Source organism: Pseudomonas sp. GD03944 (assembly GCF_029839275.1).
Taxonomy (GTDB): Bacteria; Pseudomonadota; Gammaproteobacteria; order Pseudomonadales; family Pseudomonadaceae; genus Aquipseudomonas.
The window spans coordinates 113,096-214,851 of sequence record NZ_JAOCAH010000009.1; the positions used below are offsets into that span (position 1 = coordinate 113,096).

The following is a 101,756-nucleotide window of genomic DNA, read 5'->3' on the forward strand; positions in this document are numbered from 1 at the left end:
CAAGGAAGTCTGCTCTGCCGAAATCATCTGTGCGGAACGCAAGCTATGAGTTTGATTGACCCTCGCGCCATCATCGACCCCAGTGCCAGGTTGGCCGACGACGTCGTCGTCGGCCCTTGGTCCATTGTCGGGGCTGATGTGGAGATCGGCGAGGGTACGGTCATCGGCCCCCACGTGATACTCAAGGGGCCGACCAGAATCGGCAAACACAACCGTATCTACCAGTTTTCGTCGGTGGGCGAAGACACGCCCGACCTGAAGTACAAGGGTGAACCCACGCGCCTGGTGATCGGCGATCACAACGTGATCCGCGAAGGCGTGACCATTCACCGGGGCACCGTTCAGGACCGCAGCGAGACCACCCTGGGTGATCACAACCTGATCATGGCCTACGCCCACATCGGTCACGACAGCGTCATCGGCAACCACTGTATCCTGGTCAACAACACCGCCCTGGCGGGCCATGTGCATGTGGATGACTGGGCGATCCTGTCCGGCTACACCCTGGTGCATCAGTTCTGCCATATCGGCGCCCACAGCTTCTCCGGCATGGGTACCGCCATCGGCAAGGACGTGCCGGCCTACGTCACGGTGTTCGGCAACCCCGCCGAGGCCCGCAGCATGAACTTCGAAGGCATGCGCCGCCGGGGTTTCAGCGCCGAGGCCATCGCCGCCCTGCGTCGCGCCTACAAGGTGGTCTATCGCCAGGGTCTGACCGTGGAGCAGGCACTCGCCGAACTGGCGGAGTCCTCCGCGCAGTTCCCCGAAGTCGCCGTGTTCCGCAATTCCATCCAGGCTTCCAGCCGCGGCATTACCCGCTAACCCATGGCCGGTGTATTGCGTGTTGCGCTGGTAGCGGGTGAGGCTTCCGGCGACATCCTCGGTTCAGGCCTGATGCAGGCACTCAAGGCGCGTCACCCTCAGGTCGAGTTCATCGGCGTGGGTGGCCCGTTGATGCAGGCCCAGGGTCTGAACTCCTATTTCCCCATGGAACGCCTGGCGGTGATGGGGCTGGTCGAAGTGCTCGGCCGCCTGCCTGAACTCCTGTCCCGGCGCCGCCGCCTGGTACGCGACCTGATCGCGGCCAAGCCGGACGTCTTCATCGGCATCGATGCCCCCGACTTCAACCTTGGCCTTGAGCTCAAGCTGCGTCGTGCGGGGATCAAGACCGTGCACTACGTCAGCCCGTCGGTATGGGCCTGGCGGCAGAAGCGGGTGCTGAAGATCCGCGAAGCCTGCGACCTGATGCTGACGCTGTTCCCCTTCGAGGTGCAGTTCTACGACGAGCACCAGGTGCCGGTACGCTTCGTGGGGCATCCGCTGGCCGACACCATCCCGCCCCAGGCCGATCGTGCGCAGGCCCGTGAGGCGCTGAACCTGCCAGCCGATGTGCCAGTGGTGGCGCTGATGCCGGGCAGCCGTGGCGGTGAAGTGGCGCGCCTGGGGGCGTTGTTCCTCGACGCGGCCGTACGCCTGCGTGCTTTGCGCCCGGGCATCCATTTCGTACTGCCCTGTGCAACGCCGGAACGACGCGAGCAACTCGAGCAGTTGCTCAGTGGCCGTGACCTGCCGCTGACCTTGCTCGATGGCCGTTCCCACGAAGCGCTGGCCGCCTGCAACGCGGTGCTGATCGCCTCGGGCACCGCCACGCTGGAGGCCTTGCTCTACAAGCGGCCGATGGTGGTGGCGTACAAGGTCGCCCCGCTGACCTACAAGATTCTGCGGCGCCTGGTGAAGAGCCCCTATATCTCGCTGCCCAACCTGCTGGCCCAGCGCCTGCTGGTCCCTGAGCTGATCCAGGATGCCGCGACGCCCGAAACCCTGGCCCAGGTGCTGGCACCGTTGCTGGAAGGCGGAGAGGTGCAGACCGAAGGCTTCGACGTGATTCACCGCGCCCTGCGCCGGGATGCGTCGGTGCAGGCGGCCGATGCCGTGCTGGCCCTGGTGGAGCGCGCCTGATGCAGTTGGGCCTGGATTTCAGCCTGGTGCAGGAGCTGGTGGCCGGTGTGGACGAGGTCGGCCGCGGCCCGCTGTGCGGAGCCGTGGTGACGGCTGCCGTCATCCTCGACCCGTTGCGGCCCATTCTCGGGCTCAACGACTCGAAGAAACTCACCGAAGCCCGACGCGAGCTGCTGTTCGATGAAATCCGCGAAAAGGCCCTGGCCTGGTGCATTGCCCGGGCCGAAGTGGAAGAGATCGATCAGTTGAACATCCTGCACGCCACCATGCTGGCGATGCAGCGTGCCGTCGAAGGCCTGAGTATCACGCCCAAGCTGGCACTGATCGATGGCAACCGCTGTCCACGCCTGCAGGTGCCCAGTGCTGCGGTGGTCAAGGGGGATAGCCAGGTCCCGGCCATCGCCGCTGCGTCGATTCTGGCCAAGGTCAGCCGCGACCGTGAAATGCACGCCATGGATGCGCTGTACCCGGGCTACGGCCTGGCCGGTCACAAGGGCTACCCGACGCCCACTCACCTGGACGCCCTGCGTCGCCTGGGGCCTACGCCGATCCATCGGCGCTCCTTCGCCCCGGTTCGCGCCCTGCTGGAGGACGTGACCTGGAGCGAGCGCGCGGCGGCGGTGGTCGTCTGACGCTATTCGTTGCAAGTGATCAGCCGTGGGCTGATGTTTCGCAGAAGGCCCGGTACAATCCGGGCCTTGTCTTTTTCGTGTTTTGTATAGGACTGCCATGACCGCTTCGTTTGTCCACCTGCGCCTGCACACCGAGTACTCCCTGGTCGACGGGCTGGTGCGGGTCAAGCCGCTGATCAAGGCGGTGGCGGGCGCTGGCATGCCAGCGGTGGCGGTCACCGACCAGAGCAACATGTGCGCCCTGGTGAAGTTCTATAAGACCGCGATGGGCGCCGGGGTCAAGCCGATCTATGGCGCCGATATCTGGATGGCCAGTGCCGACGAAGACGGCCCGCTGAGCCGTCTGACGCTGCTGGCGATGAACGCCCAGGGTTATCGCAACCTCACGGAGCTGGTTTCCCGTGGCTGGATGGAAGGGCAGAGCAACGACCTGGTGATCATCCAGCGTGACTGGGTGAAGGCCGCTGCCGAGGGGCTGATCGCGCTGTCCGGCTCCAAGGAAGGGGAGATCGGCCAGGCGCTGCTCGACGGCAACCAGGCCGAGGCCGAAGCCTTGCTGCGCGAGTGGCTGGAGGTCTTTCCCGACCGCTTCTACCTGGAGGTGCAGCGCACCAGCCGGGTCAACGACGAAGAACACCTGCATGCCGCGGTGGCCCTGGCCGACAAGGTCGGCGCGCCGCTGGTGGCGACCAACGACGTGCGTTTCATCAAGCAGGACGATTTCGCCGCCCACGAAACCCGCGTGTGCATCGGCGAGGGCCGCAGCCTGGATGACCCGCGGCGCCTGCGTAGTTACTCCGATCAGCAGTACCTGAAAACCCCCGAGGAAATGTGGGAGCTGTTCAGCGACCTGCCCGAGGCGCTGGAGAACACGGTCGAGATCGCCAAGCGCTGCAACATCGATGTGCAGCTGGGCAAATACTTCCTGCCGGACTTCCCCACGCCCAACGGCATGGGGATCGATGACTACCTGCGCCACGCCTCCTTCGAGGGGCTGGAAGAGCGCCTGGCTGTGCTCTGGCCGAAAGAGACCACGCCGAACTACGAAGAAAAGCGCCAGGTGTATGTCGATCGCCTGAATTTCGAGCTCGACATCATCATCCAGATGGGCTTCCCCGGTTACTTCCTGATCGTAATGGACTTCATCAAGTGGGCGAAGAACAACGGCGTGCCGGTAGGTCCCGGCCGGGGTTCGGGTGCCGGCTCGCTGGTGGCCTACGTGCTGAAGATCACCGACCTCGACCCGCTGGCCTACGACCTGCTGTTCGAACGCTTCCTCAATCCGGAGCGGGTCTCCATGCCCGACTTCGACGTCGACTTCTGCATGGACGGCCGCGACCGGGTGATCGACTACGTGGCCGACAAGTACGGCCGCAACGCCGTGAGCCAGATCATCACCTTCGGCTCCATGGCGGCCAAGGCCGTGGTGCGCGACGTGGCGCGGGCCCAGGGCAAGTCCTACGGCCTGGCGGATCGCCTGTCGAAGATGATTCCGTTCGAAGTGGGCATGACCCTGGAAAAGGCCTTCGAGATGGAGGAGCCGCTGCGCGACTTCCTCAAGGTCGACGAAGAGGCCGCCGAAATCTGGGAAATGTCGCTCAAGCTCGAAGGCATCGTGCGCGGTACCGGCAAGCACGCCGGGGGTGTGGTGATCGCGCCGACCAAGCTGACCGACTTCTCGCCGATCGCCTGTGACGAGGAGGGTGGCGGCCTGGTGACCCAGTTCGACAAGGACGACGTCGAGCAGGCCGGCCTGGTGAAGTTCGACTTCCTCGGCCTGCGGACCCTGACCATCATCAAGTGGGCGATGGAGACCATTCACCGTATCCAGAAACGCGATGGTGCGTCGGATGAAGAACTGGTCAATATCGACTTCATCCCGCTGGATGACAAGCCGACCTACGCGATGCTGCAGAAGGCGGAAACCACCGCGGTCTTCCAGCTTGAATCGCGCGGCATGAAGGAGCTGATCAAGAAGCTCAAGCCCGACTGCCTGGAAGACATGATCGCACTGGTGGCGCTGTTCCGTCCGGGCCCGCTGCAATCAGGCATGGTGGACGACTTCATCAACCGCAAACACGGCCGTGCCGAGTTGTCCTACCCGCACCCCGATTACCAGTACGCGGGCCTGGAGCCGGTGCTCAAGCCCACCTACGGGGTCATCCTGTACCAGGAACAGGTGATGCAGATCGCCCAAGTCATGGCGGGCTATACCCTGGGTGGTGCGGACATGCTGCGCCGCGCCATGGGTAAGAAGAAACCCGAGGAAATGGCCAAGCAGCGCGGCGGTTTCATCGAGGGCTGCGCCAACAACGGCATCGATGCCGACCTGGCGGGCAACATCTTCGACCTGGTGGAAAAGTTCGCCGGTTACGGTTTCAACAAATCCCACTCCGCCGCCTATGGCCTGGTGTCGTACCAGACGGCCTGGCTCAAGGCCCATTACCCGGCGCCATTCATGGCCGCGGTGCTGTCGGCGGATATGCACAACACCGACAAGGTGGTGATCCTGGTCGAAGAGTGCCGCAACATGAAGTTGCGCATCGACCCGCCGGACGTCAACGTCTCCGAATTCAAGTTCACCGTGAACGACGACGGCCGCATCGTCTACGGCCTGGGTGCGGTGAAGGGCGTGGGCGAGGGGCCTGTGGAGGCGATCGTCGAATCGCGCCAGAACGGCCCGTTCAAGGACCTGTTCGACTTCTGCTCGCGGGTCGACCTCAAGCGCATCAACAAGCGGACCCTGGAAGCCCTGGTGCGCAGCGGCGCGCTGGACCGCCTGGGGCCGCATTTCTACGACGAGATCAAGGCCTACCAGGCCAACATCGACCGCAACCGGGCCGTGCTGCTGGCGGCCATGGAAGAGGCCGTGCAGGCTGCCGAGCAGACCGCACGCAGCCACGACAGCGGCCACATGGACCTGTTCGGTGGCGTGTTCGCCGATACCGACAGCGATGTCTACGTGAACCACCTCAAGGCGCGCGAGATGTCGCTCAAAGAGCGACTGAAGGGGGAGAAGGACACTCTCGGCCTGTACCTCACCGGGCACCCGATCGATGAATACGAAGGCGAAGTGCGGCGTTTCGCCCGCCAGCGCATCATCGACCTCAAGCCGGCCCGTGACACGCAGACCGTGGCGGGGCTGATCGTCAACCTGCGGGTGATGAAGAACAAGAAGGGCGACAAGATGGGCTTCATCACCCTGGACGACCGCTCCGGGCGAATCGAGGCCTCGCTGTTCGCCGATGCCTTCGCCAGCAACCAGGCGCTGCTGCAGAGCGACGCGCTGGTGGTGGTGGAAGGGGAGGTGAGCAACGACGACTTCTCCGGTGGCCTGCGCCTGCGCGCCAAGCGGGTGATGAGCCTGGAAGAGGCGCGCACCGGCCTGGCGGACAGCCTGCGCCTGAAGGTCGCGAGTACGGCGCTCAAGGGCGATCGCCTGCGCTGGCTGGCGGACCTGTGCGGCAAGCACAAGGGCGCCTGCCCGATCACCCTGGACTACACCGGTGAAGACGCCAAGGCACTTTTGCAGTTCGGCGAAGGCTGGCGAATCGACCCGGCTGACAGCTTGATTCAGGCATTGCGTGACCAGTTCGGCCGCGACAACGTCTTTTTGCACTACCGCTGATTTGCGAGGCCTGGGCCTCGCCTGTCAGTCACGACACTTGATAGGCTTTGCGCGTGGGTACGCCCGTGCACAAGCTGGTGTCGACCTGAATGCGCCTGTTCCTATAAGGTAGGCGCGAAACGGATACAGCTCCCGGCCGCTTGGCCGTCGACGCAAGACGGATGACTATGAACCCGAATTTCCTCGATTTCGAACAGCCGATCGCCGACCTGCAAGCCAAGATCGAAGAGCTTCGCCTGGTCGGTAACGACAACTCGCTGAACATCAGCGACGAGATCGCCCGCCTGCAGGACAAGAGCAGCGCCCTGACCGAAAGCATTTTCGGCAACCTGACCAGCTGGCAGATCGCACAACTGGCTCGCCACCCGCGCCGCCCGTACACCCTCGATTATCTGCAGCACATCTTCACCGAGTTCGACGAACTGCACGGTGATCGCCACTTTTCCGATGACGCCGCCATTGTCGGCGGTGTCGCGCGCCTGAATGGCGAGCCGGTCATGGTCATCGGCCACCAGAAGGGCCGTGAAGTCCGCGAGAAGGTACGCCGCAACTTCGGCATGCCGCGTCCTGAGGGCTACCGCAAGGCGTGCCGCCTGATGGAAATGGCCGAGCGCTTCCAGATGCCGATCATCACCTTCATCGACACCCCTGGTGCCTACCCGGGCATCGATGCCGAAGAGCGTGGCCAGAGCGAGGCGATCGCCTGGAACCTGCGCGTCATGGCACGCCTCAAGACCCCGATCATCGCCACCGTGATCGGTGAAGGCGGCTCGGGCGGTGCACTGGCCATTGGCGTCTGCGACCAACTGAACATGCTGCAGTACTCCACCTATGCGGTGATCTCGCCGGAAGGCTGCGCCTCGATCCTGTGGAAAACCGCAGAAAAGGCGCCGGACGCCGCCGAAGCCATGGGCATCACGGCCGAGCGCCTGAAAGGCCTGGGCATCGTCGACAAGGTGATTGGCGAGCCCCTGGGCGGCGCGCACCGTGACCCGGCGGCCGCAGCCGAGTCGATTCGCCAGGAGCTGTCCGAGCAACTGACCATGCTGAAAGGCCTCGACACCGACGCGTTGCTGGCCCGTCGCTACGAGCGCCTGATGAGCTACGGCGCGGTCTAAGTGAACCTGGCCGCCAAGGTGCTGGGGAACCTGGCTCCTTGGCGCGATGCGCCAGCCTGGCGCATCGCCCTGTCCGGCGGCCTGGATTCCACCGTTCTGCTGCACCTGTTGGCCAGTCTCGCGCAACGCGAGGCGTTACCGCCGCTGTCCGCCCTTCATATCCATCATGGTTTGCAAACCAGTGCCGATGCCTGGCCGGCGGCCTGTCAGCGCCTGTGTGACGCATTGTCGGTTCCTTTGCAGGTGATCCCTGTGCGGGTTGCATCGGGCGCCAGCGTCGAGCGGGCAGCGCGTGAAGCACGGTATGAGGCGTTGCAGGCGACGCTGGGCGCTGGCGAGGTGCTGTTCACCGCGCACCATGCTGACGATCAGGCTGAAACCCTGCTGTTCCGTCTGCTGCGCGGTGCTGGCGTGTCGGGCCTGGCTGGCATGCCCGAGGTGCGCACGCTCGGCACGGGCCAGCTGGTTCGGCCGCTGTTGAACTGCGCGCGGGCCGAGCTTCAGGCCTATGCCGAGGCGCACGGTCTGTCTTGGGTCGAGGACCCCTCCAATTCCGATGAGCAACTGTCGCGCAATTACCTGCGCCAGCAGGTGGTGCCGGCCTTGCGCACGCGCTGGCCGGCGGTCGTTGAGAACCTGGTGCGCACCGCCGGGCATATGACAGAGGCAACCCAGTTGCTCGATGAACTGGCAGCCTCGGACCTGAGTGCGGCGCAGGTGGCCGGCGAACGCTACCTGCCACCGTTGCCGTGCCTGTCGCTGTCGGCTCTGCGCAGTTTGAGCGAGGCCCGGCAACGCAACGCCCTGCGCCATTGGTTGCGCCCCTGGACGCAGATGCCGGACACCGCCCATTGGGCTGGCTGGCAGGCCTTGCGCGATGCCGCGCCCGATGCCGCGCCTGCCTGGCGGTTGCAGGCCGGCGAACTGCGGCGAACCGACGAACGGTTGTGGTGGCTCACGGGCATCTGGTTGCGCGATCCGGTGATGCCGGCGATGGCCGTACCCGGCAATGTCTTTCAGGCACTGCCGGGCAATGGTCAGGTGCGTATCGAAGGTCGATTGCCGGCCGGCGACTGGCAGCTGGCCTATCGGCAGGGTGGCGAGCGGATGCTGGTGGCGGGGCGCGGCAGTCGCGACCTGAAACGCCTGCTCAACGAGCGCCAGGTCCCGGCGTTCCTGCGCCAGCGGCTGCCGTTGCTGTTGTGTGACGGTGAGCTGCGGGCGGTGGCCAACCTGCCGGGTCTGGACGGCGACCCGCAGGGGCAGTGGCGCGTGCAGTGGCAGCCCCCGACGAACGATCCAGGTTTGAGCTGGTAAGGCCTTTCCGGTAGACTACGCTCCCGTCTTATCACAGCTTTTGCCGATTCCAATTTCCCGAGGGAACGGAGTCGATGATCGCTTGTTCAATTACGGCAGTGTTCGTAATTGTGGGCTCCGGCCTACCTTCGCTTTCCCCGGCGGCGCAGACCGCTTAAACGCAGACTTCTAGGGTTTTTCATGACGCGCTACATCTTCGTCACGGGTGGTGTTGTTTCTTCATTGGGGAAAGGCATCGCTTCGGCTTCATTGGCGGCTATCCTGGAGGCGCGGGGCCTGAAGGTCACCATGCTGAAGCTGGATCCTTACATCAACGTCGATCCGGGCACCATGAGCCCGTTCCAGCATGGTGAAGTGTTCGTCACTCATGATGGCGCCGAGACCGACCTCGATCTGGGTCACTACGAGCGCTTCATCCGCACCACCATGACCCAGAACAACAACTTCACCACCGGCCGCGTCTACGAAGACGTGCTGCGCAAAGAGCGCCGTGGTGATTACCTGGGCGCGACCATCCAGGTCATTCCGCACATCACCGACGAGATCAAGCGCCGCATCATCAAGGGTGCCGGCGACGCCGACGTCGCGATGGTCGAAATCGGCGGTACCGTGGGCGACATCGAGTCGCAGCCGTTCCTCGAGGCGATCCGCCAGCTGCGTGTGGAAGTGGGCGCCAAGCGCGCCATGCTGATGCACCTGACCCTGGTGCCGTACATCGCCACGGCCGGCGAGACCAAGACCAAGCCGACCCAGCACTCGGTGAAGGAGCTGCGCTCCATCGGCCTGCAGCCGGACGTGCTGATCTGCCGCTCCGACCACCCGGTCGACGTGTCGTCGCGCCGCAAGATCGCCCTGTTCACCAACGTCGAAGAGCGTGCGGTGATCTCCCTGGAAGACGTCGACACCATCTACAAGATCCCGTCGGTACTGCATGCCCAGGGTCTGGATGACTTCGTCGTCGAGCGCTTCGGTCTGGAGTGCGGCGGTGCCGACCTGTCCGAATGGGACCGCGTGGTCGATGCCAAGCTGAACCCGGAAAAAGAAGTCAACATCGCCATGGTCGGCAAGTACATGGAGCTGTTGGACGCGTACAAGTCGCTGATCGAAGCGATGAGCCACGCCGGCATCCAGAACCGTACCAAGGTCAATCTGCGTTACATCGATTCCGAAAACATCGAGAACAAGGGCACCGCGCTGCTCGAAGGCGTCGACGCCATTCTGGTGCCGGGCGGTTTCGGCCTGCGTGGCGTGGAAGGCAAGATCAAGACCGTGCAATACGCCCGTGAGAACAAGATCCCGTACCTGGGTATCTGCCTCGGCATGCAGGTCGCGGTCATCGAGTTCGCCCGCAACGTGCTGGGCTGGACCGATGCCAACTCCACCGAATTCGATACCTCCAGCCAGCACCCGGTGGTCGGCCTGATCACTGAATGGCAGGACGCGACCGGCGTGACCGAGCAGCGTACCGACGCCTCCGACCTGGGCGGCACCATGCGCCTCGGTGCCCAGGACTGCCAGCTGGTGTCCGGTTCGCAGGTGCACGCCTGCTACGACAAGGCGGTCATCGTCGAGCGCCACCGTCACCGTTACGAAGTCAACAACACCCTGCTGCCGCAACTGGTCGACGCCGGCCTGAAGATCACCGGCCGTTCCGGTGACGGCGCGCTGGTCGAAGTGGTCGAGGCTCCGGACCATCCATGGTTCGTCGCCTGCCAGTTCCACCCGGAATTCACCTCGACGCCGCGTGACGGCCACCCGCTGTTCAGCGGTTTCGTCAACGCCGCCCTGGCGCATCAAGCGAAGAAGGCTTAACGCATGGCGCAGAAGATCATTCGTGTCGGCAACATCGAAATTGCCAACGACAAGCCGTTCGTGCTGTTCGGTGGCATCAATGTCATCGAATCGCGGGACCTGGCCATGCGTGCCTGCGAAGAGTACGTGCGGGTAACCGAGAAACTCGGCATCCCCTACGTGTTCAAGGCCAGTTTCGACAAGGCCAACCGGTCTTCCGTGACCTCCTTCCGCGGCCCAGGCCTGGAAGAGGGCATGAAGGTCTTCGAAGAAGTGAAGAAGACCTTCGGCGTGCCGGTGATTACCGACGTCCACGAGCCGTTCCAGGCGCAGCCGGTGGCCGATGTCTGCGACATCATCCAGTTGCCGGCCTTCCTGTCCCGTCAGACGGACCTGGTCGTGGCCATGGCCAAGACCGGCGCGGTCATCAATATCAAGAAGGCCCAGTTCCTCGCGCCCCAGGAAATGAAACACATCCTGACCAAGTGCGAAGAAGCGGGTAACGATCAGTTGATCCTGTGCGAGCGGGGCTCCTCGTTCGGCTACAACAACCTGGTCGTGGACATGCTCGGCTTCGGCATCATGAAGCAGACCCACTACCCGGTGTTCTTCGACGTGACCCATGCCCTGCAGATGCCGGGCGGTCGTGCCGATTCCGCTGGCGGCCGCCGTGCCCAGGTCACCGACCTGGCCAAAGCCGGCATGAGCCAGGGCCTCGCCGGGCTGTTCCTCGAAGCGCACCCGGACCCGGACAACGCCAAGTGCGATGGCCCGTGCGCCCTTCGTCTGGACAAGCTGGAGCCGTTCCTCACCCAGCTCAAGCAGCTGGATGATCTGATTAAGAGTTTTCCGGCCATCGAGACTGCCTAAACCGGCCGTTCTTCGGTAAAGTGCCGCTCGGAATAATCTGACCGTTGAGTCAATTAAATGCCGCTGGTGAGCTGACAGGTTCACCCGCGGCGTGCGATATCCACCCGGTGGTACGTTTTCGTCAACTTTTGGAGTGCTAAACGCAATGGCAAAGATCGTCGACATCAAAGGCCGTGAGGTTCTCGACTCCCGTGGCAACCCGACCGTGGAAGCCGATGTGATCCTCGACAACGGCATCACCGGTAGCGCCTGTGCGCCGTCCGGTGCTTCCACCGGTTCTCGCGAAGCGCTTGAACTGCGTGATGGCGACAAGAGCCGTTACCTGGGCAAGGGCGTGCTGAAGGCCGTGGCCAACATCAACGGCCCGATCCGTGACCTGCTGCTGGGCAAGGACCCGGTCGACCAGAAAGCCCTCGACCGCGCGATGATCGAACTCGACGGTACCGAGAACAAGGCCAAGCTGGGCGCCAACGCCATCCTCGCCGTGTCCCTGGCTGCCGCCAAGGCCGCAGCCCAGGACCAGGACCTGCCGCTGTACGCGCATATCGCCAACCTGAACGGCACCCCGGGCCAGTACTCCATGCCGGTGCCGATGATGAACATCATCAACGGTGGCGAGCACGCCGATAACAACGTCGACATCCAGGAGTTCATGGTTCAGCCGGTTGGCGCCAAGACCTTCTCCGACGGCCTGCGCATGGGCACCGAGATCTTCCATCACCTCAAGGCCGTGCTGAAGGCCCGTGGCCTGAACACCGCCGTGGGTGACGAAGGCGGCTTCGCGCCGAACCTGACCTCCAACGAAGACGCCCTGGCCGCCATCGCCGAAGCCGTGGCCAACGCCGGCTACAAGCTGGGCACCGACGTGACCCTGGCCCTGGACTGCGCCGCCAGCGAATTCTACGAAGGCGGCAAGTACAACCTGTCCGGCGAAGGCAAGTCGTTCGACGCCGAAGGCTTCGCCGAGTACCTGAAAGGCCTGACCGAGCGTTTCCCGATCATCTCGATCGAAGACGGCCTGGACGAGTCCGACTGGGCAGGCTGGAAAATTCTCACCGACAAGATCGGCAGCAAGGTGCAGCTGGTGGGTGACGACCTGTTCGTGACCAACACCAAGATCCTCAAGCGCGGCATCGACGAGTCGATCGGCAACTCGATCCTGATCAAGTTCAACCAGATCGGCTCGCTGACCGAAACCCTGGAAGCCATCCAGATGGCCAAGGCTGCCGGTTACACCGCCGTCATCTCCCACCGCAGCGGTGAGACCGAAGACAGCACCATCGCCGACCTGGCCGTGGGCACTGCCGCTGGTCAGATCAAGACCGGCTCCCTGTGCCGTTCCGACCGCGTGTCCAAGTACAACCAGCTGCTGCGCATCGAAGAGCAACTGGCTGGCAAGGCACCGTACCGGGGCCGTGCCGAGTTCCGTGGTTGACCACAGTCGTGGTAAAAGAGGGGCGGCGCGAGTCGCCCCTTTTTCGTCCGGATACCGTTCCCGCTATGCGTAACCCTTACTGGTTGTTCGTCGTCCTGGTGCTGCTGCTGGCGGGTCTGCAGTATCGCTTGTGGGTGGGCGATGGCAGCCTGGCCCAGGTGACCGAGCTCAAGCAGCTGATCGCGGACCAGCAGGGGGAAAACGAGCGTCTGCTGGAGCGTAACCGGATTCTCGAGGCCGAAGTCATGGAGCTCAAGCGGGGCATGGAAACCGTGGAAGAGCGGGCCCGTCAGGAGCTTGGCATGGTCAAAGAGGGCGAAACCCTCTATCAGCTGACCGAATGAACACACCCGTCCTCCCGCCGTTCTGGGCGTTGGTCCCCGCTGCCGGTGTCGGCAGTCGCATGCGTGCCGAACGTCCCAAGCAGTACCTGGAGCTGGGCGGCAAATGTATTCTCGAACACACCCTGGGCTGTTTTCTCGACCACCCGCAATTGCGCGGCATCGTGGTCAGCCTGGCGGTGGATGATCCCTTCTGGCCGACCCTGGCTTGCGCCAACGATCCCCGTGTCCTGCGGGCCGACGGTGGTCGCGAGCGTGCCGATTCGGTGCTCAACGGCCTGTTGCGCTTGACCGAGCTGGGTGCGGATGAACAGGATTGGGTGCTGGTGCACGATGCCGCGCGCCCGAACCTGGCACAGAGTGACCTGGACCTGTTGCTGGCGGAACTGGCGGATGACCCCGTGGGTGGGCTGCTGGCCGTACCGGCACGCGACACCCTCAAACGCGCTGGCGCGGATGGGCGCGTGCGCGAGACGGTCGATCGCTCGGTGATCTGGCAGGCCTATACCCCGCAGATGTTCCGCCTGGGCATGCTGCACCGTGCGTTGGCGGAGGCGCTGGTGTCGGATGTGTCGATCACCGACGAGGCCTCGGCCATCGAATGGGCAGGGCAATCGCCGCGCCTGATCGAGGGCCGGGCGGACAACCTCAAGGTCACCCGCCCGGAAGACCTGCACTACCTGGAGCGCCTCTGGCGAGGCCGCCACTAGCGGCCTGAGGCGCGTCTCCGGCCGTCAGGGATTCAGTGAATCCACTTCTTGGCGTTCTTGCCCAGGTTGCGATCGAGCACGCTGGTGAGCTTGTTCATGGCGCCATCGATGGCCTGGTGCATTTCGCAGGCGTCGAAGGACACCGATAACGGATCGCGGCCCTTCATCCGTGCTTCGACTTGGCAGCGCTTGTCCTGGGGACCGCCTTTCAACGCGTTTTCATCCGACAGGTGCACCACGACCCGGGTCAGGTGTTCCTCGTAGCGTTGCAGTTTTTCCCTGACGCGGATGCGTATGTCTGTTTTGAGGGCCATCGATGAGTCGATGTGCTTTCCGCTGTTGACCATAACCTGCATAACCGTTTCCTCGTGCTGGGTGGGTTCGCAACGGCCCGAAAAAGGGCCTCGTGGTTACGACGAAGCGGTGTCGGCTGGGTTCCGTTCAGGGTTGTGACATTCTATGAGCGATATTCGACGCGCTGGCTCAGTCCTTCGCGCAGGGCATCGACCAGTTGCCGAACCTTGGGCGAGAGGTGACGCTGCTGCGGGTACAGGGCCCACACCGCCGTGTTGGGCGGCTGGTGGTTGTCCAGCAGCGAGACCAGGGCGCCGCTGCGCAGGTGCTCCAGCACGTAGTAGTCGGGCAGTTGGCACAGGCCGAGCCCGCGCAGCGCCGCCTCCAGTACCGCCTGGCCGCTGTTGCAGCGCCAGTTGCCCTGCACCCGCTGTGACGACTCGCGGCCATCCAGCTGGAAACTCCACTGATCCGTGCTGCCCACCAGGCAGTTGTGCCGGCTCAGCTCCGACAGGCTGTGCGGGCGGCCGTAGCGCTGCAGGTAGTCGGGCGCCGCGCACAGGTACATCTGCCGCGGGGCCAGGCGCGTCGCCACCAGGCGCGAGTCCTGCAGGCGACCCAGGCGAATCGCCAGGTCCAGGCCTTCGTGCACCAGGTCCAGGGTGCGGTTGCTCAATTCGATGTCCACCCGCAACTGGGGATGACGGGTCATGAAGTCCGTCACCAGCGGCACGATGAAACGCTCGCCGTAGGCGACCGCACAGGTCATGCGCAGCAGGCCCTTGGGTTCGCTGTTGAGGTCGCCGACCGCGCGCAGCGCTTCCTCGCGGGCATCCTGCAAGCGCTGACAGTGGTGCAGGAAGGTCTGCCCGGCTTCGGTCAGCGCCACGCGCCGTGTGCTGCGGTAGAAGAGGCGGGTCTGCAGGCGTTCCTCCAGGCGCGCGATCTGCCGGCTGACCTGGGAGGAGGACAGGCCCAGGCGTTCGGCCGCCGCCGTGAACTGGCCGCACTCGGCGACCGCCACGAATTCATCCAGGCCTTCCCAGCGGTTCATCGGTCTATCCCTCTAGCGTGCTGTGTGTGGTCTCGAAACGGCCCGGCGCAACGATGGGCTTATTATCCCTGGATGGCAATAATGTTTTGCCGATGTCTGGATTATTTACCATTGAGCGCTGATCTACACTTCGCGCCACTGTTTCAATCCGCTGGAGAGCGATCATGATCAAGTCCCGTGCAGCCGTAGCCTTTGCCCCCAACGAGCCCCTGAAGATCGTCGAGGTGGACGTTGCACCGCCCAAGGCGGGCGAAGTGCTGGTGCGCATCGTCGCCACCGGTGTCTGCCACACCGATGCCTACACCCTGTCCGGCGCGGACTCCGAAGGTGTGTTCCCGTCCATCCTCGGCCACGAAGGCGGCGGCATCGTCGAAGCCATTGGCGAGGGCGTGACCTCGGTGAAAGTGGGCGACCACGTGATCCCGCTGTACACCGCCGAATGCCGCGAGTGCAAATTCTGCAAATCCGGCAAGACCAACCTGTGCAGCTCGGTGCGCGCCACCCAGGGCAAGGGTCTGATGCCGGATGGCACCACCCGTTTCAGCTACAACGGCGAGCCGATCTACCACTACATGGGCTGCTCGACCTTCTCCGAATACACCGTGCTGCCGGAAGTCTCCCTGGCGGTGATCCCGAAAGAAGCCCCGCTGGAGAAGGTCTGCCTGCTCGGTTGTGGCGTGACCACCGGTATCGGTGCCGTACTTAACACCGCCAAGGTGGAAGAGGGCGCCACCGTGGCCATCTTCGGCCTGGGCGGCATCGGCCTGGCGGCGATCATCGGCGCGAAGATGGCCAAGGCCTCACGCATCATCGCCATCGATATCAACCCGGCCAAGTTCGACGTGGCCCGTGAGCTGGGTGCGACCGACTTCGTCAACCCGAAGGAGCACGACAAGCCGATCCAGGACGTGATCGTCGAAATGACCGACGGCGGTGTGGATTACAGCTTCGAGTGCGTGGGCAATGTGCAACTGATGCGTGCCGCCCTGGAATGTGCGCACAAGGGCTGGGGTGAGTCGGTGATCATCGGCGTGGCCGGCGCCGGTCAGGAAATCAGCACCCGTCCGTTCCAGCTGGTGACCGGCCGTGTCTGGCGTGGCAGTGCCTTCGGTGGCGTGAAAGGCCGTACCGAACTGCCGAGCTACGTGGAGAAGTCGCAGAAGGGCGAAATCCCGCTGGATACCTTCATCACCCACACCATGGGCCTGGACGAGATCAACGAAGCCTTCCACCTGATGCACGAAGGCAAGAGCATCCGTACCGTCATCCACTACTGATCCGTAGGGTGGACAACGCGGCCGTCCCGGTCGCTTGTCCGCCTTGTCTGGTGGAAACGCGTCGCGGTTTTCCACCCTGCGAGAGGATTCGCCATGACCTTGGAAATCGTTTCCAGCAACAAGAGCTTCGGTGGCTGGCACAAGCGCTACCGCCACCGTTCCAGTTCCCTGAACTGCGACATGGTGTTCGCCGTCTACCTGCCGCCGCAGGCGGAGCAGGGCGCCAAGCTGCCGGTGCTGTACTGGCTGAGCGGGCTGACCTGCACCGATGAGAACTTCATGCAGAAGGCCGGCGCCCAGCGCATGGCGGCCGAGCTCGGGCTGATCATCGTCGCCCCGGACACCAGTCCGCGCGGTGAGGGCGTACCGGACGACGCCAACGGCGCCTACGACTTCGGCCTGGGGGCCGGCTTTTACGTCAACGCCACCCAGGAGCCCTGGGCGCGGCACTACCGCATGTACGACTACGTGGTGCAGGAACTCCCGGCGCTGATCGAGGCGAACTTCCCGGTCTCCGACAAACGCGGCATCGCCGGCCATTCCATGGGCGGCCACGGTGCGCTGATCTGCGCGCTGAAGAACCCGGGACGTTACCAGTCGGTGTCGGCGTTCTCGCCGATCACCAACCCGCTGAATTGCCCCTGGGGCGAAAAAGCGTTCTCCAACTACCTGGGCGATGACCGTTCGCGCTGGCGCGAGTGGGATGCCAGCGCGCTGATCGCCGAGGCCACCGAAAAACTGCCGATCCTGATCGACCAGGGCGACCGCGACGACTTCCTCGACGGCCAGCTCAAGCCGCAGGTGCTGGAGGCAGCGGCCAGAACGGCGGGCCACCCGCTGATCCTGCGCCTGCAACCCGGCTACGACCACAGCTATTACTTCATCGCCAGCTTCATTGACGACCACCTGCGGCACCATGCCCAGGCGCTCGCCTGATCGATGAAGGGCTGATGCGATGGACGCGACAGGTTCGCCGGGTGTCGCCCTGCGGTAGAATCACGCCCTGATTTTTTTCGGGGCGTTTTTCTATGCGTATCGGTCACGGCTACGACGTTCATCGTTTTGGCGAGGGCGACTTCATCACCCTCGGCGGCGTGCGTATCCCGCACAAGTTTGGTCTGGTCGCGCATTCCGACGGCGATGTGCTGTTGCATGCCCTGAGCGATGCGCTGCTGGGCGCCGTGGCGCTGGGCGATATCGGCAAGCACTTCCCGGACACCGACCCCACCTTCAAGGGTGCCGACAGCCGCGCACTGCTGCGCCATGTGGTCGGGCTGCTGCATGCCAAGGGCCATAAGGTCGGCAATGTCGATGCCACCATCATTGCCCAGGCACCGAAAATGGCGCCGCACATCGAGCGCATGCGCGAGCTGATCGCTGCTGACCTCCAGGTCGAGCTGGACGCGGTCAACGTCAAGGCCACCACCACCGAGAAACTGGGCTTCACCGGCCGTGAGGAAGGCATCGCCGTGCATGCCGTGGCCCTGGTGCTGCGCGCATGACCGAGTTGGAACTGCTGGGCCCGCGTGCCCATGGCGCGGCCTGTGGCTCGGCGGTGCTCAAGGCCGTCGCCGAAGATTTCCAGGTCGATGAGGTGCTGGACATCCCGCTGGCCGGTGAAGGCGAGCACCTGTGGCTGTGGGTGGAAAAGCGTGGCCTGAACACCGAGGACGCGGCGCGGCGTATCGCCCGCGCTGCCGGTGTACCACTGAAGCTGATCAGCTATGCCGGCCTCAAGGATCGCCAGGCGCTGACCCGGCAGTGGTTCAGCCTGCACCTGCCAGGCAAGGCCGATCCGGACCTGGCGGCCGCCGAGGGCAAGGACCTGGCCATCCTCAAGCGCGTGCGGCACACCCGCAAGCTGCAGCGTGGCGCGCATTCAGCCAATGGCTTCACCCTGCGCCTGACGCAGCTGTCGGCCGATCGCGACGCCCTGGAGCGGCGCCTGCAGCAGGTGGCGGCCCAGGGCATTCCCAATTACTACGGCTCGCAGCGTTTCGGCCATGACGGCGGCAACGTGGCGGACGCCCGTCGTTTCGCCAGCAGCAAGGCGCTGCCGCCGCAGCGCAATATCCGCTCGCGCCTGTTGTCGGCCGCGCGCAGCTACCTGTTCAACCGGGTACTGGCCGAGCGGGTCGCCGACGGTTCCTGGAACCAGGCAAGGGTGGGCGACCTGCTCGCCTTCACCGACAGCCGCAGTTTCTTCATGGCCGGTGAGGCCGAGTGCGCCGACCCGCGGCTGGCGATTCTCGACCTCCATCCCACCGGTCCGTTGTGGGGTGCCGGCGACCCGCCGGCGGCGGGGCAGACCGCCTCCCTGGAGCAGAACATCGCCCAGACCGATCAGGCACTTAGCGAATGGTTGGCCGAAGCGGGCATGGCGCACGAACGGCGAATCCTGCGCCTCCCCATCGGCGGTTTGACGTGGCATTATCCCGGGCCTGACATTCTGCAACTGGAATTCGTCCTGCCGGCTGGATGCTTCGCCACCGTATTGGTGCGCGAACTCGTCGATCTGTTGCCGGCAGGGCAGACGGACAACCCATGCGTATTCTGATTTCTAACGATGACGGGGTGGCTGCGCCAGGCCTTGCCGCGCTGCACGCTGCGCTGGTCGATTATGCCGACTGCACGGTGATCGCCCCCGATCAGGACAAGAGCGGAGCCGGCAGCTCGCTGACCCTCGACCGCCCGCTGCACCCGATGTACCTGCCCAACGGTTTCATCAGCCTCAACGGCACGCCCACCGATTGCGTGCACCTGGGGCTTAACGGCTTGTTACCGCATGTTACCGATCTCGTGGTGTCCGGGATCAACCTGGGGGCCAACCTGGGGGATGACGTGCTGTATTCCGGTACTGTCGCCGCCGCCCTGGAAGGGCGTTTCCTGTCGCGTCCGGCCTTCGCCTTCTCGCTGTTGTCGCGGTCCCCGGAAAACCTGCCGACCGCCGCCTACTTCGCGCGCAAGCTGGTCGAGGCCCATGAGCAGCTCGACCTGCCGCCGCGTACCGTTCTGAATGTGAATGTCCCCAACCTGCCGCTCGAAGACATCCGGGGTGTCCAGGTCACACGCCTGGGCCATCGTGCACGGGCCGCCGCGCCAGTGAAGGTGGTCAATCCCCGCGGCAAGGAAGGCTACTGGATCTCGGTGGTCGGCGACGCCGAAGACGGCGGACCGGGCACCGATTTCCACGCCGTGCTGCAGGGCTATGTCTCGGTCACGCCGTTGCAGCTGGACCGTACCTTTCAGGAAGGCTTCAACCGCCTGCAACCATGGCTGGAGGGCCTCCTGTGATGAACCGCGAGCAAGACGAGCTGAATCGTCGGGGCATCGGCATGACCTCGCAGCGCACCCGTGAGCGCCTGATTCAGCGCCTGTACGAAGAAGGGCTGTCCAACGCGCGGGTACTGGAGGCGATTCGCCGCACGCCCCGTCACCTGTTCGTCGACGAAGCACTGGCCCACCGCGCCTACGAAGACACCGCACTGCCGATCGGGCACAACCAGACCATCTCGCAGCCCTATATGGTGGCGCGCATGAGCGAGCTGCTGCTGGCGGCCGGCCCGCTGGACAAGGTGCTGGAGATCGGCACCGGGTCCGGCTACCAGACCGCGATCCTGGCCCAGCTCGTCGAGCGCGTGTTCACCGTCGAGCGCATCCAGGTGCTGCAGGAGCGGGCGAAAGAGCGCCTGGCGGCCCTCAACCTGCGCAACGTGGTGTTCCGCTGGGGCGACGGCTGGGAAGGCTGGCCGGCCCTGGCCTCCTACAACGGCATCATCGTGACGGCGGCAGCGGCCGAAGTGCCCCAGGCGCTGCTGGATCAACTGGCCCCCGGTGGCCGTCTGGTGATCCCGGTGGGGACCGGCGACGTGCAACAGTTGCTGCTGATCGTGCGTGAGGAAGACGGATTCTCCCGGCACGTACTCGACGCGGTGCGTTTCGTGCCCCTGCTCAACGGCCCCGTGGTTTGATGCCTGGTTTCTGGATAGCCCCATGAAAAGCTCGCTGCTGCTTTACGCGAAGGGTATCGCCATGGGGGCCGCCGATGTCGTTCCAGGCGTATCCGGCGGCACAGTGGCCTTTATCAGTGGTATCTACGATGACCTGCTGCGTTCGATAGCCAGCATTCCCGCAGCGTTTCTGCTGTTGCTTCGTGGGCGGATCAAGGCGGCGTGGCAAACGGCCAACGCGACCTTTCTGCTCATTCTGCTCGGGGGCATCCTGACCAGTGTGGTGAGCCTGGCGCGCCTGATCACCTACCTGCTGGAGCAGCATCCGATTCCCGTGTGGTCGTTCTTCTTCGGGCTGATCCTGGTTTCCTGTCACTTGGTCGGACGCGAAATACAGCGCTGGAACTGGAGTCGCATCGTCAGCTTCGTCCTGGGTGGCGCGTTCGCCTACTGGATCACCGTGGCGTCACCGGTGCAGATGGGGCAGGACTCGTTGAGCATTTTCATGGCGGGGGCCATCGCCATCTGCGCCATGATCCTGCCGGGTATCTCCGGCAGTTTCATCCTGGTACTGCTCGGGTTGTATTCGTTCGTTCTCGGCGCCGTGAAATCGCTGGACCTGGCGGTGCTGGCCGTCTTCGCCAGTGGCTGCCTGGTCGGCATCGTCAGTTTTGCCGGCATCCTGCGCTGGATGCTGCTGCACTGGCGGGACCTGACCCTCGCTTTTCTGACGGGGCTCATGCTCGGCTCGCTGAACAAAATCTGGCCGTGGAAGGAAACCCTGACCTGGCAAACGGATCGACATGGCGAGCAGATTCCGTTGCTGCAGGATAATGTGCTGCCCTGGCATTTCGCCGAGATCAGCGGGGACGACCCGCAACTGCTGCTGGCGATTGTCCTGGCTGTACTGGGTGTCCTGCTGGTGCTGGGGCTCGAGTGGCTGGCGGGTCGTCGACAGCAAAGCGCTGGCCGCACGGAATAAATCCGGCACAATATGCGCCAGAGAACAGATGCAATAGAAAGGGAGAGCCGGGTGAGTTCCACTGCCAGTCAACTGCGCGTTAGCACCAGCATTGCTCGAAGCCTGTTGAGTGGATTGGTCATCGCTGCTGCCCTGGCGGGCTGTGCAAGCCCGCCCCCTGGTGGCGTCCAGGTCGTCGATCGCAATAACCGCGGGGCCGCTGCCGTTGCGCAACGTCAACCGGTGACCAGCGGTCAGTACGTGGTCAAGCGCGGCGACACCCTCTATTCCATCGCCTTCCGGTTCGGCTGGGACTGGAAGGCCCTGGCGGCCCGCAACGGTATCGCACCGCCTTACCTGATTCGCGTGGGGCAGGTGATCCGCTTCGACGGACAGCAGCCGAGCCGAGCACCGGTGGTGGCTACGGCGCCGCCCGTCGTCAGGCCGTCCACCCCGGTGGTTCGTCCCACCGCACCCGTGCAGGCCCCGCCCGCTCAGGCGCCAACCGCCCCGGCGACACCCATCAAGGTCACCCCGGCGACCACGCCGGTGCAGCCCGTTCAGCGCTCCGCATCGGGTTGGGCATGGCCGGCAAATGGTGCGATTATCGGCCGTTTTTCCTCAAACGGTAGTTTGAATAAAGGCATTGATATCGCCGGTGAATTGGGCCAGCCTGTTTTGGCTGCGTCTGATGGATCCGTGGTGTACGCCGGGAGTGGTTTACGGGGCTACGGCGAGTTGGTGATCATCAAACACAGTGATACCTACGTAAGCGCTTACGGTCACAACCGTAGGCTGTTAGTACGGGAGGGGCAGCGGGTCAAAGCCGGGCAGACAATTGCCGAGATGGGTTCTACGGGAACCGACCGGGTGAAGCTTCACTTCGAGATTCGCCGTCAGGGTAAGCCAGTGGATCCGTTGCAATACCTGCCACGTCGTTGATTCGTTTCCAGCCTGTTCTTCCACGTAGGATGGACGGGCTCAGGTGTAGCCAAGGAACGAGGCGCCACCAGGGCTTGCTGTCGAACTCAGCAAGGGACAACAACAATGGCACTCAATCAAAAAGAAGCGCCGGAGTTTGACGTCGACGATGAGCTGCTCCTCATGGAGCCAGGTATCGTCCTGGATGAGGTGTTGAGCGACGAGGTGGAAACACCGACCCCGCGCACCAAGGCCAAACACTCCACCAGCAGCAAGCAACACAAGTACATCGATTACACCCGCGCGCTCGACGCCACTCAGCTGTACCTCAACGAAATCGGTTTTTCCCCCCTGCTTACTCCCGAAGAGGAAGTGCACTTCGCGCGCCTGGCGCAGAAGGGCGACCCTGCCGGGCGCAAGCGCATGATCGAGAGCAACCTGCGCCTGGTGGTGAAAATCGCCCGACGCTACGTCAACCGCGGCCTTTCCCTGCTGGACCTGATCGAAGAGGGCAACCTCGGGCTGATCCGGGCCGTGGAGAAGTTCGACCCTGAACGGGGTTTCCGCTTCTCGACCTATGCCACCTGGTGGATCCGCCAGACCATCGAACGGGCGATCATGAATCAGACCCGTACCATTCGATTACCCATTCATGTGGTCAAAGAGCTCAACGTTTACCTGCGTGCCGCTCGTGAATTGACCCAGAAGCTCGACCACGAGCCTTCGGCCGAAGAAATCGCCAACCTGCTGGAAAAACCGGTGGGTGAGGTCAAGCGCATGCTTGGCCTGAACGAGCGGGTGTCTTCGGTGGACGTATCCCTCGGTCCGGACTCGGACAAGACGCTGCTCGACACCCTGACCGACGACCGCCCCACCGATCCCTGCGAGCTGCTGCAGGACGATGACCTCTCGCAGAGCATCGACCAGTGGCTGTCCGAGCTGACCGACAAGCAACGCGAAGTCGTCGTGCGTCGTTTTGGCTTGCGCGGCCATGAGAGCTGCACCCTGGAAGAGGTCGGGCAGGAAATCGGCCTGACCCGAGAACGCGTCAGGCAGATCCAGGTGGAGGCGCTGAAGCGCCTTCGGGAAATCCTGGAGAAGAACGGCCTGTCGAGCGATGCGTTGTTCCAGTAAGCGTTCGCTTGAACTCGAAACCCGGCTTCGGCCGGGTTTTTTGTGGGTGCTTGTAAGCCATCACTTACATTACATGTAAGCGTATGCGGGAAATAACGCCAGAAAACGAACCACTCGCGGTATGTGCTGTTCCTAACCTATTGATAGATATCAATTAAATTATTTTGCGTGCCGCTTTTTTGCGGGGTGCAAGGCTTTGGCAGGGGGTTGCCGCACATCCCCGATTGGCTAGTATTTGAACTGTGTCGACGGATCGACACAGGCCGCAACGGATTGCAGCCAGGACAATCGCCGGATGCGATTTCATCAGGACGATGAGTAGGAAAGAAAGGGAGTAGGGACAAAAGAGTGGGCGGGTAACACCGCCCCTTTTTTTGCCTGCAGAAAAGTGCTCCCAGAAAAGCAAAAACCCGCACAAGGCGGGTTCTGGCTTTACCAGGGCGCCTAGCGCTCCAGGTGTTGCAGCTTCTCTTTCACGCCATCCCACTCTTCGGCGTCGGCCAGCGCGTCTTTCTTCTCGGTGATGTTCGGCCACACGTCAGCCAGCTCCCCGTTCAGCGCGATGAACTCCTGCATGTCTTCCGGTACTTCGTCTTCCGAGAAGATCGCCTGGGCAGGGCACTCCGGCTCGCACAGGGCACAGTCGATGCACTCGTCCGGGTGAATGACCAGGAAGTTCGGGCCTTCGTAGAAGCAGTCAACCGGGCAGACTTCCACACAGTCGGTGTATTTGCACTTGATGCAGTTGTCGGTAACGACGAAGGTCATGGTCTGATTCTCTCCTCGGGCAGCGGTCTGCTCCCTTTATCGGCAGGGCTTGCAGGCGCTCAATAATGGCCTCGGCTCAGGCTGTAAACCGGGCAGTCGTAAAAATGCGCGCGATTCTAACAGCTTGTGCGGTCGGGCGTTAGATTCGCGTCTTCCATGTATATAACAGCTCGAGGGCTTTTCGCGGCGTCAGATCATCCGGATTGATCTTCATTAATTCCTCCAGCACCGGGTGCGGGAGGCTCGCGAAGAGGTCGTTCTGCATCGGCGCGGCCTGTTGCCCCGGCTCGCTGCGCGGTACGTCGTGCGGCAGGCTGGTGGTTTCCAGGCGCGCCAGGTGCTCGCGGGCGCGCAGGATGACCTGGCCGGGAACGCCCGCCAGTTGCGCCACGGCCAGGCCGTAGCTCTGGCTGGCCGGGCCGGGCAGCACGTGGTGCAGGAACACGATGCGCTCGTTGTGCTCCGTGGCGTTGAGGTGCACGTTGGCGACGATCGATTCGCTCTCCGGCAGCACCGTCAGCTCGAAATAGTGCGTGGCGAACAGGGTGTAGGCCCGCAGCTTCGCCAGTTGCTCGGCGGCGGCCCAGGCCAGGGACAGACCATCGAAGGTGCTGGTACCCCGGCCGACCTCGTCCATCAGCACCAGGCTCTTTTCCGTGGCGTTGTGCAGGATGTTGGCGGTTTCGCTCATTTCCACCATGAAGGTCGAGCGCCCGCCCGCCAGGTCATCGGACGAACCGATGCGGGTGAAAATGCGGTCGACCAGCGACAGCTCGCAGCTGGCCGCCGGCACGAAGCTGCCGATATGGGCCAGCAGCACGATCAGGGCGGTCTGGCGCATGTAGGTGGACTTACCGCCCATGTTCGGGCCGGTGATGATCAGCATGCGCGTGGCGTCGTCCAGGCTCAGGTCGTTGGCCACGAACGGCGTGGTCAGTACCTGCTCGACCACCGGATGGCGGCCTTGCTCGATACGCATGCAGGGCTCATCGACGAAGCGCGGACGGTTCAGGTCGAGGTTCAGTGCACGCTCGGCCAGGTTGCTCAGCACGTCCAGCTCGGCCAGGGCCGCGGCGCTGTCCTGCAGCGGAGCCAGGTGGCTGATGAGCTGCTCCAGCAACTCGTCATAGAGCATCTTTTCCCGGGCCAGGGCGCGGCTCTTGGCCGACAGGGCCTTGTCTTCGAATTCCTTGAGCTCCGGCGTGATGAAGCGCTCGGCGCCTTTCAGGGTCTGGCGACGGATGTAGTCGGCAGGGGCGGACTCGGCCTGCTTGCTCGGCAGCTCGATGAAGTAACCATGCACCCGGTTGTAGCCGACCTTGAGGTTGGCCAGCCCGGTGCGAGCCTTCTCGCGGGTCTCCAGGTCCATCAGGTACTGGCCGGCGTTCTCGCTCAGCGACTGCAGCTCGTCCAGCTCGGCGTCGTAGCCGGTCTTCAGCACGCCACCGTCGCGAATCACCGCCGGCGGGTTGTCGATGATCGCGCGGGCCAGCAGTTCGGCCAGCTCGGGGTAAGTGCGCACGGTGTCCGCCAGAGCCTTGAGGTGATCTGCCTCCAGAGAGGCCATCGCCTGCTGCAGTTCGGGCAGGGCCGCCAGGGCGTCACGCAGGCGCGCCAGGTCCCGAGGGCGCGCGTTGCGCAGGCCGATGCGCGCGAGGATGCGCTCCAGATCGCCGATTTCCTTCAGCTGGGGCTGCAGCGTTTCGAAACGGTAGCGCTCCAGCAGGCAGGTAATCGATTCCTGGCGGGCTTCCAGAACGCGACGGTCACGCAGCGGGCGATTCAACCAGCGGCTGAGCAGGCGGCTGCCCATGGCGGTCTGGCAGCGATCGACCACCGATTGCAGGGTGTTGTCGCGCCCACCGGCCAGGTTGATGTCCAGCTCCAGGTTACGGCGGCTGGCGCCGTCGAGAATGACGGTATCGTCCAGGCGTTCGTGGCGCAGGCTGCGCAGGTGCGGCAGGGCGGTGCGCTGGGTTTCCTTGGCATACCCCAGCAGGCAGCCGGCGGCGCCGATGGCCAGGGTCAGGGTTTCGCAGCCGAAGCCCTTCAGGTCCTGGGTGCCGAACTGCTGGCACAGGCTCTTGTGGGCCGAGTCGCGCTCGAAGTCCCAGGGCGCACGGCGGCGCGAACCGCGGCGTTTTTCGGCGGGCAGGCCCTGGGGCCAGTCATCCGGGATCAGCAGCTCGACCGGGTTGAGGCGTTCCAGCTCGGCCAGCAGGTTTTCCCAGCCCTTGATCTCCAGCACGCTGAAGCGGCCGCTGGTGATGTCCAGCACGGCCAGGCCGAACAGGCGCTCGTCACCGAGCACGGCGGCCAGCAGGTTGTCGCGGCGTTCATCGAGCAGCGCTTCGTCGCTGACCGTGCCGGGGGTGATGATGCGTACCACCTGGCGTTCGACCGGGCCCTTGCTGGTCGCCGGGTCACCCACCTGCTCGCAGATCACCACCGATTCGCCGAGCTTGACCAGCTTGGCCAGGTAGCCTTCGGCGGCGTGGTAGGGAATCCCGCACATCGGGATTGCCTGGCCGGCGGACTGGCCGCGGGCGGTCAGGGTGATGTCCAGCAGTTTCGCGGCCTTTTTCGCGTCCTCGTAGAAGATCTCGTAGAAGTCGCCCATGCGGTAGAACATCAACTGATCCGGATGCTGATTCTTCAGTTTCCAGTACTGCTGCATCATCGGTGTGTGGGCGCTGAGGTCGCTTTGGCTCATCGTTCTGGCTGTCCGGCTGAATCGCAAAAGCGCGTAGTGTACGGTATCCCCCTGGCAGGCTTTAACCCCGGAGTGCACATGCTGGTGAATGAAGAACATCTGACGCGTCTGGCCGTCGAACTGGGCCAACACCTGCAGGCGCAGAACGCCCAGGTCAGCACGGCCGAATCCTGTACCGGCGGCGGGATTGCCGAGGCGATCACCCGGGTCGCCGGGAGTTCGGCCTGGTTCGAGGCCGGCTACGTCACCTATTCCAACCGGCAGAAGACCAGGCAACTGGCGGTGCCCGAAGCATTGTTCGACGCCGTCGGCGCGGTGAGCCAGGAAGTGGTCGAGGCCATGGTGCGGGGCGCCCAGGCCGCCAGCGGGGCGCGTTATGCCGTTGCCGTCAGTGGTGTGGCGGGGCCAGGCGGTGGCTCGGCGCACAAGCCGGTGGGTACGGTCTGGCTGGCCTGGGGCGATGGCGAGCGGGTATCCAGCGTGCGCCGGCAGTTCCCTGGCGACCGCGCCGCGGTTCGCCGACAAACGGTCGAGGCCGCACTGGCGGGGCTGTTGCGGCTGCTCGCTCAAGAAAATCAAAACCTGGGGTAGGCGAGCGACTTGCCCTGTGGAATAATACTGGCTACTTATACAGTTGTTGGTGGCCGCTAGCAGGCCCTTCTTGATTACGTGAGGATTTCAATGGACGAGAATAAGAAGCGCGCCTTGGCGGCAGCCCTGGGCCAGATCGAAAAGCAATTCGGCAAGGGCGCGGTCATGCGCATGGGCGACCATGAGCGCCAGGCCATCCCGGCCATCTCCACCGGCTCCCTCGGCCTCGACATCGCACTGGGCATCGGTGGCCTGCCGAAAGGCCGGATCGTCGAAATCTACGGTCCGGAATCTTCCGGTAAGACCACCCTGACCCTGTCGGTCATCGCCGAAGCCCAGAAAATGGGCGCCACCTGCGCCTTCGTCGACGCCGAACACGCCCTGGACCCCGACTACGCCGGCAAGCTTGGCGTCAACGTCGATGACCTGCTGGTGTCCCAGCCGGACACCGGTGAGCAGGCGCTGGAAATCACCGACATGCTGGTGCGCTCGAACGCCATCGACGTGATCATCGTCGACTCCGTGGCGGCCCTGGTGCCGAAGGCGGAAATCGAAGGCGAAATGGGTGACATGCACGTCGGCCTGCAGGCTCGCCTGATGTCCCAGGCGCTGCGCAAGATCACCGGCAACATCAAGAACGCCAACTGCCTGGTCATCTTCATCAACCAGATCCGCATGAAGATCGGTGTGATGTTCGGTAGCCCGGAAACCACCACCGGCGGTAACGCGCTGAAGTTCTACGCCTCGGTCCGCCTGGACATCCGCCGCACCGGCGCGGTGAAGGAAGGCGACGAAGTCGTGGGCAGCGAAACCCGCGTCAAAGTGGTCAAGAACAAGGTATCGCCGCCGTTCCGTCAGGCCGAGTTCCAGATCCTGTACGGCAAGGGCATCTACCGTAACGGCGAGATCATCGACCTCGGCGTTCAACTGGGCCTGCTGGAGAAATCCGGTGCCTGGTACAGCTACCAGGGCAACAAGATCGGTCAGGGCAAGGCCAACTCGGCCAAGTACCTGGAAGACAACCCGGAAGTGGCACGCACCATCGAAGGCCTGATCCGCGAAAAACTGCTGGTGAACAACGGCCCGGCCAAGGCCGGCGCCAGTGCCACCGCCGATGACATGGCTGACGCCGACATCGACGCCTGAGTTCGGTCATGTCGTCCGTTGTTCTCGACAACCCCGCTGCCGTGCGGCGGGCTGCCATGGACCTGCTGGCACGTCGAGAACACGGCCGCGTCGAACTGACCCGCAAGCTGCGCAAGCGCGGCGCCCCTGACGACTTGATCGAACCTGCCCTCGACCGCCTGGCGGAAGAGGGCTTGTTGTCGGAGGCGCGTTACCTGGAAAGCTTCGTCAGCTACCGGGCACGGGCAGGCTACGGACCGATGCGCATCCGCGAGGAGCTGGCTCAGCGCGGATTGCCCCGGGCCGACATCGAGCAGGCACTGCGCGACAGTACCATTGACTGGCGTGAACTGCTGGCAGACACCTGGCGACGCAAATTCGCCGGCGTGCTACCTCGGGATGCGCGGGAGCGTGCCCAGCAAGGGCGCTTTCTCAGCTACCGCGGGTATTCACTGGACATGATCGGTCGCCTGTTGCGCGGCCAGGATGACGACTGACACTCCGTCAGCCGTATTGACCACCCTCCAGACCTTTTCCAGACCAATCAGCCTCAGGCTTTGTCGACCCAGTTCTGCTGTTGGTTGACCTGGTTGAGCAGTGCCCGCAGGCGCCCGTAGTTTCGACTATGAAAGGCGAACGTCAGCCGTGTCAGGTGACAAAGCTCGGGTTCGTCCTTTTCCTGCTCGCTGTAGGTGCGTTGCTGAAAGCCGCCGCTTTTGCACAGGTCGCTGAAGTCCCGGTTCAACTGTTCCAGAGCGTCCTCACTCAGCGGATGGTTGAGGCGCAGGACGTACTGGTCCTTGAACCAGCGGCTGGAGTGGTAGTTGCTGTAGAACGTGGCGATTTCGGCGGCGGCGTCCTCGGCGCTGTACACCAGGTGCATCAGCTGCATGTCCTCCGGCAGGATGTAGTGGTTGCCGAGCAAGTTCTTTTCGATGAACGCCAGGGCATCCTGCCAGAACGTACCGCCCGGTTGATCCAGCAGCACCACAGGCACCAGGGGGCTTTTGCCAGTCTGTATCAATGTCAGCACTTCCACCGCTTCGTCCAGGGTGCCGAAACCGCCGGGGCACAGCACCAGGGCGTCGGCTTCCTTGACGAAGAACAGCTTGCGCAGAAAGAAGAAGTGGAACGACAGCAGGTTCTCGCTGCCCTGCATGGTGGGATTGGCCCCCTGCTCGAACGGCAGGGCGATATTGAAGCCCAGGCTGTTGTCGCGTCCGGCGCCGGCATGGGCGGCGGCCATGATGCCGCCGCCGGCCCCGGTGATCGTCATCAGGTCATAGCGCGCCAGGGTGGCCCCGAGGTCTCGGGCGAGTTCGTACACCGGATGGCCGGGCGGGGTGCGGGCCGAGCCGAAGACCGTGACCTTTCGGCGGCGCTTGAACTTTTCCAGGGTGGCGAACGCCCGCTCCATCTCGCGCAGGGTCTGCAGCATGATCTTGGCGTCCCAGCGGTTGCGGTCGGCCTGGGCCATGCGAATCACGGTGATGAACATGTCGCGGTAGAGCGGTAGGTTGGGGCTCGTGGGCGGCACCACCAGGGCCGTGAGTTCATCCACTTTCTGCGTCAGGTCGATCCCGCTGGTCTGGAAATGCCGGGATAGGTAGTCGTCCGCTTCATAAGGCATGGCGTGGTTCCTTGACTGGCCGCGGAGCCATTTCGGGCCCCTGGCTTTAAGTATGGCTGGCGTGTTGCAGGCTACCGGCACTTTGTTTCAGGCGCGCGGGAGGGAACGCCGGTCGGCCGTGGACGCGATGCACAGGGCTAGCGCGATGGCCGTTCGTCCGAAGCCCCGGACGCGCCGCAGGGCTCTGATTTACTTGCTCTGAGAGCAGGAAAAGGGAGGGGCAGGCATGCCCAAGCTGACGTTGGACGTAGACGTGGATCTCTACCGCTTCCTGGCGCAGGCGGCACAAACCAACCAGTTGAGCCTGGAAGATGAGTGCCGACGACGGCTGGAGGGTGGCGCGCGGCGTTCGCGCTACATGGAGGCGCTGCTGGCGGACCTGCGCGCCGATGACGAGCAGCAGCGCGAACAGCATCAGGGCTGACGCGGCTTACAGTCCGCAGTCGGATTTGGTGAAACGTTCGGTGGTGACCGGGCGATTGCTCCGGTATTCGCTGAACTCGTAACGTAGCACGGCGCCCCTCGCCAGCAATTGGCGATAGCCCGGGTTCTGGCAGACGCTGTTGGCCAACTGGGCACGGGTACTGTCCGGGTTGCCGCGCATCTGCGCGGCATGGCCGCTGCGCACGCTCAGGTGGTTGATCAGTTCCTTGCCTTCGACCGTATAGCCCTGGTCGAGAATATCCTCATTGATTGCACGCGGCGTGCCCACGCTGCTTTCCCGGGCGACCTTCTCCAGCATCTGGCTCAACTCGTGGTCGCTCAGCGACGCCGCGTGCGCGACTGGCATGAGCAGACCGAGGGTGAGAAGAGGGGCGATAAGACGCAGCATTGGGGTACTCCCTGAAATCATTGAATGCGGTTAGACCCGGAGGGTCGCCGGATGTTCGCACGTGAACGCCGCTTCGTTCGAGCCAGGTCGTCCATCGCATGCAGTTGTTACCAAAGGCGACAACGAATCGGTTGCCAGTGTTTTGCCACGACCAAAGATTGGTGAAATGTGGTGCCTGTTACGGGTCCGATAAAGGCGTGCTGGTGAGCGGCACCCAGATTCCTGAACTGTCCTGCCTGTAGTCCCGGACAACCGTACGACCGCTCCCTGCATCAACGTCCCTTGCAGGAGTTCACCCAATAATGACAAGAATTACACGCTATGGACCACTGGTATTGCTTGCCGCAGGTCCGCTGGCAATGCAGGTTGGCCAGGTGCAGGCCTCGGGTTATCACTTCGGTTCGCAGTCGGTGTCGGCCCAGGGCACGGCTCACGCCAATGGTGCGGAAGCCGCCGACCCCTCGACCATTTTCTACAACCCGGCCGGCCTGGCGCGTCTCAAGGGGACGCAGGTCACCTCGGGGCTGAGCATCCTGCTGCCCGATGGCGAGTACAAGGACAACGGCAGCACCGACGCCTTCGGCCAGCCGGTGACGGGGGACGCCGGTTCCTACCTGCCGGATGCGGCCGCGGCGCCGAATTTCTACTTTTCCCGCGAGGTGAACGACTGGCTCACGGTGGGCATGGGAATTTTCACCCCCTTCGGCGCCAAGCTCGATTACAAGGAAAACTGGGCCGGGCGCTACGGCATCCAGTCGGCGAGCCTGGAAACGGTGAACTTCAACCCGAGCATCGGCATTCGCATCAACGAACACCACAGCATCGGCTTCGGGGTCTCGGCGCAGTACATCAAGTCGGTGCAGCGTGGTGCCGCGGATGTGAAAGGGGCGTCGCGGCAGTTGGCGGGGCAGTTCGTTACAGCCAACTCCGATCTTACAGCGCTGGCCGCGTCGCCATTGGGGCAGTTTGCTATCCCGTTGGCCTATCCAGGGCTTTCCGTGCCGGAGGAAATCAGCAGCTGCAATGGCCAGGCCGGTGATGCGTTCGTCGATTGCGTGGCGTCCAACTTTGCCGATAACGTCGAAGGTGATGGGTATTTCCGGGTCAAGGGCGATGACTGGGGCTTTGGCTGGAACATCGGCTACCTGTGGGAACCCACGGACACGACCCGCTTTGGGGTGTCCTACCGCTCCAACATCCGCCATACCCTGGAGGGGAAGAGCAAGTGGAGCTTTGCGGGCGCATCCGGTGCCGTGCCCTCGCCGGCGACCGATCTGAGCGGTGGTATCGATTTTGGCTTCATCACTCTGCCCCCGCGGGATGAGCTCGCCCAGATCCTCGATCCGGACAACTGGATCAGCCCGGCCGACTTCGCCGCCAGCCGCCTGCACCCCAACTCCGACGCCAAGACCTCGATCGATACGCCGGAAATGCTCTCGTTCAACGCCTTCCACCAGCTCAACGACAAGGTCGCGTTGATGGCCGACCTGACCTTCACCCGGCATTCGCGCCTCGACGAGGTGCGCATCGGCCTGGATCAGGTGGCGGGTTATCCCTACTTCAACGGCGTGACCGAAGGAGACCTGGTGGTCGAGCAGGACTGGAAGGACACCTACAAGCTGTCGCTGGGGATGAACTACCAGTACAACGATGACCTGCTGCTGCGTACCGGGGTGGCCTATGACAAATCACCGGTCAGCTCGACCCAGCTTCGCCACCCGGCCTTCCCCGACGCGGACCGCTACTGGTTGTCGTTCGGTGCCAACTACAAGGTGACCGAAGACACCTCCCTCGACCTGGCCTACAGCTTCGTCAAGTTCGCCACTGGCAAGGCGGACTACACCGACAACTGTTCGCCGGCCGGCTGGGTGCCGGGCAGCGGTGGGCTGTACCGGGACAGCGGGGTGCGCTGCACGGGTAACGGCGGCAACTACAACGGCGAGTACGAAACCCGTATTCACTTCATCGGCCTGGCCCTGAGTCACCAGTTCTAGGCCGTTGCAGGTTGTCGCGCCACAGGCGCGGCGCCTGAGCGGTCCTGCTAGACTGCGCGCCCTTTGTCATGTGCCTCGGGGCGCCGCATGTTCTGCCTGTGTTCACCGCTGTTCCGCTCTCGCTCCCTGCCAAGGGGGGCGCGCCCATGAGTCATGCCGTTTCGCGTTTGCGCGCCGCCCGCCTGGCCCGCAGTGCCCGGCCGTTCGTGGCGCGTGGTTCCAGGGCTGTGCGCTGCCCCGGGTGCCGGCTGATTCCCAGCCACTGCCTCTGTGCCTTTACACCGCGAGTCCCCGCGGTGTCGGGCGTGTGCCTGGTGATGCACGACGTCGAAGCGCTCAAGCCGAGCAATACCGGTTGGCTGATCGCCGACGTGGTGGCCGATACCTCGGCATTCGGCTGGCTGCGCACGGTGGTCGACCCAGAGCTGCCGGCCTTGCTGGCGGACCCGCAATGGCAGCCGTATCTGGTGTTCCCCGGCGAGTATGTGGCGCCGGAGCGGGTGGTCAGCGAAGTGAAGGTCGACAGTGGCAAGCGCCCGTTGTTCGTGTTGCTCGATGCAACCTGGAGCGAGGCGCGCAAGATGTTCCGCAAGAGCCCGTACCTGGATGGCCTGCCGGTGCTCAGCCTGCAGCCGGAGCAGCTGTCACGCTACCGCCTGCGCCGCTCCAAGCGTGATGACCACCTGTGCACCGCCGAGGTGGCCGCCCTCTGCCTGGAGCTGGCCGGTGACCAGCGTGCCGCCGACGCGCTCAACCTCTACCTGGACGTGTTCAGTCAGCACTACCTGGCCTCCAAGGCGCCGCGCGCCGTCGACATCAATGACGACCTGCACCAGCAGCTGCGCGAATTCCTATAGCGCGGCCTGCGGCGGCGCCTTCTTCGGCCACAGCTGCGCCAGGAACATGCCGCCCAGCATCAGCGCGCAGCCGAAGTAACCCTTTATCGCCAGGGCTTCGCCCAGCAGGAGGGCGCCGGCCACTGCCGCGAACACCGCCTCCAGGGAGAGGATGATCGCAGCGTGGGAAGCGATGGCGTGTTTCTGCGCGATGACCTGCAGGGTGAAGCCGACGGCCACGCCGAACAACCCGCCATAGAGGATCGCCGGGCCGGCGGCGATAATCGCCTCGAGGTGGATGTCTTCAAGGATGACCGCCAGCAGCAGGCTGATCACCGCACAGGTGGCGAACTGCACCAGCGCCAGGCGCAGCGGGTCGTGGCGGCCGGCGAAGAAGCCCACCAGCAACACGTGCACGCCCCAGATGAACGCGCCGGCCAGCTGTATCCAGTCGCCGGATGCCACCTGGAAGCCTTCGCCTACGCTGAGCAGGAACATGCCCACCACCGCCAGCGAGGCGCCCAGCCAGATGCCCAGGCTCGCCCGCTGGCCGAGCAGCAGGCCCAGCAGCGGCACGATGATCACGTAGAGCCCGGTGATGAAGCCCGAGTTGGTGACGCTGGTGAACAGCAGGCCGACCTGCTGCAGGTTGATGCCCAGCGTCAGCGCCAGCCCCATGGCCATGCCACCCAGGATCAGTTGGCGGCTCATCGCCGGGGCCGGTGTGTGCCGTGCGCGGTATTGCAGAAACCACAGCACCGGCAGCAGCGCCAGGGTGGCGAGGGCGAAGCGCAGGCCGCTATAGAGAAAGGGGCCGATCGAGTCCATGCCCAGGCGCTGGGCCACGAATGAGGAGCCCCAGATCATGGCGGTCAGCAGCATCAGGAGATCGGCACGCAGGGCTTGGCTTCGCATGGACAGGTTCTCGACGGAGGAGGGCGCAGACTGTGCCGCAAAGCGTTGCGCTTGACCACCCCGTCATCGCTCGGCATGCTGGGCGCCGCCTCAGGCGCATTTGGGTTGTGCTGAAATCGTTCCACGCACAGCCAAGGGCTTTTTCCGGGAGGGGCCCGGAGCCCCACCGACGTACCGCTCAGGGTACACACATAACAAGAACAGGATCTGCCATGGCCGCTTACGAAATCCTGATTGCCGACGACCACCCGCTGTTTCGCAGCGCGTTGCAACAAGCCCTGACCCTCGGTCTTGGCCCTGACGTCCGCCTGGTGGAAGCCGCCAGCATCGCCGAACTGGAAGCCCGCCTGGCCGAAAAGGCCGACTGGGACCTGGTGCTGCTGGACCTCAACATGCCCGGCGCCTACGGTTTCTCCGGTCTGGTCCTGTTGCGCGGGCAATACCCGCAGATCCCCGTGGTGATGATTTCCGCCCAGGAAGATGCCGCCGTCGTCGTGCGCGCCCGTGAGTTCGGTGCCAGTGGGTTCATTCCCAAGTCCAGTTCCCTGGAAACCATCCAGCAGGCCGTGCAAGGCGTGTTGGACGGCGATGCCTGGTGGCCGCACCTGACCCAGGACGCGACCAGCGTCTCCGAGGAAGCCAAGGCCGCCAGTGCTGGCCTGGCCAGCCTCACGCCCCAGCAGTTCCGCGTGCTGACCATGGTCTGCGAAGGGTTGCTGAACAAGCAGATCGCCTATGAGCTGAGCGTGTCCGAAGCCACGGTCAAGGCGCATGTCACGGCGATCTTCCGCAAACTCGGCGTCCGCACCCGGACCCAGGCGGCGCTGCTGCTGCAGCAGCTGGAATCCATTCCGGCGAGCTGAGCCACGGACCTGCCGGACTTTTACCCGCCAATGGCGTAATCTGCCGGCCTTTTACTGCTGCGGTTCGCTCGATCATGTCGCCATTCAAGGGCCAGGTAGGCCTCAAGCGTATTCTCAATGCCGCCGGCTATTCGCTGGACGGCTTGCGCGCCGCGTTCACCGGCGAGGCGGCGTTTCGCCAACTGGTGCTGCTCAATGCGGTGCTGATCCCGCTGACCTTCTTCTTCGATATCAGCCGCGGCGAGCGGGCCCTGATGATCGGCGTGTGCCTGCTGGCGCTGATCGTGGAGCTGCTCAATTCCGCCGTCGAAGCGGCCATCGACCGCATTTCCCTGGACCTGCATCCCTTGTCGAAGAACGCCAAGGACATGGGCAGTGCCGCGCAACTGGTTTCCCTGACCCTCATCACCAGCGTGTGGCTGGTGATCCTGCTCGGCTGATCCGGCCTCAACGCACCATCGGCAGCACGATCTCGTCGCTGCGTTTGACCCCGGCTGTCATGGCGCGGCACAGCTCCAGGAATTCGCGCATGGCGGCGGTCTGGTACTTCTGCTTGTGCCAGATGAAATAGAACTGCCGGCGCAGGTCCAGTGTCGGGGTCTCCACCGCCACCAGGCTGCCCCGGCGGAAGGCGTCACGCAGCGCCAGGCGCGAGATGCAGCCGATGCCCAGGCCCGATTCCACAGCCCGCTTGATGGCTTCGGTGTGCTCCAGCTCCAGGCGGATGTTCAGCGCGGCGGGGTGATGACGCATGGCCTGGTCGAACGTCAGGCGTGTACCGGAACCCTGTTCGCGCAGAATCCAGGCCTCGTTGGCCAGTTCTGCCAGCGACGCTTCGCCGCAGCTGGCCAGCGGGTGATTGGGGGCGCAGAACACCACCAGCTCGTCCTCCACCCAGGGCTGCACCTCGATCTCGGCGTGCTGGCAGTCGCCTTCGATCAGGCCCAGGTCCAGTTCGTAATGGGCCACCTGCTGCACCACATGCGCAGTGTTCTGCACGTGCAGCTTCACCTTGCACTCGGGGTGGTGCTGCATGAACTTGCCGATCAGCAGGGTGGCCAGGTAGTTGCCCACCGTCAGCGTGGCGCCGACGTTGAGCGAGCCGAACCCGCTCTTGCCGCCCAGCAGGCGCTCGATTTCCTTGGCCTGATCGATGAGTGCCACGGCCTCGGGCAGCAGCTGCCGGCCGAGGGCGTTGAGGGCGAGGCGCTTGCCCGCCCGATCGAACAGCTGGCAATCGGACTGCCGCTCCAGTTCGGTCAGCGAAGTGCTGGTCGCCGATTGGGAGAGGGCCAGGGACGCAGCCGCGCGCGAGACGCTTTCGTGCTGCGCCACGGCGACGAAGACCTGAAGTTGTCTGAGAGTAAATCGCATATCGATATAACCGAACACCTATATCATAACAATCCACTTAACAGATATTGTGCGTGCCATTAGAATGCCGCGCAATCTACCCTTGTCGTCTTTCTGAGGAAGCCGCCTGCATGAGCAATATGAACATCGAGCGTGTGCTCAGCGTCCATCATTGGAACGACACACTGTTCAGCTTCAAGTGCACCCGTGACCCGGGCCTGCGTTTCGAGAATGGCCAGTTCGTCATGATCGGACTGCAGCAACCCAATGGCCGCCCGCTGATGCGCGCGTACTCCATTGCCAGCCCCAACTACGAAGAGCACCTGGAGTTCTTCAGCATCAAGGTGCCGGACGGCCCGCTGACCTCGCAGCTGCAGCACCTGAAAGAAGGCGACGAGATCGTTATCAGCAAGAAGCCCACCGGCACCCTGGTCCTCGACGACCTGCTGCCGGGCAAGCACCTGTACCTGCTCAGCACCGGTACCGGCCTGGCGCCGTTCATGAGCGTGATCCAGGACCCGGAAACCTACGAGCGCTACGAGAAGGTCGTGCTGGTTCACGGTGTTCGCTACGTCAACGAAGTGGCGTACCGCGAATTCATCACCGAGCACCTGCCGCAGAACGAATTCTTCGGTGAAGAGCTGAAGAAGAAGCTGATCTACTACCCGACCGTGACCCGCGAAGAGTTCGAGAATCAGGGCCGCCTGACCGACCTGATGCGCAGCGGCAAACTGTTCAGCGACATCGGCCTGCCACCGATCAACCCGCAGGACGACCGCGCGATGATCTGCGGCAGCCCGAGCATGCTCGACGAGACCAGCGAAGTACTGAACAGCTTCGGCCTGAAAATCTCCCCGCGCATGGGCGAGCCAGGTGACTACCTGATCGAGCGCGCCTTCGTCGAGAAATAAGCCGATCGATTCATGAGAAAGCCCGCCAATCGGCGGGCTTTTTTGTGGGCGCTTGAGACCTCTCCTGGAAGCTTTCTGTAGGAGCCGCGCCCCGCGGCGAATCGAAAAGGCACCGCGCAAAATCAGGCCGGTCACAGTTAACCCGGAAAAGCTTCGCCCCGGGTCGGGGCTCCTACAGGATCTGCTTCGTAGCCTGGGTCGAGCGCAGCGACACCCGGGACAAACCGGCAACCGGCCCTACGACTCCGCCGCCACCACTTCCAGCACCCGAATCTGCCCCGGCTGCGGGTAATGCCAGCGCACATCCACATCCCAGAAGCGCGCCCCGTATTGACGCTCTGGCGCAGGCATCTGGTAGGCCGGGCGTGGGTCCTGGGCCAGGCATTGCTCGATCAGCGCCACCAGCGGCTCACCCAGGCGCTGTTCGTGAGCCTGCCCCTGGGTCAGGGCGGCAGGCTGCCAGTCCACGTCGATCAGCGCCGGCGCGCTGTCGGCGATGCGGTTGACGGCATCGGCCACGCTGTCGGCATACGGCACATACGGCTTGATATCCAGCACCGGTGTGCCGTCAAGCAGGTCGATGCCCGACAGCCACAGCTTGCCCGGCTCGACCCGCTCCAGCCGCACCACGGACTGGCCGATGCCGTTCGGCCGGTGGGTGGCGCGGGTGCTGAACACCCCGACCGACTGGTTGCCGCCCAGGCGCGGTGGGCGCACCTTGAGTCGCGGTTTATCCTCCAGCGCCTGATGGAACAGAAACAGCAGCCACACATGGCTGACCTGCTCCAGACCCTGTACCGCCTCGCCCTGGTCGAAGGGCGACACCAGTTCCAGTACGCCCCGTGCGGCCGGTGCCAGTTGGGGCTGCCGGGGAATGGCGAACTTTTCCTTGAAGCAGGAGCGGACGAAGCCGATAGGGGAAACGGAGTAGGACATGGCGGCGCATTCGACGTGAAAACGCCGCCATGGTAACCCGCCAGGGCGCTGGCCTACAGGTGAAAGCCGCCGTCGATGGGGATGATGGCGCCGGTCATGTAGGCACCGGCGCTGCTCGCCAGGCTGATGGCCAGTGCCGCCATTTCCTCTTCGCGGCCCCAGCGCTGCATGGGGATCAGCGCCACGTCCTCGGCCATGGCCGCTTCGTCGTTGGTGATGTGCTGGGTCATCTTGCTCGGGAAGCGTCCCGGGGCGATGACATTGACGTTGATGTGCTGGCCCACCAGCTCACGGGCCAGCATGCGCGACAGCTGGTGCAGCGCCGCCTTGCTCGGGCCGTAGGCGTAAGCGTTTTCGCCGTGGGACGTGAGACCGGCCACCGAGCCGATATTGATCACCCGGGCAGGGCTTTGGGCCGAGCCGGCCTTGCGCAGCAGCGGCAGCAGTTGCTGGGTGCAACTGAACACGGCTGTCACGTTGAGCTGCATGACCTTCTCCCAGCCCTTGGCGGGGTAGCTTTCCAGCGGTGCGCCCCAGGTGGTGCCGGCGTTGTTGATCAGGATGTCCAGGTGTTCGAGGCGGCTCGACAGCTCTGCCGCCAAGGCCTGTGCGCCTTCTTCGGTGGCCAGGTTGGCGGCCAGGCCGTGGCAAGGGCCGTAGGCGGACAGTTCGCGTGCGGTTTCGGCACAGGCCGCGCCGTCACGGGCGCAGATGTAGACGGTGGCACCGGCTTCGAGAAAGCCCTGGGCGATCATCTTGCCGATGCCGCGGGTACCGCCAGTCACCAGGGCGGTGCGGCCTTGCAGGGAGAAATAAGGGTGCATGGCAGATCCTTGTCGAGGAGGGATGCCATCACCCTAACGCTGCGCCAGGTGCGCGGCAGGCACTATTGCCCGCCGGAATACGGCGCCATGCAGCAGGGTGTGCTCAGCCGCGCTCGCGCAGGGTCAGGCCTTTGAGGAAGTTGCGCAGGAACTGGTCGCCGCACAGGCGGTAGTTGCTGTGGCCGGCCTTGCGGAACAGTGCGCTCATTTCCGGCTTGGACACCGGGCAGTCGACGCTCTGCATGATCGCGTGCATGTCGTCTTCCTTCAGCTCGAAGGCCACGCGCAGCTTCTTCAGCACCACGTTGTTGGTCATCGGCAGCTCGAAGGGCTGGGCCGGGCGGCTGTCGTCCTTGCCGCGCTTGAAGTACACCAGGCCGTCGAGGGCATGGGCCAGCACCTCGTCGCTGCAGTCGGCATAACCGGCTTCGTCGTCTTTCTTCAGCAGTGCGCTGACTTCACTGGCAGGCGTTTCGCGCCCGCTGAGCTGGATGATCTCGGCCAGCTGTTCATCGGACACATCCAGCAGGTAGCGCAGGCTGCGCAGTACGTCGTTGTTGAGCATGGGAATCCTGAAATAGGGGGAGTGAGGCGGGTGGCTCAGAAGCGTTCCTTGGTCGCCAGGTAGCGCCACTGGCCGGGCTGGACCTTGGTCATCGGCACGCCGCCAACGCGGATGCGCTTGAGGCCCAGGACCTTGAGGCCGACGCTGTTGCACATGAACACCAGCTGGCCGGGCAGCGGGTTCTTCAGGGCGAAGCGCAGGCGGGTTTCGTTCTGCCAGCTGACCTTGCACGGCGGCAGTGGCGTGCCGTTGAACACCAGGCCATGGTTGAGGCGTTTCAGCTCGGCCGGGCTGAGCGTGCCGCTGACTTCCACCACGTACTCCTGCTCCAGCTTGGCCAGGTCCTCGCGCAGCTTGCGCTCGGTGCGCCAGTCCTGAGTCAGGATGTGCATGCCATCGGCGCCGGCCTGCAGCGGTGCGCAGACGGTCAGGCGCTGGAAATGGCTTTTCAGCACCCGGATACCGCTGGCGTCGTCGGCCCAGTGGGTGGCAGGGCTGATGGTGGCCGCGGCCTTGTCCGCCGAATGTCCGGCAGGCACGTGCAACAGCAGCGTGACGGGCTCGACGGGCTCGGCCACCGCGTCCGGATGCAGCTCGACACGTTGGTCCTGCACCTTGAACTGCGGCTCGTCCACCACCTGGCCATCGACCAGCACCCAGCCCCCCTCGATATACAGCTCGGCCTCACGGCGTGAGCAGCCGACCCGTTCGATCAGGCGTTTGGACAGGCGAGTGGGTTCGGTCATGGAGGCGATCATCGGCAAAGGAATGGCGCGCATTGTACTCCCATGGGGCCGGCGCGTACGGCGCAAAGGGTGGGCGGTGTGAAAAACCTTCGGGCGCGGCGCTTCGTAGGAGGGCTTCAGCCGCGAGCTTTTTGGGGGCGCGGTGATTGTCGCGGCTAAAGCCCCTCCCACGGTGCGGTGGGGCATCAGCGTGTTTTGAAAGGTGGGTTGGGGTGCTATGTCCCGGGTATCGCTGCGCTCAACCCAGGCTACGGTTGTGGGCGCGCTGCTCGTAGGAGGGGCTTCAGCCGCGAGCTTTTTGGGAGCGAGGTGATTGTCGCGGCTAAAGCCCCTCCCACGGTGGTGGGGCATCAGCGTGTTTTGAAAGGTGGGTTGGGGTGCTATGTCCCAGGTATCGCTGCGCTCAACCCAGGCTACGGTTGTGGGCGCGCCGCTTTGTAGGAGGGGCTTCAGCCGCGAGCTTTTTGGGGGCGAGGAGGCCGTGGCGGCTAAAGCCCCTCCCACGGTGTGGTAGTGCGGTAGCCTGGGTGGAGCGGAGCGATACCCGGGAGGGTGCGTACCCTTTCACCGAGCCATAAAAAAACCGCTCCGAAGAGCGGTTTTTCCGAGCGGGCAGAGCGTTTAGCCGCCGAGGTAGGCGTCGCGTACCTTGGGGTCGGTCAGCAGGTCGTGACCGCTGCCTTGCATGACGATACGGCCGTTCTCCAGCACGTAGCCACGGTCCGCCAGCTTGAGCGCCTGGTTGGCGTTCTGCTCGACCAGGAACACCGTTACACCGTCCTTGCGCAGCTGTTCGATGATGTCGAAGATCTGCTGGATGATGATCGGTGCCAGGCCCAGCGACGGCTCGTCGAGCAGCAGCAGCTTGGGCTTGCTCATCAGCGCACGGCCGATGGCGAGCATCTGCTGCTCACCGCCGGACATGGTGCCGGCGCGTTGCTCGAAGCGTTCCTTCAGGCGCGGGAACAGGTGCAGCACCTTGTCCATCTGCTCCTGGAAGTCGCCTTTCTCGGTGAAGAAACCGCCCATGGCGAGGTTCTCTTCCACGGTCAGGCGGGCGAACACGCGACGACCTTCAGGCACCACGGCAATGCTCTTGCGCATGATTTCCGGGGTCTGCATGCCGACCAGTTCTTCGCCCTGGTAGCGGATGCTGCCGCTGGTGGCCTGGGGGCTGCCGCACAGGGTCATCAGCAGGGTCGACTTGCCGGCGCCGTTGGCGCCGATCAGGGTGACGATCTCGCCCTGACGAACCTCGACGCTGACGTCATGCAGCGCCTGGATCTTGCCGTAGAAGGTGGAAACATTCTCGAAATACAGCATCACGCTTCCCCCAGGTAGGCTTTGATCACATCCGGGTTGTCGCGGATCTGCGCGGGCGTGCCGTCAGCCAGGGGCGTGCCCTGGTTGATCACGTAGATATGGTCGGAAATGCTCATCACCAGGTGCATGTCGTGCTCGATCAGCAGCACGGTGACGTTATGGTCGTCGCGCAGCATGCCGATCAGCGCCTTGAGGTCTTCGGTCTCGCGCGGGTTGAGGCCCGCGGCGGGTTCGTCGAGCATCAGGATGCGCGGGCGGGTCATCATGCAGCGGGCGATTTCCAGGCGGCGCTGCTGACCGTAGGCCAGGGTGCCGGCCGGACGGTTGGCGAACTCCACCAGGTTGACCTGCTCCAGCCAGTGGGCGGCGAAGTCCATGGCTTCGCGTTCACTGCGGCGGAACGCCGGGGTCTTGAACAGGCCGGCCAGGTAGCCGGTGTTCAGGTGGCGGTGCTGGGCCACCAGCAGGTTTTCCACGGCCGTCATGTCCTTGAACAGACGCACGTTCTGGAAGGTCCGCACCACACCCTTGCGGGCGATCTTGTGGCCCGGCAGGCCTTCGATGCGCTCGCCGTCCAGGCTGATGTTGCCGGAGGTCGGCTGGTAGAAACCGGTCAGGCAGTTGAAGACCGTAGTCTTGCCGGCGCCGTTGGGGCCGATCATCGACACGACCTGCTTTTCTTTCACGGTCAGGGCAACGTTGTTCACGGCCAACAGGCCGCCGAAGCGCATGCACAGGCCGCTTACTTCAAGAATCGGGCGGCTCATTGCTTCAGCTCCAGGTGGGGACGTTGCATCGGCAGCAGACCTTGCGGTCGCCAGATCATCATGAAGATCATGACCAGGCCGAAAATCAGCATGCGGTACTCACTCAGTTCGCGCATTTCCTGCAGCATCACCATGACGATGGCCGCCAGGATCACGCCGAGCTGCGAGCCCATCCCGCCCAGCACCACGATCGCCAGGATCATGGCCGACTCGATGAAGGTAAAGGATTCCGGCGTCACCAGGCCTTGGCGGGCGGCGAAGAAGCTGCCGGCGAAACCGGCCAGGCTGGCGCCGATGGTGAAGGCGGACAGCTTGATCACGGTGGGGTTGAGGCCCAGGGCGCGGCAGGCAATCTCGTCTTCACGCAGTGCTTCCCACGCACGGCCGATCGGCATGCGCAGCAGGCGGTTGACCAGGAACAGGGTCATCAACACCAGCAGCAGGGCGATCAGGTACAGGAAGATCACCTTGTACTGCGAGCTGTAGGCGATGTCGAAGAAGCCATGGAAGGTCGGCATGTCGGCCGGCACGCGGCGCTCGAAGGACAGACCGAACAGGGTCGGCTTGTTCTCGTTGGCGACGCTGATGCCGTTCGGGCCACCGGTGTACTCGGTGAGGTTACGCAGCAGGATGCGGATGATCTCGCCGAAGCCCAGGGTCACGATCGCCAGGTAGTCCCCGCGCAGGCGCAACACCGGAAAGCCCAGCAGGTAGCCGAACAGCGCGGCGATCATGCCGGCCAGCGGCAGGCAGATCCAGAAACCGAAGCCGAAGTAGTGGGCAATCAGCGCGTAGCTGTAGGCACCGACCGCGTAGAAACCGACATAACCCAGGTCCAGCAGGCCGGCCAGGCCGACCACGATGTTCAGGCCGAGGCCGAGCATCACGTAGATCAGGATCAGCGTGGCGATATCCACCGAGCCGCGGCTGGCGAAGAACGGCCAGATCAGGGCGAAGACCACCAGGCCCAGGATGACCCAGCGCTGGGTCGACGGCAGGGTCAGGAAGTTGCTGGCGCCGCTGGGCATGCTCGGCATCGAGACCTTGGCCCAGGCCGGGGTCACGCGGTCACGCACCAGTTGCCAGACGAACAGCGCCAGGGCGCAGGCCGCGATGGCCCACAGCTCGAACGTGGTGGCGCCTTCTACCCGCAGGCTGATGCCGACGGTGGTCAGCTTCAGGCCCAGTACCGGGTAGGAGACCAGCAGGACCAGCAGGGCGCTGAATACGGCGCTCTTGAGATTCTTGCTCATACCTTCTCGACCTCCGGGCGACCCAGGATGCCGGTGGGGCGGAACAGCAGCACGAGCACCAGCAGGCTGAACGCCACGACGTCCTTGTACTGGTCACCGAAGATATCGGCACCGAAGGCTTCGGCCACACCGAGAACCAGACCGCCGAGCACGGCGCCCGGGATGCTGCCGATGCCGCCGAGTACCGCGGCGGTGAACGCCTTGATACCGGCCAGGAAGCCCAGGTGCGGGTTGATCACGCCGTACTGGATGCTCAGCAGCACCGAGGCGATGGCCGCCAGGGCGGCGCCGATGACGAAGGTCAGGGCGATGATGTTGTTGGTGTTGATACCCAGCAGGTTCGCCATCTTCAGGTCTTCGGCGCAGGCGCGGCAGGCGCGGCCCAGACGGGAGCGGGAAATGAACAGGGTCAGGCCGACCATGGCCACGATGGTGATGACGAAGATCATCACTTGCATATAGGAGAGCACCACCCCATTCATCGCGCTTTCGCCGAACACGAAGTTGCCCGGCAGCGGGTTGGGGATGGCCTTGTCCTTGGAATCCTGGGACAGCAGCACGGCGTTCTGTAAGAAGATCGACATACCGATGGCGGAGATCAGCGGGATCAGGCGATTGCCGCCGCGCAACGGTCTGTAGGCGACCCGTTCGATACTGTAGCCATACGCACTGGTGACGATCATCGTCGCGGCGAAGGCGGCGATCATGATGACGGGCAGGCTGTCGAGACCGAACATGGCGAGGCCGGCGATGACGATGAAGGCTACGTACGAGCCAATCATGTAAACCTCGCCGTGGGCGAAGTTGATCATGCCGATGATGCCGTAGACCATGGTGTAGCCGATGGCGATCAAGGCGTAGGTACTGCCAATGGTCAGGCCATTGAGCAGCTGTTGCAGGTAGTGATAAAGATCAGGCATTGCCTAACTCCTGGGCCGTCACGCAAGGCAGCGCTTGTGGCGCAGCATGAGACCGGGATTCTTCTAATAAACAAAGCCCACTGCGGACGCAGTGGGCTTTGGGTTCAGGCGGGAAGCTTATTTAGCTTCGGATTTGGTACCGTCCTGGTGCCACTCGTATACCACGAAGTTGAAGTCCTTCAGGTCGCCTTTCTCGTCGAACGACAGGGCGCCAGTCGGGGTGTCGAAGGAGTTCGAACGCAGGGCTTCGGCCACCTTGGCGGTGTCGGTGTCGCCTGCTTTCTCGATGCCTTCGGCAATCACTTGCACGGCCGCGTAGGCCGGGAATACGAACGGACCGCTCGGGTCTTGGTTCTTGGCTTTGAAGGCATCGACCAGCGCCTGGTTGCGCGGATCCTGGTCGAAGGACTTCGGCAGGGTGACCAGCAGGCCTTCGGAAGCCGGGCCGGCGATGGCCGAGATTTCCTTGTTACCCACGCCTTCCGGACCCATGAACTTGACCTTCAGGCCTTTTTCGGACGACTGACGCAGCAGCAGGCCGAGTTCCGGGTGGTAGCCGCCGTAGTAGACGAAGTCCACACCGGCTTGCTTGAGCTTGGCGATCATCGCGGAGAAGTCCTTGTCGCCGGCGTTGATGCCTTCGAACAGGGAAACCTTCACGCCTTTGCTTTCCAGGGTCTGCTTGACCGCGGTGGCGATGCCTTCACCGTACTGCTGCTTGTCGTGGATGACGGCAACGTTCTTCGGCTTGATGCTGTCGGCGATGAAGTTACCGGCGGTCGGGCCCTGCAGGCTGTCCAGACCGATGGTGCGGAAGATCAGCTCGTAGCCGCGGGAAGTGATTTCCGGGCTGGTGGAAGCCGCGGTGATCATCAGGATGCCTTCGTCTTCATAGATGTCGGACGCAGGCTGAGTGGAGCTGGAGCAGAGGTGGCCAACCACGAATTTCACTTCGTCGTTGACGATCTTGTTGGCAACGGCAACGGCTTGTTTCGGATCGCATGCGTCGTCGTAGACCACGCCTTCGAGTTGAGCGCCGTTCACCCCGCCGGCCTTGTTGATTTGCTCGATCGCCATTTGCGCGCCGATGAACTGCATTTCGCCGTACTGGGCGACAGCGCCGGTAACCGGGCCTGCCAGGCCGATCTTGATGGTGTCAGCCGCTACCGAGTAGCTGGCAACGCCGGCCATGGCCATGGCGGCAAACAGTTTGGAAATCTGCTTAGTAGCCTTGTTCATAGTGCTCCACTCTTGTGTTTTTCGTTGTTGTAGTTCTTGCGGCCAAAGCTGCAGAACCGGGATGAATCGCCCCGGTCGTACCCCCGGCAACTGTACCGGTACAGTGTAGAGCGCCGATTTGCGGCTTGAAAAGCCGGCTACTGGGGGCAAACGCGTGGGTGTCGCTTAATTGCAAGAAATGTATAGAAAAACGGCGTGCCTTCGCGGTGCTCCCGGGCGTCAGGCGCGCTTGCCTGACACCCGGGCGACGTTATCATGACGGCCGACCGAAGCTGACCATTCACACAAGGCACACCATGACTGAACAACCTAGCACCCTCTATGCCAAGCTGCTTGGTGAAACCGCACCGATTCGCTGGCAGGAGCTGCAACCTTTCTTTGCGTGTGGGGCACTGTTGTGGGTCGCCGGTGACCAGGACCTCATCGCCGTGGCGCAGGCCGTGGCCGAGAACGACCAGGCGACCGTAAGTGCCTGGCTAGACGCCGGCCACCTGTCCAAGCTCGAAGACCAACGCGCCGAAGACCTGCACACCCGGGACCCGCAACTGTGGGCCGTGGTCGTCGCCCCTTGGGTGCTGGTGCAAGAGCGCACCGAAGCGGAGCGCGTCACGCACTGAATGGGTGCGTGCCGGCTCGCCGGGGCAGGCCAGAGCCCATGGTCTATGCTCGCAGGTGTCCTGCATAAGGAGTCATCCCATGTTCGAGCCCGGCCACCTGCACCTCGCCAACGCCATTGCCACACCCGATCACCCGCTCTTCAGCATCGACCTTCACTACGAAGTCCGTAAGGACCCGGCCGAAGGCGCGATGTTGCACATGCGCATGGTCGGCGACCTGGACGGCAAGACCTTCGAAGAAACCTTCGAGCTGCACCGCGACACCGCCTTCAACTTCGCCAGCGTCGCCACCCGCATCGCGCGCAAGCACGGCCTGCCCACCAACAGCAGCCTGATCATGCGCAACCATCAGGAATACGACCTGATGTTCGAAGACATCCGCGCCAAGCTCGGCGCCCATTCCGGCGACCCGGTCGACCTCGACCACCTGGAAAAAGACGGGCTCTGATGCGTCTGCCAGACCGGCTTCGCCGCGCCTGATCACAGCGCTCGGCGACCGGCTCGGCGGCGCGCCAGGCCTGTGCTACCGTGCGCGGACGGCCACCCCGAGTCATCGCCATGCCCATCACCGAAAACCTGCTCGCCTTCACGTTCGCCGCGACGCTCCTGACCCTCACCCCCGGCATCGACACCGCGCTGGTGCTGCGCACCGCGGCTGTCGAGGGCCGGCAGCAAGCCTTGCGCGCCGCCCTGGGCATTGGCGCCGGCTGTTTGCTGTGGGGCGCCGCCGTGGCCTTTGGCCTAGGCGCCGTGCTGGCCGTCTCGGAGCTGGCCTACACCGTGCTCAAATACTGCGGCGCCGCCTACCTGGCCTGGCTCGGCCTGAACATGCTGCGGCGCCCGCGCACCTCGCTCTCGGCGGCGGAGCCGAACGGCAAGCAGGGCGGCAACTGGTTCCTCAAGGGCCTGCTGGGCAACGCCCTCAACCCCAAGGTGGGCATCTTCTATGTGTCCTTCCTGCCCCAATTCATCCCGCCGACCGACTCGCTGATCGCCTGGACCTTCGGCCTGGTGAGCATCCACGTGGTCATCGGCCTGGTCTGGTCCCTGGCCCTGATCGGCGCCACCCAACCCCTGGCCGGCTTCCTGCGCCGGGAAAAGGTCATCAAGTGGATGGACCGCACCACAGGGCTGATCTTCATCCTGTTCGCGGCGCGGTTGGCATTCAGTCGACGTTGACGTGGCTTGGCCCGATGAACGCAAACCGTCCATAAGAAGAAGGGCGAGGGATTTCTCCCTCGCCCTTCTCGTTACAGCCTCAACTCTGTTCGCTGCGCCAGGTGCTCGCCACCCAGGGGCGAACACAAGCGCTGGTGCACACGGCTAAGAAAGCCCAGCTCGAAGGCATGGCGCTGCGCACCCGGCGGGAACAACTGGCGCTCCAGCATCAGCGTGGCCCACAGCCAACCGCTGTTGCTCGCATCCAGCCAGGCCTGCGCCTGCTGCACGCCCCGGGCGAAACTCTCCTGACAATCCTCCCCCAGCCCGAACGCCGCGGCCGGGTGCCCGTCATGGGCGGGCAGGTGGGTCACATAGCGCTCACCCATGGGCCTGCCTCCTGTTTGCCTGGGTGCGGCTGTACAGCAGGATCAAGTCATTCAGCAGCGCTCTGCTGGCAGCCGTGTGTTCTCGCTTGCGATCAGCCGTCAGCTTGGCGGGTGTGGGGAAGGGGATAACAGCGGGTCTAGAGTTGGCCATGCAGCACCTCCACAGCGAAGGTCGGCAAAACAGCCAGCAGCCCAGGGCGGAGCCCTTGGGTAAAAGGGGGAAAATGCATAATCCTTTGCTCCTCGAACGTTTTAAGGAGCCGCGTTCCATCCGTTACCACACGAATGGAGGCGGACCGTGCAAGGGTGGTAAACCGGCGTCCGAGGGAACCGGCCGGGCCGAAGCCCGCCTCACACGGCCCGCCATAGATGCACGAGAAAGCAACAGGCACAAAAAAAGCGCCCGCTCTCGGCTATGGCGCTACCGCGCCTCGAACAAATCCGGGTTACCACACCCGGTCACGGGATTGACCGTGACGGGCGGACTGTAGCGTGGGGGAGGGAGGAGGGCAAGGGGTGGGGGCTGGTATCGGCCCAAAAGCAGACTGTCCTGCAGCGGAGGATAGTCCAACAGCCTGTCGACCACCTTGACGTACATTTCTGCATTCCAAAGGCTAGCTAGCCTAATCATCTTTTTAATGGATGCAGTAAAGAGCAGTCGCGTCGCGAACCGGCGAGGCGCTCTTGCTTCTGCGCGTAAGCTTGAGGAAGACAGGGCGGCCCGCTGAGGTAAGGCACAACATACATGTCCTATTGGTCGATATTGCGCTACATGTTGTGTTTTTCCGTTTCGCTGCTACCTTCTACTAGGCAGGCAACTCACTAGTAGAGGTGTTTCCATGGCAGGCAAAAATCAGCACGTCGTGAAACGTGACGAAGGCTGGGCGGTTCGGGGGGAGGGCAATACTAAAGACACCTCCCACCATCGGACTCAAAAGGAAGCTGCTGACGCGGCGCGCCAGATAGCTCAAAACCAAAAAAGCGAGGTGCTCATCCACGGCCGGGACAACCTGATCCGTGAACGTGACTCCTATGGCAACGATCCTCATCCTCCCAAGGGCTGATCACGACCTCACAGCGCCTCCGGAAGGAGGCGCATCTTGGGTTTCAATGAGATATTCGGTACGAAGATCGTAACGGTGGTTCACGTGCACCTGAATCGAATCGGCTCTACCCGTGGCGGGTTTGGAAGTCATAAGCGACTGACAACCTATGCAGAAGCATCGGATACAGAAATCGAAACCCTTCGAGATTTAGTGATTTCGATCGCCGAACAAAATGGTGAGGCGCCTGGGTCTCTGAACGACCTTCGCCATGAACGGCAAAGCGGCCACCCGCCCCAGATTAAGGTCTTCAACATTCATGCGCCCAGCACTTCATTCAGCGAGCCCTATGCATATTGCGAAGCCTTCGCAGCGCTCAAGGCTGACAACCGGTTCTTCAACCTCGAAGAACTGCCAAGCTGAGACACGGTTCGAAGGGGGGTATTGTTGCTTATCCCCCTTCCGCCTGCCGGCCACGCTCGATTCTTTAGGAAAGCTTGCGCCCGATTCGGAACAAAGCGTCTTCAAGCCAATGGTTGAAAACGCCCTGTGACGCCGGAATCAGCAGTTTTCTTTCCTCTATGCATTGCTCACTGCGGTGCGGTATGGAGATCGACGATGCAGGGGTGGTGGGCGGCTCTGCATAGATCTGGTGAGAAACTCCGTAGATCCCCAGCTGGAACCAGCCTCCCTTACCTCGGCTAATCAAACCAAAAGCTTCTTCCGCAAAGCGTTTTAGCCGGCTGGGCGAGATGTAATAGGAGGCAAAATATTCGACGCCCTTTCCGGGCGCTGCCAGAGGAATAGAAAGCCAGCTCATCCCATTATCGTGATGCCTCCAAGAGGTCTCCTCCGCATCTAGGCCGGTGATGTCTCCCTCGTTAAATGACTTGTAACCACCCTTGATAGAAACCAAGCCCGCCTGAGAAAGCTTGAGGAAAAATTCATCATGCTGGGTGTGCATGGAGCGCAACGTCCCCGAGAGAATAGGCTGCGGCAGAAACACGATCTCTAGGCGATCTTCACGAGGCCGGTTATTCCAATTTCGGCTGTTGCTACGATTCTGCAGGTGCTGAATGAACTCCTGTTCGGAAATGGCACTGCGATTGGCCGCAAATTGGCTTAGCCCTTGGATGATTTTTTCTGAGAGATCACGATCACCTGTGAAGGTGGAACGAAAAAGGCCGTCGACGTAATCGGAAACCTCCCAGTAAAAGCGCTGTTGATCATCCTTGACCGGAACCTCTTCCAAAAAAGCCAGGACGGGTTTATTGGCAGCTTTGGCGCGATGGAACTCCTGCTGAGTGACGGACTCACCTGTATTGGTTTTGAAGCCGAAATCCGCGCCAAGAATCAGTACCACTACGTCGGCTTGGTCAACCTCAGTCATGCATGCGACTTCAGAGGAATAAGGTCTTGCTCCAAAATCCTCACACATCACTGGGGTGTGCCCCAACAGTGAAACTGCTTTTTTGGCGGCCGCACGATAGTGCTCAAAATTCCGTACTACAGAGCTGATAAACACGTTCATAGCAGTCCCCCATCACAAATAGGCCACATCCGTTTCGTCTCATCATACCGGCCGCTTTACTCGAAGGGACAGCAGCCGAAAAGCTAGCCGCGTAGCGGAGGCGGACCAGCACCGATCACCTACACGCTCCCGAGACATCTCCGGCTTCCAAGCGCAGCTGTACATAGTTCCTCATTCCTGATCGCTCAGGCACTCTATCCTCCGCACCGCATTCTGATTCGAAGGAACGACGTCATGAGTGGATATGTCCCGAACAACAGGGATGAGCGTCCCGTCCCGCAACCCGCCCCCTATGAAGGGGATTTCGACAAGCAGCCTCCACGCCCGCTTGTTGTGGAGAAGCCCAAGGCGATAGCGACCGAGGTGCCCAAGGCTGGTTGTGTATTCGCCAAGTCCTGCAACTTGCCAGATGGCGTGATCGATCACAGCAACCCTGGCGGTTTTGTACCGTTGGAGCCGCTGAAGGACTATGGCGATTGGGCTGTGCTGGCTACCGCCGCAGCCGTCAGGGCGGGTGGCACGCCATTGCAGATGATTGGTGGCTCTACGTCCGCCGTGTCCCTCGGCAGTCGAATTGGCGGTGCTCTTTCGCTCGGTTTGGCAGAAAGCGCGGGAGCCCTGGCCGGAGGTGCCGTGCTCGGCGCGATCACGCTGCTGTTACCCAACACCAGCTTGGCCACCGACAGTGCGTTTTATACCAAGGAGCAGTATCAGGCCCTGGAGGTCGGGCGAACCCGGGTGCGGGTACAGATCAAGCACCTCGTCGACGGCTCTGTGGATGCTTATGGTTTTTACACAGGGCGGAACCCCAGTTGGGAAAACGTGCCCGTCATTGCCGCTACGGCCAGAGGCGAACAGTTCGCTGCCGATATCGGGCAGGGAATCGAAGTGATCTGGACGCCGGCAGCTGACCCGAACCAGCTCGGCATCCCTGCCTTGGAACCAGCGCCGAAGTTACCGACGATATGGGTGTATCCGTCGGCGGAGCAGGCGGACAAGGTGCTGGTCAATCCAGTCCTTCCTCCGGACTATCAGGATGCGATCATCTGGTTCCCGGCCACGGATATTCCGGCCATTTACGTCGTTCTCAGTGTTCGTAACGAGCCGGGAGTTGTGACCGGCGTGGGGCAGGATGTCGTAGGCATATGGTTGGCTGATGCAGGGAAGGCGCTTGGTTCGCCCATACCGACCCGAATTGCCGACAAAATGCGCGGCAGGGAGTTTTCGAGATTTGATGACTTTCGTGAAGCGTTTTGGATGGAGGTTGCTGCAGATCCAGAGCTAAGCAGTCAGTTCTCTGCTTCCAATCGAGTCATCATGCGCGATGGTGGAGCGCCCTTTGTCATTCAGACTGAGGCAGTCGGTGGTCGTCAGCTCCATGAAATACATCATGTTGAAAGAATTGTTGATGGCGGCGCGGTTTACGATGTGGATAACCTCAGAGTTACTACACCCAAGAATCACATCAGAATTCACACGGATAACAAGTGATCGATATGGATTTTTTGAGCAAGCAAAAACTTGAAGACTATACCGAGGCCGATTTTTTGCGGCTTCTGCGAGAATTCTTTGAGAATCCCAGTAGGCTAAAAGGTGCGGCGTTGGAGGCTCATTTGACAGAGCTGTCGCAGCATTTTGTAAAGCTGGTTGACCACCCTAAGGGTACGGATTTGATTTTCTACCCAGAGGCTGGGGCTGAAGACAGTCCGGAGGGCGTGCTGTCAGTGGTGAAAGAGTGGCGCGCCAAGCAGGGGTTGCCAGGCTTCAGGTCTTGAGTGGAAAGTGCTGCGCTTTCCAAGTTGATTGCGGCAACAATCAGCTGAATGTGGCTGCTGAACTAGCTACTCACCCACCGCTGCCGCGCCCATCCACTCAGCCCATCCACCGCCAGCACCAGCAGCAACATGGCCAGGATGACGGTGGCGGCCTGGGCTTCCTGGAACAGGCTGAGGGAGACGTAGAGCATCTGGCCGAGGCCGCCGGCGCCGACGAAGCCGAGGACGCTGGCCATGCGGATGTTGTTTTCCCAGCGGTACAGCGAATACGCCACCAGCTGCGGCCAGACGCCGGGCAGGGTGCCGTAGCAGAAGGCGGCGATGCGCCCGCCGCCGCTGAGGCGGATGGCGTTGGCCGGTTCGGCGGGGGTGTTTTCCAGGGCTTCGGCGAACAGGCGGCCGAGCACGCCGGCGGTGTGCAGGGCCAGGGCCAGGGTGCCGGCGTTGGGGCCCAGGCCTGCGGCCAGCACCATCAGCGCGGCCCACACCAGTTCGGGGATGGCGCGCAGGGCGTTGAGCACGAAGCGCGTGGCGTGCAGGGCCACGGCGCCGAAGCGGCCCGACGCCGGTAGCGCGAGTGCCAGGCCGAGCAGCGCGGCCAGCAGGGTGCCGATGGCAGACATGGCCAGGGTTTCCAGGGCGCCGCGGCCGATGGCCTGCAGGTGCGGTGCGGAGAAGTCCGGCTGCAGGAAGCGGCTGGCGTACTGGCCCATCTGGCTGAGGCTGTCGCCGGCCACCAGGGCGCCGAGGTCGATGCCCAGGTAGACGAACGAGGCGATCACCGCCGCGAGGAGGGCGACGAGCAGGACCAGGCTGCCGGCTCTCATAACAACCTCGCCCGCAGCAGGCGGCTGAATTGGTCGGCCAGCAGCACCAGCACCAGGAAGGTCAGCAGCATGCTGGCCACTTCGCCGCCGGCGAACATGCGCATCGACAGGTCGATCTGCTGGCCCAGGCCACCGGCGCCGACGAAGCCCATCACCACCGAGGCGCGGATGGCGCACTCCCAGCGGTACACGGTGTAGGAAAGCATTTCCCCGGCGGCATTGGGCAGCACGCCGTAGGAGAAGGCCGCCAGGCGACCGCTGCCGGCGCCGAGCAGGGCGCGGGCGGGGCGGGTGTCCACCGATTCGAAGATTTCCGCGTAGACCTTGCCGAGCATGCCGGCGTAGGTGATGGCGATGGCCAGCACCCCGGCGGTCGGGCCCAGGCCCACGGCGCGCACGAACAGCAGCGCCCAGACGATCTCCGGCACGCTGCGCAGGAAGATCAGCAAACCACGCACCGGCCAGCGCGCCAGTTGTGCCCACCAGGCCGGGCGCCCGCCCCGGTGCACCGCCGAGAGCGACAGCGCGCGGCTGGCCAGCAGCGAGGCGGGGATGGCGATCAGCAGCGCCAGGCTCATGCCGGCGGTGGCGATGGCCAGGGTTTCCAGGGTGGCGCGGCCGAGCAGGGCGAGGAACTCGCCATCATGCGCAGGCGGCCAGAAGTCGCCGAGGAAGTTGCCCATGGCCCGGGCGTTGTCGCCGTTGACCAGCACCGCCAGGTCCAGCTCGCTGAGGTTCAGGCCGGGCCACAACAGCAGCACGGCCAGCGCAGTGATCAGCAGGCGCGGGATGGCGGCCGGGTCGCGGTGGTCGGTGTTCAGCATCGCGGGATATGGGCGGGCTGGGGCGGTGCCACGGGGCTGGGGGCGGCACTCAGTTGTTCGTTGGCGTACAGCGCATCCAGTTGCTCGGGGCGGATCGCCTCGGGCGGCAGGTCGAAGGCGATCCGCCCTTCCCGCACGCCGATGACGCGGGGGAAGTGCGCCAGCGCCAGCTCCACCGCGTGCAGGCTGGCGAGCAGGGTGGCGCCCTGGTCGGCGGCTTCGCGGTTGAGCACGGCCAGGGTGTGGCCGGCGAGTACCGGGTCCATGGCCGATACCGGCTCGTCGGCGAGGATCAGCTCCGGTGCCTGGTACAGCACCCGGGCGATGCCCACGCGTTGCAACTGGCCGCCGGAGAGCTGGTCGCAGCGCTCGAACAGTTTGTCACCCAGGTCGAGGCGGGCCAGGGCGGCTTTCGCCCCGGCACTGTCGAGCGGGTACAGCAGGCTGGCCAGGCTGCGCAGCAGCGACCACTGGCCGAGGCGCCCGGCGAGCACGGCGGTGACCACCCGCTGCCGGGGCGGCAGCGGCGGTGCCTGGTGGATCAGGCCGATGCGTGCGCGCAGGCGCTGACGCTGGTGGGTGTCCAGGCGCCAGGGGTTGTGCTGCAGCAGGTCGAGCTCGCCACGCGTGGGTTGCAGGCTGGTGGCCAGCAGGCGCAGCAGGGTGGTCTTGCCGGCGCCGGAAGGGCCGATGATGGCCACCCGTTCGCCGGGGGCCACCGTCAGGTCGATACCGTCGAGCGCAACCGTGCCGTTGGCGTGGGCCAGGCCCACGCCACGCAGGGCGATGCTCACTTCAACAGGCCGGCGGCCCGGGCGGCTTCTTCGATGCCCTGGTAGTTTTCCGGCTTGGTCTCGATGAAGCGGCTGGCGGCCTGCAGGTCGAGAATCGCCTTGTGCTCCGGGTTGGCCGGGTCGAGGGCGAGGAAGGCAGACTTGATCTTCTCGCTCAGGGCCGGGTCCAGGGTGCCGCGCACGGTCCAGTTGTAATCGAAGTACGGCGGGGTGGTGGCGATCACGTTGACCTTGCTGGTGTCGACCTTGCCGGCGGCAACCAGTTTGTCCCACACCGAGGCGTTGAGCACGCCGCCGTCGGCCTTGCCAGCCTGGACCCAGGCCGCAGTGGCGTCGTGGGCGCCGGAGTAGGCCACGCGGCTGAAGAATTCTTCCGGCTTGATGCCGTCCTGCAGCATGAAGTAACGCGGCATCAGGCTGCCCGAGGTGGAAGACACCGAACCGAAGGCGAAGGTCTTGCCTTTGAGGTCCTGCAGGGATTTCACCGCCGGGTCGGCGCTGATGATCTTGCTGGTGAATTTCTCGTCTTCGGCACGCTGCACCAGGGGGATGGCGTTGCCGGTCTTCAGGCGGGTCTGGACGAAGGTGAAGCCACCCAGCCAGGCCAGGTCGAGGCGGTCGGCGGCCAGGGATTCGACCACGGCGGCGTAGTCGGCCACGGGGACGAATTCGACCTTCATGCCCAGTTGCTGTTCGAGGTAGGCACCCAGCGGCTTGAACTTGCGCAGCAGTTCGGTGGGGGCTTCGTCGGGAATGGCCGAGACGCGCAGGGTATCGGCGGCTTGGGCGATGACGGCGGACACGGACAGGGCGATGCCGGCGACGAGCGCCAGGGTAGGCTTCAGCATTTCGGGTTCTCCGGTTCAATAGCGGGGAAAGCTGGCGGAGTATAGAGACGCAGCGGCAACTTCGCAGCTTCGATTTGTGCACCAGCGCCCTGTGCACTGCGGTTACCATGCGCCTTCTGGAGAACCTGACGGAGCTGCCACCATGACTGCCACGCTGCCTGCCATCGCCTTTGCCGGTATCGGCCTGATGGGCCTGCCCATGACCCGTCGCCTGCTGGCTGCCGGTTACCCGCTGACGGTGTGGAACCGCTCCCCGGACAAATGCCAGCCGCTGCTGGAGCAGGGCGCGCACCGGGTCGAGAGCCCCGCCGAACTGTGCGCCGAGGCCAGTATCGTGATGTTGTGCCTGGCCGACACTGCCGTGGTGCGCGAGGTGGTGTTCGGCCCCGGCGGTATCGTCGAGGGGGCCAAACCGGGGCAACTGCTGGTGGATTTCTCCAGCCTGGAGCCGGCAGCCACCCGTGAGATGGCGGCCGAGTTGGAGCAGCGCACCGGCATGCGCTGGGTGGATGCGCCGGTGTCCGGTGGCACCCCCGGTGCGGCGGCGGGCACCCTGGCGATCATGGCCGGTGGCCGCGAAGAGGATGTGGAGCGGGCGCGTCCGGTGCTCGCCCACCTGGGCCAGCGCCTGACGCGCATGGGCGAGGTGGGCGCCGGCCAGGTGACCAAGGTCTGCAACCAGATGATCGTCGCCTGCAACGCCCTGGTGATCGCCGAGGTGGTGGCGCTGGCGGAGAAGGCCGGGGTCGATGCCGGGTTGATCGCGCCCGCCCTGGCCGGTGGCTTCGCCGATTCCAAGCCCTTGCAGATTCTGGCGCCGCAGATGGCCGCCAGCGAATTCGAACCGATCAAATGGCACGTGCGCACCTTGCTCAAGGACCTCGACACGGCCGTCAAACTGTCCCGCGAAGTCGGCTCCGCGACGCCCGTCTCGGGCCTGGCCGCACAACTGATGCGCCTGCACGGCAGCCAGGGCAATCTGGACCGTGACCCCGCCACCCTGGTGAACCTGCTGCGTGAGGAAAAACCATGAAGTTCTCTGCCAACCTGTCGATGCTGTTCACCGAACTGCCCCTGGCCGAGCGTGTCGTCGCGGCGGCTGCGGCCGGCTTTGACGGTGTGGAAATCCAGTTCCCCTACGAGATGCCTGCGATCCAGTTGAAGGAAGCGCTGGAGCGTGCCGGCCAGCCCTTGCGGCTGATCAACCTGCCGGCCGGTGATTTCCGTGATGGCGGCCCCGGGCTGGCCGCCGTGCCGGCCCGCCAGGCGGAATTCGACGCCGCCCTGGACGAAGCCCTGACCTACGCGGCGATGGTGCGCCCGGCCCTGATCAACGTGCTGCCCGGCCGGCTGGCCGACGGCGTCACCCGCGAGCAGGCCCTGGCGACCCTGGCCGCCAACCTGCGCAAGGCGGCTGATGCATTCGAGCTGTTGGGCATCGTGGTGCTGGTGGAGGCGATCAACCCGCTGGATATGCCGGGCTTTCTGGTCAACACGCCGGAGCAGCTCGACAGCCTGCTGAAGGCCGTGGATCACCCCAACTGCCTGGCCCAGTACGACCTCTACCACATGGCGCGCCAGGGCCTGGACCTGGCGGCGGGCGTGGCGCTGCTGGCCGGGCGCATCGGCCATGTGCAGTTCGCCGACAGCCCCGGTCGAGGCGCGCCCGGTACCGGGCAGGTGGCCTTCGCCCCGGCGTTGCAGGTGCTGCACGACAGCGGTTATGAGGGCTGGCTGGGCGCCGAGTACAAGCCGGACGCCGCCGGTACGCGGGCGAGCCTTGGGTGGCTGGAAGCGTGGCGGGCGAGCATGCCGGGCCAATAGGCCGGGAATCAGACCGAGGTCTCCGCATCCTGCTGGGTGAAGCTCTCCACCCGGTTGCGGCCGTTTTCCTTGGCGCGATAGAGCATGCGGTCGGCGTGCTGCACCAGCTCACGCAGGGTCTCGCCGTCGTACCACTGGGCCACGCCCACGCTGACGGTCACGCTGATCTCGCCCTCGATGGGCTTGGCCGCCATCAGCACCCGCACCTTCTCGGCGAAGCGGGTGGCGTCCTCGAGGTTGGTGTGGGGCATGAGGATGATGAATTCCTCCCCGCCCCAGCGGCACAGGCTGTCTGACTCGCGCAGGTGGCGGTGCAGGCGCTGCGCCACGTTGTGCAACACCGCGTCGCCGGTTTCGTGGCCGTGCTCGTCGTTGATCCACTTGAAGCGGTCGATGTCGAGAAACGCCAGCGACAGCGCCAGCCCGTAGCGCTCGGCGCGCTTGATCTCGTGGGCGGCCACTTCCTCCAGTTTCGAGCGGTTCCACAGCCCGGTCAGGCGGTCGGTGCTCGCCAGCTTCTGCAGCTGCGCGTTGGTGTTCAGCAACTCCTGCTCGGCCAGGCTGCGGCGGTCCACCTCCAGGCGCAGGCGCTGGCTGAGGTGGGCGAAGCGCAGGGCGATGGCGCCCAGCAGCACCAGGGCCAGGGTCGCGGCCACCACGATCACGTAGAGCAGGTGGTTATCGGGGGTGGTCTTGCCGTGGTAGATGAAGCCGTCGAGCCTGATCGGCCCCTTGGCCATGCCCAGGTCGACGTAGTGGCGGGCGATGGTCTGCCAGCGCCCGGGGTTCATGTGTCCCAGCTGCACCAGCTCGGGCATGATCAGTTTCTTCAGCTCCTGGGCCTCGAAGCGCAGGTGCCCCAGGTCCTTGTTCGGCGCATAGCGCTGGTGGATGAGCTGCACGGCTTCTTCGGTGTTTTCCAGGGCGTACTGCCAACCCTTGAGGCTGGCCTGGACGAACGCCTCGACCTGTTCCGGCCGCTGGCGCAGCAGGCCCTCGCGGGTGGTCAGCACGTCGTTGTAGAAGTTGACCCCGTATTCGCGCGGGTTGATCAGCCGGTAGGGCACCTGCTTCTGCTGCAGCCAGTAGGGCTCGTTGGAGATGTAGCCGTCGTAGGCGTCGGTGGTGCCGTCGACCAGGTCCTGGGGGTTGTAGCTGGTCTGGCGGATGTCCATCGCCGCCGGATTGATGCCTTCGCGCGCCAGGGTGATGCGCAGCTCGGCGCTTTCCGGCGCCGGCATCAGCATCACCCGTTTGCCGGCCAGGTCCAGCGGGGTGTAGATGCCGGAATCGGCCCGCACGATCCAGACGATGGGCGAACTCTGCATGATCGCGGCCAGGGCCACCACCGGCTTGCCCTGCATGCGCGCGATCACCACGCCGCTGTTGGCGATGGCGAAATCGGCTTCGCCCGAGAGCATGGCGTCGATGGGTTTGCTGGCGCCCGGGCCGCCCTCGCGGATCTCCACCTCCAGCCCGGCGTCCCGGTAGAAGCCCTTTTCCAGGGCCATGTAGTAACCGGCGAACTGGAACTGGTGCAGCCAGCGCAGTTGCAGGCTGAGGTTTTCCAGGGCGTTGGCCTGACTGGTGCAGAACAGCGCGGCGAGGATCACGCCGAAGTGAATGCCGTATGAACCGATCGAAAACCTGGGGCGCAGGGTCGCGGAAGCGTGACGCGGGTGCGGAGCAGACATATCAGCCTATGGCGATTTGCCAGTGTTTGCCTGCTAAGAACATGGACAGGGAATGCCACGCCGTCAAACCGCTCAGCCCGAGAGCAGACGAGCGGGTTTGATCGGCTCGCGGTGCTGCAGCAGGAAGGCTTGCAGCGCCTCCAGCGACAGGGGCTTGCTCAGCAGGTAGCCCTGGATGAAATCGCAGCCGTGCTTGCGCAGGAAGGCCAGTTGCTGCTCGTTTTCCACCCCTTCGGCCACCACCCGCAGGCGCAGGGTGTGGGCCATGCCGATGATGGCCTGGATGATGTCCATGCCCTGGGTGGAGGTGGGGATGTCCTGGATGAACGAGCGGTCGATCTTCAGCGTGTCCAGCGGCAGGCGGCGCAGGTAGGCCAGGGAGGAATAGCCGGTGCCGAAATCGTCGATGGACAGGCTCACTCCCAGCTCGCGGATCTGCTGCAGCAGGTCCACCGCCAGGTTGACGTTGCCCATCAGCGCGTTTTCGGTGACCTCCAGCTCCAGGCGTTGCGCCGGCACGCCATGGATCTCCAGCGCCTCGCCGACTTCGCGAGCCAGCGCCTCGCGGCTGAGGTTGAGGGCCGAGCAGTTCACCGCCACCTTCAGCTCCGGGTAGTTGCCGCCTGACAGCAGGTGCAGGTCCTGGCAGGCACGGTGCAGCACCCAGTTGTCCAGCTCGGCGATGAAACCGTTGGCCTCGGCGATGCCGATGAAGCGGTCCGGGGTCAGCAGGCCGTGCTCGGGGTGCTGCCAGCGCAGCAGGGCTTCGAGCTTGCTGAGCAGGCCGGTGTTGAGCTCGAGGATCGGCTGGTAGTAGAGCTGCAGGCCCATTTCCTGTTTCAGGGCGAGGCGCAGCTCTTCTTCCAGTTGCAGCTCGATACCCGCCTTGGCTTTGAGCTGGGCGTTGAAGAAGTGCGCGTTGTTGCGCCCGCTGCCCTTGGATTGGTACAGCGCCATGTCGGCGTGCTTGAGCAGTTCCTCGCTGGTGGTGCCGTCGTCCGGGAACAGGCTGATGCCGATGCTGGCGGTCATCACCATGCAGCGCCCGGCCAGGGAAATCGGGTCCTTGAGGTGCAGCATCATGCGCTGCGCCAGCTGCCGCGCTTCCTCCTTGCTGTGCAGGCTGGCCAGCAGGCAGAACTCGTCGCCGCCGAAGCGGGCGATCACGTCGTTTTCCCGCAGCGCGCCGCGCAGGCGCTCGGCGATCACCTTGAGCAGCTCGTCGCCGGCATCGTGGCCCAGGCTGTCGTTGATGCGCTTGAAGTGGTCGATGTCGATGAACATCACCGCCAGCGGCTTGCCGCGCTGGGCGTGGTCGCGCAGGCGTTCGGCGAAGGCCTGGTTGAGGCCGCGGCGGTTGAGCAGGTTGGTCAGGGCATCGAAGTCGGCGATCTGCTGCAGCGAGGCCTTGGCATGGCCCAGTTGGCTGAGCAGGGCGTTGACCCGCATCAGGTCGCGTTCCTTGTGCTGCAGCTTGCGGTCGGCCCAGGCCGCGCCCAGGCTGCTGGCCACTGTCACCAGGGTGATGCCGGCCACCACCAGCGCCAGTTGCAGGCTGTTGTTGGCGCTCTGCAGCTGCAGTGGCGTGCCCTCGGGCACCACCAGCACCATCGACCACATGCCGGTGAAATGCATGGACGCCACCGCCAGGCCCATCACCAGGCTGGCGCCGTACTTCAGCCACTGGTGGGTCTGCTCGTCGCCCTGGCGGAAGTACAGCCCCAGCATCAGCGCGGCGAGGCTGGTAAGGATGGCGATGGCGATGGACAGGGCGAACAGCCCCGGCTGGTAGTAGAGGGTGGCGCTGGAGCGCATCGCGCCCATGCCGCTGTAGTGCATGGCGGCGATGCCCAGGCCGATCAGCACGGCGGCCAGCAGGCATTGCGTGGCGCGCAGCTCGCGCTGGCTGAGCATGCGCATGGTCAGCACGGCGGCCACCAGCACGATGAGCAGGGACAGCAGGGTCATCTGCAGGTCGTATTCGATCGCCACCGGCGCCTTGAACGCCAGCATGGCAATGAAGTGCAGGGACCAGATGCCGCCCGCCAGGCACAGCGCACCGACCCCGCGCCAGCGCCGACGCCCGGCCTCGCTGTCGGCCTGGGTGGCGCGTTCCGCCATGTTCAGGGTAGCGAAGCTCGCACCGCACATGACCACGTAGGCCAGGGCCACCAGCCAGGGGTTGTGTGTGCAGTCCAGGAGTATCTGTCCGCTCTCCGGCATGGCGGAGGTGAAACGCAGGTTCAGCCAGTCCATAGCGTGCGTACTCGTATTTTCATCCAGGCCAGGGCCTGCCGACGTCATGGGCATAGTGCCCAGTATAGTGAGCGTGCTCAGGGCGCAAGTCGGTGCCGGCCAGGCCGGGTAAACGATTGGCTATGTGGGTTATAGCCGGCCGGACTGAAAACGCCCAGTCGGCGGCGACCCGCAGGCCGCCGCCGACCCCGGCTAGCGGCTGTAGTCGTTGAGCGAGATGACCCGGGTCTTGCCGATCCGGTGGCGGTAGATCTCGCGCAGGTACTTGATGGCTTTCTTCACGCTGTCGCGGGACAGGCGGATGTCGTTGATCGAGACGAACTTGTCCTGGTCGTGGATCAGCTCGCGGTACTTCTTCTCGTACATCGGCTTGATCGCGTACCAGTTGGTGTCGAGGATCTTCGCCGGGTTCTCGTACTCGTTGAGCATGGCGTCGACCCGCGCTTCGTCGAAGTGCTCGGCGACGATGAAGTCGAGCACCGCCTGGTCCAGGCTCTCGTCGAAACGGTGCTGGTCGCGGGCGAAGCAGCGCTTGATGAAGGCCACGATCAGCGTCAGGAAGTCGTCCGACAGGCACGGGCTCTTGACGATCAGGGTGGTCAGCGACAGGTTGGCCGAGGCGCCGATGACCAGCGCGTAGCGCTTGAGCGTGGTGTTGGGGAACAGGTTGTTGAGGTGGGTCTTGAGCCGGTTGAGGTCGATGTAGGACAGCTTGTAGTCCTTGGGCAGCGAGACGATCGACACCACCGAGGAGCAGTTCTTGAAGAAGTGCAGGTCGCTCAGCTCGCTGGCGTCGTAGCCGGACTTCTTGTACTGCTCCAGGGCCGCGCGGTAGCGCTTGGATTCCACCGGCAGCAGGCTGATGCCTTCGATGGCCTGGGTCACCTTGTTGAAGTGCGGCAGGTCGATGGAGCGGAAGAACAGGTCGTCGATGTTCAGCCGCGGCGGCTCCTTGTCCAGCACCCGGAATTTCTCGGCGTTGGCGGCGGCGTGTTCCGGCACTACCGACTCGGCGTAGGCCACGGCCACCGGCCCGGCCAGGCTCATGAACAGGTCGTTGGCGTCCAGGCGGATGGTTTCGCCGATGTCGATGCCGGCGCGGCGGAAGTAGTTCTGGTCGTAGTCGGTGGTCACCGCCTGGGCGGTGAGGATGTTGAAGATCTGCTGCGAGATGTACTGGTTGGCGTGGCGCTCCATGGCGTTCACGTCGATGTTCTGGATGTTGCCGTCGTCGCTCTCTTCGGCGTAGCGCATGATGTCGTTGGAGATCAGCATCATGGCGTTCCACGGGCGGATGCGGCGCATCACGCTCTCGTCGCTGTTCTCCTCGTTGTCGAAGTTGTAGGAGAAGTCCCACTCCTCGGCGAGGTACTTGCACAGCAGGCGGCCGGCGTTGATGTGCAGGGCCTCGGACATCTCGCTGCGCTGGTCGGAGATGTTCGGCAGGATGCAGATGCCGCTGGTGAAGATCGGCTCGAACACGAAGCTGTGGTCGCGGTTCTCGCCGCTGTCCTTGATGTGCTTGCTGTCGAAGGTCTTGCTCATGTACGCGTACTGCTGGGCCAGGCCGAATTCGGAGGCCATGCCCGAGCCGGTGCCGCCGCCGGCGCTGAAGATGTAGAAGTACAGGCGCGACTGGTTGGCCTTGATCCCGCAGGAATCGATCAGGTAGCTGTGGATGAACTTCCAGTCGGCGTTGGAGAAGCGCTGGGTGTCCTTGTTGAGGATGATCTTGGCCAGGTACTGGCCGAGGATCGGCGCGTTGCCGGCGCCGCCCGCGTGGACCTCGGACAGGTCCATGATCTTCATCTTGTTGTAGTCGCTGAGAAAGCCGCTGGTCTCACCCTTGCACGAGAAACGGATACGGCCTTCGATGTCCTTGTCCAGGTCGCCGAGCATCACCAGCGGCTCGATCAGGAACACCGGTTTGGCGCCCTTACTCGGCGCGCGCAGCAGGTTGCTGCGAATCCAGCGGGTGGGGCGGAAGTCCTGTTCGGTGGTGGCGTTCTCTTCGCTGTGGAATTCGTTGAGGTAGAACTGCCGTGCGTTGTAGACCAGCGAGGCGACGTCCAGGGCGATGTTCGAGCCGCAGCGCCCGAGGCCGATCAGGCACACCGAGGGGAAGTGCTGGACGCGGCGCAGTTCGGCGTCATCATCGGGGCTGGCCAGGGGAAACACCAGGCTGCGCAGGCCATCGAGGTTATCGAGGATGCGGTCGATGTCGCGCTCGGTGAAGTACAGGTATTGCTCACCGCTTTCGTCGAGTTTTCTCGGCATGGCCGGGGGCGGTAGGAGCGTGTCGGCCAACCCCGCCAGGGTGGCTTCGGGAACAGCAGCGGAAACAACGTCTTTTTTAGTTTTCATCGTCGACAATCCGGGCTTTAAAGAGGGGAGGCATATGGCCATACCGCATGGAGCAGCGCTGTTTTTAGCATAGAAATGCAGCGAACGTGCTGTCTCTCGGCGGGCATGTCGTACCGTCGATCGACCGCATCTGAAAACGACGCAGGGCGGGGAAGGGGAGGCTCGGGGCGCGCAGGTCGGTGCGCGCCCCGAGTGGGCCGTCAGCCGGCGAGGGGGTGACGCGGGGCGGCGGGCGCCAGGGTTTTCAGGTCATGCACCGGCACGGCGGCGGCCGCGGTTTCCAGCGGCTTGGCGTGCAGGCCCCAGAGCGGGTGTTGCGCCGGTTGCTGCCACAGTTGGCGGTGCAGGCGGGTGAGCATCACCGGGTCGCTCAGCAGGGTCAGCCTGGTGGTGGCGTCGAGCTTGTCCGGCCCGGTCTTCAGGGCGTGCTCCACCAGGCGCTGGCGCGCCTGCTCCAGCAGCGGCGCATGGCCATGGCGGGCCGTGGCCATGGCGCAGGCCAGGGCATTGGGGTAGGGGCTCAGCACCGCCTGGACGAAGCCGTTTTCCAGGGCGTTCTCGCGGTTCTCCCGGGCATAGGCGTAGGTCGAGACCAGTTCCTGGGGCGGCTGGTATTCCTCGGGGATCAGGAACAGCCCGCTGTCGCGGCTGCGCAGACCCAGGCTCAGCCGGCTGGAAATCACCGACACCGGGATAACCAGCATCAGCGACACCACGATCGGCGCCAGCCACCACAGGAAGTTCGGGTCGAGCCAGGCCACGCCCGCGGCCCAGCCGAGGCCGAGCAAACTCTGCCAGCCGTGGCGGCGGGTCGCGTCGCCCCAGGTGGTGAGGCCGTTGTCGCGTTGCGGTGAATTCCACTTCACCGACCAGCCGAGGAATGCCGCCGTCACGAACTGGGTGTGGAACAGCATGCGCACCGGCGCCAGCAGCACCGAGAACACCATCTCCAGCAGCATGCTCAGGGTGACCTTGAACGCACCGCCGAATTCGCGGGCGCCTTTCAGCCAGATCAGCACGATGCTCAGCAGCTTGGGCAGGAACAGCAGCGTCAGGGTGGTGGAGAACAACGCGATGGCCTTCTCCGGGTTCCACTGCGGCCACACCGGGAACAGCTGCCCCGGCACCAGGAAGTACTGCGGCTCCATCAGCGTGTGCACCGCCAGCAGGGCAGTGGACAGCACCAGGAACAGGAACCACAGCGGCGCCGATAGGTAGGACATCACCCCGGTGAGGAACACCGCGCGGTGCACCGGGTGCATGCCCTTGACCAGGAACAGGCGGAAGTTCATCAGGTTGCCATGGCACCAGCGGCGGTCGCGCTGCAGTTCGTCGATCAGGTTCGGCGGCAGTTCTTCGTAGCTGCCCGGCAGGTCGTAGGCGATCCACACGCCCCAGCCGGCCCGGCGCATCAGCGAGGCCTCGACGAAGTCGTGGGACAGGATCGCCCCGGCGAATGCCCCCTTGCCCGGCAACGGCGCCAGGGCGCAGTGGTCGATGAAGGGCTGCATGCGGATGATCGCGTTGTGCCCCCAATAGTGCGATTCGCCGAGCTGCCAGAAGTGCAGGCCGGCGGTGAACAGCGGGCCGTAGGCGCGGGTGGCGAACTGCTGCAGGCGGGCGTAGAGGGTGTTCATGCCGACCGCCACCGGGGCGGTCTGGATGATCCCGGCCTGGGGGTTCTGCTCCATCAGCCGCACCAGGCTGGCCAGGCTGTGGCCGCTCATCACGCTGTCGGCATCGAGCACCACCATGTAGCGGTAGTCGCTGCCCCAGCGGCGGCAGAAGTCGTCGATATTGCCGCTCTTGCGCTTCACCCGGCGCCGACGGCGGCGGTAGAAGATGCGGCCGAAGCCCTGGGTCTCGCGGCACAGCTCCAGCCAGGCGCGTTGTTCGGCCACGGCAATGTCGGCATCGCCGGTGTCGCTCAGCACGAAGAAGTCGAAGTGCTCCAGCTCGCCCTTGGCCGCCAGCGACTCGTAGGTGGCGCGCAGGCCGGCGAACACCCGGGGCACGTCTTCGTTGCAGATCGGCATGATGATCGCGGTGCGCGCCTCGGCGGGGATCGGCGCATCACCCGCGCTGCGCCCGGAAATGCCGTAGCGGTCGTAGCCGCGGCGCAGCTCCCAGAAGCCCATCAGGGCGGTCCAGAAGCCGGCCGAGACCCAGCAGAACAGAATCGAGAACAGCACCAGGATGCTGCCCTGCACCAGGTAGGGCAGGACCTGGGTCAGGCTCTGTTCCCAGCTCTGCTGGGTGACTTCCTGCAGCTTGATCAGCGACCAGCCCTGGTAGGGCAGGATGCTGTTCATGTACCAGGTGGCGACGCTGGTCTGGCCGAGCATGAGGATCAGCAGCACCATGCGCCGCCAGGAGCCGACCTGGCGCCAGCGGGCTGGCTCCAGTTGTCGGCGGGGCGGGGCCGGGCGGTTCTTGCGACCGGTCAGGCGGCGCCAGACGCGCACCAGGATGTTGGTGCGCCACGGCTCGGGAATCATCCGGGTGCGGCGCACCGGCGGGGCCGCAGCGAGCACCGTGCGGCCCTCGCTGTCGGTGCCCAGCAGGCCGCTGTCTGCCACCTCGGGCCCGGCGCCCAGCGCCAGGCGGCGGGCGATGGAGGCATCCAGCGCATCGTCCGCCGTGCCCGCCTGTTGGCCGGCCAGGCGCCGGTGCAACTCGATGAAATCCGTCTCCTGCGCCAGGACCTCGGCGTCGTCAGGTGGGAGATCCAGGCTGGCGAGGTAGTCGCTGGGCCGGCCGGAGCGAGTCGGCGTGGTGTGGCTGTTCATGGCGGGGTGACCGTGTTGGCGGGGAGCTGGTAGCTCCAGGTTTCACTGATCGCGTGGTTGTCCTTGCTCAGTGCCGCGCGCAGTTCGACCGGCTGCTTGGGGTCCTTGACCTTGAACCGCAGGGTCACGCGCCAGCCCTTGGTGGCCGTGTTGTAGCGCAGGCTGTTTTCCATGAGTTCGGCGTTGTCGCTGGTGCTGACCTGGGTCTGCAGCGGCGTGTCGCCCGGCAGCTTGGCCAGGGCCGGCCCTTCGAAATCCACCAGCAGGGTGATGCTGTCGTCCACCTGGCGGATCAGGTTGGCCTGCTTGTCTTCACCGGCCGAGCGCAGGGTCTGGGCGACCCAGGCGTTTTCCGGTTCGTGCAGTGCGGGTTCATCCATCGTCCAGTGCATGCGGTAGGCGATTTCCAGCGGCTCGCCCTGCTTGGGCCGTTCCTTGGGCGACCAGAAGGCCACGATGTTGTCGTTGGTCTCGTCCGGGGTGGGGATTTCCACCAGCTCCACCTGGCCTTCGCCCCAATCGCCCTTGGGCTCGATCCAGGCACTGGGGCGCAGGTCGTAGCGGTCGTCGAGGTCTTCGTAGCGGGAGAATTCGCGACCGCGCTGCAACAGGCCGAAACCGCGCGGGTTGTTCACCTGCCAGGTGCTCACGGCGAGGTGGCGCGGGTTGTTCAGCGGGCGCCAGATCCACTCGCCGTCGGCGGTGTGGATGGCCAGGCCATTGGAGTCATGCAGGGCCGGGCGGAAGCTGTTTTCCTGCGGCGGGTGGCGCGGGTCGAAGAGGAACATGCTGGTCAGCGGGGCGACACCGACCTTGCTGACGTTGTCGCGGAAGAACACCTTGGACTGCACATCGACCACCGCATCGGCGCCGGGGCGCAGCACGAAGCGGTAGGCGCCGGTGGCGCGGGGCGAATCGAGCAGGGCGAAGATCACCAGGTGGCGGTCTTCGGGCTTGGGCCGTTCGATCCAGAACTCGCGGAAATAGGGGAATTCCTCACCGCTGGGCAGCGCGGTATCCAGCGCCAGGCCACGGGCGGAGAGGCCGTAGATCTGGTCCTTGCCGATCACCCGGAAATAGCTGGCGCCGAGCACGCTCATGATCTCGTCCTGCTTGTCCTTGCGGTTGATCGGGTACATCACCCGAAAGCCGGCGTAGCCCAGGTTGCGGGTAGCCTGCTCGTCGAACGTCATGTCGCCGAAATCGAAACGCGAGGGGTCGTACTTGATTTCCTTGACCGTGGTGGCGGTGACTTCGTTGATCTTCACCGGGGTGTTGAAGTGCATGCCCTGGTGGTAGAAGCCCAGCTTGAAGGGCGTATCCCGGTCGCTCCAGTGGAACTTCTCCGGTCGCGGCTGGATTTTCTGGTAGTCGGCGAACTGCAGCTCACTGAATTCCGGCGGCAGGTTGCTGGTGGGGGCGCTGTAGGTCTCTTCCCCGAGCGCCTTGGCCTTGGCCGCTACATCGTCCAGCGAAAAGGCCTGAGCCTGCACGGCGGCCAGTAGTGAAGCGCTGCCCAGCACGCCAAGCAGAACCGAGCGGACACGGGTGGACTCCACCGCTTTGACAGTACGTAGAAACACGGATCCTCCTGGACGAAATCCTGAAAAAAGAAGCGCCCGGTTTGCCCGGGCCCTGTTTTCCGACCCTCACAGGGGCAAATGATTCCTCTGCCGAGGCGCATCCGTGCTGCGCGTGGCCTTGCGGCTCACAGGCAGGTACTTGAGCATCCACTGGCGCATGGGCACCACGGCGTTCTCCTGCGCCCACACACATAGGGCGATGGTCAGCAGCAGGAACAGCGGGTACAACCAGATCGACAAGGGTTGCTCGCCCGCCTGCAGGGCGCAGGCCTGCCAGTTCTCGAAACAGCCGGGCGAGGCCACGCCCAGCAGCTTTTCCGAGCGCGAGAACAGGGTGAACGCCGGCACGTGCAGCACGAACAGCGGCAGCGAGGCGGCGCCAAGCCGCTTCGACCAGTGCCGCACCCGTTCGCTGGCCGGGGTGGCGATCAGCGCGCAGACGTAGATCAGCGCCAGCTGCGAGGGCAGCAGCAGGCCGTTGTGCAGCAGGAAGTACCAGAACTGCTCGCCCTTGACCAACCAGGCCGCGCCCAGGAAACAGGCTGCGGCGAAACCGCCGAGCCACGCCTTGGTCAGGCTGCTGGGCTCGCGACCGGCGTCGCGGTACTGGCGAAACAGGGCGTAAAGCACGATGCCGGCGAGGAACTCCGGCAGGCGGACCAGCGGCATGCGGTGCAGCATGCCGGTGATGGGCATGCCGTATTCCTCGCTGTAGATCATCCACACCGGCGGGATCAGGTAGATCACCATCAGCGCCGCCAGCCAGGCCCACTTGTGCTTCACCGCCATCAGCCGGGGCGCCAGGAACGGGAAGGTCAGGTAGAAGAAAAACAGCGTGGAGATCGACCACAGCGGCGGGTTGAACGTCAGGTAGTAGGGGTTCCAGGCGTGCAGCATGAGCAGTTGCAGCACGCTGTTGAGCAGCAGCTCTCCGTCGCTCATCCAGTGTTCGAGGATCTCCCGGGACGCGCCGCCCAGGTCTTCGTTGGTGTCGTACACGACGAAGCGCAGGCTGGCCTTGGTGTCGTCCGGCGGGATGCCCAGGTTGCTGATGACGAAGATCACGCTGACCGTCAGCAGCAGGGAAAACAGGTGCAGCGGGTAGAGGTTGGCGAAGCGCCGGCTGAGGAAGCTGCGCCCCGGTTCGCGCAGTTGCCCGTACCGGCAGTAGACGTGGGCGAGCAGAAAGCCCGACAGCACGAAAAAACTGCTGGTGGCGAAGAAGCCGACACCGGCCAGGTCCTGCATCCACGGCAGTTTCTGCTCGTCGGGGTAGGCGTGCAGGGTGTGGAAGATCACCACGTACACCCCGAGCAGAAAGCGCAGCCACTCCAGGCCGATGAAGTGCTCCGTATGGGCTCGGCTCACGGTTGTCCTCCGGTTGGTTCGATTCAGTCCTTGAGCACGCCGAGCCCGGCGTTGCCGGGCATCAGGGCCGAGTCAGATGTGTCGCGGGCTTGGCACCGGACAGGGGTTGGACCGCGGTGATTCGTGTTTGATCGCCGCCCGCTTTCATCGGGGCGCCGCAGCGGGGGTCGCATCGGGCTGTATAACCCCAGCGAATAGTCGCAGACAGGCCCGCAGGAAGGCTCTAGATTGCTGCTTGCATAACCTGCACTCGGGTGCTGCCAAGGTCGGTGGCGCGCAATAACAACAATCACGAGACGGATGCCATGCAGCACACCCAGCAAGCCGCGAATGCCTGGCGCATTCTGTTCCTGCTCTTTCTCGCCAACCTGTTCAACTTCTTCGACCGCACCATCCCGGCGATCATCAACGAGCCCATTCGCCTGGAATGGAGCCTCAGCGATTTCCAGTTGGGCCTGATCGGCACGGCATTCACTCTGGTCTATGCGATTACCGGCGTGCCCCTGGGGCGCATGGCCGACACCGGGGCGCGGCGCAAGATCATGGGCTGGGGCCTGGCGGCCTGGAGCGGGCTGACCGCCGTGAACGGCATGGCCTGGAATTTCTGGAGCTTCCTGCTGATCCGCATGGGCGTCGGCGTGGGTGAGGCCAGCTACGCGCCGGCCGCCAACTCGCTGATCGGCGACCTGTTCCCGGCGCACAAGCGCGCCCGGGCCATGGGCATCTTCATGCTGGGCCTGCCGCTGGGGCTGCTGCTGGCGTTCTTCACCATCGGCGCCATGGTCAAGGCCTTCGACAGCTGGCGCGCGCCGTTCTTCATCGCGGCGGTGCCGGGGCTGATCCTGGCGGTATTCATCTTCTTCATCAAGGAGCCGGCCCGCGGCGCGGCCGAAGCCACCCCGGTGGCCACCGGCGCGGTGGACAAGCCGCTGCGCAAGGTCCTGGCGATCCGTACCTTCTGGTGGCTGGTGATGGCGGGGCTGGCGTTCAACTTCGCCACCTATGCCTGCAACTCGTTCATGGTGCCGATGCTGCAGCGCTACTACCTGCTGCCGCTGGAGCAGGCGGCCATGGCCACCGGCCTGATCGTCGGGGTGACCGGCCTGGTCGGCCTGACCCTGGGGGGCTGGCTGGCCGACCGCATCCACCAGCGTTGGGCCGCCGGGCGCTTGCTGTTCGCCGCGTTCAGCATGCTGGTCGCCACCCTGTGCACCGGTTATGCGCTGTTCTCCGGGCGCATCGACATCGCGGTGTTCGTGGCGGTGTTCAGCATCGGCTGGCTGTTCTCCTACAACTTCTACACCTGCGTCTATACGGCGATCCAGGACGTCATCGAACCGCGCCTGCGGGCCACGGCCATGGCGCTGTTCTTCGCCGGCCTGTACCTGCTGGGCGGCGGCCTGGGGCCAATCGGCGTGGGCCTGCTGTCCGACCACTTCGCCAACGCGGCGATGCTGGCGGCGGGGGCCACGGAAATGACCGAAGCCTTCAAGGCCGTGGGCCTGCACGACGCCATGTACCTGATCCCGGTGGCGCTGTTCATGACCATGCTGGCGCTGGTCATGGCCTCCCGCTGCTTCGTCACCGACGCCGCCCGCATGCGCGCCGGCATGGAAGCGCAGGTCGATACGCCTGACGCAGGACTGCAACCGGTTCGGGGGTGAGGACATGAATCGCCGGTAGCAGGGTCTGCGTTTCGCGGCTTGTGCTGATCGTTCCCACGCTCCGCGTCCCCAACGATAGGCGATGGTGGACAAGCTTCGCGTTGTCCACCCTACGTCAGGCTCATGATCGTTCCCACGCAGAGCAAGGGCGATCAACCAACCCTCGTGGGAGTGGCTTCAGCCGCGACGCCCCTAAAAGCTCGCGGGCAAGCCCGCTCCTACAGGGAGCAGGCGGCAATCCTGATCGTTCCCACGCTCCGCGTGGGAACGCCTCCCGGGACGCTCCGCGTCCCCAGCGATGCAGGCGATGGTGGACAAGCTTCGCGTTGTCCACCCTACGGCTGCGGTCGCCTCTGTAGAACGGGCTTGCCCGCGAGCTCGGCGGTGGATGCTCTGCACATGACGACCGGTGAATCACCCATTGCGCGGAACCACAGAAACCACAAGGCCCGCAATCGCGGGCCTTGTGGTGTTCGGGGCAGGGTGCCTTAGCCGGCGACCAGCACCCGGATCGCTTCCAGGCGCAGGGCGGCCTTGTCGAGCATGGACAGGCCTTGCTCGCGCTGCTGGCGCAGGGCGTCCAGTTCGCTGTCGCGCACACTGGGGTTGACTGCCTGGAGGGCGGTCAGGCGCGCCAGTTCTTCGTCCAGGTCCGCGGCCAGCTGACGCTTGGCTTCGGCGACCCGCTCGTTGTGGCGCGGCGCGATCTTGGCTTCACCGGCATTGATCTGCGGGTTGAGCACATCGCGCTGGGCCTGCACGAACTTGTTGGCGCTGGCGCGGGGCACGCTTTCCAACTGGTCGTTGAGGGTCTCGAACGCCACCTTCGACGCCAGGTCGTTGCCGTTGCCATCGAGCAGGCAGCGCAGGGCCGCCGGCGGCAGGTAGCGGCCCAGTTGCAGGGCACGCGGGGCGACCACTTCGCTGACGTACAGCAGTTCCAGCAGCACGGTACCGGGCTTGAGCGCCTTGTTCTTGATCAGCGCCACGGCGGTGTTGCCCATGGAGCCGGAGCGCACCAGGTCCATGCCGCCCTGCACCATGGGGTGTTCCCAGGTGAGGAACTGCATGTCTTCGCGGGCCAGGGCCAGGTCGCGGTCGTAGGTGATGGTCACGCCTTCGTCGTCGCCCAGGGGGAAGCTGGCGTCCAGCATCTTCTCGCTGGGGCGCAGGATCAGGGCGTTTTCCGAGTGGTCTTCGCTGTCGATGCCGAAGGCGTCGAACAGCTGCTCCATGTAGATCGGCAGGGCGAACTGGTCGTCCTGTTCGAGGATCGCCTCGACCAGGGACTCGCCTTCACCGGCGCCGCCGGAGTTGAGCTCCAGCAGGCGGTCGCGGCCGGCGTGCAGTTCGCTTTCCAGGCGCTCGCGCTCGGCGCGGGCTTCGTCGACCAGGGCTTGCCATTGGCCGTCTTCGCCACCTTCGAGCAGCGGCAGCAGGCGGCTGCCGAACTGGTGCTGCAGGGCATTGCCGGTGGGGCAGGTGGCCAGGAAGGCGTTGAGGGCCTGGTTGTACCACTGGAACAGGCGCTCCTGCGGGCTGTTCTCCAGGAACGGCACGTGCAGCTGGATGCGGTGCTTCTGGCCGATCCGGTCGAGGCGGCCGATGCGCTGTTCCAGCAGGTCCGGGTGAGCCGGCAGGTCGAACAGCACCAGGTGGTGGGCGAACTGGAAGTTGCGGCCTTCGCTGCCGATCTCGGAGCAGATCAGCACCTGGGCGCCGAACTCTTCGTCGGCGAAGTAGGCCGCAGCGCGGTCACGCTCGAGGATGTTCATGCCCTCGTGGAATACCGTGGCCGGAATCCCGGAGCGCACGCGCAGGGCGTCTTCCAGGTCCATGGCGGTCTCGGCGTGGGCGCAGATCACCAGCACCTTGAACTTCTTGAGCATCTTCAGGGTGTCGATCAGCCACTCGACACGCGGATCGAAGCGCCACCAGCGCTGGTCGTCGTCGACTTCGCCCTGGGCCTGGTAGCTGACTTCCGGGTACAGGTCCGGGTGCTCGCCGATCGGCAGCTCCATGTACTCGTCGGGGCTCGGCAGCGGGTAGGGGTGCAGCTCGCGCTCCGGGAAGCCCTGCACCGCGGCCCGGGTGTTGCGGAACAGCAGGCGGCCGGTGCCATGGCGGTCCAGCAGTTCGCGGATCAGGCGCGCCGAGGCTTCGCTGTCGCCATCGGCCACGGCGCCGAGCAGGGCTTCGCCTTCGGCACCGAGGAAGTTGTGGATGGTCTGGTGCGCCTCGGGCGACAGGCGACCTTCTTCGAGCAGCTCCTGCACCGCTTCGGCCACCGGCTTGTAGTGGGCGCTTTCGGCACGGAAGGCTTCCAGGTCATGGAAACGGTGCGGGTCGAGCAGGCGCAGGCGGGCGAAGTGGCTGTCCTGGCCCAGCTGTTCCGGGGTGGCGGTGAGCAGCAGCACGCCGGGGATGACTTCGGCCAGTTGTTCGACCAGCGAGTACTCGCGGCTGGCCTTTTCCGGGTGCCAGACCAGGTGGTGGGCCTCGTCGACCACCATCAGGTCCCAACCGGCGGCGAACAGCGCGTCCTGGGCCTTCTCGTCTTCGCACAGCCATTCCAGGGCCACCAGGGCCAGCTGGCAGTCTTCGAACGGGTTGCTGGCGTCGCTTTCCATGAAGCGCTCGGCATCGAACAGGGCGACGTCCAGGTTGAAGCGGCGGCGCATTTCCACCAGCCACTGGTGCTGGAGGTTTTCCGGGACCAGGATCAGCACGCGGCTGGCGCGGCCCGACAGCAGCTGGCGGTGCAGCACCAGGCCGGCCTCGATGGTCTTGCCCAGGCCCACTTCGTCGGCCAGCAGGACGCGCGGGGCGATGCGGTCGGCGACTTCACGGGCGATGTGCAACTGGTGGGCGATGGGCTGGGCGCGCACGCCACCCAGGCCCCACAGCGAGGACTGCAGTTGTTTGCTGGTGAATTCCAGGGTGCGGTAGCGCAGGGCGAACCACGGCAGCGGGTCGATCTGGCCGGCGAACAGGCGGTCGCTGGCCAGGCGGAACTGGATGAAGTTGGAGAGCTGGGTTTCCGGCAGGGTGACACTCTGGTGCTGCGCGTTGAGGCCGTGGTAGACCAGCAGGCCATCGACGTCGTCGACTTCCTGGACGGTCAGCTTCCAGCCTTCGAAATGGGTGATCTCGTCGCCCGGGGAGAAGCGCACCCGGGTCAGCGGCGCGTTGCGCAGGGCATATTGACGGGTTTCGCCGGTCGCCGGATAGAGCATGGTGAGCATGCGGCCATCCTGCATGAGGACGGTCCCCAGGCCCAGTTCGGCCTCACTGTCACTGATCCAGCGTTGCCCCGGTTCGTACTGCGCCATGCCTGTCTGCCTCCCGCGTGAAAAAGCCGACTATGGTAACGGAACGCCGGCTCAGGCCAAAGACGCATTCACTGCAATTCGGCACTTAGTGGCGTACCCTGGGGTCAAAGTGTAGCGAGACTGGTCTCAAGTCGACGTCGGCGCGGCCGACAGTCTGACCAAAGGAGGGCCGAAAACGTGCTACCCCCGATCCCCCACAGCCTGGTCCCGGTGACCGTCCAGCAGGACGTGATCAAGCCCAAGCCCGATATTCCCCCGGTGACGCCTTCTGCCGAAAGCGCCAAGGAAAGCGGCGTGGGCCTGGACAAGCGTCACCCCCAGGAAACCGAGGAGCTGCTGCGCGAAGAGCAGCGCCGCCGGCAGCGCCACGGCTACAGTGCCGAAGCCCTGGCCGAGGGGGATGTGGACGAGGCCGACGAAGCCGCCATCGACGAGCTGCCGCGCCAGGGGCTGTGGGTGGATGTGGAAGTCTGAAGCACCTGTGCGTTGTCGCCTGATCACCCCGAGCCTGCCGTGAGCCTGTTTCCCGAAACCGAACTGACCCTGCCTGATGCCGAGCTGCGCCTGCTGCCGCAGTGGGTGGACGCCGCCACGGCGGACCGCTGGCTGGCGCAGCTGGTGGCGGAAACGGCCTGGGAGCAGCCCGAGGTGCATATTTTTGGACGGGCGGTTGCGGTGCCCCGTCTGCTGGCCTGGTACGGCGATGCCGAGGCGAGCTACCGCTACTCCGGGCAAACCCATCAACCGCAACCCTGGACACCGCTGCTGACCGAGATTCGCAGGCGGGTGCAGGACGAAGTCGGCCAGCCGCTCAATGGCGTGCTGCTCAACTATTACCGTGACGGCAACGACTCCATGGGCTGGCACAGCGACGACGAAGCCGAACTGGGGCGCAACCCGCTGGTCGCCTCGCTCAACCTCGGCGGCACCCGGCGCTTCGACCTGCGGCGCAAGGGCGGCAGCCGGATCGAGCACTCCCTGTCGCTCGACCACGCTTCGCTACTGGTCATGGGCGGCCCGACGCAGCATTATTGGCAGCATCAAGTGGCGAAGACGCGGCAACCCTGCGCGCCTCGCCTGAACCTGACATTCCGCCTGATTCGGTCGCCCTCATGAGCAACGACGACAACCTGATCGATTTCTCCGCCGAGCGCGGCAAGCGTATCCACGACTTGCACGACAAGAAGCTCAACGACATGCGCCAGGTCTTCGAGCAGGCCCTGCCGCTCGGCAAGTCCAAGAAGAAATCGAAAACCAAGCCCAAGAAACGCTGACTCCCCCTCCCATCGTGCTGATCCATTGATCTGGATCAGCCGCTCGTCGCCCCTGTCGAACCCCTCCCTGACTGGATTGATCCAGATCAATTTCCCCCTGCGCCTTCGCGGTTACCTTGTGACCATCCCAGCAAGGACTCCCCGCAGGAGGCAAATCATGTTTATCGATGTCGTGGTACTCGCCGGTGTCGGCACTGTCGGTCTGATGGTCGCCTTCTTTGGTGGCGTCGGTTACTTCATCTGGAAGGATTCGAACAAGCGCAAAACCCGCTGATCATCCTTCTGTAACGAGCACGCAAGGCAATTAGGGCGACTTCGGTCGCCCGTTTTTTTGCCCGCAGAAAAGGGCGCTCGCCCGGGATGATGAGCGACAGACTGGACAGATTTAGATAGCAAGCTAATAATTAGTTTGATGCTTATGGCCGCCAAGCGGTGCCATAGCAGCTACCGTCACAGTTGAATCCTTCGCGAACCCTCTGCCATGCGTGATGCCCTGCTGGCCTTCATTGCGCCCAGCTCCCAAGCCCTGCAATTCGCCACCAAGACCCTGCTGGGCGGGGGCTTGGCGCTGTGGTGCGCGATGCGCCTGGGGCTGGAGCAGCCGCAGTGGTCGCTGATGACGGCCTTCATCGTGGCCCAGCCGCTGTCTGGCATGGTGGTGCAGAAGGGCCTGGCGCGCCTGCTCGGCACCCTGATCGGCACCTGCATGGCGGTGGTGTTCATGGGCCTGTTCGCCCAGGCGCCCTGGCTGTTCCTGCTGGCCCTGGCACTCTGGCTGGGGTTGTGCACCGCCGCTTCGACCATGCTGCGCAGCGCCTGGGCCTACGCCTTCGTGCTGGCCGGCTACACCGTGGCGATCATCGGCCTGCCGGCGATCAACCACCCGCTGACGGTGTTCGACCAGGCGGTGGCGCGCTGCACCGAGATCAGCCTGGGCATTCTCTGCGCCACCCTGGTCAGCGCCATTCTCTGGCCGCAACGGGTCGAGCGCCTGCTGACGGCGCAGTCCCAGGCCGCCTGGGACGCCGGGATCAAGGCCGCACGCCTGACCCTGCGCGGCGAACCCCAGGCGCGCCAGGGCCTGCTGGAAGTGCTGGGGCGCATCGTCGCGGTGGATGCCCAGCGCGAGCACGCCTGGTTCGAGGGCAACCGCGGGCGCCAGCGGGCCCTGGCCCTGCGCGTACTCAGCCGCGACTTGCTCGGCGTGCTGCGCCTGGCGCGCGGAGTGGGGCGGCAGTGGCGGCAACTGAGCCAGGCCGAAGCCCATGCCCTGGTGCCGTGGCTGAACGAGGTGTGCGAATCACTTGATCCGGATGCGTCCACGGTGCGTCTCGAACTGGCCGAGCGTCTGCGCCAGGCCGTCACCGAGGCGCACTGGTCGACCACCCAGCAGTTCTGCCTGGAGCGCCTGGCGGTGCTGGTGCTGCGCGTACAGTCCGCCAGCGATGCGTTGCAGGCGGTGGGGCGCGGCGAGGCGCCCAGCGTCTCGGCAACGCCGCTGTCCTGGCACAGCGACTGGCAGACCGCGGCCCTCTACGGCATGCGCAGCGCCTTGACCTTCCTGGTGCTGGCGGCGTTCTGGCTGGCCACTGCCTGGACCGCGGCCGCCGGCGCCTTGCTGCTGGCCAGCGTGGTATGCAGCCTGTTCGCCAGCCGGGAGAACGCCGCGCAGATCGGCATGATGTTCCTCAAGGGCATCTTCATCGCACTGCCGGTGGCGTTTTTTGTCGGGCAGATCCTGCTGCCGCAGCTCAGCGGCTTCCCCATGCTCTGCCTGGCCCTGGGTGTGCCGCTGTTCTTCGGCGCGCTGGGCATGGCCAAGCCGGCCCTGGGCGCCACGGCCACCTCATTCGCGTTGCACTTCATCGTGCTCTGCACGCCGCAGACCGCCACGCCCTACGACGTGGCCTTTTTCATCAACGAATCGCTGGCGATGCTGATCGGCGTGGCCTGCGCGGTCATGGCCTTCAACCTGCTGGCACTGCGTGACCCGGCCTGGCACGGCCGGCGCCTGCTCAAGGCGACCCTGGTCGACCTGGGCCGGCTCACGCACCGGGCCCAGGCCGGCGCGGAAAGCTGGTTCGGCGGGCGCATCGCCGATCGCCTGCTGCAACTGGCGCGGCACTACCCGGCGTTGCCGAGCGAGTCCCGCAGCCGCTGGGACGATGGCTTGGTCAGTCTGGATATCGGTGATGAACTGCTGCACCTGCGCGCCTGCCTGGCGGCGGCCGACAAGCCGCTGGGGGAGGCCGAGGCGCGCTTTCTGAAACGCCTGGAGGCCGTGCTGCTGCAAGGGCCGGCGCCCGAGCGCGCCGAGTTGCTCGACCCGCTGGTGGATGACCTGTTGCAGGCCCTGCGGGCGGCCACCCCGACCATCGACAGGCGCCTGGCCCAGGCCGCCCTGTTGCAGTTGCGCGGCAGTTGGCGGCACTGGTGTGCCTTGCGAGGAGAAGCCTATGGGGTTGCGTGAATGGGCGTTGGGCGGTGTGCTGCTCAGCCCGCTGTTGATCTACGCCGTGCTGGCCTTGCTGCTTACCGGGCTGTTGCGCCTGGGCGTGCAGCGGGCCGGCCTGGCGCGCTGGATATGGCACGAGGCGCTGTTCGATTGCGCCTTGTATGTGTGCGTCCTGGCGGCCGTGGTGGCCGTGCTGGGGCAATGAGTGGGAGGTTCTATGCAGGCTTCGATTCGTGTCGCCGTCACCCTGGTCGTGGTGGCCGTGGCGCTGCTGGCGGGTTATTGGCTGTGGCAGCACTACATGTATTCGCCCTGGACCCGGGACGCCCGGGTGCGGGCCGACGTGGTGACCATCGCCCCGGACGTGTCCGGCACCGTGGTGGCGCTGGCGGTACGCGACAACCAGCGGGTCAAGGCCGGCGACCTGCTGATGAGCATCGACCATGAACGCTACCAGGCCGAGCTGGAACAGGCCCAGGCGGTGGCGGCGACCCGCGAGCAGCAGCTGCGTCTGCGCGAGCACGAGGCGTCGCGCCGCAAGCGCCTGGGGCCCCAGGCGATCAGTGCCGAGCTGATGGACAACGCGCAGATCAGCGCACAGATCGCCCGCGGCGAATTCCAGGAAGCCCAGGCCAAGGTGAAACTGGCGGCCCTCAACCTGGAGCGCAGCGAGTTGCGCGCGCCGCGGGACGGGCAGGTCACCAACCTGCGCCTGGCCCAGGGCAACTACGTGCGCATCGGCGAGCCGGTGATGGCCCTGGTCGACGATACCTCGTTCTACATCCAAGCCTATTTCGAAGAAACCAAGCTGCCGCAGATTCGCATCGGCGCGCCGGTCGAGGTGTGGCTGATGAGCGCCGGCGGCGCGTTGCAAGGCGAGGTGGAAAGCGTCAGCCGCGGTATCACCGACCGCAACGCCAGCCCGGACGGCCAGTTGCTGGCCGACGTCGAACCGACCTTCAACTGGGTACGCCTGGCGCAACGCATCCCGGTGCGGATCAAACTCGACACCCTCCCCGAAGACCTCCCCCTCAGCGCCGGCATGACCGCCAGCGTGCGCGTGGTGGAGTAGCGCACCCGCCGATCGTTCCCATGCTCCATGTGGGAACGCCTCCCGGGACGCTCCGCGTCCCCAGCGGTCTTTCCGTAGGAGCGGACTTGTCCGCGAGCTCTTTAGGAATCCGACAGATATGTGCAAGGCAGGCGACCGTCGAGCTCGCGGCTGAAGCCGCTCCTACAGGAGGTACGCTGTCGAGCCGTAGGGTGGATCTGGGCGCGTAGCTGACGCTCTTTTCATCCACCGCTTTTGCATCGACCGCTGTGGTGGATGGGTGAAGCGTCATCCACCCTACGTCGGAATCCTGATCGTTCCCATGCTCCGCGTGGGAACGCCTCCCGGGACGCTCCGCGTCCCCTGCGGTCTTTCCGTAGGAGCGGACTTGTCCGCGAGCTTTTCATCCGACTCGACAGATCGATGCCGGACTTACAACCGTCGAGCTCGCAGCCAATCGGAATGCCGCCCAGCCGCTCATACAGGGTGGTGTCTCAGCGGGTGCCGAGGAAGTCGCGTTTGCCGAGGTCGACACCGTTGTGGCGCAGGATGGCGTAGGCGGTGGTGACGTGGAAGAACAGGTTCGGCAGCACGTGATCGAACAGGAACGCCTGGCCCTGGAAGTGGGTTTCCTTGTCGCGGCGCTTGAGGGTCACGGTGCGCTCTTCGCTGCCGTCGATCTGCGCGGCGTCGATGCTTTGCACGAAGGCCAGGGTCTTGCTGATGCGCGCCTGCAGCTCTTCGAAGGTGGTTTCGTCATCGGCGTGGCTCGGGGCTTCGATGCCGGCCAGCAGGGCTGCACCGGCCTTGGCGCCGTCGCAGGCGATCTGCACCTGGCGGCTCAGCGGGAACATGTCGGGCGCGAGGCGGGCGTTGAGCAGCACGCTCGGGTCGATCTTGCGCGCCTGGGCGTTGGTGATCGCCAGGCCGAGGATGGTCGACAGGTTGGTCAACTGACGGGTGAAAACGGGGACGGAAGCCTGGTACATGGACAGGGACATGGTGGTTCTCCGGGAAGGCAGGAAAACGGGCAGGGTGGTCCTGCCCGGGAAAGAGGATCAGCCGATGGTGATCGGCGGCAGTTCGGTCAGTTCGACGGTCTGCTGTTTGCGCGGGGCGATGATTTCCGCCTCGCCGTCGACCACCAGCTCATCGCGCTGGTTGAACACGCGGGTGGCGACACGCACGCGAAACTTCGGCAGCTTTTCGAGGATTTCCAGGCGCACGGTGAGGGTGTCGCCGAGCTTGACCGGTGCGGTGAAACTCATCTGCTGACCCACGTAGATGGTGCCCGGGCCAGGCAGCTCGCAGGCCACCGCTGCACTGATCAGCGCGCCGCTGAACATGCCGTGGGCGATGCGTTCGCGGAACATGGTGCCGGCCGCGTACTCGGCGTCCAGGTGCACGGGGTTGCGGTCGCCGGAGACTTCGGCGAACAGCTGGATGTCGCGCTCGCCCACGGTGCGGGTGTAGCTGGCGGTCTGGCCGACTTCGAGGGCTTCGTACGGGGTGTTGCTGCTCTGGCTCATGCGGGAATCTCCTGGAGCGTGGGGAGGCTCTGGCGGGGGTGGCGCAAGGCGCGTTCCAGCCAGTCGATCAGGTCGGCAGTCACCGCGTCACGGTTGGTCTCGTTGAACAACTCGTGGCGGGCCTGCGGGTAAAGGGTGAGGTCGACTTCGATGTTGCCGGCGCGGCGCAGCTCAGCGGCGAGGTCGTCGAGGCGCTTGCCCTGGCTCACCGGGTCGTCGCTGCCGCCGATCACCAGCAGGGGCAGGCGGCTGTCGATCTGCGCCAGGTTGTGCCGCGATGAAATGTGCTGCAGCCCGCCAAGCAGGTCGATCCACAGCTGGTTGGTGCAGCGGAAGCCGCAGAACGGGTCGGCGACGTAGCGGTCGACCTCCAGCGGGTCGCGGCTGAGCCAGTCGAACGCCGTGCGGTTGGGCTTGAAGGCTTTGTTGAACGAGCCGAACGAGAGGAAATCGATCAGCGCGCTGCGCCCGGTCGGGCCCTGGCGCCAACGCTCGAAGCGGGCGATGGCCGCGGCGGCGCGGTAGAGCAGGGCGGGCTGGAAGTTGGAGCCCGAGAGCACCGCGCCCTGCAGGCTGCTGCTGTGCTGCATCAGGTAGGCCTGGCCGATGTAGCTGCCCATGCTGTGGCCGAGCAGGAAGATCGGCGCCTGCGGGTGGGCCTGGCGGATGTGGTGGTTGAGGCAGGCGAGGTCGCCGACCACCCGTTGCCAGCCATCTTCGTCGGCGTAGTGGCCCAGGGTGCCGTGTTCGGCGGTCTTGCCATGGCCGCGCTGGTCGTGCGCGTAGAGTTCGAAACCCGCCGCCACCAGTGCTTCGCCGAGGCGGGCATAGCGGCCGCTGTGCTCGGCCATGCCGTGGGCCACCATCACCACCGCCCGGGGCGGCTGGTCGGCGTACCAGCGGTTCACGTACAACGGAACGGCGTCACTGCTGTTCAACCAGAACGTATCGTGGAGCATGGCGAAGTCCTTGGGCCTGCGTGGGGTGAGGCATTGTAGAACCAGCTCCGCTGCTTTTCCCAGCCGAATGACGTGATCGAAGATTCACGCGGTCAATGACGCTCCCCCAAGTATTTGCGCACTGGCACAGAGCTGCTAAGTTCGGCTCAGGCTTTTGCGCACGTCGCAGGCTCTAACGCCGGATGTGCTGACGAGAGCGGTCACTTTCAGGGGAAGAGGATAAAAATAATGCAGCCCGAGTTCTGGAACGATAAACGACCCGCCGGGGTACCCAACGAGATCGACCTGGGTACCTACAAGTCCGTGGTCGAAGTATTCGAGCGTTCATGCAAGCGCTTCGCCGACAGGCCGGCGTTCAGCAACCTGGGGGTGACCCTCACTTACGCCGAGCTGGATCGGCTGTCCGCCGCATTCGCCGGCTACCTGCAGAAGCACACCGACCTGCAGCCGGGCGACCGCATCGCCGTGCAGATGCCCAACGTCCTGCAATACCCGGTGGCTGTCTTCGGCGCCATGCGTGCCGGCCTGGTGGTGGTCAACACCAACCCGCTGTATACCGCCCGGGAGATGCGCCACCAGTTCAAGGATGCCGGCGTGCGTGCGCTGGTCTACCTGAACATGTTCGGCAAGCTGGTGCAGGACGTGCTGCCCGACACCGAGATCGACTACCTGATCGAAGCCAAGATGGGCGACATGCTGCCGAGCCTGAAAGGCTGGCTGGTCAACAGCGTCGTCAAGCACGTGAAGAAGATGATCCCCGAGTACCACCTGCCGCAGGCGGTGTCGTTCAAGGACGCGCTCAAGCAGGGCCACGGCCAGGGCATCAAGCCGACCCCGGTCGGTCACGATGACGTCGCCGTGCTGCAGTACACCGGCGGTACCACCGGCGTGGCCAAGGGCGCGATGCTGACCCACGGCAACCTGGTGGCCAACATGCTGCAGGTCGATGCCTGCCTGTCGCAGCTGGGCGAGGACGGCACCCCGCTGATGAAGCAGGGGCAGGAAATCATGATCGCGCCGCTGCCGCTCTACCATATCTATGCCTTCACCGCGAACTGCATGTGCATGATGGTCAATGGCAACCACAACGTGCTGATCACCAACCCGCGCGACATTCCCGGCTTCATCAAGGAGCTGGGCAAGTGGAAGTTCTCCGCGCTGCTGGGCCTCAACACCCTGTTCGTCGCGCTGATGGACCACCCCGAGTTCAAGAACCTCGACTTCTCCAACCTCAAGGTCACCAACTCCGGCGGCACCGCCCTGGTCAAGGCCACCGCCGAGCGCTGGCACGCCATGACCGGCTGCACCGTGGTCGAGGGCTACGGCCTGACCGAAACCTCGCCGGTGGCCAGCACCAACCCCTACGGCGACAAGGCGCGCCTGGGCACGGTCGGCATCCCGGTGCCGGGCACCGCGTTCAAGGTCATCGATGACGACGGCAACGCCATGCCGCAGGGCGAGCGCGGCGAGCTGTGCATCAAGGGCCCGCAGGTGATGAAGGGCTACTGGAACCGCGCCGAAGCCACTGCCGAGGTGCTGGACGCCGAGGGCTGGTTCAAGACTGGCGATATCGCGGTGATCGACCCGGACGGCTTCGTGCGCATCGTCGACCGCAAGAAGGACATGATCATCGTCTCCGGCTTCAACGTGTACCCCAACGAGATCGAAGACGTGGTCATGGCTCACCCGAAAGTCGCCAGTTGCGCGGCCATCGGCGTGCCGGACGAGAAATCCGGCGAGGTGGTCAAGCTGTTCGTGGTGGCCCGCGACGGCGACCTCAGCGCCGATGAACTCAAGGCTTACTGCAAGGAAAACTTCACCGGTTACAAAGTGCCCAAGCACATCGTCTTCCGCGATTCCCTGCCGATGACGCCGGTGGGCAAGATCCTGCGCCGCGAGCTGCGCGACATCGCCTGACCCCCACCCCAACGCCGGGGCTTCGCCAAGCGAAGCCCCGGTTTCTTTTGCATCCCGCCTGTATCCAGCTATCTTGAGCGGTTGCGGCCGTTCACGACGTGCTCGGCTGCGCCAAGCGCGAACCGTTTATCGGCTTGTTCGCGAATGCGCTCAAAAAGTGACCGGGTTTATATATTTCGGTCATTTTATTGACTGATGAGGCCAGGTTTGGTGCTAGGCGGCCTCTGGCAAAGCTGCTAATCTCGGCCCGCTTTTTGGCCCACAGACGGTCAACTACGCAGGCAAACACACAAACAAACAACCGCCCTGGCGCGGTGAAGACTAGCTGTTGCTTAGGAGTGGGCTTCCATGACCGAAAATTTCTGGAAGGACAAGTATCCCGTTGGGATTGCTGCCGAAATCGATCCCGACCAGTACCCGAACATCCAGGCGGTACTGAAACAGTCCTGCCAACGCTTCGCCGACGAGCCTGCGTTCAGCAACCTGGGCAAGACCCTGACCTACGGTGACCTCTACGAGCTCTCCGGGGCCTTCGCCGCTTACCTGCAGCAGCACACCGACCTGCAGCCGGGCGACCGCATCGCCGTGCAGCTGCCCAACGTCCTGCAATACCCGATCGTGGTGTTCGGTGCCATGCGCGCCGGCCTGGTGGTGGTCAACACCAACCCGCTGTACACCGCCCGCGAGATGGAACACCAGTTCAACGACTCCGGTGCCAAGGCGCTGGTGTGCCTGGCCAACATGGCGCACCTGGCCGAACAGGTCGTGCCCAAGACCGGGATCAAGACCGTCGTCGTCACCGAAGTCGGCGACATGCTGCCGACGCTCAAGCGCCTGCTGGTCAACAGCGTGGTCAAGTACGTGAAGAAGATGGTGCCGGCCTACAACCTGCCGCACGCCGTCAAACTCAACGATGCCCTGAGCAAGGGCCGTGGCAAGGCGGTCACCGAGGCCAACCCGTCCAGCAGCGAAATCGCCGTGCTGCAGTACACCGGTGGCACCACCGGCGTGGCCAAGGGCGCGATGCTGACCCACCGCAACCTGATCGCCAACATGCTGCAGTGCAAGGCGCTGATGGGCTCCAACCTCAACGAGGGTTGCGAGATCCTCATCGCGCCGCTGCCGCTGTACCACATCTACGCCTTCACCTTTCACTGCATGGCGATGATGCTGATCGGCAACCACAACGTGCTGATCACCAACCCGCGCGACCTGCCGGGCATGATCAAGGACCTGTCGCAGTACAAGTTCAGCGGCTTCGTCGGCCTCAACACGCTGTTCGTGGCGCTGTGCAACAACGAGGACTTCCAGAAGCTCGACTTCTCCTCGCTGAAAGTCACCCTGTCCGGCGGCATGGCCCTGCAACTGGCCACCGCCGAGCGCTGGAAAGCGGTCACCGGCTGCGCCATCTGCGAAGGCTACGGCCTGACCGAAACCAGCCCGGTGGCCTCGGTCAACCCGATCCAGTTCATCCAGGCCGGCACGATCGGCATCCCGGTGCCGTCGACCCAGTTCAAGGTCATCGACGACCAGGGCACTGACCTGGCCCTGGGCGAAACCGGCGAGCTGTGCATCAAGGGCCCGCAAGTGATGAAGGGCTACTGGCAGCGCCAGGAAGCCACCGACGAAGTGATCGACGCCAATGGCTGGTTCAAGACCGGTGACATCGGCATCATCCAGGACGACGGCTACATCCGCATCGTCGACCGCAAGAAGGACATGATTCTGGTGTCCGGCTTCAACGTCTACCCGAACGAACTGGAAGACGTGCTCGTGACCCTGCCGGGCGTGCTGCAGTGCGCGGCCATCGGTGTGCCGGACGAGAAGTCGGGCGAATCGATCAAGGTCTTCGTGGTGGTCAAGCCGGGCATGACCCTGACCAAGGAACAGGTGCTGGCGCACATGAACGACAACCTCACCGGCTACAAGCGGCCGAAGCAGGTCGAGTTCCGCGACGCCCTGCCGACCACCAACGTCGGCAAGATCCTGCGCCGCGAACTGCGCGACGAAGAACTGAAGAAACTGGGCAAGAAATAAGCCCGGCCGCTTCCTGAAAAGCCCCGCCTCGGCGGGGCTTTTTCGTTTCAGCGCGGCGTATGTCGAGTGGTTGTAGGGCGCGTTGTTCAGGTTGCGCTCCCCGGGTATCGCTTCGCTCAACCCAGGCTACATCGGGGCAGAGTACAGGGTGGATGACGCTCTTTTCATCCACCATTTTCCGTTCGGATCGTTGTGGTGGATGGGTGAAGCGTCATCCACCCTACGTCGAAATCCTGATCGTTCCCATGCTCCGCGTGGGAACGCCTCCCGGGACGCTCCGCGTCCCATGCGAAGGGGCAGTCGCGCGGGGTGGGAGGGGCTTCAGCCGCGAGCTCGGCGCTCTGTGTCTCGACATCGGGCTGCAGAATGTATGGAAACGCTCGCGGGCGATGCCGGCTCCGCAGGAATGCTATGGTTGCACTACTTGCACGTATTCCTGCACGGAGCTGCTCACAATGCATTCATACGACCTCAACCTGCTGGTGGCGCTGGATATCCTGCTCGATGAGGGGAGCGTGGTCGGTGCGGCGCGGCGGATGCACCTGAGCGCGCCGGCCATGAGCCGGACCCTGACGCGGATTCGCGAGGCCATTGGCGACCCGATCCTGGTGCGGGCAGGACGCGGGCTGGTGCCAACGCCCCGGGCCCTGGAGCTGCGCGAACAGGTCCGCGACCTGGTGGAGCAGGCCAGTGGCGTGTTCCGCTCGCGGGAAGTGGAACTGGCCAGCCTGACGCGGGAGTTCAACATCCGCACCAACGACATCTACATGGTCTGCTATGGCGGCCAGCTGATTGAACGGGTCCGGCGCGAGGCGCCCAATGTGATGCTGCGCTTCGTGCCGGAGATCGAAGGCGATGATGACGCGTTGCGCGCCGGGCAGCTCGACCTGGCGATTGGTGCCTCGCTGCGGATGCTGCCGGAGGTGAAGCGTCAGGGGCTGTTCATGAGCCGCTTCATCGGCATGGCCCGCAGCGATCACCCGATCTTCGACGAGCCGATCACCGCCGAGCGCTTCGCCACCTTCGACCAGGTCGCCGTGTCGCGCCGTGGCCTGGCCCGCGGCCCTATCGACCAGGCGCTGGAAGGGCTGGCGTTGTCGCGGCGGGTGGTGATGATCTCGCCGAGCTTCTTTTCCGCCGTGCTGGCCCTGCGCGACACGGACCTGATCCTGCCGATGCCGGGACCGGTGGTGGCGACCTGCAGCCAGCTGGGCCTGCCGCTGCGCAGTTTCGAGATCCCGCTGCCGTTGTCGCCGGTACACGTGCATCAGTCGTGGCACCCGCGTTTCGACAACGACTTCGCCCACCGCTGGCTGCGCGGGTTGATCAAGCGGGGCTGTGAGGAAAGCGCGCTGGCATGACGCTTGGTATATCGTGCGTTTTCTGCACTTATAAAGTAAGAACATTGCAATTTTAGTCAACTGAGTGCGTCCCTACACTGCGCCGGTATTTGGTCTGCCGGAACGCTGTGCATGTCATCGCTCGCCTCTCCCATTCGCCTCGGTACACGGCCGTGAATGCGCCCGCGCTCGGTGCGTTCGTGCCTGTGGCACCTGCGGCTGCCCAGGCCCCGGCTGCACCGGTGTTCGGCCTGCGCCTGGTCGTCGGCCTGGTGGGGGTGCTGCTGGCGGTGCTGGTGGCCGGCTTCAACGAGAACGTCATCAAGATTGCCCTTGCGGACATCCGGGGCGCCATGGGCATCAGCCGCGACGACGCCACCTGGCTGATCGCCGCCTACGCGGCGCCCACGGTGTGCGCCATGGCGTTCGCTCCGTGGTTCGCGGTGACCCTGTCGCTGCGCCGTTTCACCCTGGCGGCCATTGCGGCGTTCATGCTGCTCGGCCTGCTCAGCCCGCTGGCGCCCAACGTTGAAAGCCTGATGCTGCTGCGCGCCCTACAAGGCCTGGCCGGCGGCGCGCTGCCACCGATGCTGATGACCGTGGCCCTGCGTTTTTTGCCGGCCAACCTCAAGGTCTACGGGCTGGCCGGTTATGCCCTGACCGCCACCTTCGGCCCCGGCCTGGGTACACCGCTGGCGGCATTCTGGGTGGACTTCGTCGGCTGGCAATGGGCGTTCTGGCAGATCATCCCCACCAGTGCGCTGGCGATGCTCGCCGTGGCTTGGGGTATTCCCCAGGACCCGGTGCGCCTGGAGCGCTTTCGCCAGTTCAACCTTCGCGGCCTGCTGCTCGGCGCGCCGGCGTTGTCGATGCTGGTGATCGGCCTGGTCCACGGCGAACGCCTGGACTGGTTCGAATCACCGCTGATCCGCGGGCTGCTGGGTGGTGGCAGTGTGTTGCTGGTGCTGTTCCTGCTCAACGAATGGAAGCACCCGCTGCCGTTCTTCAAGCTGCAACTGCTCAAGCTGCGCAACCTCAGCTTCGCCCTGTTCACCCTGGGCGGCGTGCTGTTCGTGCTGCTGGCAGCGGTGAGCATTCCTTCCTCCTACCTGGCCCAGGTGCAGGGCTATCGTCCGTTGCAGACCGCGCCGCTGATGCTCGGCGTGGCCCTGCCGCAACTGCTCGCGCTGCCCCTGGTGGCGGCGCTGTGCAACCTGCGTTGGGTGGATTGCCGCTGGGTCCTGGCCTGCGGCCTGGGCATGCTGGCGACCGCCTGCTGGCTGGGCTCGCACATGACCTCGGCGTGGATTCGCACCGATTTCTGGTTGGTGCAGGCGCTGCAGGTCTTCGGCCAGCCCATGGCGGTGCTGCCGCTGCTGATGCTGTCCACCGGCAGCATCCAGCCCACCGACGGGCCGTTCGCCTCGGCCTGGTTCAACACGGTCAAGGGCTTCGCCGCCGTGTTCGCGGCCGGCGTGCTGGAAGCCCTGGCCACGGTGCGCCTGCATTTCCACTCGACCATGCTGGTCGACCGCCTGGGCAACCAGCCGCTGCTGGAGGAGGGCGCCAGCCTGTCGCGCCGCCTGCACCAGCAGGCCCTGGTGCTGGGCTCCGCCGATCTCTACCTGTACATGGCCGTGCTGGCGGCCGTGCTGATTCTGCTCATTCCCTTCGTGCCGACGCGGGTCTACCCGCCGCGCGCCGCCTGACCTGAACGGATTTTCCATGAACAAGCCTGCCATGAACGCTCCACGACCTTTCCTTCTGGGCGCCGCCGCCCTCGCCATCGGCCTGACCTTCTGGGGGGCCTGGCACCTGCTGGGCGATGCCCGCGAGCAGCACACCAACGATGCCTTCGTGCAGGCCGACTACACCCTGGTGGCGCCCAAGGTGTCCGGCTTCATCAGCGAGGTGCTGGTGGAAGACAACCAGCGGGTGACCGCCGGCCAGGTGCTGGCGCGCATCGATGACCGTGATTACCGGGCTGCCCTGGAGGGTGCCCGCGCCGCCGTGGCCAGCGCCGAGGCGCAGCGCGCCGATGCCGAGGCCACCCTGGCGCGCCAGCAGTCGCTGATCGCCCAGGCCGAGGCCACGGTGGTGGCGGACCGCGCCGAGATCGTCTTCGCCCGCCACGAACTGACACGCCACCAGCGCCTGGCTGGGCGGGGCGCTGGCACGCTGCAGAACGCGCAGCTGGCGCAGAGCCGCTTCGACACGGCCACGGCGCGCCAGACCGAGCACGCCGCGGCCCTGGTCGCGACCCGGCAGCAGGTGGCGATTCTCACCGCCCAGCGCGACGCAGCGCTGGCCGCCCTGGAGGGTGCCCGTGCCGCCGAGCACCTGGCCGAGCTCAACCTCTCGCACACCGAGTTGCGCGCGCCCATGGACGGCATGGTCGGCCGCCGCGCGGTGCGCGTTGGCGCCTTCGTCAGCCCCGGCAACAGCCTGCTGGCGGTGGTGCCGCTGGAGCGCGCCTACGTGGTGGCCAACTTCCAGGAAACCCAGCTCACCCATGTGCGGCCGGGCCAGGCGGTGCGTATCGATGTGGACACCTTCCCCGGCGAAGCCCTGCGCGGCCACGTGGAAAGCATCGCCCCGGCCACCGGCGTGACCTTCGCCGCCATCGCCCCGGACAACGCCACCGGCAACTTCACCAAGGTGGTGCAGCGCATCCCGGTGAAGGTGGTGCTCGACGCCGACCAGCCGCTGCTTGGCCACCTGCGCGTGGGCATGTCGGTGGAGGCGCGCATCGACACCCAGGGCGAGTCTGAAACTCAGGTCGAGGTGAACTGAGTTTCAGGCAGCGTCAGGCCTGGAGCGTGCCGATACCTTGATTGGCCATTCTGTCGAGGCGATCAACGCCGGGCGCCTGCCTCTTGGGCATACTGCCTCGCCGTTGCGCCGGATGTGCGTAGCGAGACCATCCCCCGGGATGGAGGACGTCCCCCCGCACCGGGCGAGGGGAGCAAGGAGCCCTGACAGGAGTGTTTACAGCATGTCGTTGGTTGCATTGATTCTCGGCGTAATGGGCCAGCTCGGCCTGGCGATGTACCTGGCCATGATGGCCATCTTCGGCGGCGGTGCCATCGCCAACCGCGAAGACCTCAGCCCGATTCACGATTACCTGGTGCCGTTCTTCTTCTGCGTGCTGCCGCTGGCGGCGGTGATCACGGCCGGGCTGCTGATCTACTTCCACGTCACCGACTCGCCGCTGCGTTCCTACCTCTGGCACCTGCTGCCGGCCCCCTTCGTCGCGGTCTACGTGCTCTACCTGTACCTGGTATTGGGCTGAACGACGATGCCAGCGGCTGGGGTCAACGACGCTTTTCCCATTCCCCTGATATCGCAGGTGGTGGATGGGTGAAGCGTCATCCACCTTACGTTGGCGCGAAACGGTGGGAGGGGCTTTAGCCGCGAGCCCGGCGGCCCGTGCCTCGCCGCTGATATGACGGATAAAACGCAACGCTCGCGGACAAGTCCGCTCCTACAGAGAGCGGCTCGCCGTTATGTCGTGGCATGCCCGTAGGGTGGATGACGCTTTTTTCATCCACCGTGATGCCACTGCGTTGTGGATGGGTAAGCGTCATCCGCCCTAAGTTGGCGCGAAGCGGTGGGAGGGGCTTTAGCCGCGAGCCTGGCGGCCCGTGCCTCGCCGCTGATATGACGGATAAAACGCAAAGCTCGCGGACAAGTCCGCTCCTACAGAGAACGGCTCGCCGTTGCATCGGGGCATGCCTGTAGGGTGGATGACGCTTTTTTCATCCACCGTGATGCCATTGCGTGGTGGATGGATGAAGGTCGTCCACCCTACGTCGGCGCCTCAGCGCTGATCGCCCTGGGTGCTGCGCCACGCCACCAGCAGCACGCCGCCGACGATGCACAGCGCGGCCAGCAGCATGGTCAGGCTGCCCTGTTCGCCGAACAGGCCGATGGCCATGGCCGCGCCGGTGATGGCGGCTACCGAGCCGATCTGGCTGAGGAACACCGCCCCGGCCAGGTCCTGCAACACGAAATACAGCGCATAGACCATGGCGAACAGCACCATCTGCCCGATCAGCAGGCCGAGGGCCGTCGTATCACCCCAGTGCGGACGTAGGTCGACGTCCAGCAGCATCAGGGGCACCAGCAGCACCGCGCCGCCGAACAACATGCCCGGTGCCAGCGACAGCGGGCTGGCACCGCTTGGCCAGTAGCGCGAGCGGTAGATGTTGCCCAGGGCCAGGATCACCGGCACGCACAGCGCAGCCAGCACCCAGAGTTGCGGGCTGTCGCCGCTGTGCAGCTTGCCCAGGGCCAGCAGCAGGCTGCCGGCCAGGCCGATGCAGATGCCCAGCAGGCGCAGGCGGCTCAAGCCTTCCATGCGCAGGGCCAGGGCCAGCAGGTAGGTGAATAGCGGCGGGAAGGCCAGGCACATCGAGGCGAAGCCGGCGCCGACATGGGGGATCGAGCTAAACAACAGGCCGTTGGGCAGGGCGATGCTCAGCAGGCCGGAGCCCAGGTAATAGCGCAGCAGGCGCGGGCTCAGGCCCGGTCGTTCGCCGCGCAGCCAGGTGAACGGCAACAGCAGCAGGCCGCCGCCGATCAGGCTCCACAATAGGTACGCCGCCGGCTGCCAGCCAGCGGCGCTGGCCAGTTTCACCAGGTTGCTGGTCAGCCCCATCAGCGCGCCAATGGCGAACAGAAGCGACAGGGCCAGAAGCGGCCGGAAGTTGGAGCCTGACATGCAGCTGCCTCCTTGGGATGAATACGCTACGATGCAAACATTCTTTTTGATAAGTATCTTGCTGGCAAGATAAATCGGGGGCGTCATGCAAGACCGCGCACAACTGGCCGTTGATCAATGGCTGCACCAACGGCCCGACCTGGACGGTTTCTCCATGGCGGTGATCGGGCGCCTGAGCGAGCTCAGCCAGGTGATCAACCGCGATCACCTGCTGCCGTTTTTCGCCGAGCACGGCCTGCAGGCCGGCGAGTTCGACCTGCTCGCCACCCTGCGCCGCGCGGGCGAGCCCTATGCGTTGATGCCCACCGCGCTGTACGAGAGCGCGATGATTTCCTCCGGCGGCATGACCAGTCGCATCGACCGTCTGGAAAAAGCCGGGCTGATCGAACGGCGCAAACACCCCACCGACCGCCGCGGCGTGCTGGTGGCGCTGACGCCGGCCGGCTTCGCGCTGATAGACGGCATGCTCGACGCCCACGTCGCCAACCTGCAGCGTGTCCTGGCTGGATTGACGGCTGCCGAGCAGCAAACGTTCCATCAACTGGCCGGCAAGCTGCTGGCCGGGCTTGCCTTACAGGCCGATGGTTAAATCTGCGACAATCCCGGCTTTGTCCTGACCGCCGCGTACCTGATGACCGACATCGCCTCCCTGCAGAAAAAACTCGACCACGTCATGATCGCCGAGCGCCATCGCCTGCGCCGGCAGCTGCATGAGTTGCAGAAAACCCAGGGCACGCCGGCGTGGGACGACGCCAAGCTGGCGCAATGGGTGGAGCGCTTCCAGGCCGCCAGCGACAAGGTCGAGGCGCGCCGCACCAGCATCCCGACAATCCGTTACGACGACGCGCTGCCCATCGCCGCCAAGCGCGACGAGATCAAGGCTGCCCTGGAAAAGAGCCAGGTGGTGGTGATCGCCGGCGAGACCGGCTCCGGCAAGACCACCCAGTTGCCGAAGATCTGCCTGGAGCTCGGCCGTGGCGTGCATGGCCTGATCGGCCACACCCAGCCGCGCCGCCTGGCCGCGCGCAGCGTGGCGACGCGGGTCGCGGAAGAGATCGGCACGCCCCTGGGGGAACTGGTCGGCTACCAGGTGCGCTTCGAGGACCAGAGCAAGGACGGCACGCTGATCAAGCTGATGACCGACGGCATCCTGCTCGCCGAGACCCAGCACGACCGCTTTCTGGAAAAGTACGACACCATCATTGTCGACGAGGCCCACGAACGCAGCCTCAACATCGACTTCCTGCTCGGCTACCTGAAGACCCTGCTGCCGCGCCGCCCCGACCTGAAGCTGATCATCACCTCGGCGACCATCGACCTGGAGCGTTTCAGCAAACACTTCAATGGCGCGCCGATCATCGAGGTCTCCGGCCGTACCTACCCGGTGGACACCTGGTACCGCCCGTTGGCCGCCGAGGTGGACGAGGAGGGCGAGCGCCTGCTCGACGACCTGACCATCGACCAGGGCATCCTCGCCGCGCTGGACGAGATCGCCGAGCACGAGCGCTCCGTGGGCCAGCGCCCGGGCGACGTTCTGGTGTTCCTCCCCGGCGAGCGGGAAATCCGCGAGGCCGCCGAGGTGCTGCGCAAGGCCAACCTGCGCCACACCGAGGTGCTGCCGCTGTACGCGCGCCTCACGCCGGCCGAGCAGCAGAAAATCTTCGCCCCCATGCCGGGGCGCAAGATCGTGCTGGCCACCAACGTCGCCGAAACCTCGCTCACCGTGCCGGGCATCCGCTACGTGATTGACAGCGGCACCGCGCGCATCAGCCGCTACAGCTACCGCGCCAAGGTCCAGCGTCTGCCTATCGAGCCGGTGTCCCAGGCCAGCGCCAACCAGCGCAAGGGCCGTTGCGGCCGGGTCGAGCCGGGCATCTGCATCCGCCTGTACAGCGAGGAGGATTTCCTCGGCCGGCCGGAATTCACCGATCCGGAAATCCTGCGCACCAACCTGGCGGCGGTGATCCTGCAGATGCTGCACCTGCGCCTGGGCAGCATCGAGGATTTCCCCTTCATCGAGCCGCCAGATGGCAAGGCTATCAGCGACGGCTTCAACCTGTTGCAGGAGCTGTCGGCGGTCAACCGCGAAAGCCAGCTCACCCCCATCGGTCGCCAGCTGGCGCGCCTGCCCATCGACCCGCGCCTGGGACGCATGGTGCTGGAGGCGGCCAAGCAGGGCAGCCTGGAAGAAATCCTCATCGTCGCCTCGGCGCTGTCGGTGCAGGACCCCCGCGAGCGGCCGATGGACCGCCAGCAGGCAGCCGACCAGGCCCACGCGCAGTGGAAGGATGTGGACTCGGACTTCGCCGCGCTGATCAACCTCTGGCGCGGCTTCGAGGAAAAACGCCAGGAGCTGGGCTCCAACCCGCTGCGCAGCTGGTGCAAGAAGAACTTCCTCAACTACATGCGCCTGCGCGAATGGCGCGATGCGCACCGCCAACTGGTGCTGATCGCCCGGGACCTGCAGCTGGCCGGCGGCAAGAAGAGCGAGGGCCAGGCGGCTCCCGCGGCGCCGAAGGAGCGTGCCGCGGCGACCACCGACACTCGGGTCAACGCCATCGCCCGCCAGCAGAGCGAAGCCAGCGAGGCGGCGCAGCGCGCGAAGAACTACGCCGGCGTGCACAAGGCGATCCTCAGCGGCCTGCTCAGCCAGATCGGCCAGAAGACCGAAGAGGGCGACTACCTCGGCGCCCGCCAGCGGCGTTTCTGGGTGCACCCTTCCAGCGTGATCGGGCGCAAGAAGCCCAACTGGATCATGGCCGCCGAACTGGTCGAGACCACCAAGCTGTTCGCGCGCATGGTGGCGAAGATCGAGCCGGACTGGATCGAGCCCCTGGCCGGTCACCTGATCAAGAAAAACCACCTGGAACCGCACTGGGAGAAGAAGCGCGGCCAGGTCGTGGCCTACGAGCAGATCACCCTCTACGGCATGATCGTGGTCGGTCGCCGCCCCGTGCACTACGGCCCCATCGACCCGCCGGTGGCCCGCGAGATGTTCATCCGCGAGGGCCTGGTGCGCGGCGATATCAACAGCCGCGCCAAGTGCCTGAGCGCCAACCGCCAGTTGCTTGAACGCCTCGACGAACTGGAAGCCAAGGCCCGCCGCCGCGACATCCTCGCCGACGAGGAAACCCTGTTCGACTACTACGCCGCGCGCCTGCCGGCGGACATCTACCAGACCGCCAGCTTCGAGTCCTGGTACAAGCGCGAGAGCGCCGGCAACAACCAGTTGCTGATCATGCGCGAGGAGGACGTGCTGGCCCGCGAGGCCAGTGAAGTCACCGCGGCGCTGTACCCCGACACCCTGCGCCTGGGCGAACTGACCCTGCCGCTGAGCTACCACTTCGAGCCCAACCACCCGCGCGATGGCGTCACCCTGCGCGTGCCGGCGCCGCTCCTGCCGCAGCTGCAGGCCGAGCGTCTGCAATGGCTGGTGCCTGGCCTGCTGGAGGCCAAGAGCGTGGCCCTGGTGCGCAACCTGCCCAAGGCCATCCGCAAGAACTTCGTGCCGGTGCCGGACTTCGTCAGCGCTGCCCTGGCCAAGATCACCTTCGCCGACGGCAGCCTGCCGCTGGCCCTGGGCCGCGAGCTGCAGCGCATGACCGGCAGCCGCGTGCCGGAAGAGGCCTGGAGCGAGGCCGACGCCCAGCTCGAAGGCCACCTGCGCATGAACATCGAAGTGGTCGACACCCACGGCAAGTTCCTGGGCGAAGGTCGCGACCTGGCCGAGCTGACCGCGCGTTTCAACGAGGCGAGCCAGGCGGCCCTGGCGCTGCCGCAGACAGAAAAGACCCAGAAGCCGGTGGAGGCCAAGGCCTTCGCCCAGGTCGCCGAGAAAACCCAGCAGAAGGTCGCCGGCCTGTCGATGACCGTCTACCCGGCGCTGGTCGAGGAGGGCGGCACCGTCAAGGAAGGGCGCTTCCCGACCCAGGCCGAGGCCGAGTTCCAACACCGCCGCGCCTTGCAGCGCCTGCTGTTGCAGCAACTCGCCGAGCCGGCCAAGTACCTGCGCGGCAAACTGCCGGGCCTCACCGAACTGGGCCTGCTGCACCGCGAGCTGGGCCGGGTCGAGGCGCTGGTCGAAGACATCCTGCTGGCCAGCCTGGACAGCTGCATCCTCGAAGGCAGCGAGCCGCTGCCGCGCGATGGTGCTGCCCTGGCTGCCCTGGCCGAGCAGAAGCGCGGCGACTGGACCGCCCACGCCGAGCGCCTGGCGCGCCTGGTGCTGGAGATCCTCAAGCTGTGGCACGGCCTGCAGAAACGCTTCAAGGGCAAGATCGACCTGGCCCAGGCCATGGCCCTCAACGACATCAAGCAGCAACTGGCGAACCTGGTGTACCCCGGCTTCGTACGCGAAACCCCGGCCGAGTGGCTGAAGGAAGTGCCGCGTTACCTCAAGGCCGTGGAACATCGCCTGGACAAGGTCGGCGCCCAGGTGCAGCGCGACCGCGTGTGGACCGGCGAACTGACCGGCTACTGGGAGCAGTACCAGGCGCGCCTGGCCAAACACAGCCAGGAAGGCAAGCGCGACCCGCAGCTGCAGCTCTACCGCTGGATGCTCGAGGAATACCGCGTCTCGCTGTTCGCCCAACAGCTGGGCACCAAGATGGCCGTGTCCGACAAACGCCTCAACAAACAGTGGACCGCCGTCGAAGCCTGACGCCATACCCCGTAGGGTGGGAAACACTCTGCTTTCCCACCATCGAACACTACGGCCGTAGCCTGGGTAGAGCGAAGCGAAACCCGGGGAGCAATGGATAGGTAGGAAGCCACCGAATCGACAAAGGAGATGCCTGATGAGTCTGTCACGCCTGCACACCGTTCTGACCTGGGTGCTGGTGATGGTGCTGCTGGTGGCCGTGGTGCTGCTAGGCGTGCGCATCGCCGGGTTGTCCTCCTTGCCGGAGCTGGAGCCCTGGCACCGGGTGATTCTCGACGAGCCTGACGCTGCCGAACTCGATGGCATGGATTGGGCCGCTTACCAGGCCGCTGAGAAGCGATTGTTCGAGGCGCTGCACAGCCAGGTCATCGAGCCTGGCACCAGCGATGATGCCAATGCCTACAACCGCTACAACAGTGCCAGCCCGGTGTACCCGGGCAACCTGCCGCACGACTGGAACCGCTCCTTCATCCTGCAACCCACCGGCGCCGTGCGCGGTGTGGTGGTGCTGCTGCATGGCCTGACCGACTCGCCCTACAGCCTGCGCCATATCGCCCGGCACCTGAGCGAGCAGGGCTTCGTCAGCCTGGTGCCGCGTATGCCGGGCCACGGCACGACGCCGGCCGCACTGACCGATGTACGCTGGGAACAGTGGTTGGCAACGACCCGCATGGCGATACGCGAGGCACGCGATCGGGTGCCGGACGGGCCGCTGTACCTCGTCGGCTATTCCAACGGCGGTGCGCTGGCCCTGCGCTACAGCCTGGCGGCACTGGAAGACCAGAACCTGGCGATGCCTGAGCGGCTGGTGTTGATTTCGCCCATGGTCGGCGTTACCCGTTACGCCCGCTATGCCGGGCTGGCGGCGCTGCCGGCGGTCTTGCCGGCCTTCGCCAAGTCGGCCTGGATGAACGTGCTGCCGGAGTTCAACCCGTTCAAGTACAACTCCTTCCCCGTGTATGCGGCGCGGCAGACCTACGAGCTGACGCACGAGGTGCAGCGCGCCTTCGACAGCGCCGCCAAAGATGGGCGGCTGACGCAGATGCCGCCGGTGCTGGCCTTCCAGTCGCTGGCCGACAGCACGGTGAGCACGCCGGCCGTGGTCAACGACCTGTTCGAGCGACTGCCGGCCAACGGCAGTGAACTGGTGATCTTCGACATCAATCGCTCGCAGGCCATCGGCTCGCTGTTGCGCCCGGACATGAGCAACCTGCTGGCAGACCTGCTGCCACCGACGCAGCGCGACTACGACCTGACCGTGGTGGGCGTGGCGGCGAACGCGGGGCGTCAGGTGGAGGCGCGGCGCATCGCTGCCGGCGAGCGCGAGGCCGTGGTCACGCTGCTGAACGTCGAGTACCCGGGCCAGCTGTTCTCGCTGTCGCACGTTGCGCTACCGTTCCCACCGGACGATCCGCTGTATGGCAGCGAGCCCACCACCGAGGAATTCTACGGGGTGGCCTTGGGCACGCTGGCGCCGCGCGGGGAACAAGGTGTGCTGGTGGTGGGGCTCACCGGTTTGCAGCGTGTGACCTCCAACCCGTTCTACGCCTACCTGCGCGAGCGCATCGACGAGGATCTGCAGTCGGGCAAGTGACCTGTGAAAACGCTCGGTAACGGTTCGATATTCGTGCAACGCGAGGCGCTGGCGTAACATCGCGCCTCGCCACGCGTTAGAGAGCCATCGCCCATGTTCGAAATCACACCCTGCAACCCCGAAACCTACCGCCAGCAGACCCGCCGCAGCACCCTGGTGGTCGCCGCGATCTTCGTGGTGCTGGCGCTGCTGCTGTCCACCCTGGCCGTGCAGGTGTTCGGCGAGCCGGGCGGCGACAACTTCCGCTGGAACCTGGGCGGTGTGCTGCTTGGCCTGGGCCTGACCATCGTGCTGGTGCGCTACGTCCTGTGGTCGCAACCGTGGATGGCCATGGCCGCCTACGGCTGGCAGCTCAAGCGCAGTCTGATGCGCGTCACCAACGTCATGCACCACGTCAAAAAGGGTGTCGAAACCGGCGACCCCACCGCCATGAAACTGCTGCGCTTCTACCACCTGGGCGTGACCCAGATGCACCAGTTGGACGGCAATACCAGCGACCAGGGGCAAATGTCTTGGGAAATCGACGGCCACCGCGCCGCCATGGAAGCCCAGGGCCTGGACCCCGAACAGAACCGCCTCGACCTGGCGTGGATCGACACCGTCAAAGGGTTTGCGGTCTAGAGGCTCATCCGGACACGACAAGGGTGCTCACTCGCAGGCGAGCGCCCTTGTCGATCAGATCCTGCAACGTTGCACCTTCCGGCTTAGGCCGCTTGCGCAATCGCGCGCGCCTCCTGCCTGTCCAGCAGACCGGAAATGATCGCCAGGGCCAGCGCGCCAAGTGACAGCAAGCCGCCGGCCCAGTTGGGCGCCACCAGGCCGAAGCCTGCACCGATCACCCAGCCACCGGCCCAGGCGCCGATGGCATTGCCCAGGTTGAACAGGCCGATGTTGACCGCCGACGCCAGTGTCGGTGCGCCGGCGTCCCTGGCTTTATCCAGCACCAGCTTCTGGATCGGGGAGACCGTGGCAAAACCGAAACCGGCCATCAGCACGATGCAGATAACCGACGGCCACTGGCTATGGGCGACGTAGGTGAACAGGAACAGCACCAGCGCCTGGGCCAGCAGCGTGACGTAGAGCAGCGGCATCAAGGCGCGGTCGGCGTAGCGCCCGCCCAGCGCGTTACCCAGGAACAGGCCCACGCCAAAGGCCATCATCAGCCAGACGATGGCCGACTCCGAGAAGCCCGCCACCTCCGTCATCATCGGCGCGATGTAAGTGATCGAGGTGAAAAACGCCGCGGGCCCCAGCACGGTGATGCCCATCGCCAGCAGCACGCGGCCGTTCCCGAAAGCAGCCAGCTCTTGCCGGACGTGGGTGCTGCCACTGCCTTGGGTCGCGGGGATCAGCCAGCACACCGCAAGCAGTGCAACGACACCCACCAGGGTGATGGCGTAGAAGGTGGCGCGCCACGAGACGAGCTGGCTCAGCCAGGTGCCGCCGGGTACGCCCACCAGCGTGGCCAGCGCCAGGCCCGAGAACATGAAGGCAATCGCACTGACGCGCTTGTTCGGCGCGACCAGCTCCGCCGCCAGGATCGAGCCGATACCGAAGAACGCACCGTGGGCGAGCGACGTGACCACACGCCCGATCAAGGTCAAGGTAAAGGTCGGGGCGGCGGCGGTGAGCAGGTTGCCGAGCACGAACAGCACCATCAGGCCGATCAGCATGTGTTTGCGCGGGACCTTGCCGCCCAGCACGATCAGCAGCGGGGCGCCGACGAACACACCCAGCGCGTAGGAGGTCGCCAGGTATCCCGCCTGGGGGATCGTGACACCGAATTCGGCGGCCATTTGCGGCAGTAGTCCGGCGATGACGAATTCGGTCGTACCGATACCGAACGCGCCTATCGCCAGTGCCCAGATTGCGAGGGGCATATCGTTTCTCCAATCAAGAACCAAGGACGGGAGAAGCTTATGGAGGACGCAGGGCTCGATAAACGCGGCGTAAATCCTCACTATGTAGATATTTTCTCTACAGTGAGTACGCCATGCTGCCCATCGAATCCCTGAGTGGCGTCACCACCTTCGTGGTCACGGCGAGGGCCCGCAGCTTTACCGACGCCGCGGAAAAGCTCGGCGTATCCAAATCCGCCGTCGGCAAATCCATTGCCCGCCTCGAAGAGCGCTTGGGTGTGAAGCTGTTCCACCGCACCACCCGGCGCGTCACCCTGTCGGCGGACGGCGCAGCCTACCTCGCTGCCTGCTCCGCAGCCCTGGACGAAATCGCCGCCGCAGAAACCTGCCTCGGCACACGCTCGCACCAGCCGACGGGGCGCCTGCGCATCGACATGCCGGCGGCGTTCGGCCGGCAGGTCATGCTGCCGCTGTTGCTGGAGATCGGCCGGCGCTACCCCGGGCTGCATTTCACCCTGACCTTCACCGACCACCTGATCGACCCCATCGAAGAGGGTGTGGACCTCGCCATTCGCTTTGGCGACCCGAAGGATTCCACCGACCTGATCGCCCGGCGGCTTACCAGCCAGCGCTGGGTCATCTGTGGCGCACCCGATTACCTGGCGCACCACGGCACGCCCCAAACACCAGACGACCTCCAGGCGCATTGTGGAATCGTCGGCTACCGCCGCGGGCAGCCGTTGTCCTGGCGGGTGAATGTGGAGGGCGTGGCGCAGCGCGTGGCACCGCCGCCGACCCACCAGATGGGCGATGGCGAAGCGATCATCGCCGCCACCGTGGCAGGGCTTGGCCTGTGCCAGATACCCCTTTCCCTGTGCCGCGAGCACATCGAGGCAGGCCGCCTGGTCACGGTGCTGGATGCCTACACCGCCGACCTGATCGACGTGCATGCCGTGTGGCCGCGGACGGCGCACCTGCGGCCCAAGGTGCGGTATGTCGTCGACACCCTGGTCGAGCTGGGGCGGGCAGGGCGCTTGGGCTGAGCCTGTCAGCCAGGGCGCCCGCCACGCGAGCGCCCCGTCCGGTTACAGCCGCAGGGCCGTTTGCCGCGCCTGATGGTTACCACCCAGCGGCGAACACAACCGCTGATGCACGCGACTCAGGAACCCCACCTCGAACGCC

The 101,756-nt window shown here is 64.8% G+C and carries 93 protein-coding genes (1 of these 93 cut by a window edge); 58 read left to right on the forward strand and 35 right to left on the reverse strand.

The window, feature by feature from the left end; genetic code table 11:
- From fabZ to ispD, 12 genes are all read left to right on the forward strand, one after another.
- Positions 1–49: the end of a 3-hydroxyacyl-ACP dehydratase FabZ gene (fabZ, locus tag N5C28_RS15385; protein ID WP_279823589.1), read on the forward strand. 392 nt of this gene lie to the left of the window's left edge; the window shows 49 of its 441 coding nt (coding positions 393–441); the start codon falls outside the window, past its left edge; the stop codon is at positions 47–49.
- Entirely contained in the window at positions 46–822 is a 777-nt protein-coding gene (gene lpxA, locus N5C28_RS15390; protein WP_279823591.1) for an acyl-ACP--UDP-N-acetylglucosamine O-acyltransferase, read from the forward strand. The genes fabZ and lpxA overlap by 4 nt, the downstream gene beginning before the upstream one ends.
- Before the next feature lie 3 nt (positions 823–825).
- A complete protein-coding gene (lpxB, locus tag N5C28_RS15395; protein ID WP_279823592.1) occupies positions 826–1,959 on the forward strand; it encodes a lipid-A-disaccharide synthase in 1,134 nt (377 codons plus the stop codon).
- Positions 1,959–2,591, forward strand: a complete 633-nt coding sequence (gene rnhB / locus N5C28_RS15400) for a ribonuclease HII (protein ID WP_279823593.1) — start codon at positions 1,959–1,961, stop codon at positions 2,589–2,591. Before lpxB ends, rnhB begins: the two co-directional genes overlap by 1 nt.
- Positions 2,592–2,688: 97 nt before the next feature.
- Positions 2,689–6,219 (forward strand): DNA polymerase III subunit alpha, encoded by a 3,531-nt coding sequence (gene dnaE, locus N5C28_RS15405; protein WP_279823594.1) that lies wholly within the window; start codon positions 2,689–2,691, stop codon positions 6,217–6,219.
- A gap of 167 nt (positions 6,220–6,386) precedes the next feature.
- Positions 6,387–7,337, forward strand: a complete 951-nt coding sequence (locus N5C28_RS15410; RefSeq protein ID WP_279823596.1) for an acetyl-CoA carboxylase carboxyltransferase subunit alpha — start codon at positions 6,387–6,389, stop codon at positions 7,335–7,337.
- A complete protein-coding gene (gene tilS, locus N5C28_RS15415; RefSeq protein WP_279823597.1) occupies positions 7,338–8,654 on the forward strand; it encodes a tRNA lysidine(34) synthetase TilS in 1,317 nt (438 codons plus the stop codon).
- 180 nt (positions 8,655–8,834) lie between these two features.
- Positions 8,835–10,466, forward strand: coding sequence for a CTP synthase (locus N5C28_RS15420; RefSeq protein WP_279823598.1), 1,632 nt, complete (start codon positions 8,835–8,837; stop codon positions 10,464–10,466).
- A 3-nt stretch (positions 10,467–10,469) separates the two neighbouring features.
- The gene (kdsA, locus tag N5C28_RS15425; protein ID WP_279823599.1) at positions 10,470–11,315 is read left to right on the forward strand and encodes a 3-deoxy-8-phosphooctulonate synthase; all 846 of its coding nucleotides are present in this window, start codon (positions 10,470–10,472) and stop codon (positions 11,313–11,315) included.
- 145 nt (positions 11,316–11,460) lie between these two features.
- On the forward strand, positions 11,461–12,750 hold the full coding sequence (gene eno, locus N5C28_RS15430) for a phosphopyruvate hydratase (protein WP_279823600.1): 1,290 nt from the start codon (positions 11,461–11,463) through the stop codon (positions 12,748–12,750).
- 65 nt (positions 12,751–12,815) lie between these two features.
- Positions 12,816–13,094 (forward strand): cell division protein FtsB, encoded by a 279-nt coding sequence (ftsB, locus tag N5C28_RS15435; RefSeq protein WP_279823601.1) that lies wholly within the window; start codon positions 12,816–12,818, stop codon positions 13,092–13,094.
- On the forward strand, positions 13,091–13,801 hold the full coding sequence (gene ispD / locus N5C28_RS15440) for a 2-C-methyl-D-erythritol 4-phosphate cytidylyltransferase (RefSeq protein ID WP_279823603.1): 711 nt from the start codon (positions 13,091–13,093) through the stop codon (positions 13,799–13,801). Before ftsB ends, ispD begins: the two co-directional genes overlap by 4 nt.
- Before the next feature lie 32 nt (positions 13,802–13,833).
- Here the strand turns inward: ispD and N5C28_RS15445 are convergent, their stop codons facing one another.
- Together N5C28_RS15445 and N5C28_RS15450 are read right to left on the reverse strand one after the other, a co-directional pair.
- Positions 13,834–14,157, reverse strand: a complete 324-nt coding sequence (locus N5C28_RS15445; RefSeq protein ID WP_279823604.1) for an HPF/RaiA family ribosome-associated protein — start codon at positions 14,155–14,157, stop codon at positions 13,834–13,836.
- A 101-nt stretch (positions 14,158–14,258) separates the two neighbouring features.
- On the reverse strand, positions 14,259–15,149 hold the full coding sequence (locus N5C28_RS15450) for a LysR substrate-binding domain-containing protein (protein ID WP_279823605.1): 891 nt from the start codon (positions 15,147–15,149) through the stop codon (positions 14,259–14,261).
- A gap of 164 nt (positions 15,150–15,313) precedes the next feature.
- Here N5C28_RS15450 and N5C28_RS15455 point away from each other — a divergent pair, with 164 nt between their 5' ends.
- The 9 genes from N5C28_RS15455 (at position 15,314) to rpoS (ending at position 23,392) form a co-directional block, all read left to right on the forward strand.
- A complete protein-coding gene (locus N5C28_RS15455) occupies positions 15,314–16,426 on the forward strand; it encodes an S-(hydroxymethyl)glutathione dehydrogenase/class III alcohol dehydrogenase (protein WP_279823606.1) in 1,113 nt (370 codons plus the stop codon).
- 93 nt (positions 16,427–16,519) lie between these two features.
- Positions 16,520–17,362 carry an S-formylglutathione hydrolase gene (gene fghA, locus N5C28_RS15460; RefSeq protein ID WP_279823608.1) on the forward strand — a complete coding sequence of 281 codons (843 nt, stop codon included), beginning with the start codon at positions 16,520–16,522 and terminating at the stop codon, positions 17,360–17,362.
- Between the two features lie 92 nt (positions 17,363–17,454).
- Positions 17,455–17,928, forward strand: a complete 474-nt coding sequence (gene ispF / locus N5C28_RS15465) for a 2-C-methyl-D-erythritol 2,4-cyclodiphosphate synthase (RefSeq protein ID WP_279823612.1) — start codon at positions 17,455–17,457, stop codon at positions 17,926–17,928.
- Complete coding sequence (gene truD / locus N5C28_RS15470; protein WP_279823614.1) at positions 17,925–18,983, forward strand: tRNA pseudouridine(13) synthase TruD; 1,059 nt, start codon at positions 17,925–17,927, stop codon at positions 18,981–18,983. Before ispF ends, truD begins: the two co-directional genes overlap by 4 nt.
- Positions 18,971–19,720, forward strand: coding sequence for a 5'/3'-nucleotidase SurE (gene surE / locus N5C28_RS15475; protein WP_279823616.1), 750 nt, complete (start codon positions 18,971–18,973; stop codon positions 19,718–19,720). Before truD ends, surE begins: the two co-directional genes overlap by 13 nt.
- Before the next feature lie 41 nt (positions 19,721–19,761).
- Positions 19,762–20,397 carry a protein-L-isoaspartate(D-aspartate) O-methyltransferase gene (locus N5C28_RS15480; RefSeq protein WP_279823751.1) on the forward strand — a complete coding sequence of 212 codons (636 nt, stop codon included), beginning with the start codon at positions 19,762–19,764 and terminating at the stop codon, positions 20,395–20,397.
- A 22-nt stretch (positions 20,398–20,419) separates the two neighbouring features.
- Positions 20,420–21,358, forward strand: a complete 939-nt coding sequence (locus N5C28_RS15485) for a DUF368 domain-containing protein (protein ID WP_279823619.1) — start codon at positions 20,420–20,422, stop codon at positions 21,356–21,358.
- Positions 21,359–21,448: 90 nt separating this feature from the next.
- Positions 21,449–22,279: a peptidoglycan DD-metalloendopeptidase family protein gene (locus N5C28_RS15490; RefSeq protein WP_279823754.1), complete on the forward strand. Its 831-nt coding sequence runs from the start codon at positions 21,449–21,451 to the stop codon at positions 22,277–22,279.
- 105 nt (positions 22,280–22,384) lie between these two features.
- Entirely contained in the window at positions 22,385–23,392 is a 1,008-nt protein-coding gene (gene rpoS / locus N5C28_RS15495) for an RNA polymerase sigma factor RpoS (RefSeq protein ID WP_279823621.1), read from the forward strand.
- 444 nt (positions 23,393–23,836) lie between these two features.
- Here the strand turns inward: rpoS and fdxA are convergent, their stop codons facing one another.
- Together fdxA and mutS are read right to left on the reverse strand one after the other, a co-directional pair.
- The gene (fdxA, locus tag N5C28_RS15500) at positions 23,837–24,160 is read right to left on the reverse strand and encodes a ferredoxin FdxA (protein WP_279823624.1); all 324 of its coding nucleotides are present in this window, start codon (positions 24,158–24,160) and stop codon (positions 23,837–23,839) included.
- Between the two features lie 139 nt (positions 24,161–24,299).
- A complete protein-coding gene (gene mutS / locus N5C28_RS15505; protein ID WP_279823625.1) occupies positions 24,300–26,873 on the reverse strand; it encodes a DNA mismatch repair protein MutS in 2,574 nt (857 codons plus the stop codon).
- A 78-nt stretch (positions 26,874–26,951) separates the two neighbouring features.
- On the opposite strand from mutS, the gene N5C28_RS15510 reads away from it, so the two are divergent.
- The 3 genes from N5C28_RS15510 (at position 26,952) to recX (ending at position 29,086) form a co-directional block, all read left to right on the forward strand.
- Complete coding sequence (locus tag N5C28_RS15510) at positions 26,952–27,464, forward strand: nicotinamide-nucleotide amidohydrolase family protein (protein ID WP_279823627.1); 513 nt, start codon at positions 26,952–26,954, stop codon at positions 27,462–27,464.
- 90 nt (positions 27,465–27,554) lie between these two features.
- Positions 27,555–28,610, forward strand: a complete 1,056-nt coding sequence (gene recA, locus N5C28_RS15515; RefSeq protein WP_279823630.1) for a recombinase RecA — start codon at positions 27,555–27,557, stop codon at positions 28,608–28,610.
- An 8-nt stretch (positions 28,611–28,618) separates the two neighbouring features.
- A complete protein-coding gene (gene recX, locus N5C28_RS15520) occupies positions 28,619–29,086 on the forward strand; it encodes a recombination regulator RecX (protein WP_279823632.1) in 468 nt (155 codons plus the stop codon).
- A 53-nt stretch (positions 29,087–29,139) separates the two neighbouring features.
- Here recX and N5C28_RS15525 read toward each other — a convergent pair whose 3' ends face one another.
- The gene (locus tag N5C28_RS15525) at positions 29,140–30,219 is read right to left on the reverse strand and encodes an LOG family protein (protein ID WP_279823634.1); all 1,080 of its coding nucleotides are present in this window, start codon (positions 30,217–30,219) and stop codon (positions 29,140–29,142) included.
- 226 nt (positions 30,220–30,445) lie between these two features.
- Here N5C28_RS15525 and N5C28_RS15530 point away from each other — a divergent pair, with 226 nt between their 5' ends.
- Entirely contained in the window at positions 30,446–30,643 is a 198-nt protein-coding gene (locus N5C28_RS15530; RefSeq protein ID WP_279823637.1) for a hypothetical protein, read from the forward strand.
- 6 nt (positions 30,644–30,649) lie between these two features.
- Here the strand turns inward: N5C28_RS15530 and N5C28_RS15535 are convergent, their stop codons facing one another.
- Complete coding sequence (locus N5C28_RS15535) at positions 30,650–31,051, reverse strand: quorum-sensing-regulated virulence factor family protein (protein WP_279823639.1); 402 nt, start codon at positions 31,049–31,051, stop codon at positions 30,650–30,652.
- A 302-nt stretch (positions 31,052–31,353) separates the two neighbouring features.
- Here N5C28_RS15535 and N5C28_RS15540 point away from each other — a divergent pair, with 302 nt between their 5' ends.
- Both N5C28_RS15540 and N5C28_RS15545 read left to right on the forward strand, forming a co-directional pair.
- Positions 31,354–33,045, forward strand: coding sequence for an OmpP1/FadL family transporter (locus tag N5C28_RS15540; RefSeq protein ID WP_279823641.1), 1,692 nt, complete (start codon positions 31,354–31,356; stop codon positions 33,043–33,045).
- Positions 33,046–33,191: 146 nt separating this feature from the next.
- On the forward strand, positions 33,192–33,902 hold the full coding sequence (locus N5C28_RS15545) for a DTW domain-containing protein (protein WP_279823643.1): 711 nt from the start codon (positions 33,192–33,194) through the stop codon (positions 33,900–33,902).
- On the opposite strand, the gene N5C28_RS15550 is transcribed toward N5C28_RS15545, so the two are convergent.
- Entirely contained in the window at positions 33,897–34,796 is a 900-nt protein-coding gene (locus N5C28_RS15550; protein WP_279823645.1) for a DMT family transporter, read from the reverse strand. The genes N5C28_RS15545 and N5C28_RS15550 overlap by 6 nt on opposite strands.
- Positions 34,797–35,008: 212 nt before the next feature.
- Between N5C28_RS15550 and erdR the strand changes: the two genes are divergently transcribed.
- Together erdR and N5C28_RS15560 are read left to right on the forward strand one after the other, a co-directional pair.
- Positions 35,009–35,659, forward strand: a complete 651-nt coding sequence (gene erdR / locus N5C28_RS15555) for a response regulator transcription factor ErdR (RefSeq protein ID WP_279823648.1) — start codon at positions 35,009–35,011, stop codon at positions 35,657–35,659.
- Between the two features lie 74 nt (positions 35,660–35,733).
- Entirely contained in the window at positions 35,734–36,099 is a 366-nt protein-coding gene (locus tag N5C28_RS15560) for a diacylglycerol kinase (RefSeq protein WP_279823650.1), read from the forward strand.
- A gap of 7 nt (positions 36,100–36,106) precedes the next feature.
- Here N5C28_RS15560 and N5C28_RS15565 read toward each other — a convergent pair whose 3' ends face one another.
- Positions 36,107–37,033, reverse strand: a complete 927-nt coding sequence (locus N5C28_RS15565; protein WP_279823652.1) for a LysR family transcriptional regulator — start codon at positions 37,031–37,033, stop codon at positions 36,107–36,109.
- Between the two features lie 110 nt (positions 37,034–37,143).
- On the opposite strand from N5C28_RS15565, the gene fpr reads away from it, so the two are divergent.
- On the forward strand, positions 37,144–37,923 hold the full coding sequence (gene fpr / locus N5C28_RS15570) for a ferredoxin-NADP reductase (RefSeq protein WP_279823654.1): 780 nt from the start codon (positions 37,144–37,146) through the stop codon (positions 37,921–37,923).
- A gap of 237 nt (positions 37,924–38,160) precedes the next feature.
- Here fpr and tsaA read toward each other — a convergent pair whose 3' ends face one another.
- The 9 genes from tsaA to N5C28_RS15615 all read right to left on the reverse strand — a co-directional run bounded on the left by tsaA (position 38,161) and on the right by N5C28_RS15615 (position 46,496).
- Positions 38,161–38,859, reverse strand: a complete 699-nt coding sequence (gene tsaA, locus N5C28_RS15575) for a tRNA (N6-threonylcarbamoyladenosine(37)-N6)-methyltransferase TrmO (protein ID WP_279823655.1) — start codon at positions 38,857–38,859, stop codon at positions 38,161–38,163.
- A 53-nt stretch (positions 38,860–38,912) separates the two neighbouring features.
- Positions 38,913–39,683: an SDR family oxidoreductase gene (locus N5C28_RS15580; protein WP_279823657.1), complete on the reverse strand. Its 771-nt coding sequence runs from the start codon at positions 39,681–39,683 to the stop codon at positions 38,913–38,915.
- A gap of 103 nt (positions 39,684–39,786) precedes the next feature.
- Entirely contained in the window at positions 39,787–40,248 is a 462-nt protein-coding gene (locus N5C28_RS15585) for a DUF1456 family protein (RefSeq protein WP_279823659.1), read from the reverse strand.
- A gap of 35 nt (positions 40,249–40,283) precedes the next feature.
- Positions 40,284–40,994 carry an rRNA pseudouridine synthase gene (locus tag N5C28_RS15590; protein WP_279823660.1) on the reverse strand — a complete coding sequence of 237 codons (711 nt, stop codon included), beginning with the start codon at positions 40,992–40,994 and terminating at the stop codon, positions 40,284–40,286.
- A 621-nt stretch (positions 40,995–41,615) separates the two neighbouring features.
- On the reverse strand, positions 41,616–42,317 hold the full coding sequence (locus N5C28_RS15595) for an ABC transporter ATP-binding protein (protein ID WP_279823662.1): 702 nt from the start codon (positions 42,315–42,317) through the stop codon (positions 41,616–41,618).
- Positions 42,317–43,084 (reverse strand): high-affinity branched-chain amino acid ABC transporter ATP-binding protein LivG, encoded by a 768-nt coding sequence (gene livG, locus N5C28_RS15600; RefSeq protein WP_279823663.1) that lies wholly within the window; start codon positions 43,082–43,084, stop codon positions 42,317–42,319. Before livG ends, N5C28_RS15595 begins: the two co-directional genes overlap by 1 nt.
- Positions 43,081–44,337 carry a high-affinity branched-chain amino acid ABC transporter permease LivM gene (locus N5C28_RS15605; protein WP_279823664.1) on the reverse strand — a complete coding sequence of 419 codons (1,257 nt, stop codon included), beginning with the start codon at positions 44,335–44,337 and terminating at the stop codon, positions 43,081–43,083. The genes livG and N5C28_RS15605 overlap by 4 nt, the downstream gene beginning before the upstream one ends.
- A complete protein-coding gene (livH, locus tag N5C28_RS15610; protein ID WP_279823666.1) occupies positions 44,334–45,257 on the reverse strand; it encodes a high-affinity branched-chain amino acid ABC transporter permease LivH in 924 nt (307 codons plus the stop codon). Before livH ends, N5C28_RS15605 begins: the two co-directional genes overlap by 4 nt.
- 117 nt (positions 45,258–45,374) lie before the next feature.
- Positions 45,375–46,496 (reverse strand): branched-chain amino acid ABC transporter substrate-binding protein, encoded by a 1,122-nt coding sequence (locus N5C28_RS15615; protein WP_279823668.1) that lies wholly within the window; start codon positions 46,494–46,496, stop codon positions 45,375–45,377.
- Between the two features lie 296 nt (positions 46,497–46,792).
- Between N5C28_RS15615 and N5C28_RS15620 the strand changes: the two genes are divergently transcribed.
- The 3 genes from N5C28_RS15620 (at position 46,793) to N5C28_RS15630 (ending at position 48,292) form a co-directional block, all read left to right on the forward strand.
- Positions 46,793–47,113: a DUF2288 domain-containing protein gene (locus N5C28_RS15620; RefSeq protein ID WP_279823670.1), complete on the forward strand. Its 321-nt coding sequence runs from the start codon at positions 46,793–46,795 to the stop codon at positions 47,111–47,113.
- 79 nt (positions 47,114–47,192) lie between these two features.
- Positions 47,193–47,561: a DUF5064 family protein gene (locus tag N5C28_RS15625; protein ID WP_279823671.1), complete on the forward strand. Its 369-nt coding sequence runs from the start codon at positions 47,193–47,195 to the stop codon at positions 47,559–47,561.
- Positions 47,562–47,671: 110 nt separating this feature from the next.
- Positions 47,672–48,292, forward strand: a complete 621-nt coding sequence (locus tag N5C28_RS15630) for a LysE family translocator (protein ID WP_279823673.1) — start codon at positions 47,672–47,674, stop codon at positions 48,290–48,292.
- Positions 48,293–48,363: 71 nt separating this feature from the next.
- Here the strand turns inward: N5C28_RS15630 and N5C28_RS15635 are convergent, their stop codons facing one another.
- Positions 48,364–48,660 (reverse strand): LasR-specific antiactivator QslA, encoded by a 297-nt coding sequence (locus N5C28_RS15635; protein ID WP_279823676.1) that lies wholly within the window; start codon positions 48,658–48,660, stop codon positions 48,364–48,366.
- 839 nt (positions 48,661–49,499) lie between these two features.
- On the opposite strand from N5C28_RS15635, the gene N5C28_RS15640 reads away from it, so the two are divergent.
- Positions 49,500–49,724 carry a DUF2188 domain-containing protein gene (locus tag N5C28_RS15640; protein WP_017136943.1) on the forward strand — a complete coding sequence of 75 codons (225 nt, stop codon included), beginning with the start codon at positions 49,500–49,502 and terminating at the stop codon, positions 49,722–49,724.
- A gap of 36 nt (positions 49,725–49,760) precedes the next feature.
- A complete protein-coding gene (locus N5C28_RS15645) occupies positions 49,761–50,126 on the forward strand; it encodes a hypothetical protein (RefSeq protein ID WP_279823679.1) in 366 nt (121 codons plus the stop codon).
- Positions 50,127–50,190: 64 nt separating this feature from the next.
- On the opposite strand, the gene N5C28_RS15650 is transcribed toward N5C28_RS15645, so the two are convergent.
- Positions 50,191–51,234: a DUF4062 domain-containing protein gene (locus N5C28_RS15650; RefSeq protein ID WP_279823681.1), complete on the reverse strand. Its 1,044-nt coding sequence runs from the start codon at positions 51,232–51,234 to the stop codon at positions 50,191–50,193.
- Positions 51,235–51,468: 234 nt separating this feature from the next.
- On the opposite strand from N5C28_RS15650, the gene N5C28_RS15655 reads away from it, so the two are divergent.
- Positions 51,469–52,725, forward strand: a complete 1,257-nt coding sequence (locus tag N5C28_RS15655; RefSeq protein WP_279823682.1) for an S-type pyocin domain-containing protein — start codon at positions 51,469–51,471, stop codon at positions 52,723–52,725.
- 5 nt (positions 52,726–52,730) lie between these two features.
- The gene (locus N5C28_RS15660; RefSeq protein ID WP_279823755.1) at positions 52,731–53,009 is read left to right on the forward strand and encodes a bacteriocin immunity protein; all 279 of its coding nucleotides are present in this window, start codon (positions 52,731–52,733) and stop codon (positions 53,007–53,009) included.
- A 62-nt stretch (positions 53,010–53,071) separates the two neighbouring features.
- Here the strand turns inward: N5C28_RS15660 and phnE are convergent, their stop codons facing one another.
- Genes phnE through N5C28_RS15680 form a run of 4 tightly spaced genes read right to left on the reverse strand, consistent with a single transcriptional unit; the run spans position 53,072 to position 56,302 of the window.
- Entirely contained in the window at positions 53,072–53,836 is a 765-nt protein-coding gene (gene phnE, locus N5C28_RS15665; protein ID WP_279823683.1) for a phosphonate ABC transporter, permease protein PhnE, read from the reverse strand.
- The gene (locus N5C28_RS15670; RefSeq protein WP_279823684.1) at positions 53,833–54,660 is read right to left on the reverse strand and encodes an ABC transporter permease; all 828 of its coding nucleotides are present in this window, start codon (positions 54,658–54,660) and stop codon (positions 53,833–53,835) included. The genes phnE and N5C28_RS15670 overlap by 4 nt, the downstream gene beginning before the upstream one ends.
- On the reverse strand, positions 54,654–55,454 hold the full coding sequence (locus N5C28_RS15675; protein WP_279823685.1) for an ATP-binding cassette domain-containing protein: 801 nt from the start codon (positions 55,452–55,454) through the stop codon (positions 54,654–54,656). Before N5C28_RS15675 ends, N5C28_RS15670 begins: the two co-directional genes overlap by 7 nt.
- Positions 55,451–56,302 carry a putative selenate ABC transporter substrate-binding protein gene (locus N5C28_RS15680; protein ID WP_279823688.1) on the reverse strand — a complete coding sequence of 284 codons (852 nt, stop codon included), beginning with the start codon at positions 56,300–56,302 and terminating at the stop codon, positions 55,451–55,453. Before N5C28_RS15680 ends, N5C28_RS15675 begins: the two co-directional genes overlap by 4 nt.
- Positions 56,303–56,444: 142 nt before the next feature.
- Between N5C28_RS15680 and N5C28_RS15685 the strand changes: the two genes are divergently transcribed.
- Together N5C28_RS15685 and N5C28_RS15690 are read left to right on the forward strand one after the other, a co-directional pair.
- Positions 56,445–57,335 carry an NAD(P)-dependent oxidoreductase gene (locus tag N5C28_RS15685; protein ID WP_279823689.1) on the forward strand — a complete coding sequence of 297 codons (891 nt, stop codon included), beginning with the start codon at positions 56,445–56,447 and terminating at the stop codon, positions 57,333–57,335.
- The gene (locus tag N5C28_RS15690; protein WP_279823691.1) at positions 57,332–58,126 is read left to right on the forward strand and encodes a TIM barrel protein; all 795 of its coding nucleotides are present in this window, start codon (positions 57,332–57,334) and stop codon (positions 58,124–58,126) included. The genes N5C28_RS15685 and N5C28_RS15690 overlap by 4 nt, the downstream gene beginning before the upstream one ends.
- A gap of 8 nt (positions 58,127–58,134) precedes the next feature.
- On the opposite strand, the gene N5C28_RS15695 is transcribed toward N5C28_RS15690, so the two are convergent.
- The 6 genes from N5C28_RS15695 to N5C28_RS15720 all read right to left on the reverse strand — a co-directional run bounded on the left by N5C28_RS15695 (position 58,135) and on the right by N5C28_RS15720 (position 70,180).
- Complete coding sequence (locus tag N5C28_RS15695) at positions 58,135–59,820, reverse strand: GGDEF domain-containing protein (protein ID WP_279823693.1); 1,686 nt, start codon at positions 59,818–59,820, stop codon at positions 58,135–58,137.
- A 72-nt stretch (positions 59,821–59,892) separates the two neighbouring features.
- Positions 59,893–62,076, reverse strand: coding sequence for a bifunctional diguanylate cyclase/phosphodiesterase (locus N5C28_RS15700; RefSeq protein WP_279823695.1), 2,184 nt, complete (start codon positions 62,074–62,076; stop codon positions 59,893–59,895).
- Positions 62,077–62,268: 192 nt separating this feature from the next.
- Positions 62,269–64,440 (reverse strand): hypothetical protein, encoded by a 2,172-nt coding sequence (locus tag N5C28_RS15705; RefSeq protein WP_279823697.1) that lies wholly within the window; start codon positions 64,438–64,440, stop codon positions 62,269–62,271.
- A 200-nt stretch (positions 64,441–64,640) separates the two neighbouring features.
- Positions 64,641–67,229: a glucans biosynthesis glucosyltransferase MdoH gene (gene mdoH, locus N5C28_RS15710; RefSeq protein ID WP_279823698.1), complete on the reverse strand. Its 2,589-nt coding sequence runs from the start codon at positions 67,227–67,229 to the stop codon at positions 64,641–64,643.
- Entirely contained in the window at positions 67,226–68,788 is a 1,563-nt protein-coding gene (locus tag N5C28_RS15715; protein WP_279823757.1) for a glucan biosynthesis protein G, read from the reverse strand. The genes mdoH and N5C28_RS15715 overlap by 4 nt, the downstream gene beginning before the upstream one ends.
- Positions 68,789–68,878: 90 nt before the next feature.
- Complete coding sequence (locus N5C28_RS15720; RefSeq protein ID WP_279823699.1) at positions 68,879–70,180, reverse strand: acyltransferase; 1,302 nt, start codon at positions 70,178–70,180, stop codon at positions 68,879–68,881.
- 305 nt (positions 70,181–70,485) lie between these two features.
- Here N5C28_RS15720 and N5C28_RS15725 point away from each other — a divergent pair, with 305 nt between their 5' ends.
- Positions 70,486–71,844 carry an MFS transporter gene (locus N5C28_RS15725; RefSeq protein WP_279823700.1) on the forward strand — a complete coding sequence of 453 codons (1,359 nt, stop codon included), beginning with the start codon at positions 70,486–70,488 and terminating at the stop codon, positions 71,842–71,844.
- A 488-nt stretch (positions 71,845–72,332) separates the two neighbouring features.
- Here N5C28_RS15725 and rapA read toward each other — a convergent pair whose 3' ends face one another.
- Positions 72,333–75,176 carry an RNA polymerase-associated protein RapA gene (rapA, locus tag N5C28_RS15730; protein ID WP_279823702.1) on the reverse strand — a complete coding sequence of 948 codons (2,844 nt, stop codon included), beginning with the start codon at positions 75,174–75,176 and terminating at the stop codon, positions 72,333–72,335.
- A 177-nt stretch (positions 75,177–75,353) separates the two neighbouring features.
- Here rapA and N5C28_RS15735 point away from each other — a divergent pair, with 177 nt between their 5' ends.
- From N5C28_RS15735 to N5C28_RS15765, 7 genes are all read left to right on the forward strand, one after another.
- Positions 75,354–75,650 carry an aspartate-semialdehyde dehydrogenase gene (locus tag N5C28_RS15735; RefSeq protein WP_279823703.1) on the forward strand — a complete coding sequence of 99 codons (297 nt, stop codon included), beginning with the start codon at positions 75,354–75,356 and terminating at the stop codon, positions 75,648–75,650.
- A gap of 39 nt (positions 75,651–75,689) precedes the next feature.
- Positions 75,690–76,292: an alpha-ketoglutarate-dependent dioxygenase AlkB gene (locus N5C28_RS15740; protein ID WP_279823704.1), complete on the forward strand. Its 603-nt coding sequence runs from the start codon at positions 75,690–75,692 to the stop codon at positions 76,290–76,292.
- A complete protein-coding gene (locus N5C28_RS15745; protein ID WP_279823705.1) occupies positions 76,289–76,450 on the forward strand; it encodes a hypothetical protein in 162 nt (53 codons plus the stop codon). Before N5C28_RS15740 ends, N5C28_RS15745 begins: the two co-directional genes overlap by 4 nt.
- 157 nt (positions 76,451–76,607) lie before the next feature.
- Positions 76,608–76,724 (forward strand): cytochrome c oxidase subunit CcoM, encoded by a 117-nt coding sequence (gene ccoM / locus N5C28_RS15750; RefSeq protein WP_279823706.1) that lies wholly within the window; start codon positions 76,608–76,610, stop codon positions 76,722–76,724.
- Between the two features lie 207 nt (positions 76,725–76,931).
- Positions 76,932–78,920 (forward strand): FUSC family protein, encoded by a 1,989-nt coding sequence (locus N5C28_RS15755; RefSeq protein WP_279823707.1) that lies wholly within the window; start codon positions 76,932–76,934, stop codon positions 78,918–78,920.
- A complete protein-coding gene (locus N5C28_RS15760; RefSeq protein ID WP_279823708.1) occupies positions 78,907–79,110 on the forward strand; it encodes a DUF1656 domain-containing protein in 204 nt (67 codons plus the stop codon). Before N5C28_RS15755 ends, N5C28_RS15760 begins: the two co-directional genes overlap by 14 nt.
- Positions 79,111–79,122: 12 nt before the next feature.
- Positions 79,123–79,977 (forward strand): HlyD family secretion protein, encoded by an 855-nt coding sequence (locus tag N5C28_RS15765; RefSeq protein WP_279823709.1) that lies wholly within the window; start codon positions 79,123–79,125, stop codon positions 79,975–79,977.
- A gap of 473 nt (positions 79,978–80,450) precedes the next feature.
- On the opposite strand, the gene N5C28_RS15770 is transcribed toward N5C28_RS15765, so the two are convergent.
- The 3 genes from N5C28_RS15770 to N5C28_RS15780 are packed head-to-tail and all read right to left on the reverse strand — an operon-like array spanning position 80,451 to position 82,444.
- On the reverse strand, positions 80,451–80,957 hold the full coding sequence (locus tag N5C28_RS15770; protein ID WP_279823711.1) for a DUF1993 domain-containing protein: 507 nt from the start codon (positions 80,955–80,957) through the stop codon (positions 80,451–80,453).
- Positions 80,958–81,014: 57 nt separating this feature from the next.
- A complete protein-coding gene (locus tag N5C28_RS15775; RefSeq protein WP_279823713.1) occupies positions 81,015–81,485 on the reverse strand; it encodes a MaoC family dehydratase in 471 nt (156 codons plus the stop codon).
- Entirely contained in the window at positions 81,482–82,444 is a 963-nt protein-coding gene (locus tag N5C28_RS15780; RefSeq protein ID WP_279823714.1) for an alpha/beta hydrolase, read from the reverse strand. The genes N5C28_RS15775 and N5C28_RS15780 overlap by 4 nt, the downstream gene beginning before the upstream one ends.
- A 228-nt stretch (positions 82,445–82,672) precedes the next feature.
- Here N5C28_RS15780 and fadD2 point away from each other — a divergent pair, with 228 nt between their 5' ends.
- The 6 genes from fadD2 (at position 82,673) to N5C28_RS15810 (ending at position 91,030) form a co-directional block, all read left to right on the forward strand.
- Positions 82,673–84,361, forward strand: coding sequence for a long-chain-fatty-acid--CoA ligase FadD2 (gene fadD2 / locus N5C28_RS15785; protein WP_279823716.1), 1,689 nt, complete (start codon positions 82,673–82,675; stop codon positions 84,359–84,361).
- A 348-nt stretch (positions 84,362–84,709) separates the two neighbouring features.
- Complete coding sequence (gene fadD1 / locus N5C28_RS15790; RefSeq protein WP_279823718.1) at positions 84,710–86,398, forward strand: long-chain-fatty-acid--CoA ligase FadD1; 1,689 nt, start codon at positions 84,710–84,712, stop codon at positions 86,396–86,398.
- A 455-nt stretch (positions 86,399–86,853) separates the two neighbouring features.
- Positions 86,854–87,759: a LysR family transcriptional regulator gene (locus N5C28_RS15795; RefSeq protein WP_279823720.1), complete on the forward strand. Its 906-nt coding sequence runs from the start codon at positions 86,854–86,856 to the stop codon at positions 87,757–87,759.
- A gap of 179 nt (positions 87,760–87,938) precedes the next feature.
- A complete protein-coding gene (locus N5C28_RS15800; RefSeq protein WP_279823758.1) occupies positions 87,939–89,447 on the forward strand; it encodes an MFS transporter in 1,509 nt (502 codons plus the stop codon).
- A 16-nt stretch (positions 89,448–89,463) separates the two neighbouring features.
- Positions 89,464–90,531, forward strand: coding sequence for an HlyD family secretion protein (locus tag N5C28_RS15805; protein ID WP_279823723.1), 1,068 nt, complete (start codon positions 89,464–89,466; stop codon positions 90,529–90,531).
- A 202-nt stretch (positions 90,532–90,733) separates the two neighbouring features.
- Positions 90,734–91,030, forward strand: coding sequence for a hypothetical protein (locus N5C28_RS15810; protein WP_279823725.1), 297 nt, complete (start codon positions 90,734–90,736; stop codon positions 91,028–91,030).
- A gap of 528 nt (positions 91,031–91,558) precedes the next feature.
- Here the strand turns inward: N5C28_RS15810 and N5C28_RS15815 are convergent.
- Positions 91,559–92,461 (reverse strand): DMT family transporter, encoded by a 903-nt coding sequence (locus N5C28_RS15815; protein WP_279823727.1) that lies wholly within the window; start codon positions 92,459–92,461, stop codon positions 91,559–91,561.
- Between the two features lie 85 nt (positions 92,462–92,546).
- Here N5C28_RS15815 and N5C28_RS15820 point away from each other — a divergent pair, with 85 nt between their 5' ends.
- The 4 genes from N5C28_RS15820 to N5C28_RS15835 all read left to right on the forward strand — a co-directional run bounded on the left by N5C28_RS15820 (position 92,547) and on the right by N5C28_RS15835 (position 99,336).
- Positions 92,547–93,050 carry a MarR family transcriptional regulator gene (locus tag N5C28_RS15820; protein WP_279823729.1) on the forward strand — a complete coding sequence of 168 codons (504 nt, stop codon included), beginning with the start codon at positions 92,547–92,549 and terminating at the stop codon, positions 93,048–93,050.
- A gap of 42 nt (positions 93,051–93,092) precedes the next feature.
- A complete protein-coding gene (gene hrpA / locus N5C28_RS15825; protein WP_279823731.1) occupies positions 93,093–97,121 on the forward strand; it encodes an ATP-dependent RNA helicase HrpA in 4,029 nt (1,342 codons plus the stop codon).
- Between the two features lie 136 nt (positions 97,122–97,257).
- Entirely contained in the window at positions 97,258–98,715 is a 1,458-nt protein-coding gene (locus tag N5C28_RS15830) for an alpha/beta hydrolase (RefSeq protein ID WP_279823733.1), read from the forward strand.
- A gap of 93 nt (positions 98,716–98,808) precedes the next feature.
- Positions 98,809–99,336: a DUF3087 domain-containing protein gene (locus tag N5C28_RS15835; protein ID WP_279823735.1), complete on the forward strand. Its 528-nt coding sequence runs from the start codon at positions 98,809–98,811 to the stop codon at positions 99,334–99,336.
- 83 nt (positions 99,337–99,419) lie between these two features.
- Here N5C28_RS15835 and N5C28_RS15840 read toward each other — a convergent pair whose 3' ends face one another.
- Positions 99,420–100,595 (reverse strand): MFS transporter, encoded by a 1,176-nt coding sequence (locus N5C28_RS15840; RefSeq protein ID WP_279823737.1) that lies wholly within the window; start codon positions 100,593–100,595, stop codon positions 99,420–99,422.
- Positions 100,596–100,708: 113 nt separating this feature from the next.
- Between N5C28_RS15840 and N5C28_RS15845 the strand changes: the two genes are divergently transcribed.
- A complete protein-coding gene (locus tag N5C28_RS15845) occupies positions 100,709–101,617 on the forward strand; it encodes a LysR family transcriptional regulator (RefSeq protein ID WP_279823738.1) in 909 nt (302 codons plus the stop codon).
- The last annotated feature ends 139 nt before the right edge of the window (positions 101,618–101,756 follow it).

What these genes read in the sequence shown, in the direction of transcription:
- lpxA (WP_279823591.1), top strand. Translation starts at nt 46, where the DNA reads ATGAGTTTGATTGACCCTCGCGCCATCATCGACCCCAGTGCCAGGTTG.
- lpxB (WP_279823592.1), top strand. Translation starts at nt 826, where the DNA reads ATGGCCGGTGTATTGCGTGTTGCGCTGGTAGCGGGTGAGGCTTCCGGC.
- rnhB (WP_279823593.1), top strand. Translation starts at nt 1,959, where the DNA reads ATGCAGTTGGGCCTGGATTTCAGCCTGGTGCAGGAGCTGGTGGCCGGT.
- dnaE (WP_279823594.1), top strand. Translation starts at nt 2,689, where the DNA reads ATGACCGCTTCGTTTGTCCACCTGCGCCTGCACACCGAGTACTCCCTG.
- N5C28_RS15410 (WP_279823596.1), top strand. Translation starts at nt 6,387, where the DNA reads ATGAACCCGAATTTCCTCGATTTCGAACAGCCGATCGCCGACCTGCAA.
- N5C28_RS15420 (WP_279823598.1), top strand. Translation starts at nt 8,835, where the DNA reads ATGACGCGCTACATCTTCGTCACGGGTGGTGTTGTTTCTTCATTGGGG.
- kdsA (WP_279823599.1), top strand. Translation starts at nt 10,470, where the DNA reads ATGGCGCAGAAGATCATTCGTGTCGGCAACATCGAAATTGCCAACGAC.
- eno (WP_279823600.1), top strand. Translation starts at nt 11,461, where the DNA reads ATGGCAAAGATCGTCGACATCAAAGGCCGTGAGGTTCTCGACTCCCGT.
- ftsB (WP_279823601.1), top strand. Translation starts at nt 12,816, where the DNA reads ATGCGTAACCCTTACTGGTTGTTCGTCGTCCTGGTGCTGCTGCTGGCG.
- ispD (WP_279823603.1), top strand. Translation starts at nt 13,091, where the DNA reads ATGAACACACCCGTCCTCCCGCCGTTCTGGGCGTTGGTCCCCGCTGCC.
- N5C28_RS15445 (WP_279823604.1), bottom strand. Translation starts at nt 14,157, where the DNA reads ATGCAGGTTATGGTCAACAGCGGAAAGCACATCGACTCATCGATGGCC.
- N5C28_RS15450 (WP_279823605.1), bottom strand. Translation starts at nt 15,149, where the DNA reads ATGAACCGCTGGGAAGGCCTGGATGAATTCGTGGCGGTCGCCGAGTGC.
- N5C28_RS15455 (WP_279823606.1), top strand. Translation starts at nt 15,314, where the DNA reads ATGATCAAGTCCCGTGCAGCCGTAGCCTTTGCCCCCAACGAGCCCCTG.
- fghA (WP_279823608.1), top strand. Translation starts at nt 16,520, where the DNA reads ATGACCTTGGAAATCGTTTCCAGCAACAAGAGCTTCGGTGGCTGGCAC.
- ispF (WP_279823612.1), top strand. Translation starts at nt 17,455, where the DNA reads ATGCGTATCGGTCACGGCTACGACGTTCATCGTTTTGGCGAGGGCGAC.
- truD (WP_279823614.1), top strand. Translation starts at nt 17,925, where the DNA reads ATGACCGAGTTGGAACTGCTGGGCCCGCGTGCCCATGGCGCGGCCTGT.
- surE (WP_279823616.1), top strand. Translation starts at nt 18,971, where the DNA reads ATGCGTATTCTGATTTCTAACGATGACGGGGTGGCTGCGCCAGGCCTT.
- N5C28_RS15480 (WP_279823751.1), top strand. Translation starts at nt 19,762, where the DNA reads ATGACCTCGCAGCGCACCCGTGAGCGCCTGATTCAGCGCCTGTACGAA.
- N5C28_RS15485 (WP_279823619.1), top strand. Translation starts at nt 20,420, where the DNA reads ATGAAAAGCTCGCTGCTGCTTTACGCGAAGGGTATCGCCATGGGGGCC.
- rpoS (WP_279823621.1), top strand. Translation starts at nt 22,385, where the DNA reads ATGGCACTCAATCAAAAAGAAGCGCCGGAGTTTGACGTCGACGATGAG.
- fdxA (WP_279823624.1), bottom strand. Translation starts at nt 24,160, where the DNA reads ATGACCTTCGTCGTTACCGACAACTGCATCAAGTGCAAATACACCGAC.
- mutS (WP_279823625.1), bottom strand. Translation starts at nt 26,873, where the DNA reads ATGAGCCAAAGCGACCTCAGCGCCCACACACCGATGATGCAGCAGTAC.
- N5C28_RS15510 (WP_279823627.1), top strand. Translation starts at nt 26,952, where the DNA reads ATGCTGGTGAATGAAGAACATCTGACGCGTCTGGCCGTCGAACTGGGC.
- recA (WP_279823630.1), top strand. Translation starts at nt 27,555, where the DNA reads ATGGACGAGAATAAGAAGCGCGCCTTGGCGGCAGCCCTGGGCCAGATC.
- recX (WP_279823632.1), top strand. Translation starts at nt 28,619, where the DNA reads ATGTCGTCCGTTGTTCTCGACAACCCCGCTGCCGTGCGGCGGGCTGCC.
- N5C28_RS15525 (WP_279823634.1), bottom strand. Translation starts at nt 30,219, where the DNA reads ATGCCTTATGAAGCGGACGACTACCTATCCCGGCATTTCCAGACCAGC.
- N5C28_RS15530 (WP_279823637.1), top strand. Translation starts at nt 30,446, where the DNA reads ATGCCCAAGCTGACGTTGGACGTAGACGTGGATCTCTACCGCTTCCTG.
- N5C28_RS15535 (WP_279823639.1), bottom strand. Translation starts at nt 31,051, where the DNA reads ATGCTGCGTCTTATCGCCCCTCTTCTCACCCTCGGTCTGCTCATGCCA.
- N5C28_RS15540 (WP_279823641.1), top strand. Translation starts at nt 31,354, where the DNA reads ATGACAAGAATTACACGCTATGGACCACTGGTATTGCTTGCCGCAGGT.
- N5C28_RS15545 (WP_279823643.1), top strand. Translation starts at nt 33,192, where the DNA reads ATGAGTCATGCCGTTTCGCGTTTGCGCGCCGCCCGCCTGGCCCGCAGT.
- N5C28_RS15550 (WP_279823645.1), bottom strand. Translation starts at nt 34,796, where the DNA reads ATGCGAAGCCAAGCCCTGCGTGCCGATCTCCTGATGCTGCTGACCGCC.
- erdR (WP_279823648.1), top strand. Translation starts at nt 35,009, where the DNA reads ATGGCCGCTTACGAAATCCTGATTGCCGACGACCACCCGCTGTTTCGC.
- N5C28_RS15560 (WP_279823650.1), top strand. Translation starts at nt 35,734, where the DNA reads ATGTCGCCATTCAAGGGCCAGGTAGGCCTCAAGCGTATTCTCAATGCC.
- N5C28_RS15565 (WP_279823652.1), bottom strand. Translation starts at nt 37,033, where the DNA reads ATGCGATTTACTCTCAGACAACTTCAGGTCTTCGTCGCCGTGGCGCAG.
- fpr (WP_279823654.1), top strand. Translation starts at nt 37,144, where the DNA reads ATGAGCAATATGAACATCGAGCGTGTGCTCAGCGTCCATCATTGGAAC.
- tsaA (WP_279823655.1), bottom strand. Translation starts at nt 38,859, where the DNA reads ATGTCCTACTCCGTTTCCCCTATCGGCTTCGTCCGCTCCTGCTTCAAG.
- N5C28_RS15580 (WP_279823657.1), bottom strand. Translation starts at nt 39,683, where the DNA reads ATGCACCCTTATTTCTCCCTGCAAGGCCGCACCGCCCTGGTGACTGGC.
- N5C28_RS15585 (WP_279823659.1), bottom strand. Translation starts at nt 40,248, where the DNA reads ATGCTCAACAACGACGTACTGCGCAGCCTGCGCTACCTGCTGGATGTG.
- N5C28_RS15590 (WP_279823660.1), bottom strand. Translation starts at nt 40,994, where the DNA reads ATGACCGAACCCACTCGCCTGTCCAAACGCCTGATCGAACGGGTCGGC.
- N5C28_RS15595 (WP_279823662.1), bottom strand. Translation starts at nt 42,317, where the DNA reads ATGCTGTATTTCGAGAATGTTTCCACCTTCTACGGCAAGATCCAGGCG.
- livG (WP_279823663.1), bottom strand. Translation starts at nt 43,084, where the DNA reads ATGAGCCGCCCGATTCTTGAAGTAAGCGGCCTGTGCATGCGCTTCGGC.
- N5C28_RS15605 (WP_279823664.1), bottom strand. Translation starts at nt 44,337, where the DNA reads ATGAGCAAGAATCTCAAGAGCGCCGTATTCAGCGCCCTGCTGGTCCTG.
- livH (WP_279823666.1), bottom strand. Translation starts at nt 45,257, where the DNA reads ATGCCTGATCTTTATCACTACCTGCAACAGCTGCTCAATGGCCTGACC.
- N5C28_RS15615 (WP_279823668.1), bottom strand. Translation starts at nt 46,496, where the DNA reads ATGAACAAGGCTACTAAGCAGATTTCCAAACTGTTTGCCGCCATGGCC.
- N5C28_RS15620 (WP_279823670.1), top strand. Translation starts at nt 46,793, where the DNA reads ATGACTGAACAACCTAGCACCCTCTATGCCAAGCTGCTTGGTGAAACC.
- N5C28_RS15625 (WP_279823671.1), top strand. Translation starts at nt 47,193, where the DNA reads ATGTTCGAGCCCGGCCACCTGCACCTCGCCAACGCCATTGCCACACCC.
- N5C28_RS15630 (WP_279823673.1), top strand. Translation starts at nt 47,672, where the DNA reads ATGCCCATCACCGAAAACCTGCTCGCCTTCACGTTCGCCGCGACGCTC.
- N5C28_RS15635 (WP_279823676.1), bottom strand. Translation starts at nt 48,660, where the DNA reads ATGGGTGAGCGCTATGTGACCCACCTGCCCGCCCATGACGGGCACCCG.
- N5C28_RS15640 (WP_017136943.1), top strand. Translation starts at nt 49,500, where the DNA reads ATGGCAGGCAAAAATCAGCACGTCGTGAAACGTGACGAAGGCTGGGCG.
- N5C28_RS15650 (WP_279823681.1), bottom strand. Translation starts at nt 51,234, where the DNA reads ATGAACGTGTTTATCAGCTCTGTAGTACGGAATTTTGAGCACTATCGT.
- N5C28_RS15655 (WP_279823682.1), top strand. Translation starts at nt 51,469, where the DNA reads ATGAGTGGATATGTCCCGAACAACAGGGATGAGCGTCCCGTCCCGCAA.
- N5C28_RS15660 (WP_279823755.1), top strand. Translation starts at nt 52,731, where the DNA reads ATGGATTTTTTGAGCAAGCAAAAACTTGAAGACTATACCGAGGCCGAT.
- phnE (WP_279823683.1), bottom strand. Translation starts at nt 53,836, where the DNA reads ATGAGAGCCGGCAGCCTGGTCCTGCTCGTCGCCCTCCTCGCGGCGGTG.
- N5C28_RS15670 (WP_279823684.1), bottom strand. Translation starts at nt 54,660, where the DNA reads ATGCTGAACACCGACCACCGCGACCCGGCCGCCATCCCGCGCCTGCTG.
- N5C28_RS15680 (WP_279823688.1), bottom strand. Translation starts at nt 56,302, where the DNA reads ATGCTGAAGCCTACCCTGGCGCTCGTCGCCGGCATCGCCCTGTCCGTG.
- N5C28_RS15685 (WP_279823689.1), top strand. Translation starts at nt 56,445, where the DNA reads ATGACTGCCACGCTGCCTGCCATCGCCTTTGCCGGTATCGGCCTGATG.
- N5C28_RS15690 (WP_279823691.1), top strand. Translation starts at nt 57,332, where the DNA reads ATGAAGTTCTCTGCCAACCTGTCGATGCTGTTCACCGAACTGCCCCTG.
- N5C28_RS15695 (WP_279823693.1), bottom strand. Translation starts at nt 59,820, where the DNA reads ATGTCTGCTCCGCACCCGCGTCACGCTTCCGCGACCCTGCGCCCCAGG.
- N5C28_RS15700 (WP_279823695.1), bottom strand. Translation starts at nt 62,076, where the DNA reads ATGGACTGGCTGAACCTGCGTTTCACCTCCGCCATGCCGGAGAGCGGA.
- N5C28_RS15705 (WP_279823697.1), bottom strand. Translation starts at nt 64,440, where the DNA reads ATGAAAACTAAAAAAGACGTTGTTTCCGCTGCTGTTCCCGAAGCCACC.
- mdoH (WP_279823698.1), bottom strand. Translation starts at nt 67,229, where the DNA reads ATGAACAGCCACACCACGCCGACTCGCTCCGGCCGGCCCAGCGACTAC.
- N5C28_RS15725 (WP_279823700.1), top strand. Translation starts at nt 70,486, where the DNA reads ATGCAGCACACCCAGCAAGCCGCGAATGCCTGGCGCATTCTGTTCCTG.
- rapA (WP_279823702.1), bottom strand. Translation starts at nt 75,176, where the DNA reads ATGGCGCAGTACGAACCGGGGCAACGCTGGATCAGTGACAGTGAGGCC.
- N5C28_RS15745 (WP_279823705.1), top strand. Translation starts at nt 76,289, where the DNA reads ATGAGCAACGACGACAACCTGATCGATTTCTCCGCCGAGCGCGGCAAG.
- ccoM (WP_279823706.1), top strand. Translation starts at nt 76,608, where the DNA reads ATGTTTATCGATGTCGTGGTACTCGCCGGTGTCGGCACTGTCGGTCTG.
- N5C28_RS15755 (WP_279823707.1), top strand. Translation starts at nt 76,932, where the DNA reads ATGCGTGATGCCCTGCTGGCCTTCATTGCGCCCAGCTCCCAAGCCCTG.
- N5C28_RS15760 (WP_279823708.1), top strand. Translation starts at nt 78,907, where the DNA reads ATGGGGTTGCGTGAATGGGCGTTGGGCGGTGTGCTGCTCAGCCCGCTG.
- N5C28_RS15765 (WP_279823709.1), top strand. Translation starts at nt 79,123, where the DNA reads ATGCAGGCTTCGATTCGTGTCGCCGTCACCCTGGTCGTGGTGGCCGTG.
- N5C28_RS15770 (WP_279823711.1), bottom strand. Translation starts at nt 80,957, where the DNA reads ATGTCCCTGTCCATGTACCAGGCTTCCGTCCCCGTTTTCACCCGTCAG.
- N5C28_RS15775 (WP_279823713.1), bottom strand. Translation starts at nt 81,485, where the DNA reads ATGAGCCAGAGCAGCAACACCCCGTACGAAGCCCTCGAAGTCGGCCAG.
- N5C28_RS15780 (WP_279823714.1), bottom strand. Translation starts at nt 82,444, where the DNA reads ATGCTCCACGATACGTTCTGGTTGAACAGCAGTGACGCCGTTCCGTTG.
- fadD2 (WP_279823716.1), top strand. Translation starts at nt 82,673, where the DNA reads ATGCAGCCCGAGTTCTGGAACGATAAACGACCCGCCGGGGTACCCAAC.
- fadD1 (WP_279823718.1), top strand. Translation starts at nt 84,710, where the DNA reads ATGACCGAAAATTTCTGGAAGGACAAGTATCCCGTTGGGATTGCTGCC.
- N5C28_RS15795 (WP_279823720.1), top strand. Translation starts at nt 86,854, where the DNA reads ATGCATTCATACGACCTCAACCTGCTGGTGGCGCTGGATATCCTGCTC.
- N5C28_RS15805 (WP_279823723.1), top strand. Translation starts at nt 89,464, where the DNA reads ATGAACAAGCCTGCCATGAACGCTCCACGACCTTTCCTTCTGGGCGCC.
- N5C28_RS15810 (WP_279823725.1), top strand. Translation starts at nt 90,734, where the DNA reads ATGTCGTTGGTTGCATTGATTCTCGGCGTAATGGGCCAGCTCGGCCTG.
- N5C28_RS15815 (WP_279823727.1), bottom strand. Translation starts at nt 92,461, where the DNA reads ATGTCAGGCTCCAACTTCCGGCCGCTTCTGGCCCTGTCGCTTCTGTTC.
- N5C28_RS15820 (WP_279823729.1), top strand. Translation starts at nt 92,547, where the DNA reads ATGCAAGACCGCGCACAACTGGCCGTTGATCAATGGCTGCACCAACGG.
- hrpA (WP_279823731.1), top strand. Translation starts at nt 93,093, where the DNA reads ATGACCGACATCGCCTCCCTGCAGAAAAAACTCGACCACGTCATGATC.
- N5C28_RS15830 (WP_279823733.1), top strand. Translation starts at nt 97,258, where the DNA reads ATGAGTCTGTCACGCCTGCACACCGTTCTGACCTGGGTGCTGGTGATG.
- N5C28_RS15835 (WP_279823735.1), top strand. Translation starts at nt 98,809, where the DNA reads ATGTTCGAAATCACACCCTGCAACCCCGAAACCTACCGCCAGCAGACC.
- N5C28_RS15840 (WP_279823737.1), bottom strand. Translation starts at nt 100,595, where the DNA reads ATGCCCCTCGCAATCTGGGCACTGGCGATAGGCGCGTTCGGTATCGGT.
- N5C28_RS15845 (WP_279823738.1), top strand. Translation starts at nt 100,709, where the DNA reads ATGCTGCCCATCGAATCCCTGAGTGGCGTCACCACCTTCGTGGTCACG.